Below are 111,162 nucleotides of genomic sequence, written 5' to 3' on the forward strand. Positions count from 1 at the left end.
CTGCCGGAGATCGTCGAGTGCTGGCGGCTCGGCGGCGACGTGGACTACCTGCTGCGCGTGGTGGTGCCGGACATGGCAGGCTACGATTCCTTCTACCGCCGCTTCGTCGCCGCCGTGCCCGCGCTGCGCAAGGTAACCGGGCGCTTCGCCATGGAACGGGTGAAAAGCACCACGGCCCTTCCCCTGTGATCCATGGCATTGTGATCGGGCCGGACCCGTTCGGAATGCGGTTCCAGCCGCCACGGGCGGTTTCCCCCCGCTCCGGCGGCGGCTAGAACCGCTGGGACATGTCCAGATCCCCCCGCATCGCCCCGTCGCTGCTCGCCGCCGACTTCACCAGGCTGGGCGAGGAAGTCGCCGCCATCGAGGCCGCCGGGGCCGACTGGCTCCACCTCGACATCATGGATGGGCATTTCGTGCCCAACATCTCCTTCGGCCCGGGGCTGGTGAAGTCGCTGCGCAAGCGGTCCGGGATGTTCTTCGACGTCCACCTGATGATCGCCCCCGCCGACCCCTACCTGGCCGCCTTCGCCGAGGCCGGCGCGGATCTCATCAGCCTGCACCCGGAGGCCGGGCCGCACCTGCACCGGTCGCTGCAGACCATCCGCGGCCTCGGCAAGCAGGCCGGCGTGGTGCTGAACCCGGCGACCCCGCTGGAAACCGTGGCGCCGGTGCTGGACCTGTGCGACCTGGTACTGGTGATGTCGGTGAACCCCGGCTTCGGCGGCCAGTCCTTCATCCGGTCCCAGCTGGCGCGCATCGCGGCGCTGCGGGCCATGATCGCGGCCAGCGGGCGTGACATCGCGCTCGAGGTCGATGGCGGCGTCACCGCCGCGACGGCGCCGGATTGCCTGGCCGCCGGGGCGGATGTGCTGGTCGCCGGCACCGCGGTATTCGGGACCACCGACTACGCCGCGGCCATCGCCGGGCTCAGGGCCACGACCGGAACCAGGGAACAGGCCACATGATCGGGGGGGTCCTGCGCGGCGCGCGCCGCATCATCGCCAACCTCAAGCCGATCAAGGTGCCGGAGGGCCCGGCGCGATCCTTCCGCGACCTGTGGCCGGGCGATGCCGCGCGCGGTGCGCGCCTGCTGCGCGGCGAATTCGAGGCCTTCGGCACGACGCGCCCGCTGCGGCCGCAGGAGGATGAGGGCCCGCCGCGCAGCACCGACTGGATCGCGGCCAATACCAACGGGAGCACGGCGAGCGCGTGGCACGCCGCCGCGCATGGCTTCGCCTGGCTGCGCGACCTGCGGGCGCTGGGCACCGATGCCGCGCGGATGCGCGGGCGGACGCTGGCGGCCGATTGGCTCGCCTTCGGCAGCCACGACCCGCTGGCCGAGGCGCCGGAGGTTGCCGGCGCGCGCATCTCCGCCTGGCTCGGCCATTGGGACTTCCTGGCGGCGACGGCGGAGGACGAGTTCCGCAAGCAACTCATGCAGCGCCTCGCCCAGGATGCGCGCGGCGTGGTCGCCGGCCTGCCGGCGGAAGCCGCGCATCGCGGTGCGCTGGTGGCGCTGAAGGGCGGCATGGCCGGCGCCGTGGCATTGGGGGAGGAAACCTGGCTCGCCCGCTGCGTCCGCTTCCTGCCGCAGGAGCTGGAACGCCAGTTCCGCCCGGATGGCGGCCATGTGGAACGCAGCCCCGCCATGCAGTTGGCCGCGCTGCAGGACCTGATCGAGATCCGCAACCTTCTGCATGGCGCGGGGGTGGAGGCGCCACCGCAGCTCGCCGCCACGCTGGACCGGGCTGCGCCCGCCTTGCGCATGCTACGCCACGCCGATGGCGGCCTGGCGCTGTTCAACGGCACGCGGGACGAACAGGCCGCCTTCATCGACCTGGTGCTGACCCAGGGCCAGTCGCGCGGCCGCCCGCCGCCCTTCCTGCCGGATACCGGCTTCCACCGCCTGGCCGCCAGCCGCACGCTGGTGCTGATCGATTGCGGGGCGCCTGCCCCCGCCCGGCGCGATGCTACCCCCGGCGGCCTGCCGCGGGGCGCCGACCGCAACGCCCATGCCGGCACCCTGTCCTTCGAGATGTCGGTCGGGCGCGAACGCCTGATCGTGAATTGTGGTGCCGCCCCGGCGGCGGACGGCGAATGGCGCGACGCGATGCGTGCCACCGCGGCGCATTCCACCCTGGTGCTCGCGGATACCAATTCCTCCGAATTGCGGCCGGATGGTCTCGGCCGCCGCGTCGATGCCGTCACCACCGACCGGTTCGAGGAAGACGGCAAGCTGTGGCTGGATGCGACGCAGGATGGCTGGCAGCGCCAGTTCGGCGTCCGCCACCGGCGCCGCCTGTTCCTGTCGGATTCCGGCGATACGCTGATCGGCGAGGACCTGCTGGAGCCAGTGCGGGAAGTGAACGTGCCGGCCTTCGTGCTGCGCTTCCACCTGCATCCCTCCGTCACCGCCAGCCTGCAGCAGGATGAGCAGGGGGCGCTGCTGCGGCTGTCCTCCGGCGTCGGCTGGCGGCTGCGCACCGGCCCCGGCATCCGCGTCGCGATCGAGGAAAGCATCTACCTCGGCGGCGAGGCCCGGCGCAGCAATCAGGTGGCCCTGCATGCGGAGGCCGGCACCACCGCGCTGCAATGGTCGCTGGCCCGCGTCGGCGTACCGGCCCCAACCACGCCCGAATCCCAGCCGGAATAGGACAGGCGCCGCCTTCCGCACCTGCGCGCCATGAAGATCCTCGAGGTCACCAACGTCGATTTCTCGCTGGTGCATTTCCTGCTGCCGCTGATGCGCGCCCTGCGCGCGAACGGGCATGAGGTGGTCGGCTGCTGCGCCGAGGGTCCGTTGCTGGAAGGACCTCGTGCGGAAGGCTTCCGCATCGCCACCGTGCCGCTGGCGCGCAGCCTGAACCCGGTGCCGCAGGCCCGCGCGCTGGCGGCGCTGGTGGCGCTGATCCGGGCGGAGAAGCCGGACCTGGTGCATGCGCACATGCCGATCAGCGGCCTGCTGGCCCGCACCGCCGCGCGCATCGCCGGCGTGCCGCGTATCGCCTACACCTGCCACGGCTTCCTGTTCAACCAACCCGGCCCCTGGTGGCGCGGGCGGCTGGCGCTCGGCCTGGAACGCGCCGCCGGCCGTATCACCGACACCTACCTGACCGTCAGCGCGGAGGAGGCGGAGGATGCGCGGCGGCTTGGCATCCACCCGAACCCAGTCGCCGTCCTGAACGGCCGCGATCCAACGCGATTCCGGCCTGATCCGGCGGCCCGTGCGCGGCTCCGGGCGGAACTCGGGGCGAGGGAGGCGGATTGCGTGGTGCTCGCCGTCTCCCGCCTGGTGCGCCACAAGGGCTTTCCCGAATTGCTGGCGGCGATGGCCGCGACGCCGCCGAACTGCGTGCTGTGGGTTGCTGGCCAGCGGCTGGCCACCGACCATGGCGAGGACATGGAGCTGCATTTCGAGCGTGCCGCTGCGACGCTCGGCCGGCGGCTGGTCCGGCTCGGCTACCGGCGCGACGTACCGGCGCTTATGGCGGCAGCCGACCTGTTCTGCCTGCCCTCGCATTTCGAGGGCCTGCCGATGTCGATCATCGAGGCGATGCTGACCGGCCTGCCGGTGGTCGCCACCAACATCCGCGGGCCGCGCGAACAGGTGGTGCCGGAGGAAACCGGGCTGCTGGTGCCCGCCATGACGGTGGCGCCGCTGGCCACGGCGCTGTCCCGCCTGGCTGCCGACACGGCGCTGCGCCAGCGCATGGGCGCGGCGGGCCGGGCGCGCGGCCTGCTGCATTTCGACGAGGCGAGGGTCCTGCGCAACACCCTGGATCTATTGGAGGCCGGCGGCCCAGACGCCTGAACTCCGGACGGTTCCACACGTTGGGCGCCGCGTGTCCGGAGTAGAGAATCATGCAGCAATCCACCACCACCGTCGCAGCGACGGATAAGCTTCCCTCCCGCGTCTCCTGGGGCGCCATCCTGTCGGGTGCGCTCGTCGCCGTCGTGGTCGGCGCCATGTTCAACATCCTGGGCGTCGCCATCGGCGCCAGCACGGTCGACCTCGCCATCCCGGGGGAGACGCCGGAGGCTTCGACCTTCGGCATCGCCGGCGCCGCCTGGTTCCTGCTGTCCAACCTGCTCGGCCTGGCCTGCGGCGGCTACGTCGCGGCGCGGCTGTCCGGCACGGCGGATGATACCGACGGCGTACTGCATGGCCTGTCGGTCTGGGCGATCGCGTTCCTGGTCTCCGGCGTGCTGCTCGGCAACGTCGTCGCCGGCACGGCGCGCGGCGTCGGCTCCGCCGTCAGCAGCGTGGCCAGCGGCCTCGGCTCGGCCGCCGGCAGCCTGGGTTCGGCCGCCAGCGAGGCGGTGCCGGAGGTGAACCCGCAGGCGCTGACGGAACGCCTGCAGGCCAGCTTCCAGGGCGGCGGCGAGCCGGCGCAGATGACCCCGGACCAGCGCCGCGCGGAGATGGCGCGTATCGTCGGCGAGCGGGTGACCAGCGGTGAGCTGGCGCAGCCCGCCCGCGACCGCCTGGCCAATCTGGCCGCCGCCGAATTCGGCATCCCGCCGGAGCAGGCGCAGCAGCGCGTGCAGGAGCTGGAGGCCGAGGCGACCCGCGTGGCGAACGAGACGGAGCGGCAGGCCCGCGAGGCGGCGGATGCCGCGGCGCGCAGCGCGGCGATCGGCGCCTACTGGCTGTTCGCTACCCTTCTGCTGGGTGCGGCGGCGGCGGTGATCGGGGCCAAGATCGGCACCCGCAAGACCATCCTGCTGTCGGCGAACCGCCGCTACAGCTGAGGCAAGACGGCCCCCGCCGGACCGGCGGGGGCCGCGAACTCAGTGGCCGGCGCGCGCCGCGCGAACCGGTGCGCCCTTGCCGCCCAGGCGGCGGATGGCGACGCTGAGCAGAATGAGCAGGACGCCGCCGACGATCAGCGCAGCGCTCCAGAGCAGGGTGTGGGTCAGGGCTTCCCCGGCCAGGCTTGGCCCGCTGCTGGCGAAGACGCCTAGCACCAGGGCCACCAGAAACCCGAAGACGCCAAGCGTGAGGCAGACCAGCGCCGCCGCGTCGGCGAGCGTTCCCGCCATCGCGGCGAAGGAGGAACGCGTGCTGTCCGCGTTTTCCTGCAAGGTGCGACCCACCAGGAACAGGAACAGCAGCGTGATACAGACCCAAAGCCACATCCCGGTCGCCCCTAGTCAAATCCCGCCAAAACGCGGCGCCGCATCATGCGGACGCCGCGCTTTTGCAGCAAGCGCAACCGGATGTGCAAGGCCTCAGTAGCGGTACTGATCGCCCTTGAAGGGGCCCTGTTCCGGCACGCCGATGTAGCCGGCCTGCTGCGGGCTCAGCGTGGTCAGCTTGGCGCCGACCTTGGCGAGGTGCAGCGCCGCCACCTTCTCGTCCAGGTGCTTCGGCAGCACATAGACCTTCTTCTCGTACTTGCCCGGGTTCGCCCACAGCTCGATCTGCGCCAGCGTCTGGTTGGTGAAGGACGCGGACATGACGAAGGACGGGTGGCCGGTGGCGTTGCCCAGGTTCACCAGGCGGCCTTCGGACAGCAGGATGATGCGCTTGCCGGTCGGGAACTCGATCTCGTCCACCTGCGGCTTCACGTTGTCCCACTTGTAGTTCTTCAGCGCCGCGACCTGGATCTCGCTGTCGAAGTGGCCGATGTTGCAGACGATGGCGCGGTGCTTCATGGCGCGCATGTGGTCGGCGGTGATGACGTCCACGTTGCCCGTGGCGGTGACGAAGATGTCGGCCACCGGGGCTGCATCCTCCATGGTCACCACCTGGTAGCCCTCCATCGCCGCCTGCAACGCGCAGATCGGGTCGACCTCGGACACCATCACGCGGCAGCCGGCGTTGCGGAGCGAGGCGGCGGAGCCCTTGCCGACGTCGCCGAAGCCCGCGACCATCGCGACCTTGCCGGCCATCATCACGTCGGTGCCGCGGCGGATGGCGTCCACCAGCGATTCACGGCAGCCATACAGGTTGTCGAACTTGGACTTGGTCACGCTGTCGTTGACGTTGATCGCCGGGAACAGCAGCTTGCCTTCCTTGGCCATCACGTACAGGCGGTGCACGCCCGTCGTGGTCTCCTCGGAGACGCCGACGATGTTCTTGGCGAGTTCGGCGAACCAGCCCGGCTTCGTCTTCACCAGCTTCTTGATGAGGGCGAAGAAGACCTCCTCTTCCTCGTTGGTCGGCTTCTCGAGGAAGGCGACGTCGCCCTGCTCGGCGCGCAGGCCGTAATGCACCAGCAGCGTCATGTCGCCGCCGTCGTCGAGCAGCACGTTCGGCGTGCCGCCATCGCCCCACTCCAGCGTCTTCTGCACGTAGTCCCAGTATTCCGGCAGCGTCTCGCCCTTGATGGCAAAGACCGGCGTGCCGGCGGCGGCGATGGCGGCGGCGGCGTGGTCCTGCGTCGAGAAGATGTTGCAGGAGGACCAGCGGACATCGGCGCCGAGGTGCTTCAGCGTCTCGATCAGCACGGCGGTCTGGATGGTCATGTGCAGGCAGCCGGCGACGCGGGCGCCCTTCAGCGGCTGCGTCGGGCCATATTCGGCGCGGACGGCCATCAGGCCGGGCATCTCGTCCTCGGCCATGCTGATCTCCTTCCGGCCCCAGCCGGCGAGGGACATGTCCTTGACGATGAAGTCGGTGGTCTGGCCGTGGGCGTCGGGCATGGGAAATCCTTCGGTCGCGTATGACTTGGCTGGCGCCGTGTAGCAGCGTGGCGGCATCAGGCCAAGCTATAACCACAAAGCATAAGGATATCTTTATGTTTGGCGCTTATTTCAGCGGGAACCCCAGCGCCGTCAGCGCCTCCCGCATCCGGTGCCGCCCGCTCAGCCCGGCGGCGGTGCCAACCCGCGAAATCATGCGCTGGCTCCAATCCTGGCGCCCCATGCCCTGTGCCTCCGAAAATGCGCCGAGCGCGCCGTCGTAGCCCGCGATGCCCGCTGGCTCCCCGGCCACGCCATACTGTTCCCGGTGCAGCACCAGCGCCTGCGGCAGCCGCGGCTTCACCGCGCCTTGCGCGGCGGGGTGGCCCACCGCCATGCCGAAGGCGGCGAAGGCGCCGGGCGGCAGGGCCAGTTCGGCCGCCACCTTTTCCGGATGGTGCCGCAGCGCGCCGACATAGACGGTGCCGAGGCCGAGCGATTCCGCCGCCACCAGCGCGTTCTGCGCCGCCAGTGCCGCATCGACCAGCGCCACCATGAAGGATTCCAGATAGTCCAGCCCCTCCATCCGCGTCTGATGCGCCTCGCCCAGCCGGGTCAGGCGGGACAGGTCGGCGATCCAGCACAGGAACAGCGGCGCCTGGCGGATGAAGCCCTGTCTGGCCGATAGGTCGGCCAGCCGGTTGCGCCGCCCCTCGTCCTGCACCGCCACGACGCTCCAGGCCTGGAGGTTGGAGGAGGTAGGCGCGGATTGCGCGGCGGCGACCAGCGTCTCCAGCGTGCCCTCGGCCAGCGGCGCATCCGTGAAGGCGCGGATGGAGCGGTGGCCGAGCAGCGTTTCCAACACCGGGTTCGTCGCCTCCAGCGCCTGGTCGGGGCCGGCGCCTTCGCCGTAGCGGGCCTGCACGGGATTGGGCGTCTGCTGGTCCATGGGGCGGTCTCCGCTTGGTGCTGCATGCGCGTAACGCGAAGCGGCACCCACGGCAAACCCCGTTGATGCTGCGCTTGCGCGGGTCCATACCCCGCCCGAAATTGCTGCCAGGCCCCCTCGAAAATGCCCGACATGATCCCGGTGCGCCGCGCCCTCCTGTCCGTCTCCGACAAGACCGGCATCGTCGAATTCGCCCGCATGCTGGTGGCGCATGGCGCGGAGGTGCTGTCCACCGGCGGCACCGCCCAGGCCATCCGCGATGCCGGCATCCCGGTGAAGGACATCTCCGAATTCACCGGCTTCCCGGAAATCCTGGACGGCCGCGTCAAGACGCTGCTGCCGCAGGTGCATGGCGGCCTGCTCGGCCGGCGCGACCTGCCGGAGCACCTGGCGGAGATGGAACGCCACGCGATCACGCCGATCGACCTGGTGGCGGTGAACCTCTACCCGTTCGAGGCGACGGTCGCGAAGGGCGGCGCCTTCGCCGACTGCATCGAGAATATCGACATCGGCGGCCCGGCGATGATCCGCAGCGCCGCGAAGAACTTTGCCTCCGTCGTCGTGGTGACGGAGCCGGCGCAGTTGATCGAGGTGCAGGGGGAACTTGCCGCGGGCGGCACCTCCATGGCGCTGCGCCGGCGGCTGGCCCAGGCCGCCTATGCGCGCACGGCGGCCTATGACGCCGCCATCAGCACCTGGTTCGCCGGCCAGAACGGCGAGGCCTTCCCGCAGCGCCTGGCCACCGCCGGCCTGCTGCGCCAGACGTTGCGCTACGGGGAGAACCCGCACCAGCGCGCCGGCTTCTACAGCGATGGCACGCAGCGCCCCGGCATCGCGACGGCGGCGCAGATCCAGGGCAAGGAGCTGTCCTACAACAACCTGAACGACACCGACGCCGCCTTCGAATGCGTCGCGGAATTCGACGAGCCGGCCATCGTCATCGTCAAGCACGCCAACCCCTGCGGCGTCGCCACCGCCGCCAGCCTGGCCGAGGCCTGGGACCTGGCGCTGCGCTGCGACCCGGTCTCGGCCTTCGGTGGCATCGTCGCCGCGAACCGGCTGCTGGATGCGCCGGCGGCGGAACGCATCACGGCGATCTTCACGGAGGTCGTCGTGGCCCCCGATGCGGACGACGCCGCGCGCGCCATCTTTGCCCGCAAGAAGAATCTTCGTCTGTTGCTGACCGGGGCGTTGCCGGACCCGGCGGCGCCGGGGATGGTGTGGAAATCCGTCGCCGGCGGGTTCCTGGCGCAGTCGCGCGATGCCGGGCGGATCACGCTGCCGGACCTGAAGGTGGTGACGCAGCGGGCGCCGACGGACCGGGAACTGGCGGACCTCCTGTTCGCCTTCCGGGTCTGCAAGCATGTGAAGTCCAACGCCATCGTCTACGCCAAGGACCTGGCGACGGTCGGCATCGGCGCCGGGCAGATGAACCGCGTCGAATCCTCCCGCATCGCCGCCTGGAAGTCCGAAGCCGCGGCCAAGGCGGCGGGCCTCGACCGGCCGCTGGCGGAAGGCTCCGTCGTCGCCTCCGACGCCTTCTTCCCCTTCGCCGATGGGCTGGAGACGGCGGCCGCGGCCGGCGCCACGGCAGTGATCCAGCCGGGCGGGTCGATGCGGGATGCGGAGGTGATCGCGGCGGCGGACAAGGCCGGCCTCGCGATGGTCTTCACCGGCATGCGGCACTTCCGGCATTGAGCCGGGCCCTGGCATGAACCGCCTGCTGGACGGCTACCGCCGCTTCCGCGCCGAGACCTGGCCGGAAGCCCGCGCCCGGTTCGAGGAACTGGCGGCGAGCGGGCAGCGGCCGCACACGCTGGTCATCGCGTGTTCCGACAGCCGGGTGGACCCGGCGGTGATCTTCGGCGCCGGGCCGGGCGAGCTGTTCGTCATCCGCAACGTCGCCAACCTGGTGCCGCCCTTCGCCCCGGACGGCGCCTATCACGGCACCAGCGCGGCGCTGGAATTCGGCGTGCGCGTGTTGCAGGTCTCGCAGATCCTGGTGATGGGCCACGCCATGTGCGGCGGCGTCACCGCGCTGCTGAACGGTGCCCCGCCGGAAGCCCGCGACTTCGTGCCGGCCTGGATGCGCATCGCGGCCGAGGCGCGGCGTCGCGTACTGGAATGCACGCCGGTCGAGGCGGCGCAGGAGGCCTGCGAGCTGGAGGCGGTGCGGCTTTCGCTTGCGAATCTGCGGACCTTCCCCTGGGTGGCGCAGGCCGAGGCGGCGGGAAGCCTGCAACTGCATGGCGCACATTTCGCGGTAGCGACCGGTCGCCTGATGGTGCTCGGCGCGGATGGCGCGTTCGCGCAGGCATAGCCACCGGCCTCACGCGGATGCGATGATCCGCCATCCTGGACCCGATTCGCGGAGGGTTTCCGCCTGCCCGACTGGCTGCCCCTCGCGCTGATCGCCGGCGCCCTCGCCTTCGGCGCGATGTTGCTGGTCCTGGCGCTGCGCGGCCGGCGCGGGGAACAACTGGCGCGGATCGGCGCGATGGTGGAGGCGCTGGCTGCGGCGCAGGACCGGCTTTCGAGCCTGCACGACGACCGGATGCGGGACCAGGAACGCGCTCTGGCGACCCGGCTGGATGCCGCCGCCGACCGTACCCAGGCGACCGCCCTGGCGATCCAGCAGCGGCTTTCGGTGATCGATGCCGCGCGCGCCAATATCGAGGCGCTGGGCGGGCAGGTGACGTCGCTCGCCGCCGTGCTCGGCAACAAGCAGGCGCGTGGCGCGATGGGGGAAGTGCAGTTGCGCGACCTGGTGGCGGACCGGCTGCCGGCGGCGGGCTATGCCTGGCAGCACACCCTGTCCAACGGCACGCGCTGCGACTGCCTGATCCGCCTGCCCTTCCCGCCCGGCCCCATCGCGGTGGACAGCAAGTTCCCGCTGGAAGCCTGGGCCGCGATGCAGGACGCGCCGGATGCCGGCGCCCGCAACCTCGCCACCCGCCGCTTCACCCAGGACATCCGCAAGCACGTCGGGGACATCTCGCAGAAGTACCTGATCCCGGGCGAGACGGCGGAGGGCGCGCTGATGTTCCTGCCGTCGGAGGCGGTGCACGCCACGCTGCATGCCGCGCATGGCGACCTGGTGGCGGAGGCCGCGCGGCGCGGCGTGCACATCGTCGGGCCGTCCAGCCTGTGGGCCGTGCTGAACACCATGCGCGGCCTGCTGCGCGATGCCCGGTTGCAGGACGAGGCGCGGCGCATCCGCCACGAGGTGGAGGCGCTGGCCGAGGACACCGCCCGCCTTGAACGCCGCGTCGCAGCCCTGCGCGGGCACTTCGCCAACATGCAGCAGGATGTGCGGGACATCGAGATCACGGCGGAGAAGATCGTCCGGCGTGGCGAGACGATCCGCGCACTGGATATCCCCGAGGACCGGAAGGCCGCCGAATGACCTTCCTCCAGATCCAATCTGCGCTCGGCCTGCTGGCCCTGGCGGCGCTGGCCTGGGGCCTTGGCGGGTTTTCGCGCCGCATCGGCTGGCGAGTGGTGGTCGCGGGGCTGGGCCTGCAGGTGGTGCTGGCCGCGGCGCTGCTGCACATCCCGCCGCTGCGCGCGGCCTTTTCCGCCCTCGGCGCGGCGGTGAACGCGCTGGCGGCGGCGACCCGGTCCGGCACCTCGCTGGTCTTCGGCTATCTCGGTGGCGCGCCGCTGCCCTTCGCGGAGCCGTTTCCGGGCGCCGCCTTCATCCTGTTCTTCCAGGGCCTGCCGCTGGTGCTGGTGGTCGGCGCACTGGCCGCGGTGCTGTACCATTGGCGCGTCGTGCCGGTGGTGGTGCAGGCGCTGGCGCGGCTGCTGACGGGCGCCTTCGGCCTCGGCGGGGCCGCCGGCTTCGCCACCGCCGCCAATGTCTTTGTCGGCATGGTGGAGGCGCCGCTGCTGGTGCGGCCCTGGCTGGCGCGGCTTTCCACCAGCGAGTTGTTCGTGGTGATGACGGCGGGGCTCGCCACCATCTCCGGCAACATGCTGGTGGTCTATGCGGTCCTCATCGCGCCGGTGGTGCCGGATGCGGCGGGGCAGTTGCTGACCGCCAGCCTGATCTCGGCGCCTGCCGCCGTGCTGGTGGCGCTGCTGATGCGGCCGCGCGCGGCGGGCGACCCGGACCCGGTTGCCGAGTCCACCGCCGCGCCGCGGCTGTATGACAGCACGATGGAGGCGCTGGTGCGCGGCACCGGGGATGGGCTGGCGCTGCTGCTCGGCATCATGGCCACCCTCATCGTCTTCGTGGCGCTGGTCGCCCTGGTCAACATGGCGCTGGAGCCGCTGACGGGGCTGACCTTGCAGCGCATCGCCGCGCTGCTGTTCTGGCCGCTGGCCTTCGCGATGGGCATCCCGGCGGAGAACGCCGGCGTGGTCGCGGCCTCGCTCGGCACCAAGGTGGTGGTGAACGAGTTCGTGGCCTTCCTGGAACTGGCGCAATCCGGCGGACTGGGGCTGAGCGAGAGGTCGCGGCTGATCCTGGCCTATGCGCTGTGCGGCTTCACGAACTTCGGCTCCGTCGGCATCATGCTCGGCGGCATGGTGGCGATGTGCCCTGAACGGCGCGCCGACATCGTGAAGCTTGGCCTGCCCGCGCTGGTCTCGGCCAGCATCGCCTGCTGCATGACCGGCGCCGTGGTCGGCCTGCTGACACCGCCTTGAGGATCTTTCCCGAATTGTTCGACATCATCGGTGCCCCCGAACCAGGCTCCACCCGACCGTTCAGCCAGGCCGTCCGCGCCGGCGGGCTGGTCTTCGTTTCGGGACATTCGGCGCCGCATGATCCGGCGCGCGGCATCCTGCGCGGTGCGAGTGCGGCGGAGGAGGTGCGCAACGCGCTGGCGGAAGTCGCGCGCATCCTGGGGGAGGCCGGCAGCAGCCTGGACCGCGCGGTGCAGGTGACCATGCTCATCACCGACCCAGCCGACTATGCCGAATGCAACGCCGAGTACGTGAAGCACTTTCCGGGCGGGCTGCCGGCGCGCCACACCGCGCGCTTCGGCGTGCCCACGGAAGCGCGCGTCGCCTTCGCCTGCATCGCCCTTTCGGGAGGCTGAGCCGCATGTCCCGCCTGATCCATCGTGACACCCGGAAGAACCCGCCGCTGGCGCTGCGCGGGGAGGGGATGCTGCTGCATGATTCGAACGGCCGCAGCATCATCGATGGCTCCGGCGGCGCCGCCGTCGCCTGCCTCGGCCACGGCCATCCGCGCGTGCTCGACGCCATGCGGGCGCAACTCGGGAAGCTGACCTACGCCCATACCTCGCTCTACTCGAACGAGAGCGCGGAGGCGCTGGCGGACCTCGTGCTGGGCGACGAGCCCGGTGGGCTGACGCACATGTACCTGTGCTCCTCCGGCTCCGAGGCGATGGAAGCCGCGCTGAAGTTGGCGCGGCAATATTTTTGCGAAATCGGCCAGCCGACCCGGGAGAGGTTCATCGCACGGCGGCAGAGCTATCACGGCAACACGCTGGGTGCGCTGGCCGCCGGCGGCAACGCGATGCGGCGGGCGATCTACCAGCCGATCCTGTCGGACGCCTTCAGCCATGTCTCGCCCTGCTACGCGTACCGGGAGCGTGCGGATGGCGAGACCGATGCCGACTACGTGGCGCGGCTGGCCGCGGAACTGGAGGCGGAGTTTCAGCGCCTCGGCCCGCAGCACGTCATCGGCTTCATCGCGGAACCGGTGGTCGGCGCCACGCTCGGCTGCGTCACGGCGCTGCCCGGCTATTTCCCGGCAATGAAGGCGGTGTGCGACCGGCATGGCGCGCTGCTGATCCTGGACGAGGTGATGTGCGGCATGGGCCGCACCGGCACGATGCATGCCTGGGAACAGGAAGATGTCACGCCGGATATCCAGGTGGTGGCGAAGGGCCTCGGCGGCGGCTACCAGCCGATCGGCGGCATCCTGGCCCATCGCCGCATCATGGCCGCGCTGCGGGATGGCACCGGCACGCTGATGCACGGGCACACCTACCAGGCGCATCCACTGGCCGCCGCGGCGGCGCTGGCGGTGCAGCGGGTGATCCGGGAGGATGGGCTGCTGGACAACGTCCAGGCCATGGGCGCGCTGCTGGAACAGCACCTGGTGGAACGGCTCGGCAACCACCGCCATGTCGGCGACATCCGCGGCCGCGGCCTGTTCTGGTGCGCCGAGTTCGTCACGGACCGCGCCACCCGCACACCCTTCGACCCCGTGCTGAAGCTGAACGACCGCATCAAGCACGCGGCCTACGAACGCGGGCTGGCCTGCTACGCCATGGGCGGCACGATCGATGGCCGCCGCGGCGACCACGTGCTGCTGGCGCCGCCCTACATCGCGACCGGCGCGGAGATCGAGGCGATCGTCGCCCGGTTCGGCGACGCCGTCGAAGCGGCGATCGCCGAACTGCCAGATATGCAATGAACCGATCCTTCCGTAACGCGTTTGAACCCCGGAGCAGGCCACAAGGCTTGCACAAGAAGGAGAGACGCAGATGGACAAGGATCGGATCAAGGGCGCCCTGAACGAAGCCAAGGGCGCGGTGAAGAAGACCGTCGGCGAGGCTACCGGCAACGAGCGCATGGAAGCCGAAGGTCACCTGGACACCGCCAAGGGGAAGGTCCAGGGCGGCGTCGGCAGGGCCAAGGACGCGACCCGCGACGCCATCGACGGCAAGGACCGCGTCTGACGCAAAGCCCTCTCCCCCGCTGGGGGAGAGGGTTCTCTATGTGGCAAGCGCCAGCGCCTCGGCCGGATCGACCCGGCCATCATACAGAGCGCGGCCCAGTATGGCCCCCTCGATGCCCGCGCCGGCCGCCCGCAAATCCTTGATATCCTGTACCGAGGCGACGCCGCCCGAAGCGATGACCGGGATGGCGACGGCCCGCGCCAGCGCGGCGGTTGCAGCGACGTTGACGCCCGCCAGCATGCCGTCCCGGGCAATATCGGTGTAGATGATCGCGCAGGCGCCGCTGTCGGCGTAACCCTGCGCCAGTCCGGTCGCTGTCGTGCCGCTGGTCTCGGCCCAGCCCTCCGTCGCCACGAACCCGTCCCGAGCATCGATGCCGAGCGCCACCCGCCCCGGAAAGGCGCGGCAAGCGGCGCGCGCGAAATCCGGGTCCTTTACCGCCGCCGAGCCCAGGATGATGCGCGTGACGCCGGCCCCGAGCCAGGCTTCCGCCGTTGCCATGTCCCGGATGCCGCCGCCCAACTGCACCGATAGCCCCGGCACCGCCGCGATGATGGCGCGCACCGCCGCCGCATTGGCCGGCTTGCCCGCAAAGGCGCCGTCGAGGTCCACCACATGCACCCAGCCGAAGCCGGCACGGGCAAAATCGGCCGCCTGCGCGCCGGGATCCTCGTTGTAGATGGTGGCCTGCGCCATGTCGCCGCGCTTCAGTCGCACCACCTGCCCCGCCTTCAGGTCGATGGCGGGATACAGCGTCAAGCTCATGCGAACATCCTTCAGCGCGCGCCGATCAGGCTATCGGTCTTCCGGCCGCGGCCGGGCTCCAGCAGCTTGTGGTAGAAATGCCCGGCAACGGTGCGGCCGTCGACCCGCGCATAGCAGGGATGGGTGCCCCAGCGGACGTAGCCCAGCGCCTCGAACAGCGCGATGGCCTGCACCTGCGTCTCCCGCACGTCCAGGTTCAGCACGCGCAGGCCGGTGGCGGCGGCGTGTTCCTCGACCCGCTCCATCAACTGGCGCGCCAGGCCGAAGCCACGGGCATAGGGGGCGATGTAGGCGTGGATCAGCTGCCCGGCGAAGGCCTGTGCCTCGTTGTTGCGCGGCGGGCGCACCAGCTGCGCGCTGCCGACGACGGTGCCATCCAGCCGCGCGATGAACAGCGTGCGGTCCGGAACCAGCAGCACACCGCGGAAGTGCCGGGCCAGCGCTGCGCGGTCCTGGCTGTTGACCCAGCCGAAGCCGCCACCCTCGATGATCGCGGCGTTGGTCGCCTCGCACAGGTCGTCGAGGTCATGCGGGCTCAGCTCCGTCGCCTGCTCGACCGCCAGGTGATGGGTCCCGCCACGCGGCGTCTTGATCGGGATGTTCATGGCGTCCACTGCAGGAAGTTCGCCAGGATGCGCAGCCCGACCAGGCTGCTTTTCTCCACGTGGAACTGCGTGCCGGCCAGGTTGTCGCGCCCGACGATGGCGGCTACCGGCGCGCCGTAGCGCGCGCTCGCCAGCAATTCCCCGGTTTTGCCGCCCGACAACGCATAGGAATGCACGAAATAGGCATGTGCGCCCGGCGCCACGCCGGCCAGCAGGGGATGGTCCGGCTGTTCGGCGTGCAGCGCGTTCCAGCCCATCTGCGGCAGCGGCAGCTTGTGGCCGGCCTCGTCCCGCGGATCCATCGGCGCGATCTCACCCTCGATCCAGCCGAGTCCAGGGGTCACACCATGTTCCAGCCCGCGCTCGGCCATCAACTGCATGCCGACGCAGATGCCGAGGAAAGGTTTCCGGCCTTCGATCACACTCGATTGCAGGGCGTCGACCATGCCCGGCAGCGCATCCAGCCCGCGGCGGCAGGCGGCGAAGGCGCCCTGGCCGGGCAGCACGATGCGGTCCGCCGCCAGCACGTCGGCGGCCCGCGTGGTGACGCGGACCTCGGCATCGAGGCCCTGTTCCGCCACCACGCGCTCCAGCGCCCGCTGCACGGAGGCAAGGTTGCCCGAGCCCGGGTCGACGACGGCGATCTTCATGGCCGGGCTCACGGCGCCGTCCTGATCAGGTCGGGCCGCTGCTGCATCAGGCGGAACCAGGCAATCTCCCGGTCCGGCGCCGCCACCACGGCCGCCAGGGGCTGGCCGCGGCGGACGAGCCGCGCGCGCAACCGGTCCCGCGCCTCGAACCCTGCGATCACATGCAGCGCCAGCACGGCGACGCCATCATACGGGTCGGGCAGCAGCCAGCCGGCGGCGAGCGTCAGCACCAGCAGCCCCACCGCCTCCCACCACAGCCGGTTCCAGGCGAACCAGAGAAAGCCGAGGATGGCGGCGGCCAGGGAAAAACCCTCAGGCACCAGCACGGGCGGGCGCGCCTTGGGTTCGGGCCAGCCTTCCGGCCCAGGCGGTGGCGGCGGCTCGGCATGGACGGTGAAGAGCCGCATCTCAGCCCTCCAGGCTGCCCTTGGTCGACGGGATCACCCCCGAGGCCCGGGGGTCCTGCTCCACGGCCATGCGCAACGCCCGCGCCACGGCCTTGAAGCAAGCCTCCGCCACATGGTGCGCGTTGGTGCCGGCTTTCAACGTGACGTGCAGCGTGATGCCGGCGTTGAAGGCAAAGGCGCGGAAGAACTCCTCGACCAGCTCAGTGTCGAAGCTGCCGATCTTGGGGCGCTGGAAGGGCACCGACCAGGCCAGGAAGGGCCGGCCGGAAATGTCGATCGCGGCCTCCGCCAGCGCCTCGTCCATCGGCAGCAGGCACTGGCCGAAGCGGCGGATGCCGCGCTTGTCGCCGAGCGCCTGGCGCAGCGCCTGGCCGAGCACGATGCCGACATCCTCCACCGTGTGGTGGTCGTCGATGTGCAGGTCGCCGCGGGCGGCGACGGTCAGGTCCATCAGGGCGTGGCGGGCGAGAGCCGTCAGCATGTGGTCGAAAAAGCCGACGCCGGTCGCCACCTGCGCCGCGCCGGTGCCATCCAGCGCCAGCGTCAGGCGGATATCGGTTTCCGAGGTGGCGCGCGCCAGCGTGGCGCTACGTCCCGCCGGCTTGTTCCCGTCCTGGTTGATTTGATCATCCATGGCGCCTGAATACGCCGCAGGGCCGCGGTTGGCGAGGGGTTCCGGCGTGGCTCGTTCCGGGCATGTGGCGCACGACTTGCCACGCCAACCGCGTGACGCCACATGCGCCTGCATCATGACATCACCGACCAATGATTCCGGCCGTGACCCCTTGGGGTGGCACGGCACCACCATTCTCTGCGTCCGCAAGGACGGACGCGTCGCCATGGCCGGCGACGGCCAGGTCTCGCTTGGCCAGACCGTCGTCAAGGGCAACGCCCGCAAGGTCCGGCGCATCGCCCAGGGCCGCGTCCTGGCCGGCTTCGCCGGCGCCACGGCGGATGCCTTCACGCTGCTGGAACGGCTGGAGGCGAAGCTGGAACGCTTCCCCGACCAGCTTGAACGCGCCTGCGTCGAACTCGCCAAGGACTGGCGCACGGACCGCTACCTGCGGCGGCTCGAAGCTTTGCTGGCCGTCGCGGACGGCAAGCGCAGCCTGCTGCTGACCGGCCAAGGCGACGTGCTGGAGCCGGAGGACGCCATCATCGGCATCGGCTCCGGCGGTAACTTCGCCTTGGCGGCCGCCCGCGCGCTGCTGCCGGTGGATGGGCTTTCCGCGGATGAGATCGCGCGGCGTTCCATGGCCATCGCCGCCGGCATCTGCGTCTACACCAATGGTAACATCGTACTTGAAATGATCGAATCGTGACGGAAACGGTAAACCTGTCCCCCCGGGAAATCGTCTCGGAGCTGGACCGCCACATCGTCGGCCAGAACGACGCCAAGCGCGCCGTCGCCATCGCGCTGCGCAACCGCTGGCGCCGCCAGCAGCTCGCGCCCGGTCTGCGCGAGGAGGTGGTGCCGAAGAACATCCTGATGATCGGCCCGACCGGCTGCGGCAAGACCGAGATCGCCCGCCGCCTGGCCCGCCTCGCGAACGCGCCCTTCCTGAAGGTGGAGGCGACGAAGTTCACCGAGGTCGGCTATGTCGGCCGCGACGTCGAAAGCATTATTCGCGACCTCATCGAGGTCTCGATCACCCAAATGCGCGAGAATTCGCGCAAGGCTGTGCAGGCCAAAGCGGAATTGGCCGCCGAGGAACGCCTGGTGACGGCGCTGGTGGGCGAGGGCGCCTCCGGCGAAACCCGCATGAAGTTCCGCCGCATGCTGCGCGAGGGCAGCATGGAGACCCGCGAGGTGGAGGTGCAGGTCACCGATGCCTCCGGCGGCATGCCGGTCGGCATGATGGACATGCCCGGAATGCCCCCGCAGATGGGCAACATGCAGGAAATGCTCGGCAAGATGTTCGGCGGCCGCACCAAGCCGCGCAAGACGACCGTTGGCGAAGCCCGCGACCTGCTCATCAAGGACGAGGCCGACAAGCTGCTGGACCAGGAGAGCCTGACGCGGGAGGCGATCTCCAACGCCGAGAACAACGGCATCGTCTTCATCGACGAGATCGACAAGGTCTGCGCCCGCACCGGCGAGGGCGGCGTGCGCGGCGGCGACGTGTCTCGCGAAGGTGTGCAGCGCGACCTGCTGCCGCTCATCGAGGGCACCACCGTCACCACCAAGCATGGCCCGGTGAAGACCGACCACATCCTGTTCATCACCTCCGGCGCCTTCCACCAGGCGAAGCCCAGCGACCTGCTGCCCGAACTGCAGGGCCGCCTGCCGATCCGCGTCGAGCTCTCCGCCCTGACGCGCGAGGATTTTCGCCGGATTCTGACCGAGCCGGAGCATTCCCTGGTCAAGCAGTATATCGCGCTGCTGGGGACGGAGGGTGTCACGCTCGAGATCACGGAGGGTGCAACGGATGCCATCGCCGACCTCGCCGCCGAGATCAACGCGACGGTGGAGAACATTGGTGCGCGGCGGCTGGCGACGGTAATGGAGCGGCTGCTGGACGAAATTTCCTTCACCGCCTCCGACCGGGGCGGGGAGAGCATTTCGGTGGATGCGGAGCTGGTACGGACCCGGGTGGCGCCGCTGGCGGGGAATGCCGATCTGTCGAAGTTCATCCTATAGCCACGGGTGTGGGTACGTGCACCGGAGGCGGGTAGTAACTGCCGTGCCGACGGAGCACGAAACATGGCCACCCTCAAGCTGCGCGCGATCGGCAACTCGGTCGGCATGGTCCTGCCGAAGGACCTGCTGGCGCGCATGAACCTGGCCGAGGGCGATACGGTGCAGGTGGTGGAAAGCGGCGACGGCCTGCTGCTGACCACCATGCCGCAGGAGACCGAGGCGCAGCTCGAGCTCGGCCGCGAGATGATGAAGCGCTACCGCGAAAGCTTTGCTGTCCTGGCGAAGCGAGGTGGGCGAGCCACGCCGGCTCGACCGGCGCGCGTTGCTCTACCTGCACGGCGAAAGCCTGCGGCAGTTCGGGGGCGCGGACGGGTTGCGCGACGAGGGCCTGCTGGACAGCACCCTGGCCCGCCCGCGCAGCCGCTTCGCCGATGAAGGCGATGTCGACCTCTGCAACCTGGCTGCGGCCTATGCCCATGGCCTGGTGCGCAACCATCCCTTCGTGGACGGCAACAGGCGGGCCGCGCTGGCGGCGTCCGGCGTGTTCCTGATGGCGAACGGGGTGGATCTGACAGCACCGCCGGCCTTGGTCACGGTGGCGGTGCTGGACCTTGCCGCCGATGACATGTCCGCGGCCGCCTTCGCCAATTGGCTGCGCGCCCATACCAAAACCCGCACCTGACACCCCATATCATCGTCCATGTCCGTCACACTCGCCCCACCCCTGCCCGATACCCTTCCCGAAGCCGCCCGCGCCGAACTGGCGCGCGCCGTAGCGCAGTTGGAGGATGTGTCGCTCGCCGCGCGCTTCTCCTCCGCCCTCGGCACGCCGATCGAGGCTCTGAAGAACCGGCTGCCGGCCAGCGCGCAGTCGCTGATGGAGGGAGCGGTCAAGCGCGCCTTGTCCAAGGCGATGCAGGCGGCGCTGCGGGCGCAGCCCTCGGCCAATCCGACGCCCTTTTCCACCGCCTGGTTCCACCGCGGCATGGCGGCGGCCACCGGCGCGGCGGGCGGCGCCTTCGGACTGCCGGGGACGCTGATGGAACTGCCGGTCTCCACCACGCTGCTGCTGCGCCAGATCGCGGCGGTGGCGGAAGCGAATGGGGAGGACCTGGCGGACCCGCTGATCGGCGCCGAATGCCTGAAGGTCTTCGCCATCGGCGGCCGCGACACGCGGGATGACGGGGCGGAGGCCGGCTACTTCGCCGTCCGAATCGCATTGGCGGAGGTGCTGAAGGGCGCCGCCACGCGCGGGGTGGTGGGCGGGCTGCTGCCCGGGTTCGTCGGCGCCATCGCGGCGCGATTCGGCGGGCCGGTGGCGCTGAAGCTTTCGGCGCAGGCGGTGCCGGTGGTCGGCGCCGCGGCGGGGGCGGCGGTGAACCTCGCCTTCCTGGAACATTTTCGGGGCGTCGCGGAAGGGCACTTCACCGTGCGGCGGCTGGAACGGCTGCATGGCGCGGTGGCTGTGAAGGCGGCTTACCAGGAGTTGGCGCAGCAGCGCGACGCGCGCTTCATGGGTTAGACGTCCCGGCCGTAACCGGCCAGTCTGGGCGCCATGGTACGTGGCGCGGGATGGCAGGGGTTCGGATCGGCGCTCGGCGCGCCGGCACTGGCAATGGGCGCCACCTTCCTGGCCTTCGGCGCCGCGGTGGCGGAAGCCGGGCTTTCGCTGCCCTGGGCGCTGCTGTGCACCGGCGCGGTCTATGGCATGGCCGGGCAGCTTGTGCTGTTGCAAGTAGCGGCGAGCGGAGGCGCTGCTCTGCCCGCCACCATCGCCGCCACGGCGGCCAATGCGCGCTTCCTGCCCATGGCGGTCGCTATCGCGCCGCTGCTCGGCCGCCGCGCGCCGCGCTGGCTGGCGCTGCCCTTCATCGCCATCACGCCCTGGGCCGCCGGGATGCGCGCGCTGCCGGGGCTTTCGGAGGTGGCGCGGCTGCCGTGGTTTCTCGGTTTCGCCGTGGCAAGCTGGTGCGCCGCCATGGCCGCGACCGCCGCCGGGCACGGGCTGGCCCCAAACCTGCCGGCGAAGCTGCGTGCCGCGCTGCTGTTCGCCAACCCGCTCTACTTTGCGCTGCTGCTGGCCGCCGATTCGGCCCGGCCCGGCGTCGCCCCTGCTTTGCTGGCCGGCGTGGCGGCAGCGCCCCTGGCCTGGTGGGTGGGCGGCGCCTGGGGGTTGCCCGCGGCGGGGCTGGTCGGCGGCACGCTCGCCTTCCTCTGGGCGCGACGGCATTGAGCCAGGCCGACTGGGCGCTGGCGATGACCGTCCTCGTCGGGCTGCTGCTGCGCGGCGCCGGGCTGTGGCTCGGCGGGGCATTGCGGCCGGATCATCCGGTCATCGCCTGGGCCTCGGCGGTCTCCGTCGCCACGCTGGCCTGCTTCGTCACGCTGGCCATCGCAGCCCCGGCCGGGCTTCTGGCGACGGTGCCGCTGCCAGCCCGCCTTGCCGGTCTGGCCGGCGGCGCCCTGGCCTGGAGGTTCTCACGCGGAAGGTTGCTGCCGGCGATGCTCGGCGGGCTGGCGGCGCTGCTGCTGGCGCGGCTGGCTACCGGGTGAAGCGGTACAGCGCCGCCGCGTTGTCGACCAGGATCCCACGCCGCACCTTCTCATCCGGCGCCCATTCGGCCAGCAGGTCGAGCAAGGCGGCGTCGTCCGGGATCGTCGTCGCGTTCGGGTGCGGCCAGTTGGTGCCCCAGACCATGCGCTCCGGCGCCGCCGCCACCAGCGCGCGGGCCAGGTCGCCGGCCGCCCCGGGGTTGCCCTGGTCCAGGCTGTAGGGCGAGGACAGCTTCACCCAGCCACGCCCCGCCTGCACCAGGTCCATCACCACCGCCCAGGCCGGATGCGCCGCCCAGCCAGCGAGGGGAAGCTGCGCGAAATGGTCGAACACCACCGGGCAGGGCGCCGCGCGCAGCACCTCCGCCAGCTCCGCGATCAGGCCGGCACTCGCAAAAATCTGCAGATGCCAGCCGAGTTCCGCCATGCGCCGGGCCAGCGGCGCCACATCCGCCGGGCGCAGCAGCGCGCTGGAGATGAGGTTGGCGCGGGCCCCCACCACGCCGGCCTCGGCCATCGCGCGCAGCTCGGCCAGCGGCGCATCCGGCGGCACCACCGCCACCATCCGGGCGCGATCCGGCCCGGCGTCCCGCAGCGCCGCCAGATGCAGCGTATTGTCGAAGCCGTAGGTCGAGGGCTGCACCAGCACATGCCGGTCTACCCCCAGCCGCGCCAGCAGCCGGGCGTGGTCGGCGAGGTGCGCGCTGGCATGCGGCCGGGCGCCGGGCGCCACCGGGGCGGCGGCGTCATAGACATGGTGGTGGCAATCCACCGCGCCGGGCGGCACGGCCATGCGGGGTGGCGCCAGGCCGGCAGTGAAGGGGATTCCCGGATTGTCATGCATGGCGCGTATGGTAGGGGCCAACAGGCCAAGGACGCGAGACACCGTGCTGCGGGTTTTCCTCACCCATACCCCCGAGATGCGCGGCGGCTACTACGCCGACGCCCCGCTCGCCGCGCTGCGCCAGGTGGCGGAGGTCACGCTGCACACCGGCGATGTGCCGCTTTCCGGCCGCGCCCTGGCCGAGGCTGCCGCCGGATGCCACTGCATCGTCGCGGACCGCGCCACCCCCGGCACGTCAGAGACTTTTGCGCATGCGCCGGACCTGCTGGCCTTCCTGCGGGTGGCCGTCGACATCTCGACCATCGACGTGAAGGCCGCCTCCGCCGCCGGGGTGCTGGTGACGCAGGCGACTCCGGGCTTCGTGGACAGCGTGGCGGAACTTGCCATCGGCATGATGATCGACCTGGCGCGGGGCGTCTCGCCACTGGCCGGCGCCTACCATGCCGGGCAGCCGCCCGGCTCGCGCATGGGCACGCAGCTTTCGGGAAAGACGCTGGGGCTGATCGGCTGGGGCCGCATCGCCCAGCGCCTGGCGCCGCTGGCCCAGGCCTTCCGGATGCAGGTGGTGGCGCACGACCCCTACAACCCGCCGACGGGGGTGGAGGCAGCCCCGCTGGACCGCGTGCTGGCCGAGGCGGATTTCCTCGTCCCCCTCGCCTTGTCCACACCGGAGACCTATCACTTGGTGAATGCCGCCGCCTTTGCCCGCATGAAGCCCGGCGCCTTCCTGGTGAACCTTTCGCGCGGGGAATTGGTGGATGAGGCGGCGCTGGCGGCGGCGCTCGATTCCGGGCGGCTGGCCGGTGCCGCCATGGATGTCGGCAGCGCGCCGGACCAGCGGCCGGACCCGGCCCTGGCGGCGCGGCCCAACGTCGTCGCCACGCCGCATATCGGCGGCCTGACCCCGGAAGCCGCCGAGCACCAGGCGATGGACACGGTCCGTCAGGTCGCCGCCCTGGCGCGGAGGCAGATGCCGGAGGGCGCGGTGAACGCCGACAGCGCCAGTCGCTTCCAGGCGTGGAAGGCCAGGCCCGGCTCGTGATGACAGGTCCCGCCGATTGGAACCCGCGCCCGCCAAAGGCGGGCGAACGGCCCAATGGCCGTCGCGCCAATTGGCGCGTAGCCAGGCCGGCGGATGCCGGCGCCGGCGATTGAGGCGGTGATCGGTCACGATCACCGGGCTTCAGCATGAGCCTGCGGCGCGTCACGCCATCCCCCGGCCGGCAGACCATCGCCGACCTGTCCTGGGCGTCGCTGCGGGTGCCGCGCTGCACGCTGACGACGCGGCTGGCGATCCCGCGCGCGCTGGCGGCGCGCGCGGCGCTGCCCAGCCCGCGGCCGCCCTGGACCGTGCTGTTCACCAAGGCGTTCGCGCTGGCCGCCGAGACGCAGCCGGCGCTGCGGCGCCTGCACGCGACGCTGCCAACCCCGCGGCTGCTGGAAGCGCCGCACGCCACCGGCTGCGTGGTGCTGGAACGCATGCATGAGGGCCAGACCATCCTGGCCATCGCCCGCTTAACAGACCCGCACAGCACGCCGATCCCGCGCCTTGCCGCGCTGCTGCGCCATGCGAAGGAGGCGCCGCCCGCCGAGTCGCGTCAGCTCTATCGCCTGTTGCGTTTCGCCCGGCTGCCCTGGCCGCTGCGCCGGCTGATGCTGCGCTTCGCGCTGGCCACCGGCGCGCCGCTGCTGCGCTATGGCGGCACCTTCGCGATTTCCTCGCTCGGCGCGCAGCAGGCCGCGATCGTGGACAGCGTCAGCGTGCTGCCATCCTTCCTGTCCTACGGGCCGATCGCCGCCGATGGCGGGGTGGATCTGTTCCTGTCCTTCGACCATCGCGTGATGGATGGCGCCGATGGGGCCGCGGCACTGCGCGGGCTGGAGGTGGCGATGGAGGGCCAGGTGGCGGCGGAGCTGGAAGGGCTCAGGCTGCCCGGCTGAGCGTGCCGCGGAACCACAGGCTCAGCCCGAGCACGCCGGCGGCCGCCACCAGCAGGGCCGTGGTGAAGCCGGCGGTTACGATCAGCGTGCCGAACAGCACGGCGCCGATGCTCTGGCCCAAGAATAGCGCCATGGCGAAGGCGGACACCGCGGTGCCGCGGGCCTCCGGCAGCGCCTCCGTCGAGCGCGCCTGCAGCACGCCGTGCAGCATGAAGAACAGCAGCCCCACCACCGCCTGCGCCAGCGCCACCACCCACCAGTTGGGCGCCAGCGCGAAGGCCGCCAGCGCCAGGGCCACGCCGCCACCGCCCCACAGAACCATGCCGCGCTCCCCGAGGCGGGCGATCAGCCAGCCGGCGCTGCGGGTGTAGACCAGCGATCCGAGTCCGAAGCTCGCCACCACCAGGCCCGCCTCCGCGGCGGACAGATGAAAGCGTTCGATCAGCATGGAGGCGATGAAGGGGAAGGCGCCACCGAACAGCAGCATGCCGTTCAGTGCCGCCGCCAGCAGCAACCGCCGCCCGGCCGGCTTCTCCAGGATGCGGAGGAAGCCGTACAGGCCGATGCCGCGCGATTCGCCGGACTGCACCTGCCACAGCGCCCGCCCCTGCCAGGCGACGAACAGCACGGTGATGGCGGTCGCCATGACCCCGAGGCCGAGGAAGCTGACGCGCCAGCCGGCGAAATCTGCGACGATGCCGGACAGCGGCCCGGCCAGCATCTGCGCGGCCACCATGCCGGTCAGGAATCGCCCGAGCACCGCCTGACGCTGGCCATAGGGCACGCTGTCGCCGATATGCGCCATCAGCAGCGGCACCACCGCCGCCGCGGCCAACCCGGCCAGCATGCGAATGACCAGCAGCGGCGAAAGCCCGCCGGCGAAGGCCGCCGCCAGCAGCGTCGCGGCATAGAGGCCGAGCGACAGTGCCACCACCCGCATCTTGCCCAGCCGGTCGCCGAGCGGCCCGATGACAAGCTGCGCCAGCCCGTAGGACAGCGCGAACACGCCGATCAACGGCGCCACGGCGCCAAGCCCCGTATTGAATTCCCGCGCCAGCATCGGCAGCAGCGGGTCCAGCATCCGCATTCCGCAGCCGATGGTGAAGGCCGCGAGCGCCATCAGCCAGATCGGCGGGTTCACCCGCCGGACCGGCAGGTCACGCGGCCGCCGCTTTCACCCGCCGCGCCCGTTCGCTGTCCGTCTTCAACTGCCCGCAGGCGGCCGAGATATCGCGCCCGCGCGGGCGGCGCACCGGGCTGGAATAGCCGGCGGCCTCGACGATGTCGGCGAATGCGCGCACCGCGGCACCGGTGCTGGTCTGGTAGGGGCTGCCGGGCCAGGGGTTGAACGGGATCAGGTTCACCTTGGCGGGCAGACCGTTCAGCAGCCGCACCAGCTCATGCGCCTCCGCCGGGCTGTCGTTCACCCCGCGCAGCATGACGTATTCGAAGGTGATGCGCCTTGCATTGCTGGCGCCGGGATAGCGACGGCAGGCGGCCATCAGCTCCTCGATCGGGTACTTCCGGTTCAGCGGCACGATCTCGTTGCGCAGATCATTCGTCACCGCGTGCAGGCTGACCGCGAGGTTCACGTTCAGCTCCGCCCCGCACTTGTCCATCATCGGCACGACGCCGGAGGTGGACAGCGTGATGCGCCGGCGGGACAGGGCGATGCCCTCGTTGTCCATGACGATGCGCAGCGCCTTGGCCGTGTTCTCGTAATTGTACAGCGGCTCGCCCATGCCCATCACGACGATGTTGGACAGATGCCGCGCCGTGCCGTCCTTCGGGCTTGGCCATTCGCCGTAGCTGTCGCGCGCCGCCATGAACTGGCCGACGATCTCCGCCGCGCCCAGGTTGCGCACCAGCTTCTGCGTGCCGGTGTGGCAGAAGGTGCAGGACAGCGTGCAGCCGACCTGGGTCGAGATGCAGACCGCGCCGCGATCCTCCCCGATCGAGGGGATGTACACGGTCTCCACCTGCTGTCCGTCGCGGTAGCGCAGCAGCCATTTGCGAGTGCCGTCATGGCTGGTCTGCACCGTGGTGGCTTCCGGCCGCCCGACCACGAAGCGTTCGGCGAGCTTCGCCTGCATCGGCCTGGCGATGGAGGGCATCGCGGCGAAATCGGTGACGCCCTGGTGGTAGATCCAGTGCCAGAGCTGCTTGGCGCGGAACGGCTGCTCGCCGATCGCGACCATCTCCGCCGCCAACTCCTCCCGCGTCAGGCCGACCAGGTCGCGGCGGCCATCGGGCAGGGTGGCGGGCGGAGGGGCGAAGATGGCCGACTTCGCCAGGATGCGGGCGCGCTCCGCCTCCGTCAGGTCAGCGGGGGAGGTCTGGTTCACCGCGCCGGACATTCCCGGGAGATCGCCTCATAGGCGGCGGTGAAGCCGACCAGGGAGAAGGTGTCGCTGACCGGCGGGCGGCCGGTCGGGCCGGGGGTGCGCGCCACCGCGTCGCGTCCGGCGCGGAAGGCGCGGATCAGGCCCTCGCCATTCTGGAAGAAGGCGCTGGACTGCACCACGCCGTAGCTGCGGAATTCGTTGCTGCCGACCGTCAGCACCGATTCGGCGCCGCGCGGCAGGGCGTAGCCCACCGAGACCGCCACCTGGTCGCGCCCGCCCGGCCTGTGCGTCACTGTCAGGGTCACATTCTGGCGATTGGGCGGCGCGGCTTCGCTGCTGGCGGCGCGCGCGAAGGCGTAGCAGACCTTCTGGCCGCCTTCCTGGTGCGTCGCCGCGGTCCAGTTCTGGTGGTTGCCGAGGCGCTGCGGCTGCGCACGCTGCGCCTCCGCGGTGAGGGGAAGGACCAGCGCGGCGAGGAGGGGAAGGGCGATGCGGAGCATGATCTTTAGATACGGTGCTACCCCGCCAGGGGCAACCGGAAGCTTGCCGCTTCCCGGCTTCGCGCGCGTCACCTATGCAGGCCGGCGATGACCGACCAGACCGATGGGCAACTCGCCGCGCAATACGAAGCCTTCCCCTATCCGGCGCGCGATGCGCGGGAGGAGGCGAAGCGGCTGATCATCGGCAGTCCCTCCCACCTGCGGGAGGTCGACCACTGGATCTTCGGCGGCCGCCGCCCGGCATCGCAACCCCTGCGGGCGCTGATGGCCGGGGGCGGGTCGGGCGACGGCACCATCATGCTGGCACAGCAGATGGCGACGCTGCGCCGGCCGGGGCAGGTCACCTGGCTCGACCGTTCCGCCGCGGCGAAGCGCGTGGTGCAGGCGCGCGCGGCGGCCCGCGGGCTGGAGAACATCCGCTTCGAGGAAGGCTCGTTGCTGGACCTTGCCGGGTCCGGCCTCGGCCCCTTCGACTACATCGATTGCTGCGGCGTGCTGCACCACCTGCCGGACCCGGCGGCGGGGCTGGCGGCGCTGGTCTCCGCCCTCGCGCCGGGGGGCGGCATCGGGCTGATGGTGTATGCGCCGCATGGCCGCACCGGCGTCTACATGATGCAGGACGCGCTACGCCTGCTGGCACCCGCGGATCAGCCGCCGGCGGCGCGGGTCGAGATCGCGAAGCGGCTGTGGAAGCAGGCGCCGGATACCGCCTGGCTTCGAAAGAACCCCTGGATCGACGACCACATCAAGGGCGGCAATGCCGGCCTCTACGACCTGCTGCTGAACCCGCGCGACCGCGCCTACACCGTGCCGCAACTGGCCGACCTGGTCGCCGGCGCCGGGCTGCGCATCGCCTGCCTGGTGGAGCCGCTGCGCTACGACCCCGACAGCTACCTGTCCGACCCAAGACTGCGCGCCCGCACCGCCGGCCTCGACCGCATCGCCCGCGCCGCGCTGGCGGAGGCGATCTGCGGCAACATGGGCATCCACATCGCCTACTGCCTGCGCGCCGAGGCGCCGGAGGTCGCACCACCCTGGGAGGATGATGCCGCCATCCCGGTGCTGCGCGAGCTGGACGGGGTGGCGCTGGCCCGCGGCCTGCGCCCGGACGGCATCCTGCCGGTGGCCTTCGACGACCTGCGCGTGCCGGTGCCGCTGCCGCGGCTGGCCGCCGCCTTCCTGTCCCGCATCGATGGCACCACGCCCTGGGGCACCATCATGCAAGCCGTGGTCGCGGCCGGCGCCAGCCCGGAACAGGCCGCGCGCGACCGTACCGCCCTGGTTCGCGCGCTGGAGCCGGTGAACCGGCTGCTGCTCGCGGCGCCGGGCTGAGCCGTGCAGCCGGCGGCCGTCGTCATCCTGGGTGCCGCCGTCCGCCCGGACGGCTCGCCGAGCCCGGCGCTGCGCGCCCGCGTGCAGGCCGCCCGCGCCTGGGGCGAGCGGCAGACCCCGCCGGCACTTTATGTCCCGACCGGTGCCATCGGCACCAATCCGCCAGCCGAATGCGTCGCCATGGCCGCCGTGCTGATGCAGGCCGGGGTGCCGGAGGCGCGCATCCTGCAGGAACCCACCGGCACCGACACCTTCTCCTCCGTGCTGGCGTGTATCCGCCTGCTGCGGGCGCGCGGCCATGCGGGGGAGGTGCGGGTGGCGACCCATGCCTACCACCTGCCGCGTGCGCTGGCGCTGTTCCGCCTGGCCGGCATCCCCGCCCGCGCCGTGCCGCCCCCGGCCGGACCGTCCGAGACCGGGCAGAAGCGGCAATGGTACTGGCGGCTGCGGGAAGTGCCGGCGGTGCCCTATGACGCGGCACTGATGGTCTGGGCGCGGCTGCGCGGGCGTATCTGACCGCATCTTCATGTCGATCACGAAGTCCTGCCGGGCCGACGCGGGACGCCGGCCAACCCTGGGTTCATACTGGGGGCTTCACGCCTTGATCCGGTTCCATGCCCGAAACCTTCTCATCCGACGTTGCGCTGGTCGGGCGCATCGCCGCCGTGCCCAAGATCCTGGACGTGGTCTGCACCGCAACCGGCATGGGCCTCGCCGCCGTGGCGCGGGTGACTGACAGCCGCTGGGTGACCTGCGCCGCGCTTGACAACCTTGGCCTCGGCCTGGAGCCGGGCCGCGAGTTGCGGGTCGAGACCACGCTGTGCCACGAGATCCGCCAGAGGTCCGAGCCGGTGGTCATCAACCACGTCGCCGAGGATGCAAGCTACCGCGACCACCACACCCCGGCGATCTATGGCTTCCAGAGCTACATCTCGGTGCCTATCCTGCTGCCGGATGGCCGCTTCTTCGGCACGCTCTGCGCCATCGATCCCAAGCCGCGTGTGCTGGACACCCCGGCGACCCGCGGCATGTTCCAGCTGTTCGCGGAGCTGATCGGCATCCAGATCGAGGCGCAGGAGCGTCTGGTCGCCAGCGAGGCGGAGGTCGACCGGCAGCGCGCGGAGTCCCGTCTTCGGGAACAGTTCATCGCCGTGCTCGGGCATGACCTGCGCAACCCGCTGGCCGCCGTCGACGCTTCCATGCGGATGCTGCACAGGGCCGCGCCGGCTGCCGCAACCCGGTCCCTGATCGAGGCGACGCAGGCCAGCGTGCGGCGGATGTCGGGGCTGATCGGCGACGTGCTGGACCTGGCGCGCGGCCGGCTCGCCGGTGGCATCCCGCTGGCGCGCGAGACGGGCCCGGTGCTGGAGCCGGCGCTGCGCCAGGTGGTGCGGGAGATCCGCCAGGGCCATCCGGGGCGGGTGATCCTGTCCGCCTTCGATTTGCAGGAGGCAGTGGCCTGTGATTCAGGCCGCATCGCGCAGCTCTGTTCCAACCTGCTCGGCAATGCCGTGGGCCATGGTGCGCCGGACCGGCCCATCGGCCTGGCGGTTTCCTCACGTGACGGCTGGTTCAGCCTGCGGGTTTCCAACCAGGGCGACCCGATCCCGGAGGCCACGCTCGGGCAGCTGTTCCAGCCCTTCTTCCGCGGCGCGGTGCGACCGGGGCAGCAGGGGCTGGGGCTTGGGCTCTATATCTCCGCCGAGATCGCCCGCGCGCATGGCGGGACGCTCGGCGTGGTCTCCGACGCGGCAGAGACCTACTTCACCTTCCGGATGCCAACCACGCGGGCACCCATCGCGGTGGGCTGAACCCCCAAGGGTTCAGCTTTCCTCTTCGCGGTCCGACTCGACCACCAGGTCGTCGCCGAGCTCCTCGTCCGCGTCCTCCAGCTCCTCCGCGTCCTCGATGGTCTCGTCATCGGCGTCCGCGTCGACCTCGACGCCTTCCTCGGCATCGACCTCCGCCACCGCGGCGCGCTTCTTCACCCGCTCATCCGGCGGCGGCGCGGCGCGCTTCAGGCGCGGCTGCTCGGCCGGCTGTTCGGTGCCGCATTTCGGGCAGATGGCGGGGGCGCGCGTCAGGTCGTAGAACTTCGTGCCGCAGGACACGCAGACGCGCTTCAGTCCAAGTTCAGGCTTCGCCATGGGGAAGAAGAGCCTCGTGCCGGGCCCGGGAGGCGCGCAGGGAGTCCGCGGGCCGACGGGCGTAAAGGGTGCGCGCGATTGCCACTTGCCGGGCTGCATGTCAAACGCAGCGCCATGCATGCCCTGCCCGATACTGTTGAAAAGCCGCTGCGCGCCGCAGCCCCCCGGTCGCCCCTGACCGGGACTGTTTCCGTGCCGGGCGACAAATCCATCAGCCATCGCGCGCTGATGTTCGGCGCGCTCGCCACCGGCACCACCGCCATCTCCGGCCTGCTGGAAGGCGAAGACGTGCTGCGCACCGCCGCCGCCATGCGGGCGCTGGGCGCGACAGTGGACAATCTCGGCGGCGGGTCCTGGCAGGTGGCCGGGCGCGGGCTCGGCGGCCTGGTGGAGCCGGCGGATGTGCTGGACATGGGCAATTCCGGCACCGCGGCGCGGCTGCTGTGCGGGCTGCTGGCCGGGCATCCGATCTTTGCCGTGATGACAGGCGATGCCTCGCTCCGCCGCCGCCCGATGCTGCGGGTCACCGATCCGCTGTCCGCCACCGGCGCCCGCTTCACGACTCGCGCCGGCGGCCGCCTGCCCCTGTCCGTTGAGGGTGCGGCGGACCCGCTGCCGCTGGACTACCGCGTGCCGGTGCCTTCCGCGCAGGTGAAGTCCGCCTGCCTGCTGGCCGGGCTGTGTGCCCGTGGCACCACACGGGTGATCGAGCCGGAGGCGACCCGCGACCACACGGAGAACATGCTGCGGCATTTCGGCGCGGTGGTGGATGTGGAGGCCGACGGCCATGGCCGGATCATCGAGCTGGTCGGCCAGCCGGAGTTGGTCGCCGCCCCTGTGGTGGTGCCGGGCGACCCGTCCTCCGCCGCCTTCCCGGCGGTCGCGGCGCTGCTGGTGCCGGGGTCCGTGGTGACCATCCGCGGCGTCGGCATGAACCCGCTGCGCGCCGGCATCTTCCTGACCCTGCGCGAAATGGGCGCCGACATCACGGAGGCGAATGCGCGGACCGAAGGCGGCGAGCCGGTGGCGGACCTGGTCGTTCGCGCCTCCGCGCTGCGCGGCATCGACGTGCCGGCGGCGCGGGCACCCTCGATGATCGACGAGTATCCGGTGCTGGCGGTTGCCGCCGCCTGCGCCAGCGGCACCACGCGGATGCGCGGGCTGAAGGAATTGCGGGTGAAGGAAAGCGATCGTCTGGCCGCCACCGCGGCGCTGCTGGCCGCCAACGGCATCCGGGCGGAGATCGAGGGCGACGACCTGCTGGTGCACGGCACCGGCGCGCCTCCGGAAGGCGGCGGGCTGGTCGAGACGCACATGGACCACCGCATCGCCATGTCCGCGCTGGTGCTGGGCCTGGCCACGCGGACTCCGGTGCGGGTGGACGATGCCGGCTTCATCGAGACCTCCTTCCCCGGCTTCGCCGACCTGATCAACGGTCTTGCAGGGAATGGCGGGCCGGATTCCGGGCCGATCTCGGCGGCATGAGCGGCAAACCGCTGGTCATCGCCGTGGATGGGCCCGCGGCGGCCGGCAAGGGCACGCTGGCGCGGCGCCTGGCACAGGAGTTCGGGCTCGCCTACCTCGATACCGGCCTGCTGTACCGCGCCGTCGGCCGCCGGGTGCTGGACAGTGGCGGCGACCCGCGCGACCCCCTTCTTGCCGAACAGGAAGCCCGCGCGCTGACCGCCGGCGACTTCACCCGCGGCGACCTGCGCGGGCCGGAGGCCGACAGCGCCGCCAGCGCGGTGGCCGCAATTCCCGCCGTGCGCGCCGCGCTGCTGGACTGGCAGCGGGATTTCGGCCGCCGCCACGGCGCCGTGCTGGATGGGCGCGACATCGGCACCGTCGTGTTCCCCGACGCGCAGGTGAAGCTGTTCGTCAGCGCGAGCCCCGCGGAACGCGCGCGCCGCCGCTGGACGGAGATGCAGGGCCGCGGCCAGGACATGCCGCTGGACCAGGTGGAGGCCGAGATGCGCGCCCGCGATGCGCAGGACAGCGCCCGCAGCGTTGCGCCGCTGCGGCCTGCCGCCGATGCGGCGCTGCTCGACACCACCAGCCTGGATGCGGAGCAAGCCTTCGCCGCCGCCCTGGCGCTGGTTCGAGTGCGCCTCGGGGCAGGCGACACCGCCTGACGGCTGCGGGCCGGGGAATCCGCTTGACTCCGCGGGGCTGACGGGCCTACGCGCTGCCCGTGATCCGCATGTCCCTCCAGGGCGGCGGTGCCCTGGCCCGGGGGAATGGCGGCGGAATGGTTGGCTTCGGCCACCTGCCGCAGGCCGCCGTCAAGCCGGGGCCGGATCGGGTGCTCCGTCATGCGCCTTGAGCCTGGGCCGGATACGCTGCCGCAACCGATCCCCGAGGGGACGGGTGGCCAGCTTTACCGGCCACGCCGTGTCCATGGCCGCGTGCCATGGGGGCGCATTCCACATGCCCCGCGATCGGGGCATCCGATTGGGAAACAACCGTTACATGGCAAGCGCCACCGCTTTTGCTGATCCCGGCGAGGATTTCGCCGCCCTGCTCGACGCGACGCTCGGTGAGAACACCTCGTTCCACGGCTCCGTCATCTCCGGCAAGGTCATCCGCATCGACGACGACTTCGCCGTCGTCGACGTCGGCCTGAAGTCCGAAGGCCGCGTCCCGCTCAAGGAATTCGCCCCGCAGGGGCAGACGCCGGAAATCAAGGTCGGCGACGTCATCGAGCTGTTCGTCGAACGCTACGAGGACCGTGACGGCGCGATCATCCTGTCGCGTGAGAAGGCCCGCCGCGAGGAGGCCTGGACCAACCTCGAGAAGTCGTTCACCGCGCAGCAGCGCGTCAACGGCGTGATCTTCGGGCGCGTGAAGGGCGGCTTCACCGTCGACCTCGGCGGCGCCGTGGCGTTCCTGCCGGGCAGCCAGGTGGACATCCGCCCGGTGCGCGACGTGACCCCGCTGATGGGCAGCCCGCAGCCCTTCCAGATCCTCAAGATGGACCGAGCCCGCGGCAACATCGTGGTCAGCCGCCGTGCGGTGCTGGAGGAGACGCGCGCCGAACAGCGCAGCGAGCTGATCCAGGGCCTCAAGGAAGGCATGGTTCTCGACGGCGTCGTCAAGAACATCACCGACTACGGCGCCTTCGTGGACCTCGGCGGCGTCGACGGCCTGCTGCACGTGACCGACATCGCCTGGCGCCGGATCAACCACCCGAGCGAGGCGCTGACCATCGGCCAGGCCGTGAAGGTGCAGGTCATCCGCTTCAACCCGGAAACCCAGCGCATCAGCCTCGGCATGAAGCAGCTGATGTCCGACCCCTGGGAAGGTGTCGCCATCAAGTATCCGGTGAACGGCAAGTTCAGCGGCCGGGTGACGAACATCACCGACTACGGCGCCTTCGTGGAGCTGGAGCCGGGGGTCGAGGGCCTCGTGCACGTGTCCGAGATGTCCTGGACGAAGAAGAACGTCCATCCGGGCAAGATCGTCGCCACCTCGCAGGAAGTGGACGTGCTGATCCTGGACGTGGACGGTCCGAAGCGCCGGATTTCGCTGGGCCTCAAGCAGGCGCAGGGCAACCCGTGGGAGCTGTTCGCGGAAGCCAACCCGCCCGGCACCGTCATCGAGGGCGAGATCCGCAACATCACCGAGTTCGGGCTGTTCGTCGGCCTGGGTCCGGACCTGGATGGCATGGTCCACATGTCCGACCTCTCCTGGGATCTTCCGGGCGAGCAGGCGATGGCCAACTTCGAGAAGGGCTCGATCGTCAAGGCCAAGGTGCTCGACGTCGACGTGGAGAAGGAGCGCATCTCCCTCGGTATCAAGCAGCTCGAGGCCGACCCGGCCGCCGAAGTGCTGGACCGGATCAAGAAGGGCGATGTCGTCACCTGCACCGTGACGAAGATCGAGCCGAACGGCATCGAGGTGAAGGTCGACGAGGTCCTGATCGGCTTCATCCGCCGCGCCGAGCTGGCCCGTGACCGTGGCGACCAGCGCCCCGACCGCTTCGCCGTGGGCGAGAAGGTCGATGCGAAGATCACCGCCGTCGACCGCGCCGGCCGCCGCCTGGCCCTGACCATCAAGGGCAAGGAAGTGGAGGAGGAGCGCGAGGCGGTCCGTGAATACGGCACCACCGACAGCGGCGCCTCGCTCGGCGACATCCTGGGCGCGGCGATCCGTCGCCGGAACCAGGGCGGCGAGGAGTAGTAGAAGCCCTCTCTCCCCCCCGGGGGGGAGAGGGTTGGGTGAGGCGGGCCAGAACGCCCTCCGAGTTCAAGAAGCGGCCGCCCGGAGCAATCCCGGCGGCCGTTTCGCTTTCAGCCGCGCCATGGTCATCCGGCCCGCCGCGCCCTATCTCCCGGCCATGCCGCTCGATGCCGATCTCCTCCTCGACCGCCGCCGCCTGAAGCGCCGGCTTTCCCTCTGGCGTGGCGCGGCCGTGGTCGCGCTCGCCCTCGTCGTGCTCGGCTTCGTGCTACGCGACGACCGGGCCGGGGAGATCGTGCCGGGCCTCGGTCGCGCGCATGTCGCCCGGCTGAACGTGCAGGGCTTCATCGGCGACGACCGGAAGCTGCTTGAAACCCTGGATCGGCTGCAGCGGGATTCCAGCGTGCGCGCGGTGCTGGTGGCCATCGACAGCCCTGGCGGCAGCGTCGCGGGTGGGGAGGCGGTGCACAACGCGCTGGCCCGCATGGTCGCGGTGAAGCCGGTGGTCGCCGTGATGTCCGGCACCGCCGCCTCCGCGGGCTACATGGTGGCGCTGCCGGCGCAGCGGATCTTTGCCCGCAACTCCACCGTCACGGGCTCCATCGGCGTCATCCTGCAGAGCTTCGATGCCTCCGACTTGTTGGAATGGTTGGGCGTAACGCCGGAAACGATCGCCTCCGGCCGCTTCAAGGACCAGCCCAGCCCGTTCCGGGCGCTGAGCGAGGAAGGCCGCGCGGAGCTGGCCCGCGTGGTGCAAGACCTGCACGAGCAGTTCGTCGCCATGGTCGCCGCCGGCCGCCGCATGCCGCCCGAACAGGTCCGCGCCTTGGCCGATGGCCGCGTCTTCACGGGGCGGGAGGCGCTGGCGCTGGGCCTGGTGGATGCCATCGGCGGAGAGGCCGAGGCGCGCGCCTGGCTGGCCGAAACCCACGCCGTGCCGGGCGGCCTGCCGGCGCGGGACATCGAAATCAGGGGCTTGGCGGAACGGACCTTCGGTTCATTCATCGGCCTGTTTGCAAAAAGCCTTGCCGATGAATGGGTTGGCGTTGACCGCGTGCGCGCGCTTTGGCAGCCTTCGCTCCGGTAAAACAGGGCGGCGTACCAGGATGACCAGGTCGGAACTCATCGCGCAGCTTGCCGCGGCCAATCCGCATCTGCGCCAGCCGGATGTGGAGCTGATCGTCACCACCATCTTCGACGAGATCATCGGCGCCCTGGCGCGCGGGGATCGCGTGGAGTTGCGAGGCTTCGGTGCCTTCTCGACCAAACGCCGGGACCCGCGCACCGGGCGCAACCCGCGCACCGGCACGGCGGTGGCGGTGGACGGCAAGGCGGTGCCCTATTTCAAGCCGGGCAAGGAATTGCGCGAACGCGTGAATGGTGGCCCGTTGCAGGACCCGCCGCGCCGGCCACGCGCCAAGGTGCCCGCCTGAAGCTGCCCGCCTGAAGCTGCGCGCTTGAAGCTTCCGTCCGGGGCGCGGGGCTTGTAGGACAGGCACGACGATCGGAGAGGCTCCCATGCGCTGGCTGTTGTTCCTGCCGCTGCTCATCATCCTCGCGGTGTTCGCGCTGTCCAACATGCAGGAAGTGCAGCTCCGCATGTGGCCGTTCGACATCGGCTGGGCCGCTCCGCTCGGGGTGGCCGTGCTGGTGCTGTCGGGCCTCGGCTTCGTGATCGGCGCTGTCCTGGTCTGGGCCTCCGGGCTGCCGGCCCGCCGCCATGCGCGGCAGGTCGAACAGGCGGCGAAGCTGGTCGAGGCGGAACTCGCCACTCTCAAGGCGAAGGAGTTGCGCCGCCGGCAGGAAGGCGAGGCGCCGGCGCCGATGCGCATCACGCTGCCGCACCAGGCCTGACCTAGTGCGAAGCTGCGGGCTGTGCGTGGCGCTGGATGCGCCGGACCTTGGCAAGGCCGAAGGCTGGGCCGCCGCCGTTGCGCCGCATGCCGGCCTGCTGAAGGTGGGGCTGGAGCTGTTCTCCGCGGAGGGCGGGGCCGCGGTGCGGCGCATCGCGGCGCACCGGCCTGTCTTCCTGGACGTGAAGCTGCACGACATTCCGAACACGGTGGCAGGCGCCATCCGGTCCCTGGCGCCGCTCGGCCCGGCCTGGATCACCATCCACGCCGCCGGCGGTGCGGCGATGGTGGCGGCGGCGCGGGAAGCGGCGGAGGCGTTCGGGGCCCATCGGCCGCGCATCCTGGCGGTGACGGTGCTGACCAGCCTGGACGCCTCGGCCCTGGCCGATACGGGCGTGTCCGGCGGCCCGGTGCAGCAGGTGCTGCGGCTGGCGCGCCTGGCCATGGCGGCGGGGGCGGATGGGCTGGTGTGCTCGCCGCGGGAAGTCACCGCGATCCGTGACCAGCTGGGCGATGCGCCGGTGCTGGTGGTGCCGGGGGTGCGGCCGGTGGGCAGCGCCGCGGGCGACCAGGCCCGCACCGCGACGCCGGAGCAGGTGGCGCGGGATGGCGCGGACTGGATCGTCGTCGGCCGCCCGATCACCCAGGCCGCCGATCCCGGCGCGGCGGCGCGCGCCATCGCCGAGGCGATCTGAGCCATGCTGGTGAAGATCTGCGGCATCAGCGATGCCGCCGGGCTGCACGCGGCGGCGCAGGCCGGGGCGGACATGGTCGGGCTGGTGTTCTTCCCGCCCTCGCCCCGCGCGGTGACGCCGGCACAGGCTGCCGCGGTCTCGGCGGCGGTGCCGGCCGCGGGTCTGGGCGGGCCGCAGCGGGTCGGGTTGTTCGTCGATGCCTCGGATGAGTTGATCGCGGCGGTGCTGGAGGCGGTGCCGCTGGATGTGCTGCAACTGCATGGCGATGAACCGCCGGAACGCTGCGCCGAGGTTCGGCAGAAATTCGGGCGGCCGGTGATGAAGGCGCTCGGCATCGCCTCGGCGGCGGATTTCTCGGCCATCGACCTCTACGCTCCGGCGGTGGACCACTTCCTGCTGGACGCCAAGGCGCCGCCCGGTGCGCCGCTGCCCGGGGGCAATGCCGCGCCCTTCGACTGGGCGCTGACCGCCGGCCGCGCCATCCCGCGCCCCTGGCTTCTGGCCGGGGGCCTGACGCCCGGCAATGTGGCGCAGGCCATCGCCGCGAGTGGCGCGCCAGGCGTCGATGTCTCCTCCGGCGTCGAAGTTTCCCGAGGTGTGAAGGATGCCTCTCGGATCGCCGCCTTCGTGGCGGCAGCGAAGCCGGCGTGATCCGCGCGGCGACGCCGGAAGACGCGGCGGCGATCGGCACCATGCACGCCCAGGCATGGACCGAAACCTATCCCGGCCTGGTGCCGGAAGCGCTGTTCGCCGAGATGACGGATGCGGCCCGCCGCCGCGCCGCCTGGGCGCACAATTTGGCGCAGCCGCTGATGCCGGGCGGCACGCTGGTGGCGAAGGACGCAGGCGAGATCCTCGGCTTCATCACGGTCTGCGCGGCACGGGATGCGGCGCTCGGCGCCTCGGGCGAGGTCGCCGGGCTGTACCTGCTGCGGCGGGCGCAAGGCCGGCGCCTCGGGCGGACGCTGCTGGCGGCGGGGGCGGCGCTGCTGCGGGAGGCAGGGCATTGTTCGGCCGGGGCCTGGGCGCTGGATTCCAATACGCAGGCGCAGGGCTTCTACGCGGCCACCGGCGCGGTGGCGGGCACCCGGCAGGTGGGCTGGCATCGCGAGGTCGCCGTGGCGGAGACGGCCTGGGTCTGGGCAGACCTGGCCCGCGTGACCACCTAACGCGGCTACGCTAATACGGCTCCACGTCCAGGATTTTGCCAGTGAACAAGCCCCTGTCTTCCTCTGATCGGCCCAACTCCTTCCGTAACGGCCCCGACCCGCGCGGCCGCTTCGGCCCCTTCGGCGGCCGCTTCGTGGCGGAGACGCTGATGCCGCTGATCCTCGAGGTCGAGGCGGCCTACGAGGCGTCGAAGACGGACGCGGCCTTCCAGGCGGAATGGCGCCGGCTGCTGACGCACTACGTTGGCCGCCCCAGTCCGCTGTGGTTCGCGGAGCGATTCACGCAGCATCTCCGCAAGGATGCCGCGCCGGGCATGGGCGCGAAGGTCTACTTTAAGCGGGACGAGCTGAACCACACCGGCGCGCACAAGATCAACGCCGTGCTCGGCCAGATCCTGCTGGCGAAGAAGATGGGCAAGACGCGCATCATCGCGGAAACCGGGGCCGGCCAGCACGGCGTCGCCACCGCCACCGCCTGCGCGCTGATGGACCTGCCCTGCGTGGTCTACATGGGCGCGACGGATGTCGAGCGGCAGCAGCCCAACGTGTTCCGCATGAAGCTGCTGGGCGCGGAAGTAGTGCCGGTGACCTCCGGCGCCGCGACGCTGAAGGATGCGATGAACGAGGGGCTGCGGGACTGGGTCGCGAATGTCAGCGACACCTACTACTGCATCGGCACGGTTGCCGGCCCGCACCCCTATCCCGCCATGGTGCGCGACTTTCAGTCCGTCATCGGCATCGAGGCGCGCGCGCAGATGCAGGAAGCCGAGGGCCGCCTGCCGGATGTGCTGGTCGCCGCGGTGGGCGGCGGCAGCAACGCCATGGGGCTGTTCTTCCCGTTCCTCGACGATCCGGATGTGGCGATGGTCGGCGTGGAAGCTGCCGGGCGCGGCCTCGATTCCGGCGAACATGCCGCGGCGCTGTCGCGCGGCCGCCCTGGCGTGCTGCACGGCAACCGCACCTACCTGCTCCAGGATGGCGACGGGCAGATCACGGAGGCGCATTCGATCTCGGCCGGGCTGGATTACCCGGGCGTCGGGCCGGAGCATTCCTGGCTGCATGAACTCGGCCGCGTGCAGTATGTCGGCGTGACGGATGACGAGGCGCTGGCGGCCTTCCAGCTCTGCTCGAAGCTCGAGGGCATCATCCCGGCGCTGGAGCCGGCGCATGCGCTGGCCGAGGTGATGAAAATGGCGCCGAAGATGCCGGCGGACAAAATCATCCTGATGAATCTCTGCGGCCGTGGCGACAAGGACATCTTCACCGTCGCGAAGCACCTGGGCGAGAACATCTGACATGTCGCGGATTGCCCAAAGATTCGCGGCGCTGAAGGCTGAAGGCCGCGGTGCGCTCATCCCGTTCCTGGAGGCGTTCGATCCGGACCGTGACACCGCCATGGCCATCCTGCGCGGCATGCCCGGGGCCGGTGCCGACCTGATCGAGATCGGCATGCCCTTCACCGACCCGATGGCGGATGGCCCGACCGTGCAGAAGGCCGGGCAGCGCGGGCTGAAGGCCGGTGCCACGCTGGCCGGCACGCTCGGCATGGTGGCGGATTTTCGCCAGGACGACGCGGAAACGCCGGTCATCCTGATGGGCTATTTCAACCCCATCCTGTCCTACGGTGTGCCGCGCTTCTGCGTGGACGCCGCGGCAGCCGGGGTCGATGGGCTGATCATCGTGGACGTGCCGCCCGAGGAAGCCGACGAGATCGCGCCAGATGCGACGGCAAATGGGCTGGACCTGATCCGGCTGGTGGCGCCGACCACCGCGGAAGACCGCCTGCCGAAGGTGCTCTCGGCCACCACCGGCTTCGTCTACTACGTCGCGATCACCGGCATCACCGGCACGCGCAGCGCCAGCACGGATGATTTGGCCGCCGCCATCCCGCGCGTCCGCAAACACACGGACCTGCCGATCGCCATCGGCTTCGGCGTGCGCACGCCCGAACAGGCCGGAGAGGCCGCACGTATCGGCGATGCCGCGGTCGTCGCCTCCGCCTTGCTCGACGGGATGCTGGCGACCCTCGATGCCGAGGGGCGCGCGACGCCGGCGACGGTGCCAACCGTGCTGGACCAGGTGCGGAAATTGGCGGAGGCTGTGCGAAAGGGGTAGCGCAAGATGGACGGGACCAACGATCCGAAGGCCCTGTTGCAGTCGCTGTATGCCGAGATGGCGCCGCAGCACCTGTTCCCGCTGTGGGAAGTGCTGCACGCGCTGGTGACGCCGACCCCGTCCTCTCCGGTGCGCCCGCATCTCTGGCACTACGACACGGCGCGCGACCACCTGCTGCGCGCCGGCGACCTGATCACCGCCGAACAGGCCGAACGCCGCGTGCTGATCCTGGAGAATCCCGGGCTGCCCGGCACGTCCTCCGTCACCACCAGCCTCTATGCCGGCCTGCAACTGATCCTGCCGGGGGAGGTCGCGCCCTGCCATCGCCATACGCAATGCGCCCTGCGCTTCGTGATGGAAGGCGATGGCGCCTTCACCGCGTTGGACGGCGAGAAGGCGGTGATGCGGCCCTTCGACCTGGTGCTGACGCCGAACTGGCAGTGGCACGACCACGGCAACACCAGCGACGCGCCGATGATCTGGCTCGATGGGCTGGACATCCCGACGGTGCGCCACTTCGCCGCGAGCTTCGCCGAACGCCTGCCGAATGGCGTCATGGCGCATCCCGAAACCGCGCCAGCGGGCGACACCGCCGCACGCTACGGCCGCAACCTGCGGCCCTTCGGCGGCAGCGCCGGTGCGCGGCGGCCGGACCGCCTGCCGCTGTTCCACTACCCCTACACCGAATGGCGCGACAGCCTGGCGGTCATGGCCCGCAGCGGTGCGCCCGACCCGCATCTCGGCCATGCGCTGGAATTCGTGAACCCGGCCGATGGCGGCCCGGTGATGCCGACCATCACCGCCCATGTCCGCCTGCTGCCCGCCGGTTTTTCAACAATGCCGCGCCGCGCGACGGATGCGATGGTGCTGGTGGTGGTGGAAGGCACCGGCACAGCCTCCATCGATGGCAGCGAACATGCGCTGGCGCCGCGTGACCTTCTGGTGGTGCCATCCTGGGCGGAATTGCGCCTGTCCGCCGAGGCCGACCTGGTGCTGTTCGGCTACTCCGACGCGGCGGCGCAGCAGAAGCTGGGACTTTGGCGCGAAGCGCGGCTGTAGCGCCGCCGCGATTCATGGGATCTTCAGGATAGTCTAGCAAAACACGCCCTCTGGTTCGGAAATCCCGGAGGGCGCGTGTCTGTCTCAATCCTGAAGACGCTTGAAGCACAGGGCCGCGGCCTGCCGGACGACCCGGAGGTGGACGCGCCTGTCGCCGCCACCACCTGGGCCGCGCCTGGCGCCGCGCAGGTCCCAACAAGCCCCATCGCCGCACCGGCGCCCGACGCGGCCGCTCCACCGGCGGAGGCACGTGCCGAGTTGACGCCGCAGGCCACGACCTATGGCGGCGACATCCTGGTGCAGTTCAGCCCGGGCCTCGCCCCGGCGCTGCTCGACCAGGTGCTGCAGGGCGTCGCGCCCACCGCCGTCGAGACGGTTCGCGGCGACCTGCCCGGGCAGGATGACGGGCTGCTGCTGCGGCTGACGCTGCCGGCGGACCTCAGCATCGCCGAGGCCACGGAGCTTCTCTCGGTCCAGCCCGGCGTGGTGTTCGCGGAGGAGGATTGGCAGGTCTCGGTCGAGGCGGTCGGCAATGATGCGAGCTACGCCAACGGCTCGCTTTGGGGCATGTATGGCGACCAGACGGCGAAGAAGAACGCCTTCGGCAGCCAAGCCGGGGAGGCCTGGGCCGATGGCGAGACGGGCTCGACCAAGGTCGTGGTCGGCGTGCTCGACAGCGGCATCAACTACACCCATGCCGACCTGTACCTGAACGTCTGGGTCAACCAGAAGGAGATCCCGGTCACCTTCCGCAGCAAGCTGACCGACGGCGACGGCGACGGCCTGATCACCTTCCGCGACCTGAACCAGGCGGCCAACAAGGGCTTCGTCACCGACATCAACCGCAACGGCCGGATCGATGCGGGCGACCTGCTGAAGGACAAGCGCTGGGCCGACAAGTCCGACCAGGACGGCAACGGCTACAAGGACGACCTGTTCGGCTGGGACTTCGTCAACAACGACAACGACCCGTTCGACGACAACGGCCACGGCACCCATGTCAGCGGCACCATCGGCGCGGTCGGCGGCAACGGCATCGGCGTCGCCGGCATGGCGTGGGAGGTGCAGATCCTGGCGCTGAAATTCCTCGATGCGAAGGGCAGCGGCGCGATCTCGAACGCGGTGAAGGCGTTGGACTACTATACGGCGGCGGGCAAGGCGGCGGTCGGGCAGGATTTCGTCGCGACCAACAATTCCTGGGGCGGCGGCGGCTATTCCTCCGCCATGCAGGGGGCTATCGACCGCACCGCCGCGGCCGGCAACCTGTTCATCGCCGCCGCCGGCAACAGCAAGCTGAACACCGACACCACGGGCAACTTCCCCTCCAACTACAGCACGCTGGGCAGTGTCGGGCATGAGGCGGTGGTCTCGGTCGCAGCCCTCACCAGCTCGGGTGGGCTGGCCTCCTTCTCCAACTACGGGGCGACCACCGTGGACCTGGCGGCGCCCGGCGCCGCCATCCTGTCCACAACCGCCGATGGCGGCTACGGCACGATGAGCGGGACCTCGATGGCCGCGCCGCACGTGACCGGAGCGATCGCGCTGTATGCGGCCGCCAACCCGGATGACAGCGCCGCGGAAATCCGTGCGGCGCTGCTCGGCGCCGTCACCGTGACCGCGGCACTGGCCGGCAAGACGGCGACCGGCGGGCGGCTCGATGCCGACGCGATGCTCGATGCCGGCGATGGAACCGGTGGCGGCGCGGGCGACACCCCGCCGGTACCGCCGCCGCCCCCACCCCCGCCGCCGCCGCCGACAGTCCCGGTGGTGAAGGACTTCTACGGCACGACGGCCAGCGACACGCTCACCGGAACCTCGCGCGGCGAAATCCTGAGCGGCGTGCCGCAATCCGGCGCCTTTCTGGGCCGCGGCACCATCGACGTGCTGAAGGGCCTGGGCGGCAACGACATCTTCGTACTCGGCGACAAGCGCGGCGTCTTCTACGACGACGGCGCCGCGGCGAAATCCGGCATGGCGGATTATGCGCGGATCATGGATTTCCAGCGCGGCGACAGGATCCAGCTTTCCGACGACATCGGCACCTACTTCCTGCGCAGCGCCAAGGTGGATGGCTTCAACGGACTCAGCATCCTGGCCGACACCGACCGCAACGGACGCTACACCAGCGCGGACGAGCTGGTCGGCCACATCGTCGGCTCCCTGGCCCTGTCCAACGCGGACTTCATCTTCGCCTGACGCGCCGGCAGCCCTGCGCCCGCGACGAACCCGCGCGGTTCGCAGGCGTTACGGCTTCTCATCGAGGGGAGCCCATTCATGCAGAACCATAGCGACCGCAGCGGCCAGAAGCCGGTCAGCGACCAGGACCGCGCGGTGATGGACACCTTCCCGGCGAGCGATCCGGTGTCCGACACCGGCACGCAGGGGCCGCGCGCCGTGCCGGCGGGGGAGGATCATCCCTCGAAGGAGGTGCCGGACGCGGTATCGCTGTCGCGGCACTTCAAGGACCACGAAGCCGCCAAGCTCGCGCTGGAAAGCCTGGTGCGCAGCGTGCCGCTCGACCGCAGCGCGACCGAATTGTCCGGCGCGGAACTCCGGCTCAGCGTGCCGCGCGACGATGCGAAGCGGATCGACCAGATGCTGCAATCCGCCTGAGTCCTACCCCACCACGGGCAGCCCCTTGCTGGTGGAGTACTCGAAGTGCAGCGCCTCCCCCGGGAAGACCCTCGGGTGGATGGCGTGGGCGGCCATCGCGGCCTCCGAAAAGCCCTGCAGGATCAGTTTGAGCTTGCCGGGATAGGTCGCGATGTCGCCGATCGCGTGAACGCCTGGGATGTTCGTCTCGCAGGTGGCGGGTGTGACCTGGATGTGGCTGCGGTCGAGGCCCAGGCCCCAGTCGGCGATCGGGCCCAGCTCCATGGACAGGCCGAAGAAGGCCAGCAGGTGGTCCGCTGGCACCGTCTTCGTCTCGCCCTTCAGCGTCGCCAGGGTCACGCCCGTCATCGCGCCATCGGTGCCTTCCAGCGCATGCAGCTGGTAGGGGATGGCGAGTTCCAGCTCGCCAAGGTCGGCGGCGCGCTTCAATTGCGCGGCGCTTTCCGGGGCGCAGCGGAACTTGTCGCGGCGGTGCACCACCGTCACATGGGCCGCGATCTGCTTCAGGCTGAGCGCCCAGTCCACCGCGCTGTCGCCGCCGCCGGCGATGACCACGCGCTTGCCGCGAAACTCCTCCCGCCGGCTGACCAGGTAGCGCACGGCGCCGCTGGCCTCGAATTCCGGCAGTCGGTCCAACGGCGGGCGGTTTGGGCCGAAGGCGCCGGCGCCGGCGGCCAGGATCACCGCCTTGCAGGTGATGCTGTCGCCATCGCTGGTGCCGAGAACCAGCCGGTCCCCCTCCCGCCGCAGCGACTCGACGCGGCGGCCAAGCATGAGATGCGGGTGGAACGGCGCGGCCTGCTTGTGCAGGGCGGCGATCAGGTCGGCGCCGCCGATTTCCGGATGCGCCGGGATATCGAAGATCGGCTTTTCCGGATACAGCGCGCTGCACTGCCCGCCGATTTCGCCCAGCGCATCCACCACCACGGTCTTCATCCGCAGCATGCCGCATTCGAACACGGCGAAGAGCCCGACCGGACCCGCGCCGATGATCGCCACATCCGTCTCGACAACCGCCGACATGCCGCGTCCTTTCGCCGTTGGCGGCTGCTTGGACCAAGCGCCAGCCAGGATCAAGCGGTCGGCTTGTGCGATGCGGCACGGTGGGAGCAGATTGCCGCCGCGCATGACCCTGATCCTCCCCTTGCCCGACGAGGCCGCGACCGCGGCGCTGGCCGCGCGGCTGGCCGCCCGCGCCCGTCCCGGAGATGCGTTGCTGCTGGAGGGACCGCTGGGTGCCGGCAAATCAAGCTTCTGCCGCGCCTTCCTGCGCGCCGCTTCCGGTGACCCGGCGCTGGAGGTGCCATCCCCTACCTTCACCCTGGTGCAGTCCTACGACCTGCCCGTCGGCCCCGCCTTCCACTTCGACCTGTGGCGGCTGGACGGCCCGGCGGGGCTGGACGAGCTGGGGTGGGAGGAGGCGCGGGACGGCATCGTGCTGGTTGAATGGCCGGACCGGCTTGGCGCCTTGCGTCCGGCCGAGGCGCTGACCCTCGCGCTGGCGCCCGGCCCCAACGAGACCTCCCGCATCGCGACCCTCACCGGCTGGGACGGCAGGCTGGAGGGGCTGGCGGCATGAGGGCGGAGGCGGTCGCCTTCCTGGCCGACCACGGCTTTGCCGCCGCCGAGCGGCAGGCCCTGCCGGCCGATGCCTCCTTCCGCAGCTACACACGGCTGGTCGGCGGGCCGCGCCCGGCGCTGCTGATGGATGCGCCGCCGCCGCAGGAGGATCTCGGGCCGTACCTCCGCATCGGCGCGCATCTGCGCGCGGCCGGGCTTTCGGCGCCGGAGGTCCTGGCCGCCGACGCGCACCAGGGCTTCGCGATCATCGAGGATTTCGGCGCGCGGACCACGGCGCAGCTTCTGGATGCCGGCGAGGACCCGGCGCCGCACTACCTCGCCGCCACCGCGGCGCTGGCGCGCCTGCACGCGGTGCCGCCGCCGCCCGGCCTGCCCGAATGGGGCGCCGCCCGCATGGCCGATACCGCGGCGGCGACGTTTCTCGAATGGTGGTGGCCGGCAGCGCTGGGCGAGCCGCCGTCCGAGGCGGTGCGGGCGGAATTCAACCAGGCGATCCACGCCATGCTGGCGCCCTTCGCCGCTTCGGGCTTCGTGCATCGCGACTTCTTCCCGGCCAATTTGATGCCGTTGCCGGGCCGCGCACCGCCCGCCGATGTCGGGCTGCTGGATTTCCAGGACGCGGCGCTTGGCCACCCGGCCTACGACCTGGTCTCGCTGGTCGAGGATGCCCGGCGGGACGTGGACCCGGCGGTGCGGGAAGCCTGCATCGTGCGCTATCTGGAATTGCGGCCGGAGCTGGACCCGGCGGCCTATCGCGCCGCGATGGCGGCGATGGCGGCGCAGCGGCACCTGCGCGTCGCCTGCCTCTGGGTCCGGCTGGCGCGGCGGGATGGCAAGTCGCACTACCTGCAACACGGCCCGCGCTGCTGGGCGCTGCTGGCGCGCGCGCTGGACCACGAGGCGACGGCGCCGCTGCGCGATTTTCTCGATATGCATGTGCCGATTGCGCTGCGCCGGAATCCGGAGACCCCATGATCCCGCTCACCCACGCCATGGTGCTGGCCGCGGGCCTCGGCACGCGGATGCGGCCGCTGACGGACGAGACCCCGAAGCCGCTGCTGCCGCTGGAGGGGCGTTCCCTGCTGCACCACGCGCTGGACCGCCTGCGCGATGCCGGCGTGCAGCACCACGTGGTCAACGCCCACTGGTTCGCCGACCAGGTGGCCGCCGCGGTGGCGGAGCACGATGCGCCGGGACGCCTGGTGCTCCGGGAGGAGATGCTGCTGGAGACCGGCGGCGGCGTCAGGGCCGCGCTGCCGCATCTCGGCCAGAACCCCTTTGCCGTGGTCAATGGCGACGCCTTCTGGCTCGATGGCCCGACCCCGGCGCTGCAACGCCTCGCCGCCGCCTTCGACCCGGACCGCATGGACGCGCTGCTGCTGCTGGTGCGGACCAGCCAGGTGGATGGCGAGGTCGGCCGCGGCGACTTCCTGCTTGACCCGCATGGCCGGGCGCGGCGGCTGAAGGAGCGGGAGATTTCTCCCTATCTGTTCGGCGGCGTGCAGGTGCTGGCGCCGGGACTGTTCGAGGGCACGCCCGAGGGGCCGTTCAGCCTGAACCTGGTCTATGACCGCGCCATCGAGTCCGGGCGGCTGTACGGCCTGGTGCATGACGGCGCCTGGTTCCACCTGTCCACGCCGCGCGACCTGGACCGGGCGGAGACGATGCTGCGGGCGGGGATGCTGACGGCGCTGTTCTGATACCTGAACGGCTCCGCCACGGCACTGGACCGCGCCCGCACCTCGCCCTAGCCTGCGAACGCATCATGAACCTCTACGACATCCCGGCGCATCTTCCCTTCCTGGAATGCCTCGCTTCCGGGGTGTTCCGGCAGTTCCGCGACCAGCCGCCGGAGGCGCTGTCCCGCGCCACCATCCTGCTGCCGACGCGGCGTTCCGCGCGCGGGCTGCGCGACGCCTTCCTGACCGCCGCGGAGGGTCGCGCGCTTCTGCTGCCGCGGATGCGGGCGCTGGCCGGGTTGTCGACCGAGGATGCGGACGAACTGGCGCTGCCCACGCTGCTGGACTTGCCGCCCGCGGTGCCGGCGCTGACCCGGCAGGCGGTGCTCACAAGCCTCGTGCTGCGCCTGCCGCCGCGGCATGGCGGGCCGGCGAATCCGGAACAGGCCTGGGGCCTCGCCGCCGAACTCGCCCGGATCTTCGACGAGATCGCGCTGGAGGAGCCGGACACGGAGTTGCTGGCTTCGGGCTCTCCGGCCGAGTTCGCCGAAGCCTGGCTCGGGCGGCTCGAAACCCTGGTGCCGGAATCGCAGGCAGCCCACTGGCAGATCACCACCACCTTCCTGCGCGGCGTCGCCACTGCCTGGGCCGGTTGGCTGGAAGACCAGGGGCTGCTCGATATCGGCCTGCGCCGGGTGCTGGCGCTGCGCGAGCAGACGAAGGCCTGGCAGGACAACCCGCCGGCGGACCCGGTGGTGGCCGCCGGCATCGGCGTCGGCGGCACCATCCCGGCGGCGGTCGAACTTCTGCGCGTGGTGGCGCGGCTGCCGCAGGGTGCGGTGGTGCTGCACGGGCTGGACCGCGCCGCGCTGGCGGAGATCTGGGCCGCGGTCTGCGACTCGCCGACGCATCCCTTCTGCAGCCAGGGCCGCCTGCTGCACGCCATGGGCGCGGAATTCCGAGAGGTCGGCCGTTGGCCCGGCTGCGAGCACGTGCCGCCCGGCGGCGTGCCGAAGGCGCGACCCGAATTGCTGGAGATGTCGCTGCGGCCGCCGGAGGGCATGGCGCCCTGGACCCTGCCCGATGCCGCGCGCTGGGAGGCCGGGCTGGAAGGGCTGCGCCTGCTCGCCGCCCCGGATGCGCAGACGGAAGCCGCGGCCATCGCGCTGCTGCTGCGGGAGGCGCTGGAAAAGCCCGGCGCGCGGGCCGCCCTCGTCACCCCGGACCGCGACCTGGCGCGTCGCGTCTCGGCGGAGCTGGTGCGGCACGGCATCCGCGCCGATGACAGCGCCGGCCAGCCGTTGGCGCAGACCCCCACGGGCATCTTCCTGCGGCTGCTGGCACGCTGCGTCGCGGAGGATTTCGCCCCGGTTCCCCTGCTGGCCCTGGCGAAGCATCCGCTGGCGGCGGCCGGGATGTTGCGGTCCGAGTTTCTCGCGGCGGTGCGGCTGCTGGAACGCCGCGTGCTGCGCGGGCCGCGGCCGCAGGGCGGGCTGGCGGGGCTCGCCGCCGCCATCGCCGCATTGCCGGAGACGGTCGCCAAGCCGGTGCTGCTGGCGCTGCATGCGGCGCTGGCCTCGGCGCTAACCGGGGCGCTCGGCGATTTCAGCACCCGCCACGGCGCCGCCTGCCCGCCGGCGGACCTGCTGGCCGCGCATCTGGCGGCAGCCGAGGCGCTGGCGACCACCGCCGACCAGCCGGGCGGCCTACGGCTTTATGCGGCCGACGAGGGCGAGGTGTTGGCCAACCACATGGCGGACCTCGCCCCGGCCATGGCCCTGATGCCGCCGATCGATCCGGCCTCCTGGCCCGCGCTGTTCGAGGCCAGCCTGGACGGCGTGGTGACGCGCCAGGTGCGGCTGCATGAAGCCGCGCATCCGCGGGTGGAAATCCTCGGTCTGCTGGAAGCCCGGCTGCTGTCCTTCGACCGCGTGGTGCTCGGCGCGCTGGATGAGACGGTGTGGCCGCTGGCGACCGACCCCGGCCCCTGGATGAGTCGCCCGATGCGGGCGCAGTTCGGCCTGCCGGAACCGGAGGCGCGCATCGGCCGCGTCTGCACCGACTTCTTCCTGTTCGCCTGCGCCGCGCCCGAGGCCGTACTGTCCCGCGCCGGCCGCCGCGGCGGGGCACCCACGGTACCCGCGCGCTGGCTGACGCGGCTGGAGACCTTCCTGAACGGGCAGGGGCTGGCGCTGCCGGACAGCGAGGCGGCGCGGATGGCAGCGGCGCTCGACATGCCGGACCAGGTGACGCCCGTTGGCCGCCCGGCGCCGCGCCCGACGCGCGCGCAGCGCCCGAAGGAGATCTCGGTGACCGAGGTCGCCGACCTGCTGGCGGACCCCTATGCCTTCCACGCCAAGCGCATCCTGAAGCTGCGCCGGCTGGACCCGCTCGATGCCGATGTCGGCGCGTTGGACTATGGCATCATCGTGCACGGCGCGCTGGCCGGCTTCATCGCGGAGCTTGCAAAGGCGCCCGGCGGCTGGCCTGTGGAGGAGGCCGCGCTGGACGCCTGGGGCCGGGCGGCCGCCGAGGCGCTTGCCGCACAGGGTCCGCGTCCTGCGCTGGCCGCCTTCTGGCGCCCCCGCCTCGCCCGCATCGGTGCCTTCGTGGTCGGTCAGGAAGGCGAAATCCGGGCCAACGGACAGATCGCCCAGAGCTTCACCGAGACCGATGGCCGGCTCGACCTGGTGCGGCCGGGCGGCACCGTGACGCTGAAGGCGCGGGCTGACCGGATCGACCGGCTGGGCGACGGCTCGCTGGCGATCCTCGACTACAAGACCGGCACGCTGCCCCGGCCGGACGAACTCGGCGATGGCCGCGCCCCGCAACTGCCGCTGGAAGCCGCCATCGCCGCCGCCGGCGGCTTCGCCGGGGTGCCGCCCGCGACGGTTCGGGCGCTGACCTACTGGAAACTGTCGGGCGGCGAGACGCCCGGCGAGGTGCGCGGCATGGTCTCGGAGCCGGCGGAGGTTTCCGAGTTGGCGTCGAGCGCGGTCGATCGGCTCGGCCTGCTGGTGGACCGGTTCCTGCTCGGCGACGCCGCCTTCACGGCCCGGCCGCATCCCGGCCGCAAGACCAGGGGTGGCGACTACGACCACCTGTCGCGAATCGCCGAATGGGCCGATGCGGAGGAGGAGGACGGCGCATGAACCTGATCCTCACGCCGCGGCAGGAAGCGGAATTCGAGCAGGGCCGCGCCTCGGACCCCATGGCCTCCGCCTGGGTCGGCGCCTCGGCCGGGTCGGGCAAGACCAAGGTGCTGACGGACCGCGTGCTGCGGCTGCTGCTGGCGCCCGGCACGCGGCCGGGCTCCATCCTGTGCCTCACCTTCACCAAGGCCGCGGCGGCGGAGATGGCGACGCGACTGGCGCGCGACCTCGGGCGCTGGGCGGTGGAGCCTGAGCCGGCGCTGGCAGCGCGATTGTCGGCGCTGCTCGGCCGAGCGCCGGACCGGCGGGACCTGGATGCGGCGCGGGGGCTGTTCTGCCGGGTGCTGGACCATCCGGGCGGCATGCGGATCAGCACCATCCACGCCTTCTGCCAGTCCCTGCTGCGCGCCTTCCCGTTGGAAGCCGGCCTCGCCCCGCAATTCGGTGTCATCGAGGATGCCGATGCCGTGGCGCTGCTGGCCGAGGCGCGCGAATCGGTCCTGTCCAGCCCGGCTCAGGCTACTGCGCTGGAGGCGCTCGCCAGCCTGGTGCCGCCGGATGCCTTCGCCAAGCTGGTCCGCGCGCTGGACCATGACCGGGAACGGCTGTCCGAGGCGCTGCGCGGCACCGGGTCGCTGGCGGCGTTGTGCAAGGCCATCGGCCGGCACCTCGATCTGCCGGACGACGCGCCGGAGGATTCGCTGCTGCTGGCCGGCGCCCAGTCCGTGCATGACCAGGCCGTGGTCGCGGCGCGGCTGCTGGAAGCCAGCCGCAACGCCAATGACCGCGGGCGCGGCGCACGCCTGATGGCCTGGCTGGAACTGCCGCCAGCGCAGCGCGCCGCACGCTGGGGCGAATGGGCGGATTGCCTGCTGACCCAGGAAGGCACGCCGCGGGCACGGATGGCGACCAAGGATGTCGGCCCGCGCCAGGCGGAATGTGCCGAGATCCTGCGGGAGGAGGGCGAGCGCGTGGCGGCGGTGGAAGGCAGCCGCCGCGCCAGCCGCCTGCTGGCCGCGACGCGCGCCCTGCTCGGCCTGGGTGCCCCGGTGCTGGAAGGGTATCGCGACCGCAAGCGGGCCCGCGGGCTGATGGATTACGACGACCTGATCCTGTCCGCCCGCCAGGTGCTGCGCGACCCAGGCAGCGCCTGGGTGCTGTTCAAGCTGGATGGCGGCCTGGACCACGTGCTGCTGGACGAGGCGCAGGACAGCAACCCGGCGCAATGGGGCATCGCCGCCGCGCTGACCGAGGAATTCTTCGCCGGCTCCGGTGCGGACCGGAAGGGCGCCGCCCCGCGCACCATCTTCGCGGTGGGCGACGTCAAGCAATCCATCTACCGCTTCCAGGGCGCGGACGCCGCCGGCTTCACCCGTTGGAAATGGCACTTCGCCGAACGCATTTCGGCGCTGGAGGAGACGCTGCGCGACGTGCAGCTCCAGGTCTCCTTCCGCTCCACCGCCCCGGTGCTGGCGCTGGTCGATGCGGTATTCAAGGAAGGCGCGGCGCGGGACGGCGTGGTGGCGGAAGGCGAGGTGCTGCGGCACCGGCCGGACCGCGTCGGCCAAGCCGGCTGCGTCGAGCTGTGGCCGATGCTGGAAGCCGCCGAGACCGAACCGCCGCCAGCCTGGGAGGTGCCCGAGGCGCCTTCCGCCGCCACCGGCGCCGATGCGCTGCTGGCGGAAGCCCTGGCGGCGCGGATCGCGCATTGGCTGGACAACGGGGAAATGCTGCCCGCGCGGGGCCGGCCGATGCGGGCGGGCGACATCCTGGTGCTGGTCCGCAAGCGCACCGGCGGCTTCCTGCCGCGGCTGGTGCGGGCGCTGAAGGCGCGCGGCGTGAAGACCGGCGGCACCGATCGCATCCGCCTGGTCGAGCAGATCGCGGTGCAGGACCTGCTGGCGCTGGCCGATGCGCTGCTGCTGCCGGAGGACGATCTGCAACTGGCGGCGGCGCTGAAGTCGCCGCTGGTCGGGCTGGATGACGACCAGCTTCTGGCCCTGGCCGCGGACCGGCGCGGGCCGCTCTGGGGCCGACTGGCGGAGGCGCGCGGGCAGGACACGCCGGAAGGGCGCGCGGCGGATTGGCTGGCCGGGCTGATGTCGCGTGCCGACATCGCCTCGCCGCACACCCTGTTCGCGGAAATCCTCGGTGAACACAGGGGACGGGAAAAACTGCTGGCGCGGCTGGGGCCGGATGCCTCGGACCCGGTGGATGAGTTCCTCAACGCCGCGCTGGACTATGGCCGCCGCCACCCGCCGAGCCTGCAGGGCTTCACCGCCTGGCTACGTCGCGGCGGGGCGGAGGTGAAGCGGGACCAGGAAGGCGCCGGCGACGCCGTGCGCATCATGACCGTCCACGGCGCCAAAGGGTTGCAGGCGCCGGTGGTGATCCTGCCGGACACCGTCGCCACCGGCCGCGACGGGGCGGAGGTGCGCTGGCACCAGCCGGAGGATGGCCCGCCGCTGCCGTTCTGGGCGCCGAACAAGGACCACCACGCGCCCGCCTACAGCGCGCTGCTGGCCGAGGAAAAGGCGGCGCGGGCGGCGGAGGAGCATCGGCTGCTGTATGTGGCCCTGACCCGGGCGGAGGACCGCCTGCTGGTCTGCGGCTGGCAGCGCAAGCGACCCAAGGCACGAGACTGGCCGGAAGCCTGCTGGTACGACCTGATCGCCCAGGGTTTCGGCCGGATCGGCTGCGAGGAGCAGGAGTTCGGCGGCTTCGGCGCCCCGGCGGATTGCCGCTTTGCCACCACCAGCTTCGCCCGCCTGGAAACGCCGCAGGAGGACGCGCCGCGCCCCGATGGGCGTGACACGCCGCCCGCCGCCGCGGCGGATCTGCCGGATTGGGCGCGCCGCCCGGCGCCGGCGGAACACGCGGTGGATGCGCTCGCCCCCTCCGCCGTACCGGGCGAGAACGAAGCACCGGCCGCGGCGCCGCATGGCATGTCCGACCCCACCGGCCGCCGCTTCCGCCGTGGCCGGCTGGTGCATGCCCTGCTGCAACACCTGCCCGACCGGCCGCCGGAAACGCGGGAGGCCGCAGCCCGCGCCTTCCTCGCCCGCCGTGGCCACGACCTGTCCGGGGACGAGCAGCGGGAGACGCTGGCGGAAATCCTGGCGCTGCTGGAGGCACCGGCCTTCGCCGCCGCCTTCGGCCCGGGCAGCCTGGCGGAGGCGCCGATCGCCGGGCGCATTGGCGACCGCCTGGTCAGCGGCCAGGTGGATCGGCTGCTGGTGACGCCGGGCCGCGTGCTGGTACTGGACTACAAGACCAACCGCCCGCCACCGGCCGAGGTTTCGGCCGTGCCGGCTCTGTACCTGCGGCAGATGGCGGCGTACCGCGCCGTGCTGTCCGGTGCCTTTCCGGGCCGGGCGGTGGACTGCGCCCTGGTCTGGACCTTCGGCGCCCGCCTCATGCCGCTTCCGGAAGATCTTCTGAACCTGCATGCGCCGCGTGCATGACGGACCGGAGGACAGGGATTGCTTGACCCGGACCCGCACCGCCACGATCTTGCCTTCAACTGCGCCGGCCCTTCCACCTGCCCCCACGGCCGGCGCCCGGAGACCCGCGATGAGCGAACTCACCAAGGCTGTCACCGATGACAGCTTCAAGCAGGACGTGCTGGAGGCTTCCGGCCCCGTCCTGGTCGATTTCTGGGCGGAGTGGTGCGGCCCCTGCCGGATGGTCGCGCCGATCCTCGACGAGATCGCCAAGGAATACGAAGGCAAGCTGACCATCGCCAAGGTCAACATCGACGACAACCCGATGACGCCGAACGACTACGCGGTGCGCGGCATCCCGACCATGATCCTGTTCAAGGATGGCAAGCCGGTCGACACCAAGGTGGGCGCCCTGCCGCGCAGCGCGCTGAAGGACTGGGTGGCCGGCCAGCTGGCCTGATGTTGGCTCAAGCCGGCGCGAGGACCGTCGCGCCGGCATAGCCCTGCGGATGTGCCACCCGCCAATCCCAGGCGGTGCGCACGATGTCGTCCAGTGCCGGGAAGCGCGGCGTCCAGCCGGTCTCGGTACGCAGCAGGGCGGAGGAGGCGACCAGCACGGCCGGGTCCCCCTGGCGCCGCGGACCCAGTTCGTGCGGCACCGGCCGGCCGCCGACGCGCTCCACAGACTGCATGACTTCCCGCACCGAATAGCCAGTGCCATTGCCGAGGTTGTAGCGCACCGATCGTGTGTCCAGCAGCGGCAGGACCCGCAGATGGGCGTCCGCCAGGTCCGTCACATGCACATAGTCCCGCACGCCGGTGCCGTCGGGCGTCGGGTAGTCCGTGCCGAACACCATCAGCGGCGGCCGCTTGCCCAGCGCGGCGTCGATCGCCAGCGGCAGCAGGTGGGTTTCGGGGTCGTGATCCTCCCCGGCACGGCCCTCGGGGTCGGCGCCGGCGGCGTTGAAGTAGCGCAGCGAGGCATAGCGCAGGCCGTGGATGCGCTCCGCCCAGGCCAGCGCCTGCTCGCACATCAGCTTGCTTTCGCCATAGGGCGAGACCGGCGCATGGCCCTGCGCCTCGTCGATCGGGATGCGCTCGGGAAATCCGAACAACGCGGCGGTGGAGGACATCACCAGCTTGCGGCAGCCGGATTTCACCGCCGCCTCGGCCACGGCGGCCAGGGTGTTCAGGTTCTCCGCCATGTAGCGCAGCGGGTCCCGCATGCTGTCGCCCACCAGGGACAGCGCGGCGAAATGCAGCACGGCATCGAAGGGCCCGAGGGCGAAGGCCTCGGCCAGCACGGCGCGGTCGTCGCAACGGCCGGGCACGAGCGTGACACCTGGCGGCACTGCAGCGCGGTGGCCCTTTGAGAGGTCATCGAGCACGACGACCTCCTCGCCACGATCGCGCAGGGCCAGCACGGTGTGGCTGCCAACGTAGCCGGCCCCGCCGGTCACCAGGTATCGGCCCAAATCCATCCTCCTGCCCCGGGGGCGTCCGGCCGGCGTGCAACCGCGCCACCGTCAGTGAAGCCGAACAACTCGTCCAAAATATGGTGATGTCCCGGCGCGGACATCCGGCCGCTCAACGCCATGGCGCAGGTGCGGTTGCCGTCTACCGGTTGCCGGCTGCCGGGGCTGCGGTCAGGCCGGCGGTCAGGCCGGCGCGGGCCGGCCGCCGAAGATGGCGGTGCCGACGCGGACATGCGTGGCGCCTTCCGCGATCGCCGCTTCGAAGTCGTTGCTCATGCCCATGGACAGGATGCCGAGGCCGTGTCGGCCGGCGAGGTCCGCCAGACGGGCGAAATGCGGCCGCGGATCGTCCTCGACCGGGGGAATGCACATCAGCCCGGCAACGGGCAGGCCGAGATCCTCGCGGCAGAGGCGGATGAAGGCGTCGGCCTCCGCTGTCGGGACGCCGGCCTTCTGAGGCTCGTCGCCGATATTGACCTGGACCAGCAGGCGGGGCTGGCGGCCCTCGCGCGCCATGGCGTCACGGAGCGCGGTGGCCAGCTTCGGGCGGTCCAGGCTCTCGATCACGTCGGCGACCCGCACGGCGTCGCGCGCCTTGTTGGTCTGCAACGCGCCAATCAGATGCAGGCGGAGGTCCGGATGGTCTACGCGCAGGCTGGTGAATTTCTGCTCGGCCTCCTGCACCCGGTTCTCGCCGAAGGTGGCGTGGCCGCAGGCCAGTGCGGCGCGGACGGCCTCCGCCGGGTGGGTCTTGGAGACGGCGACGAGGGTGACCGATCCGGGAGGGCGGTTGGCGCGCAGGCAGGCCTCGGCGATCCTGTCGCGGATGCGGCCGAGTTGGCTGGCGATATGGGGAAAATCCTGGGGCATGGCGCGGACGCTAGAGGCATGGTCCCGCCGGCTCAAGCCGGCGACGCCTTCGCATCGGAGGCAGGTGGGGCGGGGGGCGCGGCTGTGGCTGGTCTCGGACCCGGTGCGGCTGCCGGACCCCTGCGCCGCGGCGGCCCGGCTGCCGCGCGGCTCCGGCGTGCTGGCCCGCGGTGCGGCGCCGACGGTGCTGGCGCGGCTGGCGGCCCTGGCGCGGCGGCGCGGGCTGCTTTTGCTGGTCGGTGGCGATGCGCGCGCGGCGTTGCGCTGGCGCTGCGGGTTGCACCTGCCGGATCGGGCCGTGGGGACGCAGGCGTTCGCCTGGCTGGCAGCGCGGCGGGGCGGGGCGCCCTGGGCGGTGCTGTCGCTGGCGGTGCATGGGCGGGCGGCGCTGGCGCGGGCGCGGCGGTTGCAGGCGGATCTCGGCTTCGTCTCGCCGGCCTTCGCGACGGCGAGCCACCCGGGCGCGCCGGCCCTGGGCCCGCTGCGCTGGTCGGCCCTGGCGCGGCGCCTGGGCCGGCCGGCCGTGGCCCTTGGCGGCGTCACGGCCGCCACCGCGGGGCGCCTGCCGTGGCGCGGCGCCGGGCGGGCGGCGGGCTTCGCCGCCATCGGGGGGCTGGCAGCGCGCCGCGCCTGAACGGGTGGTTGGGGAGTGGGACGTTCTTCATGGGTCCGCCTCAGGTGCCGAGACCCTTCCCACACGGCGCTGTGTCCTGTGCGCAACACTGTCTCAACGAAGTCGCGGCGCCCTGCTTTGGCCGGTTGCCCGGAGCGTAACCACCGGACCATTATCCCCCCGGGCTCGACTGCTGCCAGGGGGGAACCTGGTAGCGGCGTCCTGCCGAGGGGGGCAGGCGGGTCGTCGCATGCCGGGGGCCACCCGGTGCAGGAGGAGGTTTTTGAATATGCGCAAGATTCTGCTGGGCACCACTGCGGTGGTCGGCGCCGCGCTGCTGGGCATCACCGGCGCCCAGGCGCAGACGGCTCCGACGGTTCGCGTGGGCGGCTACTTCGAGTTCACCGGCGGCTACATCAACGACGACAACGACAGCGGCGCTGTCACGCTGACCGCCCCGGGCCGCCCGAACGAGACCGTCAGCCGCTCCAAGCTCGATTTCCGCACCGACCTGGAAATCAGCGTGATCGTGCGCGGCAAGGCCGCCAACGGCCTGTCCTACGGCGCCGAGATCGAGTTCCAGATCGACGCCAACAACACCTCCGCCACCGCCGTCGACACCGACGAGGCCTGGGGCTTCATCTCCACCCCGACCCTCGGCACCCTGCAGTTCGGTGACCAGGACAGCGCCGCCGACCAGCTGAAGGTCGCCGCGCCGGGCATCACCAACCTCGGCGAGTCGGGTGGCTGGGACGAGTTCATCGCGCCGGGCGCCGATGGCACGCGCTACATCCTGTCGACGATCAACGACGGCAGCGACGCCACCAAGATCATCTACATGTCGCCGCAGTTCTTCGGCTTCGACTTCGGCGTCAGCTTCGCGCCGAACGGCAACGAGGGCGAGAACTTCCTGGCCGGCGGCAGCAGCACCGTGCTGCAGCGCGACCCGAACCAGGGCTCCATCCGCAACGAGCTGTCCGGCGCCATCCGCTACCGCGGCAGCTTCGGCAACGTCGGCGTGGCCGCGGCCTTCTCCGCCATGCGCGGCGATGCTCCGGACGCTCACAGCGCCGCTGTGCAGATCCAGGATCCGAACGCCTACCAGGCCGGCCTGAACCTGTCCGCCTTCGGCGTCACTGTCGGTGGCCACTACATGTGGGGCAAGTACGCGGGCGCTTCCTTCGGCCGCGCCGGCATTCGCGAAGGCCTGGGCAACTCGTCCAACTGGACGCTCGGCGCCACCTACCGCGCCGGTGCGATCTCGGTCGGCGCCTTCTACTCGCTCGGCCAGCGTGACAACGGTGCCCTCGCCGATCGCGAGCAGCGCGCCATCGGCGTCGGTGCGGTCTACACCATCGCTCCGGGCCTCGAGGCGTTCGCGAACTACACGAACATCTCGGACGAGAACATCGCCAACAACGCCGCGAACCCGACGTCGATCGTGACCCGCAACCGCGACATCGACGTGTTCATCCTGGGCACGCGCCTGGCCTTCTGATCCCTCAAGGATCGGCAGCCTGAAGGGGGCGGCGGGGAAACCCGCCGCCCTTTTTCGTGGAGTGACTTCTGCCGTTACAGGCCCGCACTTTGCGCGGCGGCGCCATGGCGCTAAACATCGCGTCAGGAAGGGCCCCGCCGGGCCGGGATGGGAAGCATGCGCCTGACGCAATGGATGATGGTGGCCCTGACGGGCACCGTGCTGGCCGGCTGCGGCTCGCTGGGCGACAATTTGCGGACGCCGGGGCTGGATGAATACAGCTCCGATCGCCGGCGCGACCAGGTGCGCGGGCGGATTGGCGGCACAGATGGCATCCTGATCTTCGGCACGGACCGAAGCCAGCAGCGCCCCGGCGCCGGCCAGGATGGCGGCGGCATCGGCGTCAACGCCTATCTCTGGCGCGCGTCGCTCGATACCCTGTCCTTCATGCCGCTGTCCTCCGCCGATCCCTTCGGCGGCGTGCTGATCACGGACTGGTATTCGCCGCCCGGCAGCCAGGGAGAGCGTTTCCGCGCCACCGCCTATGTGCTCGGCCGCCAGCTGCGCTCCGACGGGGTGCGCATCGCGCTGTTCCGGCAGGAGTTGCGCGGCAATGCCTGGGTCGACGTGCCGGTCGCCGCCAGCACGGCGGCGGAACTCGAGGACCAGGTGCTGAACCGGGCGCGGGAGCTGCGGGCGCAGTCGGTCGCCGCCTCCGGCTGAGGCGCCGCCTGCGGCTCAGGCACCGCCCTTCCCAGGGGGGCCGGGGAGGATTATGCCTGTGGCTCAACCCCAGGCCATGCACCGCAGCACGATGAACGAGATTTCCCCGGCCCACCCCGCTGGCCAGGACCCGGCCCAGAGCCAGCCGGCGCGGCACGATTTCGCTGCCGCCGAGCCGCGCTGGCAGGCCGAATGGGACCGCCGCGGCTGCTTCAGCGTGCCGGACGTGCCGCCGCCGGGGGCGCGGAAATACTACGTGCTGGAGATGTTTCCCTACCCCTCCGGCAAGATCCACATGGGGCACGTCCGCAACTACACGCTGGGCGACGTGGTGGCGCGCTACAAGCGCGCGCGCGGGCACTTGGTGCTGCACCCGATGGGCTGGGACGCCTTCGGCCTGCCGGCGGAAAATGCGGCGCGGGAGCGCGGCGTGCACCCGGGCCAGTGGACCTACGACAACATCGCCAACATGCGCACCGAGCTGAAGCGCATGGGCCTGTCGCTGGACTGGTCGCGGGAATTCGCCACCTGCGACGTGGGCTACTACGGCCAGCAGCAGAAGCTGTTCCTGGACTTCTGGAAGGCCGGCCTGGTCGAGCGCAAGGAAAGCTGGGTGAACTGGGACCCGGTGGACGGGACCGTACTGGCGAACGAGCAGGTGATCGACGGCCGCGGCTGGCGCTCCGGCGCGCTGGTCGAGAAGAAGAAGCTGTCCCAGTGGTTCCTCGCCATCACCAAATACGCGCCGGACCTGCTGGAGGCGCTGGGTGGGCTGGATCGCTGGCCTGAGCGCGTCAAGCTGATGCAGTCCAACTGGATCGGCCGCAGCGAGGGCGCGCGGGTGCGTTTCCGGATGGCGCAGCCGGTGGCCGACATCGTGGAGGCGGAGGTGTTCACCACACGCCCGGACACGCTGTTCGGCATGAGCTTCCTGGCCGTTGCCGCGGAACACCCGCTGGCCGCCGCCGCGGCCGCCGCCAATCCGGACGCGGCTGAGTTCGTTGCCGAATGCCGGCGCATGGGCACCAGCGAAGCGGCGATCGAACAGGCGGAAAAGCGCGGTTTCGACACCGGTTATCGCGTGGTGCATCCCTTCACCGGCGAGACCTTCCCGGTGTGGATCGCCAACTTCGTGCTGATGGAATACGGCACCGGCGCGATCTTCGGCTGCCCCGGCCACGACGAGCGTGATTTCGAGTTCGCCCGCAAATACGGCCTGTCCATCAAGCCGGTGGTTCTGCCGCCTGGCGCAGATCCGGCCAGCTTCACGCTGGGCGATGCCGCCTATACCGGTGACGGCACCATCTTCAACTCGGACTTCCTGGACGGCCTGACAGTGCCGGCGGCCAAGCGCGCGGTGATCGCGCGGCTGGAGGAAGCCGGCCAGGGCACGGGTGTGGTGAACTGGCGCCTGCGCGACTGGGGCGTGTCCCGCCAGCGCTACTGGGGCTGCCCGATCCCCGTCATCCACTGCGACGATTGCGGCGCGCTGCCGGTGCCGGCGGACCAGCTTCCGGTGGAACTGCCGCAGGATGTGGACTTTTCCCGCCCCGGCAATCCGCTGGATCACCACCCGACCTGGAAGCACGTCGCCTGCCCGAACTGCGGCAAGCCGGCGCGGCGCGAGACCGATACCTGCGACACCTTCGTCGACAGCTCCTGGTACTTCGCCCGGTTCTGCTCGCCGCAGGCGGCCGAGCCGGTCATGCAGGACGCGGTGAATGCCTGGCTGCCGGTCGACCAGTATATCGGCGGCATCGAACATGCGATCCTGCACCTGCTCTACAGCCGCTTCTTCACCCGGGCCATGAAGGCGACAGGGCATCTGGAGGTCTCGGAGCCCTTCGCCGGGCTTTTCACCCAGGGCATGGTTCAGCACGAAAGCTACAAGAGCCCGGATGGCCGCTGGCTGTACCCGGAGGAGGTGGAGTTCTCGCTCGCCGCCGATGGCACGCGCAGCGCCACGCTGAAGGGCGGCAACGCCCCGGTGACCATCGGCCGCGTCGAGGCGATGTCCAAGTCGAAGCGCAACACGGTCGATCCCGGCGCCATTATCGGTCGCTATGGGGCGGATACGGCGCGCTGGTTCATCCTGTCCGACAACCCGCCGGAGCGGGACATGGAGTGGACGGAATCCGGCGTCGCCGGCGCCTTCCGCTTCACACAGCGGGTCTTCCGGCTGGCCGCGAACGCCCTGCCGATGCTGCCCCCGGCCGGAACGCCCCAGGGCCCGGCGATGGGTGCCGCGAAGAAGCTGCGGCAGGTCACGCATCGCAGCATCGTCGCGGTGACGGAAGCGCTGGACAGCTTCGCGTTCAACGTCGCCGTCGCGCGTATCCACGAATTCGCCAATGCGATCGGGGAGGCCGAGGCGGCTTCCGGCGCCGAGGGCATGGGCGCGGCACGGCGGGAGGCGCTGGAGATGCTGGCGCGGCTGTCCGCGCCGATGATGCCGCATCTGGCGGAGGAGCTTTATGCGCTGCTCAATCCAGATGCCTCGACGCTGGTTGCGGAGCTGCCCTGGCCGGAGTCAGAGCCGGAGCTGGTGCGGGCGGAGACGATGACGCTGGCGGTGCAGGTGCTCGGCAAGCTGCGCGCGACCATCGAGGTTCCGGTGCAGGCGGCGGAGGCCGACATCTTCGCCCTGGCCGAGGGCGATGAGAACGTGCAGCGTGCGCTGGGCGGCAAGCCGGTGAAGAAACGGATTCATGTTCCGGGGCGGGTGGTCAATTTCGTCGTCTGAACCTTTGGGGCGTCGCGGGCTGCTCGCCCGGACTGGCCTCCTGGCTGGGACCCTGGGCCTTGGCGCCTGCGGTTTCCGGCCGCTGTATGGCAGCGGGGGCACGCCGCCTGGAACGCCGGAGGTGCGGGCGCAACTGCAGGGCGTGCGGGTGGAGGTGTTGCAGGAGCGCTTCGGACAGCTGCTGCGCCGCGCCCTATACCAGCGGATGGGCCAGGATGTCGGCGGGCCTGGCGCGGGCGAGGTGCGTTACCAGTTGCGGGTGGCGCCGGCCCTGCAGCAGGAGGCGGTTGGCATCCAGCGCGACGGCACCTCATCCCGAGTCCGCACCATCGGCACGGTGAATTGGCTTCTGGCACAACCGGGGCCGCCGCCGGTGACGCTGGCCTCGGGCGTCGAGCGCAGCATCGAGGCCTACAACATCCCGCCGAGCCAGTTCTTCGCCTCCGACAGCAGCCGGGAGTTCGCCGAGCAGCGCCTGGCGGAAACGCTGGCGGACCTGACGGTGACGCGGCTGGCGATCTTCTTCCGGCAGCCCGACTTCCGGCAGCCCGACACGGGGCTGGTGGCGCCGGCCGGTGCGTCTGCGCCGGTCATGCCGCTGCCTGGCGCCGATCTCACGCCGGTCGACCCCGCGGCGCGGGGCCTGCCGCCTGGGCTCGGCACGCGCTTCCGGTAGCGTTGCCGTAGGCCAGGACCGTGAAGCTCGAAGCCTCTCGTGTGGCAGCGTTCCTGGGCAATCCGGGCTCTGCGCGCGCCGTGCTGCTGTACGGCGACGATCCGGGGCTGGTGCGGGAACGGGCCGAGGCCCTGGTGCGTGCCGTGCTGGGAGGCGCGCTTTCAGATCCATTCCGACTGACGGAGCTGACGCGGGATGAGGCCGCGCGTGGTGGCGCCCTGGCCGGGGAGGCCGCTGCCCTGGCAATGACAGGCGGGCGCCGCGTGGTCCGGCTGCGCGAGGCGACGGATGCGCACGCGACGCCGCTGCAGGAGGTGCTGGCAGGCCAGGGCGAGGCCCTGGTGGTGCTGGAGGCGGGGGAGATCACCGCGCGCTCCAAGCTGCGCGCCCTTGCCGAGGCGGCGCCTTCCGCCATGGTCATCGCCTGCTGGCGGGAGAAGCCGGAGGCACTGGTGGCGACCATCGGCGGGCTGCTGCGCGAACAGGGCGTGCAGGCGGACCCGACCGTACTGCAATGGCTGGCTGCGCGGCTCGGCGAGGACCGGATGCTGCTGCGCCGCGCGGTGGAAGTGCTGGCGCTGCATGCCGGGCCTGGTGGTCGCGTGGACGAAGCAGTGGCGCTGGCCTGTGTGGCCGAAGGTTTGACTGCGGACCTGGACGTGGCGCTGATGGCGGCGACGGCCGGCGATGCGGCGGCGGCAGACCAGGCGCTGGATGCGGCCTTTGCCGAGGGCGCCAATCCCGTGATGGTGGTGCGGTCCGCGCTGCGGCATGTGCAGCGTCTGCAGGAAGCCTCGGCCGCCGGTGGCGATGCAGGGGGTTTGCGGCCACCGGTGTTCTTCAAGCACCAGTCGGCCTTCTCCCGCGCCCTGCGGCTATGGCCGCTGCCGGCGCTGGAGGCGCAGGGGGCGGCTCTGCTGGAGGCCGAGCGCCGCACCAAGACGACCGCCTTCCGGGACGTGAACGAGGCGCTGGCACGGGCCAGCGTCGCTGCCCTGGCGCGGCAGGCCGCCGGCTTCGCCCGGCGCTGACGCGCGGGCAGCCCTCAGCCGCCGCCCGTCAGCAGCCGGACCAGCCCATCCAGTTGGTCGAGATCCCGATAGCGGATGGTGACCTCTCCTCCGCGGGCCTGGGGCCGCACCGCGACCTTGAGACCGAGGCGCTCGGTCAGATCCCTCTCGAGCGCGCGTGTCTCCGGGTCCTGTGGCCGGGGCGGGGGCGAGGAGGCCTTCGGCGTGGCGGCGGCCAGCGCTTCCGTCTGGCGCACGTTCAACCCACGCGCCACGACCTGGGCCGCGAGGCGGCCCGGGTCCTGCGAGCCGACCAGGGCGCGGGCATGGCCGGCGGAGAGGGCGCCGTCGCGCAGCAAGTCCCGCACCGGGGCGGGCAGGCCGAGCAGCCTGAGGGTGTTGGCGACATGGCTACGGCTTTTGCCAACCGATTGCCCCAGGCTTTCCTGCGTCAGGCCGAACTCCTCAAGCAGGCGCTTGTAGCCCTCGGCTTCTTCCAGCGCATTCAGGTCCTGGCGCTGGAGATTCTCGACCAGGCCAGCCGCCATCGCCTCCCGGTCGCCGAAGTCGCGGATGACGACCGGCACCTCATGCAGTTGCGCCGCCTGGGCGGCACGCCAGCGCCGCTCGCCGCCGATGATCTCGTAGCTGCCGGGGCTGCCCTGTTTCGGGCGGGCCAGGATCGGCTGCAGGATGCCGTGCTCCCGGATCGAGGCGGCAAGTTCGTCGAGGCCGGTGCGGTCCATGCCGCCGCGGGGCTGGAAAGGGCCGGGCTCCAACGCCTCGATCGGCAGGCTGCGCAGCGCTTCCGACGGGTTGGCGGCGGGCGCGTCCGGGATCAGGGCGGATAGGCCGCGACCGAGGCGTGAGGTGGGTTTGCGTGTGGTGCTGCTCATGTGGCGCGCTGTGGCGCACGCTCCCGCTTCAGGAATTCGGCGGCCAGCTTGACGTAGGCCTGGGCGCCCGGTGAGCGGAAATCGTACAGCAGGACCGGCAGGCCGTGGGAGGGAGCCTCGCTCACGCGGACGTTCCGGGGAATGGCGGTTTCATAGACCTTGTCCTTGAAGAAGCCGCGGACGTCGCTGGCCACGAGCTCCGAAAGATTGTTGCGGCGGTCCATCATGGTCAGGACGATGCCGTCCAGGCGCAGGCGCGGGTTCAGTGACCGGCGTACCCGTTCGATGGTGCGGGTGATCTGGCTGATCCCCTCCAGCGCGAAGAACTCGGTCTGCAGGGGCACCAGCACTCCATCCGCCGCGACCAACGCGTTGAGGGTGATGAGGCCGAGCGAGGGCGGGCAGTCGAAGAAGACGTAGTCGAAATCAGCCAAGGCCTCCCGCGCCTCGGACAGCGCGAGGGTGAGACGGCGTTCGCGATCCTCAAGCCCGACCAGTTCGATCTCGGCGCCGGCGAGGTCCGGGTCGGCGGGCAGGATGAACAGGTTGGGGATCTGCGTGGGGCGGAGCAGTTCATCCAGTGGGCGACCTTCCACCAGCAAGGCGTAGCTGCCGGCGGCGCGGTCCTGCCGGCTGATGCCGAGCCCGGTCGAGGCATTGCCTTGCGGGTCCAGGTCGAGCAGCAGCACCTTGCGGTCCGTAGCCAGCGCGGTGGCCAGGTTGATGGCGGTCGTCGTCTTGCCGACACCACCCTTCTGGTTGGCGAAGGCCAGCACCCGCGGGTGGCGGTCAGGCTTGCGGCTGGACATGACGGATGCCTGACAGGCGGAAGATGGTGGAGTCGGGGTCGGTCTGGCTGGGGAAACGCTCGACCTGGCAGGACCAAGTGGCCATGGCATCCGCCAACTCCTGCTCCGCGGTGCGACCCTTGGGGAAGATGGCGGCTCCACCAGGCGCCAACAGGCGGTGCGCGTGTGGCAGCAGGCCGTTGAGCGGCGCCAGGGCCCGCGCGGTCAGGATGTCGATGGGAGGCAGTTGGACATCCTCGATTCGTTCGACGTGTATGTTCACCTTCGGCAGGGCCAGCCGTGCCGTAGCCTCGACCAGGAAGGCTGCCTTGCGGCGATCTGCCTCGACCAGATGCGTCTCCAGCCCCGTCACCATCGCCAGCACCAGACCAGGGAGGCCGGCCCCTGAACCGAGATCGGCCAATATCCCACCTTCGGTGGGCAGCAGAGCCGCAAGTTGCAGGCAGTCCTCGACATGTCGCTGCCGCAGCACCCCGGCCGGCGCCTTGGCGACCAGGTTGATCCGGTCGTTCCAGCGCAGCAGTAGGTCGAGGTAGGCCTGCAGCCGCGCCTCGACTGCCGCATCGAGTGGCGGCCGCATTGGCGACGTGGTGGAAGGGGAGAGGTGTTTCACGTGAAACACCTATAACGCCTCCGGCTGGCTGCGTCGAAGGTGGATGGCGAGGGCGGCTACGGCAGCCGGTGTTATTCCGGGCACGCGGCTGGCGCTGCCCAGGCTGTCCGGATTCGCCCGGCCCAGCCGCTGCTGCATTTCTGCTGACAGGCCTGGAATGGCACGAAAATCCAGATCGGGCGGCACCGCCACGCCATCCTCCCGTGCCAGCATCCGACGCTCCGAGTCCTGTCGGCGGAGATGCGGCGCGTAGAAGGCTTCGGCCTCCACCTGTGTCGCTACCGCCGGCGGCAGGTCGCCTAGCCACGGAAACGCCTGGGCCGCCATGCTCGCGGTGACATCGGGCAGCGCCAGCACTTCGAGCACCGTGCGCCGGCGCCCATCCTGGCGGATCGGGATGCCAGCCTCGGCCAGGACGTAGGGCGTTGCCTCATCCACCGCAGCGCGTGCGAGGCTGGCTGCAACCTGGTTGCCGAAGGCGACCTGCCGTGCCGCGCGCGCCGGCCCGATGCAACCCCAGGCAAGGCCGCGCTGCGTCAGCCTGAGGCCCGCATTGTCCGCCCGCAGGCTGAGCCTGTGTTCGGAACGAGCGGTCAGCATGCGATAGGGCTCGGTGACGCCGTGACTCACCAGGTCGTCGAGCATGACGCCAATGTAGGCCTCGCCGCGTCCCAGCACGCGGTCGGGCTCGGTGCCTCCGGCCCGCTGCGCGGCGTTGAGGCCGGCCATCAGGCCCTGCGCCGCCGCTTCCTCATAGCCGGTCGTGCCGTTGATCTGGCCCGCCAGGAACAGGCCAGGGGCCACTCGGACTTCCAGGGTCCGGCGCAGTGCCCTCGGGTCGACGTGGTCGTACTCGATGGCATAGCCCGGCCGCAGGATCCGCGCGTAGCCGAGACCGGGGATGGAGGCGATCAGCGCCGCCTGGATCTCCTCCGGCAGGCTAGTCGAGATGCCGTTCGGGTAGACCGTGTTGTCGTCCAGCCCCTCCGGCTCCAGGAAAACCTGATGGCGTTCGCGGTCCGCGAAGCGCACCACCTTGTCCTCTATGGATGGGCAATAGCGCGGGCCGACGCCCTGGATGCGGCCGGCATAGACTGCGGTGCGGCCGAGATTGGCGCGGATCAGGTCATGGGTCGCTGGCGTGGTCCAAGTGATGCGGCACAGCACCTGCGGGTTGCCCAGGCGCTCCGTCATCCAGGACATCGGCTCCGGCGGCTCGTCACCCGGCTGCGGCTCCAGCGAGTCCCAGTCGATGGTGCGTCCATCCAGCCGGGGTGGCGTGCCGGTCTTCAGACGGGCGAGCGGTAGGCCGAGACGGTCCAGCGCGCGGGCGAGGCCAATGGAAGGCGCCTCCCCGGCGCGACCGGCGGGGCGGCGCGCCTCGCCCAGGTGGATTTCGCCACGCAGGAAGGTGCCGGTGGTGAGTACGACGGCGCCACAGGCGATGCGGCGGCCAGCAGTGCAAATGATGGCGCGGAGTTGCCCGGTCGCATCCAGTTCCAGATCCTCGGCTGACTCAGCAGCCAGTGTCAGATTGGGTGTCTCGGCCAGCAGGGCCTGCATGGCTTCGCGGTACAGGCGCCGGTCCGCCTGGATGCGCGGCCCGCGCACGGCGGGACCCTTGCTGCGGTTCAGCACCTTGGCATGAATCGCCGCCGCATCGGCCGCGCGCGCCATCAGACCATCCAGCGCATCGACCTCCCGCACCAGATGGCCCTTGCCGATGCCGCCGATGGCGGGGTTGCAGGACATCTCGCCGATCGTGTCCAGGCGGTGGGTCAGCATTAGGGTCTGCGCGCCGCACCGGGCCGCCGCGGCCGCGGCCTCGCAGCCGGCATGGCCGCCGCCCACCACCACAACGTCGTAGCTCTCGTTGATCGCCATGGGTGCGGTATAGGCCCTCTACTTGCCGATGCAGAAGTCCCGGAACACCGCATCGAGCACCTGTTCCACCTCCACCCGTCCGGTAAGGCGCCCGAGCGCCGCAAGGGCTGCTCGATATCCCTCTGCCACAACCTCCGGCAGGGCCGCCTCCCGCGCCTCATCCAGCCGGGCCAGCGCCTGGTCGAGCGCCGCACGGTGCCTGGCGCGAGTCAACGCCGGCGCGGCGACCAAGCCGGCGAGGCGACGCACCAGATCCTCGAGGGCCGCACGCAGCGCCGGCAGCCCGGCGCCGGTCACGGCGCTGGTCGGCAGCACGACCCGTCCCTGCAGGGTGGGCGATGGCGCCAGATCGCCCTTAGTGCCCACCACCACGACGTGCTCGGCCTTCGCCAGCAGGGCGAGCGTCTCCGCGTCTGGCGGGGCATCGCCGGCGAAGGCCGCGAGCACTATGTCCGCTGCATCGGCCCGTAGCGCCGCTCGCCGCACCCCTTCCTGCTCGACCGCGTCGAGCGTGGTCCGGAGACCCGCGGTGTCGGCCAGCAGGACCGGAACGCCCGCCAATTCCAGCCGGCACTCCACCACGTCGCGCGTCGTGCCCGGCGTCGGTGACACGATGGCTGCATCCCGCCCGACCAGTGCATTCAGCAACGTGGATTTTCCGGCGTTCGGTGCGCCGATGATAGCAATGGAAACGCCGTCCCGCAGGCGTTGACCGCGCCCCTGATCCGCCAGATGCGCGGCGATCTCCGCCCGCAGCAACTCGGCTGCGTCCCGCGCCTGGGCAGGAAGATCGCTCGGCAGGTCGTCCATCTCGAATTCAATGGCGGCTTCCTGCTGGGCCAGGATTCGGGTCAGCCGCGCGCTCCAGCCGCCATAGAGGCTTGCCAGCGCGCCGCCGGCCTGGCGCAGGGCCTGCCGGCGCTGCGCCTCGGTCTCCGCGGCAATCAGGTCTGCCACCGCCTCGGCCTGCGTCAGGTCCATGCGGCCATGCAGAAAGGCGCGCCGGGTGAACTCGCCCGCTTCCGCCGGGCGACATCCCAATGCCAGCAGCGCGGTCTCGACGCGCGCCACCACGGCGCGCCCGCCATGCAGGTGAAGCTCCGCCGCGTCCTCACCGGTGTAGCTCCCCGGACCCGGGAACCACAGCACCAGCGCCTCGTCCATCACCTGCCCATCATCGGGCGCGCGCAAGCGCCGCAGGCTGGCGTGGCGCGGCTGCGGCAATCGTCCCGCAAGCCGCTTCACCACTTGGCCTGTACGCGGCCCCGACAGCCTCAGAACCGCAACGGCCGCCAGCCCTGCACCGGATGCTCGCGCGAAGACCGTATCCATCAGGGATGACATCGGCTGCCCTGGCGACGCTGGTGTTTCACGTGAAACATCGCGCGAGTCTCAACTCTTCGGCGGCAGCACGTCCTGTTCCGTCAGCATCAGGTGCCGCGCCCGGCCGCCTTCCACCAGATGCGCCTGCAGGATTGCGTCCACATCGTCGCGCGTCTTCGGGCTGTACCAGACGCCCTCCGGGTAGATCACAAGCGTCGGCCCGAATTCGCAGCGATCCAGGCAGCCGGCCTGGTTGATGCGCACGCCCTTCAACCCAAGCTCCTTCGCCCGCGCCTTCATGTAGTCCCGCAGCGCTTCGCTGCCGCGTGCGGCGCAGGAGCCGCGGCGGTGGCCATCGGGTCGTCGGTTGCAGCAGACGAAGACATGCGCCCGGAAATAGGGCGGAGGATCGGCGGCATCGGCCGCCGGATCGGCTACGGCATCGGTCAAGCAAGCCTCCGCTCATCCAGGCACAGCCCCGCATTTAGCGAGGCATCCGGCCCCCGACCAGGGCCGACGCGACACCCTCCGACAAGACCTGGCTTGACGACACCCCGTAGAGTGTGGCGCATGGCGATCCCCTGGACGGATCGCATGCCACAACTCTCCTGCCTTACCCCGATCGGCGACCTGACCATCTCCGCCGAGGACGGCGCGATCGTGGCCCTCGACTGGGGTCGCGGCCGGGACCAGGAGGAAACGCCACTGCTGCGAGAAGCGGCCACACAACTCCAGGACTATTTCGACGGCTTGCGCACCGTCTTCGACCTGCCGCTGGCCCCGCACGGCTCGCCCTTCCAACAGCGGGTCTGGGCGGCGTTGCGCGATATCCCGGCCGGGGAGACGCGCTCCTACGGCGACCTGGCCCGACTGCTCCAATCCTCGGCCCGGGCGATCGGGCAGGCCAATGGTCGCAACCCCATCCCCATCATTATCCCCTGCCACCGGGTCGTCGCCTCCGGCGGCCGGATCGGTGGTTATTCCGGTGGCGACGGCGCCAGTACAAAGCGCATCCTGCTCGGCATCGAGCAGCGCGGGCACGCCGCCCTTTTCCTCCCCCAAGATCCAGGGACCACATCCCCATGAACCACGCCATCCGCATCCACGAATATGGCGGCCCCGAGAAGATGGTGTGGGAGGAAATCCCGCTGCCATCTCCGAAGCCAGGCGAGGCCTTGGTCCGCCACCAGGCCGTCGGCCTGAACTACATCGACGTCTACTTCCGCACCGGCCTCTACAAGGCGCCCTCACTGCCCGCGACCATCGGGATGGAAGCCGCGGGCGTGGTAGAGGCCGTGGGCGAGGGCGTCACCCACGTAGCGCCCGGTGACCGCGTCGCATACGCCACCGCCCCGATCGGCGCCTATGCCGAGGCCCGCGCCATCAAGGCGGACCGCCTGGTGAAGGTGCCGGATGCGATCGCCCCGGAACAGGCGGCCGCCATGATGCTGCAGGGCATGACGGCCGGCTTCCTGCTGACCCGCACCTACAAGGTCCAGCCCGGCCAGACGATCCTGGTCCACGCCGCGGCCGGCGGCGTCGGCCTGATCATGACGCAGTGGGCCAAGCACCTCGGCTGCACCGTCATCGGCTGCGTCAGCACGGAGGAAAAGGCGGCGCTGGCCAAAGCCCATGGCGCCGACCACACCGTCATCGGCCTGGAGTCCCTCCCCGCCCGGGTGAAGGAGATCACGGGCGGTGCCATGCTGCCCGTGGTCTATGACAGCGTTGGCCGCGACAGCTTCACGACGTCACTCGATTGCCTGGCGCCCTACGGGATGATGGTGTCCTACGGCAACGCCTCCGGCCCGGTCACCACTGATATCGGCATTCTCGCCGCCAAGGGGTCGCTGTACCTGACGCGCCCGACACTCGCGACCTACACCGCCAAGCGTGAAGATCTGGAAGCGCATGCCGCGGCGCTGTTCGACGTGGTTGCCAAGGGCGCCGTGAAGATCCGCGTCAACCAGAGCTTTGCGCTGAAGGACGCGGCCGAGGCGCATACGGCCCTCGAAGCCCGCAAGACCACCGGCAGCACGGTGCTGATCCCCTGAGGTCACGCTGCGGCACCGGGACCCCCGGCGCCGCATCCTACCGCGACATCAGGTAGCGGTAGCGGTACAGCTCGGTCATCCCCAGCCGCGCATTCATCGCCAGCGAGGCCAGGTTCGTGCAGGACACCTGGGCATAGGCCCAGCGAGCACCCTGGCTCGCCGCCCAGGCCCCGGCTGCGGCCATCACCCGCTGGCCCAGGCCACGCCGGCGGAACTCGGGCCGCACCGCCAGGTCGAACAATCCAGCCAGTTCGCCATCCGCCGTGACGAAGGCGCTTGCGGCTGGCACCCCGTCCTCATGCAGCAGGACCCAGGCGGCCGGCACGCCCAGGAACCCGGCCATTCCCGCCTTCTCGGCCCGCCGCGCCTCGGATTGATGCTCCGCGGTCGCCACCACTGCCAGCCAGCGTTGTTCCGGCCCCGCCAGCATTTCGGCCGCGGGATCCGGTCGCGCGAAGCCGGACAGCCGCCCGCAGATCACTTGGCTCTCGTCCCGCCCCGTGTAGCCCCTTGCCGCAAGCAGCGCCTCCAGCCCCTCCGGGTCCAGGACGGTGGAACGAAAACGGCAGGGCTGGCCGGCCCGGGCGTAGAAGGCCTCGATCCGGTCCACCCGCCGCGGCAGGTCCGGGTCCGGTCGCGGGTCCAGCCCGCAGGCGGCGTTGGCGCGCCCGGTCCCGCCCAGGAACCGCCGCACCACGAAGCCGCCTTCGAAGGCCAGCACCGGTGCCGGCACCGCGGTCAGCGTGGCGCGCTCCACCGCCAGGATTTCAGGGCGCGCCATGCTCACGCCTCGGCCGCCAGCCGGGCCATCGCCTCGCGGTAGGTCACCTCGAACAACGCATCCAGCGCCGGGTTGGCGCCCTTCAAGCCGGCCGCCACGCGCCCGGCCCAGCCGACATACTCCACCCGCCGCGCATGATCCCAACCAGCCGGCGGACTGGCCGAGATGGCGCGCAGGTTCGAAATCTTGTCGGCCAGCTTGAGCATCTTCGCGCCCGCCGTCTTGCCTTGCGCATGCCGCACCTGAATTGCCTTGCGCGCCTCCTTCGGCAGCGACTTGTCGTCCGTCGCCTCCGCCACCAGCCCGGCGACGGCCTCGCCGAACTCGGCAACCAGCCGCTGATGCGTGATCGGCTCCGGGTCGGCGTCGCTATCCTCGACCGTATCGTGCAGCAGCGCGGCCAGGATCGCATCCTCCGGCGCACCATGCGCCGCCAGGATCTCGGCCACCTCCAGCACGTGGTTCACATAGGGCTCAGCGGCGGAGCCCTTGCGGCGGTGCCCGGCATGCACCCGGGCAGCGAACAGCGCCGCCCGCATCAGCCGGGCGCAGGGGGAGGTCTCGGTATTCATGGCAACGTCCGGATCGGGGGGCGGGGCAGGGTGCGCCCGGGCCGTCCGATCCAGCGGGATCCAGCCGGCCGGCGCGAGGGCCGGCGGCGCGGGGGCGCATGGCCACCCGCGCCGTGGCGATCAGGTATTCATGGCGTCGAAGAAGTCCTGGTTGGTCTTGCTGTACTTCAGCTTATCCAGCAGGAACTCCATGGAATCCTGGGTACCCATTGGGTTCAGGATGCGCCGCAGGACCCACATCTTGGACAGCGTGGCGCGGTCTACCAGCAGTTCTTCCTTGCGGGTGCCGGACTTGGTGATGTCGATCGCGGGGAAGGTGCGCTTGTCGGACAGCTTGCGGTCGAGGATGAGCTCAGAGTTACCAGTGCCCTTGAACTCCTCGAAGATCACCTCGTCCATGCGGCTGCCGGTGTCGATCAGCGCGGTGGCGATGATGGTCAGGCTGCCGCCTTCCTCAATGTTGCGCGCCGCGCCGAAGAAGCGCTTCGGGCGCTGCAGGGCGTTGGCGTCCACACCACCGGTCAGCACCTTGCCCGAGGACGGCACCACCGAATTGTAGGCGCGGCCGAGGCGGGTGATGCTGTCCAGCAGGATCACGACGTCGCGCTTGTGCTCGACCAGGCGCTTCGCCTTCTCCAGCACCATTTCCGTGACCTGCACGTGGCGCGTCGCCGGCTCGTCGAAGGTGGAGGCGACCACCTCGCCGCGCACGGTGCGGGCCATGTCGGTGACTTCCTCCGGCCGCTCGTCGATCAGCAGGACGATGAGGAAGACGTCGGGGTGGTTCGCCGTGATCGACTTGGCGATGTTCTGCAGCATCACCGTCTTGCCGGTGCGCGGCGGCGCCACGACCAGGGCGCGCTGGCCCATGCCGATCGGGGCCACCAGGTCGATGATGCGGTGCGTGTAGTCCTTCGTCGGACCCTTCGCCACCGCCTCGGCGTCCGGGTTTTCCATCTTCAGCCGCCGGGTCGGGTACAGCGGCGTCAGGTTGTCGAAGTTGATCCGGTGGCGGAGCGCCTCCGGCGGCTCGAAGTTGATGGTGTCGACCTTGAGCAGGGCGAAGTAGCGTTCGCCATCCTTCGGCGCGCGGATCTGGCCTTCGACCGTATCGCCGGTGCGCAGGCCGAAGCGCCTCACCTGGGCCGGGGAGACGTAGATGTCGTCCGGCCCCGGCAGGTAGTTGGCCTGCGGGCTGCGCAGGAAGCCGAAGCCGTCCGGCAGGATTTCGAGGGTGCCGTCGCCGTAGATCGCCTGCTCGTTCTCCGCCAGCGTCTTCAGGATGGCGAACATGATGTCCTGCTTGCGCAGCGACGACGCGTTTTCCACCTGCAGCGACTCTGCGAAGGCGAGGAGGTCGGCCGGGGCTTTGGCCTTGAGTTCGGATAGATGCATGTGCGGACGCGTCCGTCGTGCGCGAGGAAGGGGATCAGGCGGACCTGGAGTCTCGGTCTCGGCCATGGAAGCTGCCGCAAACGTGGCAACCGGGCCCGATGGCCTGTCCCGCGCCGCGATCCCGTTGCACGGGCTGGGTTGCAGCGACCAGGAGAACTGAGGGAGGATTTTCGACCATGCCGCAGGACGCGACACTAGGCCATCTGTCGAAACGACCGCTCAACCTTATGGTCCGGCGCCAGTTCCGTCAATCGTCATATGGCCACTGCCTGCCGGCTTTCCAAGTCAATGCCGCGGAGGCTCGGGTCAGAACGGCTTCACGATCACCATGACGACGATCACGATCATCAGCAGGGTCGGCACCTCGTTCAGCCAGCGCCACGCCTTCTCCGTCCGCGGCCGCCCATCCGCCTCGAACCGCTTGCGGGCGGCGCCCAGCATGCCGTGGAAGCCGCTCATCACCAGCACCGCAGTCAGCTTCAGGTGCCACCAGCCGGCCGCCCAGTCCACCGCGCCTGGCGTCAGCACCAGCAGGATGCCGAACAGCCAGGTGGCGATCATCGCCGGGTTCATGATGGCCTTCAGCAGCCGCCGTTCCATCACCTTGAACAGCTCGGACCGCGCATCCGCGACCGGCACCTGCATGTGGTAGATGAACAGCCGCGGCAGATAGAACAGCCCTGCCATCCAGGCGATCACCGAGATCAGGTGCAGCGACTTGGTCCACAGGTAGAAAGGCGCCAGGAACTCCACCGTCACGCCGCCACCTCCGCCAGGCCGAGCAGCCCCGGCAGGTCCCGCATGTCGTGGAACGGCTCCGCGCCCACCGCCGCCAGCGTCGCAGGGTTGCTCGCATGGGCGAAGCCCAGCACCCGGCACCCTGCCGCCACGCCGGCCCTGCTGCCGGTGACGCTGTCCTCCACCACCACGCAACGCGCCGGATCGGCACCGCAGGACGCCGCGGCGGCGCGATACATGTCGGGCGCCGGCTTCGGCGCCGCGACATCGTCATAGGAGAAGGTCCGGCCACGGAACAGCTCGGTCAGCCCGAGGCCCTGCAACTTCGTGGTCAGTTCGAGGCGGGAGGAATTGCTCGCCACCGCCACCGGGATGCCCGCCGCGACGATCGCCCGTACGGCGTCCAGCGCGCCGGGCACCGGCACCACCTGCTCATGCAGGGCGCGCAGCACGCGGGCGATGACGCCCTCCACGAAATCCGACGGCACGCTGCCCGTCCCGAGCCGCGCCTCGACCAGCGGCACGATGTTGCGCCAGGACAGGCCGATGAAGCGGCGTTCCGCCTCCGCCGCGTCCATGGACCAGCCAAGGGCGGAAACTTCCTCCGCGATGATCCGGTTGTGCAGCGCCTCGCTGTCCGCCAGCACCCCGTCGCAGTCGAACAGCACGGCCTGGGGCCGGAGCATCACCGGCTTCACGCGGGCTCCTTGACGCGCGCGCCGGCATTCGCCTCGCGCAGGATGACGTGGGAGCAGTTGCCGAACTGCTGCGGGCATTGCCGCGGCCCGGCGAAGGAGCACAGATGCCGCCCCGTGCCGCGCGCATGCCGCACCAGCCCGGCCAGGGCGGCGATGAAGCCTGGGTCGGAATTCTGCGCCGGTGCCCTGAAATAGCCGGGCACGCCGAGCTTCTCGGCTTCCTCCCGGTATTCGACGTCGAGCTCCACCAGCGTCTCCGAATGCTCCGACGTGAAGGCGATCGGCACCACCAGCACCGCCACCTTGTCGTGCCCGGCCCGCTCCAGCTCATCCTCGGTGGAGGGGCTGATCCATTTCTGCGGCGTGACGCGGGACTGGTAGCAGACCACGTGGTCGAGCCCCGGCAGGTCCAGCCGCTCCACCACGCGCGCCACCGTCTGCTCGACCTGCCACTGGTAGGGATCGCCGGCCTTGACGATGGTCTCCGGCAGGCCGTGTGCGCTGAACAGGATGCGCAGCGGCACGGCAGGGTCGAGTTCCGCCCGCGCCTTGTCCCAGGCGCCCCGCACCTGCGCCGCGGTGGCGGCGGAGAAATCCGGGAAGGAGTGGAAGCAGCACAGCGTCGTGGTCGGCGCGCGCAGCCCGACCCGCTTCGCCGCCTTGTCCCAGGCCAGCGCGCTGCTGCCCGTGGTGGTGGTGGAGAATTGCGGATACAGCGGCAGCAGCAGCACCTCGTCGGGGCCCCAGGCCTTCACCGCGGCCGCGGTCTCCTCGCTCATCGGGTGCCAGTAGCGCATGGCGGTGAAGCATTTCGCCTCCACCTCGCCCTCCGCGTTCAGTACCGCCTCCAGCGCCTCGCCCTGGGCGATGGTGAGCTCCAGCAGCGGCGACTTGCCGCCGAGGATCGCGTAGTTCTCCGTCGCCGGCTTGGTCCGTCGCCAGGCGATCAGCCGGCCGAGCCAGGGACGCACGAAGCCGGGCACCCGCAGGATCGCCGGGTCGGTGAACAGGTTGACGAGGAAAGGGCGGATGCTCTCCGGCGCGTCCGGCCCGCCCAGGTTGAGCAGCACGACCGCAAGCCGCTTTCGGCTCGGGGCGGCGCGGGCGGCGGGCGGGGTTCGAGCTTCAAGGTCCATCACCGACCCGACATGCCACGTCGCGGCCCGGGGTCAAGGGCGGGCGGGACGCCGGGACGCGATTCATCTGCCGAGTCATCCCGTGGCGGCACGCCCGGCGCCGGTGCCGCGTGCCGCCACCTGGCCCTGCAGCCGCGCCAGCTCCTCGGCCAGCGGGCGGAACACCTGCCGGCGGCCATGCAGAGGCGTCAGCTCGAACAGCCCGTTCTCGCAGTAGCGGTCCTCATCCCAGCCGAAGTGGGAGATCACCGGGTACAGGCAAACCCCCTCGACCTGGACGCCGAGCTGGGACGCCGCCAAGGCTTCCTCCGTCACGTAGCGCAGCCAGGTGGGGCGCGGCGCGCCCTCGATGCTGGTCTCGGCCACGAAGATGCGGCGCGGGGCATAGCGCGCGGCGGTCTCGGCCAGCAATTCGCGGAACGGGCGGTAGCGAGCGGAATCGAAGACGCTCAGCGGCTCGGCGTGGTTCAGCCACTGGTTGTTCCAGTAGTAGTTCACGCCGACCACATCCAGCAGGTCCTCCGCCCCGCCGAGCTCCGGCGCCTCCCGCCCCGCCAGCATGTCCCAGGCCTGCCACTGGCTGGCATTGTGGGCCCGCACCTCCGCGGCCTCGCCAGGGTGGCGCGGGACGATGTTGATCACCGGGTCGATCGCCGCGAAGCGCGCCCCCGGCGCCACCTCCCGCACCGCCCGCGTCGCCGCCGCCGCCGCGCGGATCAGGTTGCGCTTGAGGTCCATGCCCCGACCGGTCGCGTGCGGCGAGGATCGCGCCATGTCGCCGCCCGAAAATGCAATGAAGGACATCTCGTTGATTGGGCAGGCGAAGGGCGCTCGCCCGGTTTCCTCCACATGCAGCCGGGCGAAGGCAGCGGAGAAGCGGGCGAAGCGGTCGACGAAGGCAGGCGAAAACACGTCCAGATCATCCGGCCAGCCATAATGGCACAGATCCCACATCACCTGCGTCCGCGTCGCCTCCGCAGCGCGCAGCATCGGCAGCAGCGAGTTCCAATCGTAGCGGCCCGGGGAGGTCTCGATCAGGTGCCAGCGCAGCCCGTCGCGCGCCGTGCGGATGCCGTGTTCGGCGAGCTGGCAGTAATCCTCCAGCGCCAGCAGGTCGTGCCGGGTGGAGGCGATCATGTCGAGGCGCCGGCGCGACATGTTGCGATGCGTCGAGCACTCGAAGCCGGCCAGGAAGAAGGACTGGAACAGGGGGTCGGGGGGGGTCACGCGGAACTCCGTAGTGCAGCGGGATGCTCAGCCAACGCCGGAGGCCGGCTTTCGTCGCGCCAAAGCGCGAAATTCAACCGCGCGCCGGCCTCACTCCGCGGCGGGAAGCCACACCCGGAAGGTCGAGCCGACGCCCTCCTCGCTCTCGATCAGCAGCAGTCCGCGATGGCGGTTGACGATGTGCTTGACGATGGCGAGGCCGAGGCCGGTGCCGCCGGCATTGCGTCCACGGCCGCGATCGACGCGGTAGAAGCGCTCCGTCAGCCGCGGCAGATGCTGACGGGCGATGCCGGGGCCCTCGTCGCTGACGGCCAGCACCAGGCCGGGCCGGGCCGGCCAGCGCGGGTCGGGCACATCCTGCGCCCGCGCCAGGGTCAGCCGGATGGTGCCGCCCTCCCGCCCATAGCGCGCCGCGTTCTCCAGCAGGTTGCGCAGCACCTGCGCCAGTTGGCCGGCCTCTGCGGGCGCGGCGACCAGGCCCTCCGGCGCCTGCACCGCGACGCTGGCGCCGCGCGCCGCCAGCACCGGCCCCAGCGCCTCCAGCTCCGCCGCCACCAGTGCGCCGAGGTCGACCCGGCCGGTGGGTGGCTGATGCTCCGTGATCTCGATGCGGGACAGGCCGAGCAGGTCGTCGATCAGGCGCCGCATGCGGTCCGCCTGTTCCGCCATGATGCCGAGGAAGCGGGCGCTCGCCTCGCGGTCATCCTCGGCCGGGCCGCGCAGCGTCTCGATGAAGCCGATCAGGCTGGCCAGCGGCGTGCGCAGCTCGTGACTGGCATTGGCGACAAAATCGGCGCGCATCCGTTCCACCGCGCGGTCCCGCGTGCGGTCGGACAGCAGCAGCAGCAGGCGGCCGCCATCGGCCAGCGGCGGGTCCATCGGCACCGCGTGGACATGCAGCTCCCGCTGCACCGGAACCGGCAGGGCGATGTCGGCGCGCTGCGCGGCGCCGGTCGCGAGCGCGGCGGATACGGCCTCGGCCAGGGCAGGGTGGCGCAGCAGCGCGGCGAGGTCGCCGCCGCCGGCCGGCACGGCACCGAACAGCGCCCGCGCCTCCGCATTGGCACGCAGCGCGGCGCCGCCGGAATCCAGCACCACCAGGGGGTCCGGCAGGATCTCGATGATCGCGGCGTCCGATTGCCGCAGGCGGGAGACCTGCTCGGTGCGGGCCTGCAAGGCGCGGGCGACACGCCGCGCGGTCTCCGCCACCTCCTCGACCGAAGGCAGCAGCAGCGGCCCGGCCAGTTCCGGCACCGTGCCCTCGCCATCCATCGCCTGGCGCAGCGCGGCACCGAGGCTGCGCAGATTGCCAAGCCAGATGCGCGCCACGGTCAGCGCACCGGCCAGCGTGGCGCCCAATGCCAGCAGCCCCGGCAGCGGGTCCACGGCACCGCCCAGCAGCAGCAGCAGCAGGGCAAAGGCCGGCACGCCGCCGACCAGCGCCGACGCGGCCAGCAAGCGCCCAAGGGGTGGCGGCGCGGCTGGCATGGCCTAGCCCGGGGGCCCTTCGGGGCTCAGAAGCCCGGCGCGCCCGGGACCGGGGCCTGCTCGATCACCTGCGGCTCGCTGCCCGCCGAGACGGCATAGACCGCGAGGCCGCGCAGGGTCTGGCCATCCGGCAGCAGCCGCAGCGGGCCATCGGCCCCGGCGAACCCCTCACCGCCCGTCACCTGGCCCGGCAACGCGCCACTGCGTAGTGAGCGGGTGGCGATGGCGGCGGCATCGTAGGCGGTGGCGGCGACGCGTGGCGGGGTTTCGCGGAAGGCGTCGCGGTAGCGGGCCTCGAATCGGGCGCGGGCACGGCCATCCGGACCGGCGAACCACGCCCCCTCCAGCGCCGGCTCCCGGCCCAGGGCCGTGTCGTTCAGCCACAGCGCCGTGCCCAGCAGGCGCGGCGTCTGCCCACCAGCCTGGGCTTCCGCCACCCAGGTGGCGGCGAAGCGACGCGCGCGGTCGCCGGCTTCGCCGATCAGCACCGCCTCCGCGCGGCCACCGCTGATCCGGGCGCCGGAGGCCGCCATGCCCGGATCGGAGTTGGCCGGATGCAGCGCGATGCTGGGCGGCGGCAGGCCGAGATCGCCGGTCGCACCGCGCAGCGCCTCGGCCAGCGCCCGGCCAAAATCGTTGTCCGGCGCCCCGAGCGCGAAGCGCTGAACCCCCTGCGCCGCGGCGGCCGCGACCACGCGCCGCACCTGCTGGCGCGGCGTGATGCCGAGCACCCAGACGCCCGCCCCGGCGCGCTGCGAGTCATTGGTGAAGGCCAGCACCGGCACGCCGGCGGCGCGGGCCGGTTCGGCCACGGCGGCGACCTCCGCGCTGGTCAGCGGGCCGATCAGCACGCGGGCGCCATCGGCGATCGCCGCCCGCGCCGCATCCCGTGCCCCGGCCGGCGTGCCGCCGGTGTCACGTGGGGCCAGCTCGATGCCGGATTGCGATTCGTCGAACAGCGCCATGTAGCCGGCATTCAGCATCGCCTGGCCGAGCGGCGCCTGCGGCCCGGTCAGCGGCAGCAGCATTGCCGCGCGCAACGGCCCGACCGGCCCCGGCATCATCGGCTGCACGCCGCCGATCGGCGGGGCGACTCCGATGAAGGATGGCCGCGGGGCTTGCGGCGCGCAGGCTGCAAGGCCCAGAAGGGCGCTCAGCAGAACCCCGAGACCGGCGCTTCCGAAGCGGCGCCGGGCGAGGGGCAACCGGCGGGGCGTGGAAATTGGCAAGCGGCGACCCTCCTGAACGGGCGGCGGCGCCTCGGGAGGCCCCGCTTGGGCTGTCCCTGGTGGCGACACCGATCGGCAATCTCGGCGACCTGTCGCCCAGGGCTCTCGCGGTACTCGGCGCGGTGGATGCCGTGCTGTGCGAGGATACCAGGGTAACAGGCCTCATGTTGCAGCGTTATGGCGTCTCCGCGACGCTGGTGCCACTGCATGACCACAACGAAGCGGAGATGATACCTCGGGTACTGGCCCGCATCGAGGCGGGGCAGCGGCTGGCGCTGGCGTCCGATGCCGGGACGCCGCTGGTCTCGGACCCTGGATACCGGCTGGTGCGCGCCGCCATCGAGGCCGGTGTGCCAGTCACCGCGGTGCCGGGGCCGAACGCGGCGGTGGTGGCGCTGACCCTTTCGGGGCTGCCGCCTCACCCCTTCGTGTTCCTGGGCTTCCTGCCGCCGAAGGACGGACCGCGTGCCGCGGCCATCGCGCGCCACCGCGCCGCGGAGCGCGCTGGCCTGTCCGCCACGCTGGTGCTGCACGAGGCGCCGCACCGGCTGGCGGAGGCGCTGGCGGCGCTGGCCGAGGGGCTGGGCGCGGATCGGCCCGCCGCGGTGGCGCGCGAATTGACCAAGCGGTTCGAGGAGGTGCGGCGCGGCACCCTGGCGGAGCTTGCCGCGCATTACGCCACCGAGCCGGCGCGTGGCGAGATCTGCATCTGCGTCGGCCCGGCGCCGGAGGAGCCCACCGCCGCCGCCGATCTCGACACGCAGTTGCGGGCCGCGATGGCGAGCCAGAGCCTGCGCGACGCCGCCGCGATGGTCGCCGCCGCCACCGGGCTGCCGCGCAAGCAGGTCTATGCGCGGGCGCTGGAACTGGCGGCGGGCTGACTCAGAGACCGTCGAGAATGCCGGCGGCTGAGGATCCGCAGGGTATCTTGCGTCCCTGGCAGAAGGTGGACGCCGCCGATGCTGGTTAAATCGCAAGTCCACCGACGCCCCAGGGGCGGAAAAGATCCGCGGAGCCGACTTGCCCGGTGTTCTCGAACGGTTTTTTCAGCCCGCCGGCTTGTGCAGCAGCACGGAGCCGGGTGGCAGCTCGTTCGCGAATTGGGTCAGGACATTCACCGCGCGCCGATCAGTGCCGAGCACCAGGCCGATGACCGGCACACGACAAGCCACCGCATAGGCGGCCGGCAGATCCTGGTTCGTTATCAACACCCCGCAGCGCGCCACCAGCGACTTCATCCGCGCCGGAGTCATCTGCCGGCGGCGCCAGGCCGAATCGGAGAGTTCGGGCAGCAGAAGCGTCGCGCCGGGCAGCAGATCCTCCAGGAAGGCGCGGCTGCCCGCAAAGTCGTCCATTGCGCCTTCCACGGGTTCCATTGGCAGCGGCAGCACCGGCCAGCCTTGCATCGGCGCCAGCACCGCGCACAACTCCTCCCGCCGCGCGGTCCAGGCGGCGCGCATCCGTGGCCCGCCGAGGATGGATAGCCCCAGCAGCTTGCCGCCCGGCAGCAGCGGCAGCAGCGCCGGGTCGGGCGGGCCGAGCCGCTCCGGGTAGGGGTCGATGCGAAACATGCGGGCGACGCGCCAGACCAGCAGCGCATTGGCCGTGTGATGGTCGCGCAGGTCCAGCGGCCGGGCCGCCTCCAGCACAGCGACACCGGCCGGTGGGTCGCGCCGCGCTGCCCCGCGCTCGACGCCGAAGCGCAGCACCTCGAAGCTGGCCCCGGCCGCCACGGCGCGCGCGGCCAGCGCAAGTGCCTGTTCCAGCGCCGGCCGTTCCTGGAAGGCGCCCGTCAGTACCACCCGGCCGATTCCGAGCGCCACGGGATTGGCATCCGGGGCCACGACCTCGAAACCTGGCGGCGCAACAGGGGCGCTGGTGGCCAGCAACAGCGGCGCGTCGCCCCCCAGGCCGCCGGCCAGCAGGCGCGGCAGGTCGGCGAGCAGGGCGCGTGAGCGCAGGTCGCGGAACGGGCGCTCCGCCAGGATCAGGGTGCGCATCAGGCGGTGAGCAGCCCGAGGCAGCGCGACCCGGGGGGCAGCCGGTGCTGCATGCCGACGAAGGTGCGGCGCAGGCTGTTGTCCTCCAGCGGGTGCAGGCCGATGACGCGAACGCCGCTGCCGATGGCGTGGACCAGGTTGTGCTTGCGCTGCGTCACCAGCGTATCCAGCCGCGCGACCAGCCCCTTCAGCCGGCGCGGCGTCAGGTGGGCGCGCCAGTGGTCGCGGTCCAGCAGCGCGGGGGCGGCGATGCGGTGGCCCGGCAGGAAGTCGCGGATGAAGGCCAACGCGCCGGCCATGTCATCCTCCGCCGCGCTGTTCACATGGACCGTGCTGACGATCGGCACGATCAGGTGGTCGGAGAATTCCACCAGCATGTCACGCACCAGCGCCGCCTCCTGCGCCAGGCAGGCGCGCATGTTCGGCATCGGGATGATGGACACGCCAAGCAGCGGCACGCCGCGCGGCAGCAGCGCGTCCGCCAGGCTGAAATCGGGCGCGATGTCGGCCTCGGGGAAGAAGGAGATGCGTGGCAGGCGCCCGAACCCGGCCTCGGCCACACGCTCCACACCCAGGTAGTCGCGCACCGTGAAGCTGGCGAGGCGATCGATCACGCCACGTGCCGTGGCATCGAGCCAGCCGAGGTCGTTCAGCAGCCAGGCGACGCCAAGGTTGTGGAAATGGATCTCCGCGCCCTGCGCCTCGGCCTGCGCCAGCCATGGCATCCAGTTGCGGAAGGCATCCGGCACGCCGAACATGCCGCCGCCGAACACCACGCGCCCCGGCCGCAGCGCCAGCATCTGCGCCGCATCACCGAAGCACCCATCGAGGCCCGGCACGCACTGCAGCGTCCATTCCGGCGCGACGGAGAAGGCGTGGCTCCGCGCGCCCGGGAAGGCTTGCAGCGCCTCGATCAGGCAAAGCTCGTCGCCGAGGTTGCCGTAGCCATAGGCGCCCAGGAACACGGTCGTGGTCATTGCGCTATCTGACCAGCAGCGGCAGCAGCGCGTCCAGCCGCAATAATCCATCCGGCGTGGCGGCGAGCCGGCCGTTTGAACGCCATTCGAGCAAACCCTCGGCGGCGAGGCTTTCGAGCGCGCCGGGTTCGACGCAGTCCTCGAAGGCCAGGCCGCTGCGGCGGGCGATGCGCGCGGGTTCGATGCCCTCATGCAGGCGCAGGCCCATCAGCAGCGCCTCCCGCGCCCGATCGCGCGGCGACAGTGCCTCCTCCTCCACCACCGCGTGGCCGTCGCGCTGCACGCGCGCAAGCCATTCCTCTGGTGCGCGATGGCGGCGGGCGGCCATCAGGCGCCCATCCGGCAGGGTGAGGCGCTGATGGGCGCCGGCGCCGATGCCGAGGTAGTCGCCATACCGCCAGTAGGCGAGGTTGTGGCGGCTTTCGGCGCCGGGCTGGGCGTAGTTGGAGATCTCGTAGGGCAGCAGGCCGAAGCCGGCGGCCTCCTCGGCGGTCGCGGTATAGAGCCGCGCCGCGTCATCGCCCTCCGGCAGCCGGAAGGCGCCGCGGCCGAACAGGGTCGCGAACTGCGTGCCGGGCTCGATGGTAAGCTGGTAGAGCGAGAGGTGATCCGCCGCCAGCGCCAGCGCCTGGCGCAGCTCCGCCCGCCATGCCGCCTCGGCCTGACCCGGCCTGGCGTAGATCAGGTCGAAGGATACGCGCGGGAAGGTGCTGCGGGCGTGTTCCAGTGCGGTGATGGCCTCGCGGGTATCATGCTTGCGGCCGAGGAAGGCCAGCGCCTCCGCATCCAGCGCCTGCACGCCAAGCGAGACGCGGTTCACGCCGGCGGCGCGGAACTCCCGCAGCTTCGCCAGTTCGACGCTGGTCGGGTTGGCTTCCAGCGTGATCTCGATGCCGGGCGCCAGGTCGAAAAGCCGCGCCGCGTCCTCGATCAGCGCGGCAGCGGTGGAGGGCGCCATCAGGCTGGGCGTGCCGCCACCGAAGAAGATGCTGGCCAGGGTGCGGCGCCCGGCCTGGTTGGCGCGCCCGGCCTCCCGCGCCAGTTCCGCCCGCAGCGCGGTGGCGAAGGCCGCCTGGTCCACCCGGTCCCGCACATGGCTGTTGAAGTCACAGTAGGGGCACTTGGCGGCGCAGAAGGGCCAGTGGATGTAGAGGGCCAGGGTTTCCATCGGCGGGGGATATGGCGATGTCGGGCGGGTCTGTCGAACGGGTGCGCACGGCGCTGGCGGCGGCGGGGCATGCGGACACCATTTCCGCCTTTCCGGACGGCACGCGCAGTGCGGTGGAGGCCGCGGCGGCGGTCGGGTGCGACGTGGCGCAGATCGCCAAGTCCATCGTGTTTCGCGCCGGCGAGAGGCCGGTGCTGGTTGTTGTCTCCGGCGCGAACCGGGTGGATATGGCGAAGGTCGCCGCGGCGCTGATGTTTCACGTGAAACGCGCCGATGGCGCCTGGGTGCGGGAGGTGACGGGCTTCGCCATCGGCGGCGTCGCACCTCTCGGCCACCTGACGCCGCCGGCGGTGGTGCTGGACGAGGACCTGTTCCGCTTCGACCGCGTCTGGGCCGCCGCCGGATCGCCCATGCATGTGTTCGAGACGACGCCGGCGGACCTGCTGCGCCTGTCCGGCGGCCTGCGTGCCGATGTGCGGGAGGCCGGCTGATGCTGCCCGTCACCGGGACCTACGCCGGCCTGCTCGCCTTCGGCTTCATCCTGCTGAGCGCGCGCACCATCGTCGCCCGTCGCAGATACGGCGCATCCCTCGGCACGCCGCACCGGATGGTGGAACGCGTCGTGCGCGCGCATGGCAATTTCGCCGAGCATGTGCCGCTGGCGCTGATCCTGCTGGCCTTGTGCGAGGCGAACGGGCTGGTGGGCTGGGCGCTGCACGTCCTCGGCATCACGCTGCTGGCGGCCCGCCTGGCGCATGCGCACGGCATATCTCGGGAGCCGGAGCTCAGCGCCTGGCGTGTCTTCGGCACCAGCCTGACGCTGACGGTGCTGGGGGCGGCCGCCGCCGCAAACCTGGGGGTGGCGGCGGCCGTGATGGCCGGGCGCTAGATCAAGCGCCCGGCCGGACTTCCGCTACCCCGCATTCTGCGGCGTCACCCCCGCAGCCCGCGCCGCGGCGCCCCACTTCTCCATCTCCGCCTGCACCAGCGCCCGTGATTCCTCAGGCGAGGAGGTGGTGACGGCAGCGCCGAGCTGGTTGTGCCGCGCCACGATCTCCGGCCGCCGCAGCGCCGCGACCACGCCGTCGTTGAGCCGCGCCAGCAAGGCCGGCGGGATATTGGCCGGTCCGATCACCATGCCCCAGGTCGAGGCCTCGAAGCCCGGCAGCAGCGCTTCCGCCAGCGTCGGCACATCCGGCAGTTGCGGCGCGCGCGTGGCGCCGGTGGTGGCCAATGCCTTCAACGCGCCGGACTGGATATGCGTCAGTGCCGCCGGCACCGTGTCGAACATGATGTCGACGCGGCCCGAGATCAGGTCCGGATGCGCCTGGGTGCTGCCGCGGTAGGACACATAGGTCAGCTCGATCCCCGCCTCCTTCGCGAAGATCACCGGCGCCAGCCGCACCACGCCCGCTGTCCCGGCGAAGGTGAGCTGCCCCGCCGGCTGGCGCTTGGCCAGCGCCACCAACTCCGCCGGCGTGTTCGCGGCAAAACCGCGCGAAGCGCACAGCACCAGCGGCGTGCGCGTGGTAAGCGAAATGAAGCTGAAGTCGCGCATCGTGTCGAAGGGAAGCCGGTAGAAGGCGGCGTTCACCGGATGCCCGACCGAGACCAGCCCCAGCACATGCCCATCCGGCGCAGCCTTGGCGACGATATCCGTGCCGATCACGCCATCCGCGCCGGCCCGATTCTCCACCGGCACCGGCTGGCCCCAGGTCGCGGCCAGCGGCTCCGCGATCAGGCGCGCCGTGATGTCGGACACGCCGCCGGGCGTGTAGGGCACAATCATGCGGATGGCGCGGTTCGGGAAGCCGGCGCCCTGCGCCTGCGCGCGAGCGGCCAGCAGAAGGGCGGGCGCCGAGAGCAGCACCGCGCGGCGGATCGGGTTCATCCTGGTCTCCTCCAAGCGGGTCTGTGCCCGCTGGTCCAGGATGCGCGCGATGAGCACGCCGGCGGAACCCCGCCCGGCACCGGCGGGCTGCGCAACACTTCGGGATGGGCCGCGGGATCAGGGGCAGGCGCGGGGTGGTGCATCCGCAAAATCCAGGAAGCGGGCCAGGCAGTCGCCGAACAGCGCGTCGAACGCCTCCGCCTGCAAGCCGCCATGGCCGACCGGCGCCTCCGGCCGGTCCAACACCAACGCGGCCACGCCCTGCCTGGCCATCGCACCCATGAACAGCGCGGCGCGCGCCGCAGGGTCCGGGTCCCACGCATCGTCGCGGAACAGCAGTAGGGCCATGCGTGGCGCCGCGGACGGGCTCGCCGCCTCCAGCGCCCGAGTGAAATCCGCCAGGGCCTGGGCGCGGCGTTCGGCGCTGGTGCCATGCGCTGCCGGCGCCGCCAGCACCACCGCATCCGCCAGCCCCGACTGCCGCAGCGCCACCAGCGCCACGAAGGCCCCGCGGCTTTCGCCCACCAGCACCACGCGCCGGTAGCCGCGCGCCCGCAGCGCGGCAGTGCCCTTCGCCAGGCGCTGCGCGCCTTCCTCCAGCGGATCACGCCCGCCGGTGCGGTCGAACTGCCACAGCGCCCAGCCCGCCGCCGACAGCCGGTCCATCCAGGCTGGTGGCGGCGGGGCCGGTCCGCCGGGGGCGTAGGGGTGCAGCCAGACTGCGGCGCCCGTGGTCGCGCCGGGCGAGGCCGTGTCCTGGCCCGGCACCGGGGTCAATGGCCCCGCCGATCGCGCCGTGCCCGGGCCCGCCAGCAGAAGCGCCAGCAGCAGGCCCGCCAGCCTCATTCCGCGGGCGGCAGACAGGCGGCGGCCAGCTTCCGGAAGGCGGCGGCGCGGTGGCTGATGGCGTGCTTTGCGTCGGCCGTCATCTCGCCGAAGGTTTCGCTTGCGCCATCCGGCACGAACATCGGGTCGTAGCCGAAGCCCTGCGTGCCTCGCGGCGGCCAGACCCACTGGCCATGCGCCTCGCCAAGAAAGCCCTCCACGTGACCATCCGGCCAAGCGAGCACCAGCGCGCAGGAAAACCAGGCGCGCCGATCCGCCGCATGCCGCGCCAGTTTCTCGACTTTCGCCATGGCCATCGCGTAGTCACGGCCACCGGGCGTCTCCGCCCAATCCGCCGTCCGCACGCCCGGCGCGCCATCCAGCGCGGCGACGGAAAACCCGCTGTCATCCGCCAGCGCCACCAGCCCGCTCGCCCGCGCCGCCGCCAGCGCCTTGAGGCCGGCATTGCCGAGGAACGTCTCCTCGGTCTCCTCCGGCTCCGGCAGGCCGAGTTCCTTCGCGCTGACAATGAAAATCCCATGCGGCGCCAGCAGCGCCGCATTCTCCCGCACCTTGCCCGCGTTGTGCGAGGCCAGCACGATGCGCGTCGCCTCGAGCCGCCGATGCGTCATCCGCGGATCGCCACCTTCTGCATCTCGAACAGCTTCGTCGTGCCGGCGCGCGCCAGGCCCAGCAGTTTGAGAAGCTCATCCTCGGAGAACGGTGCACCCTCCGCCGTCGCCTGCACCTCCACCACGCCGCCGCTGCCGGTCATGACGAAGTTGCCGTCCGTCTCCGCCTTGCTGTCCTCGGCATAGTCGAGGTCCAGCACCGGCGTGCCCTGCCAGATGCCGCAGGACACCGCGGCCACCTGCTCGCGCAGCGGGATGGTCTTCAGCACGTTCATCTTCACGCAATGCTGAAACGCCAGGTGCAGCGCCACCCAGGCGCCGGTGATGGACGCGCAGCGCGTGCCGCCATCCGCCGTCAGCACGTCGCAGTCGACGGTGATCGACATCTCGCCCATCGCCTTCAAATCCGTCACGGCGCGAAGGCTGCGCCCGATCAGCCGCTGGATTTCCTGCGTGCGGCCGGATTGCTTGCCCTTCGCGGCCTCCCGGTCGCTGCGGGTGTGCGTGGCGCGCGGCAGCATGCCGTATTCGGCGGTGACCCAGCCCTGGCCGGTGTTGCGCAGGAAGGGCGGCACCCGCGTCTCGACGCTGGCGGTGCACAGCACCTCCGTCAGGCCCATGCGGATCAGACAGGACCCCTCGGCATGGCGCGACGGGCCGGGGGTGAGGCTGACCTCGCGCAGCGCATCGGCGATGCGGCCGGAGGGGCGGACGAAGGGGGCTTTAAAGCCGGCAGGGAAATCGATCATGCGGCGGCAGGTATCACGCGGAAGGAAGACGGGGGAGTGAACTCCCCCGCGCCCCCTCCTTTTTTCGGCTATCCGCCAGCTTTCTCATGCGCAAACTCCGGCACCAGCCCGCCCAGCCGCGCCAACGCCCCTGCCGAATCCCCCGCTTCCGCCAGCGCGGCGATCTCGTCGATCGCCCGCCCCATCACCTCCGCATCCGTGGTCCGCGGCACCGCCACCAGCAGCCCGGCGAAATTCGTCGGCTGCGGCGGCTCCTGCCCGTGGAACAACTCCTCGAACAGCTTCTCCCCCGGCCGCAGCCCGGTGAAGCGGATCTCCACATCCTCCTCCGGCCGCAGCCCCGCCAGCCGAATCATCCGCCGCGCCAGGTCCACGATCTTCACCGGTTCGCCCATGTCGAGCACGAAGATCCCGCCCTCGCGCAATTCCTTCGGCTGGTCGGCGCGGTCCGTCGCGCCCACCACGCTGGCCTGCAGCACCAGCCCCACCGCCTCCCGCACCGTCATGAAGTACCGGCGCATATCCGGATGCGTCACCGTCAGCGGCCCGCCGCGTTCCAACTGCCGGCGGAACAGCGGCACAACGGACCCGGTGGAGCCCAGCACGTTGCCGAAGCGCACGGTCACCAGCCGCATCCCCGTCCCGCTCGCCCGCGCCATGCGGTCCAGCGCCTGGCAGTACATCTCGGCGACGCGCTTGGAGGCGCCCATGACGCTGGTCGGGTTCACCGCCTTGTCGGTCGAGATGAACACCATCAGCGAACACCCCGCCGCCCGCGCCGCATCGGCGACCACCCGCGTGCCCGCGGCATTGGTCAGCAGCCCCTCCAGCGGGTCATTCTCCACCATCGGCACGTGCTTCAGCGCGGCGGCGTGGAACACCAGCTCCGGCCTTATCTCGCGGAACAGCCGGCCGATCCGCTCGGCATCGCGCACATCGGCCAGTACGGCGCGGCGCGGTACATCCGGATGGCGCTCGCGCAGTTCCAGGTCGATTTCGTACAGCACGTATTCGCCATGATCGAGCAGCGTCAGGCTCGCCGGCCCCAACGCTGCCACCTGCCGCGCCAGTTCCCCGCCGATGGTGCCACCCGCGCCGGTCACCAGCACGCGCCTGCCCTGCACCAGCCGCGCCATGCCCTCCCGGTCCAGCGGCACCTGCGGGCGGTCCAGCAGGTCCTCGATCTCCACCGGCCGCAGCCGCACGCGCTGTTCCGGCTCCGCGCGTTCGCCGGGCCGCCGGCTGGCGGGGCCGAGCGCGGTCGGCCGGGGCGCGCGCTTCACCGGCACGCCATGCCGGTCCGCCGCATCCAGCAGCCGTTGCAGCTCGCTGCCCTGCATCTGCGGCGTCGCCAGGATGATCTGCGCCGGCAACCGCCCTTCCTCCCGCAACCCATCCAGCACGGCGGCCGCATCCTCCACCGTGCCGAGGATCGGCAGGCCATGGATGCGGCGCCCCAACTGCCGGGCACGCTGCGACAGGATGCCCACCACCCGGTAGGCCGGGCTGCGTTGCTGGGCGAGCGCGCGGATGAAAAGGTCCGCCCCTTCCCCCGCGCCGACCAGCAACGCCGGTTGCGCCGGGGTTTCGCTCAACGGCCCGGCGCGGCCGGCATGTTGCAGGCGGGCGGCAATGCGCGGCGCCGCCAGCAGCGCCGCCAGCACCAGCGCATGGATCACCGGAAACCCGATATTCCCCGAATGCCAGGCGCCCCCGAGGCGAAGGCCCGCCGAGAACAGCAGCGCCCCGCCGGCCGCCGCCGCGGAACTCGCCAGCAATTCGGGCAGCGAGGCGAAGCGCCAGTACTGCTGCGGCAGCCGCAGCGGCAGCCCGGCCAGCAGCAGCGCCGCCACCGCCCACGGCACGGCGCCGAGCCACCACAGGCCCGGCGGCCAGGCGCCAGGCGCCGCCAGCCACACGGCGGCCGGCAGCGCGATCGCCGCCACCAGCCCGTCCAGCCCCAGATTGAGGAGAATGCGATCCCGCGCCGATGCCGCCATGAACCCTCCATAGCCGCGCGCCGGCTCCGCCGGAAGGCGAGCCGGGGCTCAGGCACCGGCGGTGCCCCTGCCGGGTTCGACGCCGCGGCCGGTTCATGGCAGTTTCCGGCTCGGCATGACGGGTGCGGGGGACAAGATGGCCGAAGGCAGGCTGGTGATCGGGACCAAGCGCTACTCCTCCTGGAGCCTGCGCGGCTGGCTGATGGTGCATCTTGCCGATCTCGACGTGACGGAGGAGCTGATCCCCCTCGCCGGCGGCGGCAACACCCAGGCAATCAAGGACATCTCGCCGAACGCGCTGGTCCCCTACCTGGAACATCGCGGCGCCCGGATCTGGGAAAGCCTGTCGATCGCGGAGTACTGCGCCGAGTTCAAGGCGGACCTCTGGCCGCGCAACCGCAGCGCGCGCGCTCATGCCCGCAGCATCGCGGCGGAAATGCATGCCGGGTTCCGCGCCCTGCGCATGGCCATGCCGATGAACCTCGGCCGGGATTTCGCCGGCCATGGCCGCAATCCCGGCAGCCTGGCCGACATCGCCCGCATCGAGGCGATCTGGGCCGAGGCGCTGGCGCCGCATGGCGGCCCCTTCCTGATGGGCGACAGCTTCGGCCTGGTGGATGCGATGTACGCCCCCGTCGTCGCCCGCTTCATCACCTGGCAGCCCGAGATTTCCGCCACCAGCCGGGCCTATCGCGACGCCGTCCGTGCCCATCCCCTGGTCGACCGTTGGTACAAGGAAGCCGCCGCCGAGCCCGCCGAATGGCTGCTGCCGAAATACGAGAACCCAAGCCTGTGACCGTCGCCACCACCCTCGACCATCTGGGCCTCTGCACCCGGGACCTCGGCGCGCTCACCGCTGCCTGGGAACGCATGGGCTTCGCGCTATCGCCGCTGGCGCAGCAATCCGGCAAGCGCACGCCGGCCAGCGCCACGGAGCCCTTCGGCACAGCCAACCGCTGTGCCTTCCTGGAACACGGCTACATCGAGCTGCTCGGCCTGGTCGACCCGAGCCTGTTCGCCAACGGCCTGGACCGCTTCCTGGCCCGCTACACCGGGGCGCATATCTGCGCCTTCGGCATCCAGGACGCGGAGGGAAACCTGGAACGCCTGCGCCGCGGCGGCCTCGACATCCCCGGCATCGCCTGGCTGGAACGCCCTGTCGAGGCCGGTGGCCCCACCGCCCGCTTTGCCCGCCTGCCCTTCCCCGACGCGCCCGAGGGCCGCATCCAGCTGGTGCAGCACCTGACGCCCGAGCTGGTCTGGGATCGCCGCTGGATGGGCCACCGCAACGCCGCCATCGCGCTGGAGACCGCCATCCTGGTTGCCGAAAACCCGGCCGAGGCGACCGCCCGCCTGTCCCGCCTCACCGGCCAGCCGGCCCGCCCGGACCCGCTGGCCGGCTTCGTGCTGACCTTGCCCGGCGTGGCGGGCGGCGCCGGCCCATTCTCTCCGGCGCTGCCGACGCATCTGCGCATCCTGCCGCCCGCGGCGCTGCCGCAGGTGCTACCCGGCCTCACGCCGCCGGCGCTGCCCTTCCTGGCAGGCATGGTGCTGCGCACCAGCGACCAGGGCCACGCCGCGCGCGCCGTGCTGGCCGGCCTGCCGGTGGTGGAGGCGCCGGATGGCATCATGGTGCCGCCGGAACATGCCGGCGGTGCGGCGGTGGTATTCGCGTGACGACGGCCGCCGCCATCCGCCATTCGCTCCGCACCTACTACACGCCGGGCCGAGCCGCGGCGCTCGATGCCTTCCACGCGCGCTTCCTCGGCCCCGATGACCTCGGCTTCGATATCGGCAGCCATGTCGGCGACCGCAGCGCCAGTTTTCTCCGGCTTGGCGCCCGCGCGCTGGCGGTGGAGCCGCAGCCGCGCCTCGCCCGCCTCCTGCGCCTGTTGCACGGCCGCACCCCCGGCTTCACCCTGGTCTCCGCCCTGGTCGGTGCCGCCCCCGGCACCGCCACGCTGCGCGTCAATTCACGCAATCCGACCGTCGCCAGCGCGTCGGAGGACTTCGTGGCCGCCGCCGCCGGTGCGCCGGGCTGGGAGGGGCAGGTCTGGGACACCGAGTTGCACCTGCCGGTCACCACCCTGGATGCGCTGGCTGCGGCGCATGGCGTCCCGAACTTCATCAAGATCGACGTCGAGGGCTACGAGGCCACGGCGCTGTCGGGCCTGAGCCGCGCCCCCCGGTCCCTGTCCTTCGAGTTCACCACGATCCAGCGGGACGTCGCCCGGGATTGCCTGGATCGGCTTTCGGACCTCGGCTTCCGCGCCTTCAACGCCTGCCTGGGCGAGGCCATGACCTTCGCCCATCCCGTGCCGGTCCCCGCCGCCGCCATGGCCGCCTGGATCGACTCCCTGCCGCACGAGGCCAATTCCGGCGACGTCTATGCCAGCCTGGAGCCCACGCGGCTCATCCCCTGATCCATGCAAGCCTACGCCATCTTCCAGCACCTGGTCTTCGCGGGGGCGCTCGCCGGCCTCTCCGCCGTGACGGTGTTCCTGATGATCGCCTTCCCGATCCTGGACCACCCCAACGCCCGCAGCGCGCACAGCCAGCCGACGCCGCGCGGCGGTGGCGTCGGCGTCGTCGTCGCCTTCATCGCCGGCATGCTGGTGATGTTCCAGGGGGCCACCTTCGCGCGCCTGGCGGATGCGCAGTTCCTCGGCGTCATCTACGCGGCACTCGCCATCGCCGCGGTGGCACTGGCCGATGACGTGCGCGACCTTTCGGCCAAGCTGCGCCTGGCGGCGCAATGCGCGGCGGCGATGGTGGCGCTGGCCTCCGGCCTCACCCTGACGCGGCTCGCCTTGCCCTATGTGGGGGAGGTCGAGCTGGGCTGGCTCGGGCTTGCCATCACCCTGGTCTGGATCGTCGGCTGCACCAATGCGGTGAACTTCATGGATGGGCTCGACGGGCTGGTCGGCGGCACGCTGCTGGTGGCGAGCCTGGCGCTGGCGCTGATCGGCGCCTTGCAGGGCGGCTGGTTCATCTACGGCGCGGCGCTGGTGCTGGCCGCGGGCTTTGCCGGCTTCCTGCCCTTCAACCTGCACCCGGCGCGCATCTTCATGGGCGATGTCGGCAGCCAGTTTGCCGGCTTCATGCTGGCGGTGCTGGCCGTCGCGGCGTCCCGCTTCGACAGCCAGGAACTGTCCTTCCTGATCGTGCCCCTGCTGCTGTTCGGCCTGCTGTTCGATGCCGGCTTCACCCTCGCCCGCCGTGCCGTCATGCGCCAACGCCTGGCCGAGGGGCATCGCACCCACCTGTACCAGCTGGCGCAGCGCAGCGGCGTGCCGACCCGCGCCATCGCTGCCGCGCATTGGGGCTTTGCGGGCTTCCACGCCGCGCTGGCGCTGTGGTTCCTTGGCCTTTCGCCCGGGACCAAGCCGCTGGTGGTGCTGCCGGCACTGGCGGTGCAGCTCGCCTGGATGGGGTTCGTGATGCGGCGGATGCGCGCGGCCGGGATTGGCTGGCGGTAGCTGCGGCTACAGGCCGTAGGCTTCCACCGTCAGCGTCGCATCGCCCACCCATTGCTCGCTGCGCCGCACGGCGCCGGTCGCGGCCTCCGCCCAAAAGCGGTTGGTGAAATCGATGTCGTCACCGCTGCAGCGTTCCGTAAGGACGAGCCAGGCCCCCTCCTCCGCCACCGTCATGCGGCAGGCCAGTTGCACGCCGAAGCGCAGGTCCTGCGGGCTGCGCGTGGCCCCCTGGAGGTCGATGCTCCGCACGCTCCGCACCTCCTCCCGCCCCGGCAGCGCGCGCGGGTCTTCCAGCGGGTCCGCCCCCTCCAGCCGGGTTGCCGCAAGCCCCGCCCCGAGGCCGGCCGTCGCGGTGATGCGGGCGCCCTGCGTCGATAGCGCCGCGCCCCCCTCCGCCCGCCACAACCGCTGTCCGCCGGCATGCTGCAACAGCGTGAAGCGGAACGGGCGCCGCGCGCCGGACACCAGCAAGACCGGCCCGGAAGGCTCCGAGGCGGCGGCCGACTGCATGGGCCCTACCGGCCCACGCAGCGCATCCGCCAGCGGCGTGTCGCCGCAGCCGGCCAGCAGCAGCGCCAGCCCGCAGCCGGCGAGGCTCAGGCGGTGCGGCCGCGCCACTGCACCCCCAGCAGCACCGCGGCCATCACCAGCCCGATCATGTACGGGAACGGCACCACGCCCGGCGCCAGCGCCTCCAGCATCGCCGGGAACATGATGAGCAGGCCCGCCACCACCAGCAGCGCGCGCTCCACGCCGCTCAGCGCGCGGATCAGGAAGCCCTGGCAGGCGGCCGCCAGCGCCGCCAGGCCGATCACCGCGGCCAGCACCTGCCAGGCCACGTCCAGCCAGCCCATGTCGCCCTCGAAGTTCAGCAGCAGGCCGACGCCGGTCGGGTCGGTGACGAAGACGAAGGGCAGCACGAAGGCAGGCAGGGTGTATTTCCACGCCTTCATCGTGGTGCGGTACGGCCCCGCCCCGGTGATCGCCGCGGCGGCGAAGGGCGACAGCGCGGTGGGCGGCGAGACCTCGCTCAGCACCGCGTAGTAGAAGACGAACATGTGCGCCGCGTAGGCCGGCACGCCGAGCTTGGTCAGCGCCGGCGCCGCCACCACCGCGCAGATGATGTAGCTGGCCGTCACCGGCACCGCGAGGCCGATGACCCAGACGATCAGCGCCGTGTAGATCGCCGTCACCACCACAGAACCACCAGCGGCCTGGATGGCGATGTCGCTGAACTTCAGCCCGAGACCGGTCAGCGTGATGACGCCGACGATGATGCCGGCGCTGGCGCAGGTCGCCGCGATGCCCACCGCCTGGATGGCGCCGGAGGCCAGCGTCTCGATCAGCTTGCGCGGCCACAGCGCCTGGTCCGGCCGGATGAAGGACAGCAGCACCGCCGCGACCATGGCGTAGAGCACCGACAGCGTCGCCGAATACCCCATCACCATGAAGACGATGATCGCGATGAGCGAGGTGAAGTGGAAGCCGTACTTCCGCAGCATCTGCGGGATCGGCTCCACCTGGATCACGTCATTCGCCATCGGCGTCCCGCTGGCCGCGATGCGCCGCTGGTCCAGCTCCACCATGAACAGCAGCGAGGCGTAGTAGAGGATGGTCGGAATGACCGCCATCTGCAGCACGTCGAGGTAGCCGATGTTCAGGTATTCGGCGATCAGGAACGCCGCCGCCCCCAGCACGGGCGGCGAGATGATGGCGCCAAGGCCGCCGGCCGCCAGCAGCCCGCCGGCATCGTCCGGCCTGTAGCCCACCTTCTTCATCATCGGCCACGCCACGGTGCCGAGCGTGACGGTGGTGGCGACGCCCGAGCCCGAAGGCCCCCCGAGCAGGAAGGAGGACAGCACCACCGTGCGCCCGGCGCTCGCCGCCTTGCCGCCGGTGGCGGCGAAGGAGAAGTCGACGAAGAACTTGCCGGCGCCACTGGCCTGCAGGATGGCGCCGTAGATGGTGAACAGGATGATCAGCGTGGCGGAAACATCGATTGCGGTGCCGAAGATGCCATCGAGGCCGATGGTGAGATGCGGGATGATGCGTTCGCTGTCATAGCCCTGGTGCTGCCAGGGCGCCGGCAGCCAGTGGCCGAAGAAGGCGTACAGCAGGAATCCGATGGCGACGCAGGGCATCACCGGCCCGGTGGCGCGCCGCGCCGCCTCCAGCACCAGCGCGATCATCATCCAGCCGACGACGAGGTCCATCGGCTCAGGGAAGATGGCGCGGTCCTGCAACTCGTCGCCGCCCGCGACCATGTACCAGATGACATAGACACCGGCCGCGGCCAGCGCCGCATCCCAGGGCATCAGCCGGTGGCGGAAGCGCTTCGCCGCCGGGAACATCAGGAAACCCAGCAGCAGCGTGAAGCCGACATGGACGAAGCGCAGCGTCGTCGTCGGCACGATGTCCCACGCCGCCCACAGGTGGAACAGGCTCATCGACAGCGCGAGGCCGGTGCCGAGGAAGCCGAGCCAGCCGGTGTATCTGCTGAGCGTGCCCTCCTCCTCCTCCATCAGCGCCTGCAGGCGCGCGGCGGTAGCTTCGTCGAGCACGCCGGGAGCGATCTCGGGCGGCAATGGACTGTGCAAAGGGCTGGGCGAAGGGCTGGGCGATGTCGCGCCGGTCTGTGTCACGTGTGGGCTGCTCCGCCGGTGGAACGGGAGATCGGTCGAACGGGGGGTGGTCGGAAATGCGGAAAGCCGGGGATGGCTCGCGCCACCCCCGGGCTCAGGGTCAGGTTGTCAGCGGCGGCTCAGGCGAGCGTCGCGCCGCGCGCCTTCCAGAAGGCCTCGGCCGCCGGATGCCAAGGGATGCCGGCCGCGGCGGTCTTCTGGCCCTCGAGCTTGAAGTCGCGCGCGGCGGAATGCACCTGCGCCCAATCCTCCCGCTTGCTCCACATCACCTCGAGGATCTTGGTCACGAGGTCGGGCGCCATGTCGTCGCGGACGCCGACGATGTTGGCCACCGACATCTGCTTGTTCGGACGCGTCTGGCCGGGATAGGCGCCGGCCGGAATCTCCTCGGGAAAATACACCGGGCCGTACTTCTCGATGATGCCGGGGATGAACTCGTGGTGATCGATCAGCACCAGCTGCACGCCTGGGGAGGCGCCGAGGTCGGTGATGGCGCTGGTCGGGTAGCCGGAGACGAAGAAGTAGGCGTCCAGCTTGCCGTCCTTGATGGCGTTGGTGCTCTCGGCTGGCGACAGGCGCTCCCGCGCGCGGAAATCATTGTCGCGGTGCAGGCCGGCGCCCTCGATCAGGCGCAGCGCCATGACTTCCGTGGCCGAGCCAGGCGCGCCGGTGGAGATGCGCTTGCCCTTCAGGTCGCCCATCTTGGTGATGCCGGTGGAAGCCACCGTCACGACCTGCATGCGGTTGGTGTACAGCACGGCGATGGCGCGTGCCGCGACGGGACGCCCACGGAAGCGGTCGTTGCCGCGCACCGCATCCACCGCGGCATCGACCTGCGCGATCACCATGCCGACGCGGTTGGCACCGAGCAGCTGCAGGTTGGCGACTGAACCGCCGGTGACCTCGACCGTGGCCGACATGCCCGCGATGTCGCGCGACATGTAGTTCGCGAGCGCGCCGCCAAGCGGGTAGTAGACGCCGCCCGTCGTGCCAGTCGCGATCGCCATCTGCTGCTGCGCCTGCGCGCGTGCGAGGCCGGGCAATGCAAGCACCGCGGCGCCTGCTGCCAGCCCGCGACGGCTGATGTTGAAGGACATTTTTCCTGTCTCCCTTGGTTATTCTGGCCCCAGGCATACAGGTGCCTCGCTGGATGGGAAAGAGTAGAGATTTGACCTGCATCAAGGTGGCGCCGTGGCAGGTCGCCTAGCCTTCCGCGGGTCGACGCCCTTGCGTTGCACCAACCGGAGGAGCCTGGCCATGTCCCGCCTTTCCGCCCGCGACCTGATGACGACCGAAATGGTGACGGTGCCGCCCGAGACGCCGGTGCTGGCGATGGCGCGGCTGCTGAGCGAGCGCAGCATTTCCGCCGTGCCGGTGCTGGACCCGGCGGGCCGGCTGCTCGGCATCGTCACCGAGGCCGACCTGATCCGCCGCCTGGCCGGGGAGGTGGAGGAGCCCTCCTCGTGGCTCGCGAACCTGTTCCACAGCGCGGAGCGCGACGCGCTGCGCTTCGCCCGCACCCATGGCGCGACGGCGGCCGACCTGATGAGCACGGACCTGGTGACCACTGGCCCAGCGACGCCGGCGGCGGAAGTGGCGCAGATGATGGAGAAGAAGAACATCCGCCGCGTGCTGGTGACGCAGGATGACCGCCTGCTCGGCATCGTCTCCCGCGCCGACCTGCTGCGCGCGCTGGTGGCACCACGGTCGGAACCGGCGCAGCTTTCCGATGACCGCATCCGCACCGCCGTGCTCGCCGCGATGCGCCACCAGCCGTGGGCCGATACCTACTACAGCCTGGTGGAGGTGAAGGACGGCGTGGTGGAGTTCAGCGGCTTCAGCCGCAGCCCGGAAGTCCAGCGCGGCCTGCGCGTGCTGGCCGAGAATGTGCCCGGCGTGAAGGGCGTGCACGACAACACCCAGCCGATGCCGGCCTACCTCTACGCGGCGGGCTGAGCCGGCTGCGCCCGGACTACCGCGCCGGCATCAATACAATGGTGACGGCGCGGGCACCAGGTTCCGACTGCGATCCGCTGAAGGCACCGACCCGCGCCTCCCCGCGCACCCGGTCGCGCTCCACGCCCTGCTGGCTCAGCGCCAGCGCCACGGCGCGAGCGCGGCGGGCGGCGAGCTGGGTGCTGGTCTCGGCCCCGGCGGCGCGTTCCGCATGGCCGAGGACGCAGATGTTGCGCTCCCGCTCCGCCAGGGCCTGGGCGGCGGCGGTCGCGATGGCGGCGCGGCCGGCTGGGCCGAGGGTGGCGCTGTTGCGGGCGAAGGGCACCGCGATGACATCATCCTCCAACCGCTCCGCCCCGACGCAGGAGAATGGCCGGAGCTGCGCCGCGGCCGGGCTCGCGGCGAGGACAAGCGCGCCGAGCGCCAGCAGCGCCCTCATGCCGCCGGTGCCAGCAGGCCGGCCGCCGTCAGCCGGCCGAGCAGCGAGGGCGCATCCACCGCTGGCGCGGCAGCGGCGAGTTCCGCCGCCGTCACATCCGGCCGGGCGAGCAGCCAGGTGGCGGCCTCGGCCTCCGCTGAACTGACCACGATGCTGCCTTGCGCGGTCTTCACCACCCACTCCGCACCGCGCCGCACCGGCTTCGCACCAGGTACCAGGATGCGGAAGGCCGGCGCGTCGCTGCCCTGCGCCGCCGCCGTGGGCGCGGCGATGCCGCGCGCGGCCAGCATGTCGTAGACGCCGCGGGCGTAGCTGTAGTTCGAGACGAACTGCGCCAATACCTCCATCACCTTGGGGTCGCGGGACAGCTCCGCCAGCCGCTGGCCCAGCAGCCCGGCACGCTGGGTCAGCGCAAACTTTCCCGCCACCGAGCCATCGTGGCGCGGCAGCGGCTTGCGGAACTCCGGGTCATAGAGGATCCGCTCCGACAGGAGGTTCACGAAATCCATGCCCAGCGGAGCGTGGACGCCGTAGGCGATGTGCACGCTGGCCGGGGCTTCGGCCAAGGCGTCATGGTACCAGCCACGCGGCAGGTACAGCAGGTCCCCGGGCCGCATCCGTACCACCTCCCGCAGCTTGCCGCGGGCCTGGTCGTGCTGTGCCTGCGGCTGTCCGCGGAAGGCCGGGTGGGGGATGGGGTGGTCGGCGCGGCCCTCCCAGATGTTCCAGTCCTTCTCGCCCTCCACCTGCACCGCCCAGACATCATGCGTGTCGTAATGCGTGCGGAACGCCTTGTGGCTCTGCCAGCTGATGTAGACATTGGCCTGCGACTTGCCGAGCCCGGCGCCTTCCAGGGCGGAGGAAACGCTGGCCAGACCGGGCGTCAGGCTGTCCACGTCGTTCATCACCACGCTGGCGCCCTTGGCGATCCAGCCCTGCACCAGCTTCGCATCCGGCTGCAGCACCGGCGCGCCGTCGCGGCTGGTGGCGCGGGTGCAGAACTGCTCCGGCGGGATCGCCTGGCTGTCCATCACCAGCTTGAGCGAGGCGCCGGACCAGATATGCGTCATGTCCAGCAGCCGGTTCACCTGCCGCCAGGACAGCACATCGGCAAATTTGCCCGGCGTGCCCCGTATGTGCAGCGGCTGACGGTCCAGATGCTCCGTGAAGAAGCGCTCCGGCGTGATGGGGGCGAGCAGGGCGGCGAGGCTGTCGATCATTCGTGATTGATAACCCGGAAGTCAGTCGGGTTGCACCGGCCAAACGCGCGATCGGCAAGCCGGCCTGAACCTGCGGCTGCCGCCGGATCGAACTTGCGGCGCCTGCCGCAAAGGGCCAGCTTCCGGCGCAGGAGGACCCGGCGAATGATGGATGCGGTGACCGAACAGGTTTCGGATGGCGTGCGCCCGCAGATCCTGCGGGCGGCGGAGGCAGCCCTGGCACGGCTGGCACCCGCCCTGCCCCCGGCGGCGGCCGCCCTGCTGCACCGCCTGCACGCCGCCGTACCCACCGCCGAACTCGCCGCGACCCCGCCCGAGGCGCTGGCCGAGGCCGCCGCCAGCCTGTTCGCCTTCGCCGCCGAACGCCGCCCGCGCGAGACCCGGCTGCGCCTGTTGCCGCCCGGTCCTGGCCGCGGTGCCGTCGCAATCGCCGAGATCGTCACGGACGACATGCCCTTCCTGGTGGACAGCGCGATGGCGGCGCTGACCGTCTCCGGCCGCGTGGTGCGCCAGCTGCTGCACCCGGTGGTGCCGGTGCGCCGCGACGCCGAGGGCCAATTGCTGGCGATCGAGGAGGGCGCGCCGCATCGCGAGAGCATGATGCGCATCTCGCTCGCCGCCGGCGCCACCATTCCCCTCGCCGGCACCGGCCCGGCCGACTGGCCGGCGGTGGAGGCGGCGCTGCGCCGCGCCATGGCGGATGTCCGCCTCGCCGTCGGCGATTTCGGCGCCATGCTGGCGCAGCTGCGCGCGGCGCAGTCTGAACTGGGCGCGGAGGCCGGCGCGGCCTCCGATTTCCTGAATTGGATGGCGGAGGACAACTTCGTCCTGCTCGGCCATCGCCGCCTGCTGCTGTCCGGCGACAATGCGCTGCTGGTGGCGGAGGAAGACAACCTCGGCATGCTGCGTGACAGCATGGTGCCGGTGTTCGACGCGCTGCGCGACCTGGCCGCGGTGCCGGGCGCGGTGCGCGCGACGCTCGGGCGGATGGAGGCGGTGGTGGTCGCCAAGGCCAACATGCGCGCCACGGTGCACCGGCCGCAGCACGCCGACGTGGTGATGACGCGCATCCGCGACGTGGCCGGGCAGGTCATCGGCCTGCGGCTGTTCCTCGGCCTGTTCGCGGCGGATGCCTATAACCGCAACCCGCGCGCCATCCCCCTGCTGCGCGAGAAGGTTCTCCGGGTTCTGGCGATGGCGGGGCTGGACCCCGAAAGCCACGATGGCCGGGCCCTGCGCAACATCCTGGACACCTGGCCGCGGGACGAGCTGTTCCAGGCACCGGAGACGGAAATCCTGGCTGGCGCACGGCGCGCGCTTGACCTCGCGATCCGTCCGCGCGCGGCGCTGGTGCTGCGGCGCGATCCGTTCGAGCGTTTCATCGCCGCCATCGCCTGGCTACCACGCGATACCTTCGACACCGCGCTGCGCCAGCGCATCGGCCATCTGTTGGCGGATGCTTTCCAGGGGCGGCTTTCCGCCTGGTACACGCTGCTCGGCGATGCGCCGCTGGCGCGCGTGCACTACGTCATCGGCACCCAGCCCGGCCGCGTGCCGCCAGTGGACGAGGCGGCGCTGGAAGCCGCCATGGCCCAGGCCGCGCGCGGCTTCTCGGACCGGCTGGAGGAAGCGCTGGCGGAGGAATTCGGCGCCGCCGCCGCGCCCCACCTGATGCGCTGGCGTGACGCCTTCCCGCGCGTCTACCGCGACCTGGAAACCGCGGCCCAGGGCGTCGCGGACCTGCATCTGGCGGAACAGGCCCTGGACCTGGGCCGGGCGCAGGCGAAGCTGATGCGCACGGCGGGCGAAGGCCCGCGCCGACTGACGCTGCGCCTGGCCAGCCCTGGCCGCCCGCTGCCCCTGGCCGACGCGCTGCCGCTGTTTGAAAGCCTCGGCCTGCGCGCCATCGAGGAACTGCCCTACCGCCTGACGCCGGGCGATGCGCCGGAAGTCGTGCTGCACGTCTTCCAGCTCGAAGCCGGCGTCGACGTGGCGGAGGATCGCTTTCCCGAGATACTTGGCGCGCTGGCGGCGCTGCTGGAGGGTGCGGCCGAGGCTGATGGCTTCAACCGGCTGGTACTGCGCGCCGGGCTCGATTGGCGCGAATGCTGGCTGCTGCGCGCGATGTTCCGCTGGCTGAAGCAGGTCGGCTTCGGCTTCGCGCAGGACAGCGTGCAGGACGCCCTGGCGGCACAGCCGGATGCGGTGCGCGTGCTGCTGGCGCTGTTCCGCCGCCGCTTCGACCCGGCGGTTGCCGATCGCACCGAAGCGGCGCTGGAAGCCGAATGGAAGGCGGCGCTGGACAACGTCGCCAACCCCGACGAGGACCGCATCCTATCCCGCCTGCGGTTGCTGCTGGACGCGATGCTGCGCACCAACTTCTACGAGCAGAAGCCCTACCTCGCCTTCAAGGTGGATTCGGCACGTGCCGGCGACATGCCGCTGCCGCGGCCGTGGCGCGAAATCTTCGTGCATTCACCACGCATGGAAGGCTGCCACCTGCGCGCCGGCCCGGTCGCGCGCGGCGGCATCCGCTGGTCCGACCGGCGCGAGGATTTCCGCACCGAGGTACTGGGCCTGATGAAGGCGCAGCGGCTGAAGAACGTGGTCATCGTGCCGACCGGCGCGAAGGGCGGCTTCGTCCTGAAGCACCCGCCGCCCAGCAGCGACCGCGAGGCCTTCATGGCCGAGGGCATCGCCGTGTACCGCACGCTGGTGCGCGGCATGCTCGACCTCACCGACAACTTCGCCGCCGATGGTCGCGTGGTGACGCCGCCGGCGATCGTGCGGCGGGACGGCGATGATCCGTACATCGTGGCCGCCGCCGACAAGGGCACGGCGACGTTCTCCGACATCGCCAATGGCCTGTCCGAGGAATATGGCTTCTGGCTCGGCGATGCCTTCGCCAGCGGGGGTTCCGCGGGCTACGACCACAAGGGCATGGGCATCACTGCGCGCGGCGCCTGGGTAATGATCGACCGCCACTTCGCCGAACTCCGCGGAGCCGGCGTGCAGGATGCCGAATTCACCTGCGCCGGCATCGGCGACATGTCCGGCGACGTGTTCGGCAACGGTTTGCTGATCTCGCGCCGCACCAGGCTCGTCGCGGCCTTCGACCACCGTCATATCTTCATCGATCCCGATCCCGATCCCGAGGTGTCATTCAACGAGCGCGCGCGGCTGTTCGCGCTGCCACGCTCGTCCTGGGCGGACTACGAATCGCGCCTGCTGTCGAAAGGCGGCGCCGTGCTGCCGCGCAACGCCAAGACGCTGCCGCTGAGCGAGGAAGCTCGCGCCCTGCTCAGCATCGCCGAGGAACGCGCGGAGCCTGCCGTGATCCTGCGCGCGATCCTGACGCTGAAGGTGGACCTGCTGTATTTCGGCGGCATCGGCACCTATGTGAAAGGCAGCACGGAAACACAGGCGGAAGCAGGCGACCGCGCGAATGATTCGATCCGCGTCGATGGCCGCGACCTGCGCGCCACCATCCTGGGCGAGGGCGCCAATCTCGGCATCACCCAGGCCGGGCGCATCGAGGCGGCGCAACATGGCGTCCGCCTGAACACCGACGCGCTCGACAATTCCGCCGGCGTCAGCACCTCCGACCACGAGGTCAACATCAAGATCCTGCTGGCAGAGGCGGAACGCGAGGGCGCACTCACGCGGCGCCAGCGCGACGTCCTGCTGAGCGAGATGACGGAGGAAGTCGGCCGCCTGGTGCTGGCCGACAATCACGCGCAATCCATCTCGATCAGCCTGGAGGCGATGGGCGCCGCCGAGGACCTGTCTGCCCATGCCGCGCTCATGGCTCGGCTGGAGGCCGAGGGCATCCTGGACCGTGCCGTCGCCGGCCTGCCGGATGCCGCGGCGCTGCGGGCGCGGGCGGCGGCGGACCAGGGCCTGACGCGGCCCGAACTCGCCTCCCTGCTCGCCCCCGCGAAGCTGTGGCTGACCGAGGCGATCGAGGCGAGCGGGCTGCCCGACGAGCCGGCATTGGCGCCCCTGCTGCGCGACTACTTTCCGAGCGCGCTGCAGGACCGCTTCCCGGATCTGATCGCGCGCCATCGGCTGCGGCGCGAACTGGTGGCGACGGCGCTCGCCAATGTCGTCGCCAACCGGCTCGGCACCGCGGCCCTCGGCCGGCTGGCCGGCACCGTCGGTGGCGGGGCGGAGGTGGCGCGGGCGGCCTGGCTGGCGCAGGCGCTGTTCGGGCTGGATGCGGCGGCGGCGGCGGCGGATGCGGCGCCGGCCCCGGTGGCACAGCGCCTCGGCGCACAGCGCGCGCTGCGCCGGCTGCAGGAATCCGCAACGCGGGAGCTGATGCTGGCCGGTGGCGATGCCCCGCTGGCGGCGGCCCTGGCGGCGCTGGAGCCCGGCGTCGCCGCCCTGGTCGCCGCCGAAGCCGCCGCTCCGGATGCGGAGGCGACAAGGCTGCGCTCGGCCGGGCTGCCGGCGGAAGTGGCGGCGCTGGCCGCCGGCGCGGCCCGGCTGGCAGCAGCGCCGGCCGTGGTGCGGCTGGCCGCCGAAAGCGGCGCCACGCCCAAAGCCGCGGCGGCCGCCTGGAGCGCAGTGGGCGAGGAATTCTGCCTCGACGCCCTGCGCGCCGCCGCCGATTCCGCCCGCACCGCCGGACCCTTCGCGGCGCGGGCGCGGGCGGAGGCGCTGGGCGACCTCGCCGCCGTGCAGGCCAGCCTCGCGCGCGCCCGGCTCGCCGGCGGCGCGCCGCAGGATGCCCGCGGCGCCGAGGCAGCGCGACTGGCGCGGGAGGCGGCCCGGCTTGGCGACCTCGTAGCGATCGGCGTCGCGGCGCGCGCGCTTTCGGCGCTCGCTTGAGCGATGTCCTGCCGGATGTGCTGGAGCCCGGCCTGCGGCTGGTATTCTGCGGCATGGCGGCGGGGCTGACCTCGGCGCGGCTCGGCGCCTACTACGCCCGGCCCGGCAACCGCTTCTGGCCGGCACTCGCCACGGCCGGCTTCACGCCACGGCTGTTCAGGCCCGAGGAGTTCCGGCTGCTGGCCGGCCGCGGCATCGGCCTGACCGACCTCGGCAAGGGCCAGCAGGGGGTGGACCGACAGGTCGTCATCACCGACCAGGACCGGGCGCGGCTGCGCGAGGCGATCCTGCGCATCGCACCTGGCGCGCTGGCCTTCACCAGCAAATCGGCGGCTGGCCTGTTCCTGCGCCAGCCCGGCTTGCCCTTCGGTGAATTGCCGCGCGAGCTGGTGCCGCAGGGCTTTCCGCCGACCTATGTGCTGCCGAGCACCTCTGGCTCCAACAATGGGAATTGGGATAGGTTCGGCTATCAAGCGATCTGGACGGATACCGCCATGCGCCTCGGCTTCGCGAACCCGGTGGCGGCGTGACGCCGAAGGCCTGGGCCTGGGCGCTGTATGACTGGGCGAACAGCAGTTTTCCGACGGTTGTCTCCACCTTCGTCATTGCCGCCTATTTCGTGCAGGGCATCGCGGCGGACCCGGTCAGCGGCCAGGCGCAGTGGGGCTGGATGCAGTCGGCCGCCGGCCTCGCCGTGGCGCTGCTCTCGCCGGTGCTGGGCGCGGTGGCGGATGCGGGCGGGCGACGGCGGCTCATGCTCGGCGTCGCGACCCTGCTGACGGCGATCGCCACCGGCATGATCTGGTTCGCACTGCCGGCGCCGGACTACGCGCTGTACACGCTGGTCTGCGTCGGGCTCGCGACGATCGCCTTCGAAATCGGCACGGTGTTCTACAACTCGATGCTGCCCAGCGTGGCGCCGCCCGGGCGGCTCGGCCGCGTCTCCGGCTTCGGCTGGGGCCTCGGCTATGCCGGGGGGCTGGCGTGCCTGGCGCTGTCCCTGGTGGTGCTGATCCAGCCGGACCCGGCGTGGTTCGGGCTGGACCGCGCGGCGTCGGAGCATGTGCGCGCCGTGGCGCTGCTGGTGGCGGCCTGGCTGCTGGTGTTCTCCTGGCCCTTGCTGGTGGCGCTGCCGGACCCCGCCGGCCCGCGTCCGAGCTGGGCACAGGCCGCCGCGCGCGGGCTGGAGGAGATTGCCGGCCTGATCCGCACCCTGCCGCGCAATCCGGCGCTGGCACGTTTCCTGGTGGCGCGGCTGTTCTACACGGATGGGCTGAACACGCTGTTCGCGTTTGGTGCGATCTATGCCGCCGGCGTCTTCGGCATGGGGCTCGACCGTATCCTGCTGTTCGGCATCGCCATGAACGTCACCGCCGGGCTCGGTGCCGCCGGCTTCGCGCTGATCGAGGACCGCGTCGGCTCGCGCCGCATGGTGCTGGGTGCGCTGCTGGCGATGGTGGTGCTCGGCGCAGGGCTGCTGCTGGCAACGTCGGAGCTGTGGTTCTGGATCATGGCGCTGTCGCTCGGCCTGTTCTTCGGCCCGGCGCAGGCGGCCAGCCGCAGCTTCATGGCGCGGTTGGCGCCGCCGGGCGAAGTCTCCGCGCATTTCGGGCTGTTCGCCCTGTCCGGCCGCATCACCGGCTTCCTCGGCCCCGCGGCGCTGGCGGCGGTGACGACGGCAACCGGCAGCCAGCGCCTGGGCATGGCGACGGTGCTGGTGTTCCTCGCCATCGGCGCGGCGATCCTGGCGACGGTGCGGGAGCGCGCGTGACGGATTTTGCCGCCCGGCGCGAGGCCGGGCGCTACGTCAACCTGCACGATGCCACGGACCACGGCCTGCCCGATGTCTGGCGCTGGTACCGGGCGCGCAGGCCGGTGCCCTGGCCGCGCTGGATCGAGGACCCGCCCCGGCCGCCTCCGCCGCGCATCGGGCCAGGCCGCATCGCCGCGACCTTCATCGGCCATGCGAGTTGGCTTGTGCAGATCGGTGCCGTCGCCGTGCTGATCGACCCGGTCTGGTCGCCGCGCGCCAGCCCGCTGTCCTTCGCCGGGCCGAAGCGGGTGCGCGCGCCGGGGCAGCCCCTGGCGGCGCTGCCAGGCGTGGACCTGCTGCTGGTCAGCCACAACCACTACGACCATTGCGACCTGGCGACGCTGCGCCAGGTGCAGGCGCGCTGGGCCCCGCCCGCCGTCACCAGCCTCGGCACCGGCCGGCTGCTGGCCAAGGCCGGGCTGCGCGACCGGCGCGAATGCGATTGGTGGGACAGCGTGGAGGTCGCCGGGCTGCGCGTCACCTACGTGCCCTCGCAGCATTTTTCCGCCCGCACGGCCTTCGACCGCAACCGCGCCTTGTGGGGCGGCTTCGTAATGGAGGCGCCGGATGGCGGCTGCGTCTATTTCGCCGGAGATTCCGGCTGGTGTCCGCACTTCTCCGAAATTGGCCGGCGCTTTCCAAGGATCGACCTCGCCCTGCTACCGATCGGCGCCTATGCGCCGCGCTGGTTCATGCGCACGCAGCACATGGATCCGGAGGAAGCGGTGCGGGCGCACTTGGCCTGCGGTGCGCGGGCCAGCCTGGCGATGCATTTCGGCACCTTCTTCCGCCTGACCGACGAGGCGATCGAGGAACCCGCGGCGCTGCTCGAAGCCGCGAAGGCGCGGCACGACGTGGCGGCGAGTGCGTTCCGCGTGCCCGGCTTCGGCGAAACGATCCTGCTGGACTGAATTCCAGCAAGATCAATGGGTGACCTGCGGACGGCACTGCCGGCGGAGCGCCCGAACGGGCGCTGCGGCCAGTGCCGCGCAGCCAAGCGGCCGGAGGCTGTGCCTGGCGCTTGAGGGCGGAGAAGCACCAGCCAATCCGAAATATTTGGAAATCCACCACGCCTGCCTCTGTAACAGGATGAAGTTCCGCGCCAGTATGCGCTGAAGGAAAACAGAGGAAACCCGCCGGTGACCGACGAACCCCAGGCCAAGCCACCGACACGGCGCCGGCTTTTCGTGTTGCGCCTTGCGGCCATGGTGGGCGTGCTGCCCGCCGCCGCCTGCGTGCCGCAGCAGGGGCCGGTGGTCTATGCGCCGCAGCCCGTCCAGGTGCGGCGCGGCACCGGCATCAGCGATTCGGATCCGTCCGATGCGCCGGGCAATGGTCGTGGCGGGCATCGCGGCAGCGGCATCTCGGACAGCGACCCGAACGATGCGCCGGGCTATGGCCGCGGCGGGCGCCGCGCTTCCGGCATCTCGGACAGCGACCCGGGCGATGCGCCGGGCCGCGGGCGGGGCGGCAGCCGCGTCTACCGCGGCAGCGGCATCACCGACAGCGACCCGAGCGACGGCCCGGGCCGTGGACGCGGTGGCTACCGCCGCAGCACCGGCCTCAGCGACAGCGACCCGTCCGACAGCCCCGGCCGCGGCCGCCGCGGCTACTGATGTCGCCACAACATCCCCCGCCGGCTCCCACGCTCGCGGAGGAAGCCTGGCGCCTGTCCTTCGGCGACCTGCCGGTGGCGGAGGGCCTGGCGCTGCGGGAAGGCACGGCGTGGCGTCACTTCCCCGGGCAGGACCCGGACCGATACCGGCACCTGTTGTCCATCGCCGACCTCGACGCCTTCCTGGCCAGTGACGCGGCGGCGCGCCCGCGCGTGTCCATGGCCGATGGCAGCCGCAAGGGCGGCGCCGCGGTGCCGGAGGAGGACTATGCCTTCGAGGATGGCGGCGTGGACCTGCCGAAGCTGTTCGCCAGCTTCGATGCCGGCGCCACCCTCGTCGTCTCCCAGTTCAACCAGCTGCATCCGCCGCTGGCGCGCTATTGCCGCGGGCTGGAACAGGTGATGCTGCATGCGGTGCAGGCCAACATCTACCTGACCCCGCCCGGCGCCCAGGGCTTCCGGATGCACTACGACACGCATGACGTGCTGGTGCTGCAGGTGCAGGGCGAGAAGGCCTGGCGCATCTGGCCCGGCCAGCCCTTCCCCAACCCAACCCGCCGCACCCCCTGGCCCGGCGGGATCGAGCCGGTGGCGGAGGCGGTCAACATCACGCTGCGGCCGGGCGATGCGCTGTATGTGCCGCGCGGCGTGCTGCACGACGCGGCGACGCAGGATGGCGAAGCCTCGCTGCACGTCACCGTGGGTTTCATGGAACCCTCCTTCGCCGCCGTGCTGCGCATGGCCGTGGACCTGCTGGAGGAATCGGAGCCCGCCTTGCGTGCCGCCTTTCCGACCTGGCGGCTGGCGGACGGCCCCGGCAGCCTCGCCGCGCTGGCGGCCCCGCTGGCCGCGAAGCTGGCGGAACCTGCGGCGCTGGAACGCACCGCGTTGGCGCTGCTGGACCAGTTGGCGGCGGACCAGCCGGCGATGCTGGGGCGCGGGCTGTTCGCGCGCGATCCGCAGGCGGACACCAGGTTGCGCCTGGCGCCCGGCGTGCTGCATGCGCTGGTGCCGGAACCCAGTGGCGAGGGCGCCTCCCTGCGCTGGGCCGGCGTCCCGGTGGCGCTGACGTCGCAGGAGGCTGGCTGGGTCGAACAGCTTTCCGAAGGTGCGACGCCCGCCGAACTGGACCCGGAAAGCCTGGAGTTCTGCCGCAGGCTGCGCCGGCTGGGGCTGCTGGCGGAGGATTGCTGAGCGGAGACGCCGGCCGCTGCCGCCTTTTCCTTGTCGTAGTCCAAATGAAGTTGACCCGCTTTCCGGCACCGTGCGAGCGTGTATCCGCTCGTAACCGGACGCGAAGGATGGGTCGATGCATCACAATGAGGACGCACTGGCTGCAATGCGTGAAGTGAACCGCACCTTCGATGAAGAAGTCTGCGGCAAAAAGAACTTCGATGCACTTGCCCGTGTCTACACGCAGGATGCCTCGATACTTCCACCGGGTGGCGACATCATCTCTGGTCTCGAAGGAATCCGGGATTTCTGGAAATCCGCCGTTGAAAGCCTCCGCATCACCCACTGCCGGCTCCAGCCCTTCGAGGTCGAGGTCCACGGCGACTGCGCCCACGAGGTCGCGCGCGGGGAGGTCGGGACGGAAAGCGGCGCGGTCCCGATCAAGTACATCGTCATCTGGAAGAAGGATGGCGGGCAGTGGAAATGGCACCGGGACATCTGGAACATGAACGGCTGAGGCGTGGCCGACACGCCTACTCCGCCGGCACGGCCTGCCCGTTGGGCGGCAACGGCTTCACCCAAAGCTCGGGCGCCAACTCCTCCTTCCGGTCTGGGAAGGCGAGCGCGCAGACAAAGGTGACGGCGGCAAAGCTCGACAGCACCACCAGCACCGTGCCCAGGCCGCCTGCCGTCGCATGCAGCCAGGCGATCAGCGGGCTGGCGGCCGCGGCGCCCAGGAAGCCCACGAAGAAGCGGATGGAATACAGCCGCGTCCGCAGCGCCGGGGCGACGTAGCGCGCCGTCATCGTCT

General features: G+C 71.3%; 111 protein-coding genes and 1 pseudogene (2 of these 112 only partly in view). 67 read left to right on the plus strand and 45 right to left on the minus strand.

Annotation, left to right across the window (positions count from 1 at the left end):
- From ACLF3G_RS06290 to ACLF3G_RS06310, 5 genes are all read left to right on the plus strand, one after another.
- Positions 1-189 carry the end of an Lrp/AsnC family transcriptional regulator gene (locus ACLF3G_RS06290; protein ID WP_430668489.1) on the plus strand. It extends 279 nt beyond the left edge of the window, so the window shows 189 of its 468 coding nt (coding positions 280-468); the start codon falls outside the window, past its left edge; it ends in the stop codon at positions 187-189.
- 98 nt (positions 190-287) lie between these two features.
- A complete protein-coding gene (rpe, locus tag ACLF3G_RS06295; protein ID WP_430668490.1) occupies positions 288-968 on the plus strand; it encodes a ribulose-phosphate 3-epimerase in 681 nt (226 codons plus the stop codon).
- Positions 965-2,656, plus strand: coding sequence for a heparinase II/III family protein (locus ACLF3G_RS06300; protein ID WP_430668491.1), 1,692 nt, complete (start codon positions 965-967; stop codon positions 2,654-2,656). Before rpe ends, ACLF3G_RS06300 begins: the two co-directional genes overlap by 4 nt.
- 30 nt (positions 2,657-2,686) lie before the next feature.
- Positions 2,687-3,814 (plus strand): glycosyltransferase family 4 protein, encoded by a 1,128-nt coding sequence (locus ACLF3G_RS06305; protein ID WP_430668492.1) that lies wholly within the window; start codon positions 2,687-2,689, stop codon positions 3,812-3,814.
- A 50-nt stretch (positions 3,815-3,864) separates the two neighbouring features.
- Positions 3,865-4,755 (plus strand): hypothetical protein, encoded by an 891-nt coding sequence (locus ACLF3G_RS06310; RefSeq protein WP_430668493.1) that lies wholly within the window; start codon positions 3,865-3,867, stop codon positions 4,753-4,755.
- A 39-nt stretch (positions 4,756-4,794) separates the two neighbouring features.
- Here ACLF3G_RS06310 and ACLF3G_RS06315 read toward each other — a convergent pair whose 3' ends face one another.
- The 3 genes from ACLF3G_RS06315 to ACLF3G_RS06325 all read right to left on the minus strand — a co-directional run bounded on the left by ACLF3G_RS06315 (position 4,795) and on the right by ACLF3G_RS06325 (position 7,579).
- Positions 4,795-5,142 carry a hypothetical protein gene (locus ACLF3G_RS06315; RefSeq protein ID WP_430668494.1) on the minus strand — a complete coding sequence of 116 codons (348 nt, stop codon included), beginning with the start codon at positions 5,140-5,142 and terminating at the stop codon, positions 4,795-4,797.
- 93 nt (positions 5,143-5,235) lie between these two features.
- On the minus strand, positions 5,236-6,651 hold the full coding sequence (gene ahcY / locus ACLF3G_RS06320; protein WP_430668495.1) for an adenosylhomocysteinase: 1,416 nt from the start codon (positions 6,649-6,651) through the stop codon (positions 5,236-5,238).
- 106 nt (positions 6,652-6,757) lie between these two features.
- Positions 6,758-7,579, minus strand: a complete 822-nt coding sequence (locus ACLF3G_RS06325; RefSeq protein WP_430668496.1) for an NADPH-dependent oxidoreductase — start codon at positions 7,577-7,579, stop codon at positions 6,758-6,760.
- Positions 7,580-7,702: 123 nt separating this feature from the next.
- Between ACLF3G_RS06325 and purH the strand changes: the two genes are divergently transcribed.
- The 7 genes from purH (at position 7,703) to ACLF3G_RS06360 (ending at position 14,241) form a co-directional block, all read left to right on the plus strand.
- Positions 7,703-9,277: a bifunctional phosphoribosylaminoimidazolecarboxamide formyltransferase/IMP cyclohydrolase gene (gene purH / locus ACLF3G_RS06330; protein ID WP_430668497.1), complete on the plus strand. Its 1,575-nt coding sequence runs from the start codon at positions 7,703-7,705 to the stop codon at positions 9,275-9,277.
- Positions 9,278-9,290: 13 nt separating this feature from the next.
- Positions 9,291-9,899 (plus strand): carbonic anhydrase, encoded by a 609-nt coding sequence (locus ACLF3G_RS06335; RefSeq protein WP_430668498.1) that lies wholly within the window; start codon positions 9,291-9,293, stop codon positions 9,897-9,899.
- 117 nt (positions 9,900-10,016) lie between these two features.
- Complete coding sequence (locus tag ACLF3G_RS06340; protein ID WP_430668499.1) at positions 10,017-10,985, plus strand: DNA recombination protein RmuC; 969 nt, start codon at positions 10,017-10,019, stop codon at positions 10,983-10,985.
- A complete protein-coding gene (locus ACLF3G_RS06345) occupies positions 10,982-12,232 on the plus strand; it encodes a NupC/NupG family nucleoside CNT transporter (protein WP_430668500.1) in 1,251 nt (416 codons plus the stop codon). The genes ACLF3G_RS06340 and ACLF3G_RS06345 overlap by 4 nt, the downstream gene beginning before the upstream one ends.
- Entirely contained in the window at positions 12,229-12,627 is a 399-nt protein-coding gene (locus tag ACLF3G_RS06350) for a RidA family protein (protein ID WP_430668501.1), read from the plus strand. The genes ACLF3G_RS06345 and ACLF3G_RS06350 overlap by 4 nt, the downstream gene beginning before the upstream one ends.
- A gap of 5 nt (positions 12,628-12,632) precedes the next feature.
- Complete coding sequence (locus tag ACLF3G_RS06355) at positions 12,633-13,976, plus strand: aspartate aminotransferase family protein (RefSeq protein WP_430668502.1); 1,344 nt, start codon at positions 12,633-12,635, stop codon at positions 13,974-13,976.
- A gap of 70 nt (positions 13,977-14,046) precedes the next feature.
- Positions 14,047-14,241: a CsbD family protein gene (locus tag ACLF3G_RS06360; RefSeq protein WP_430668503.1), complete on the plus strand. Its 195-nt coding sequence runs from the start codon at positions 14,047-14,049 to the stop codon at positions 14,239-14,241.
- Between the two features lie 36 nt (positions 14,242-14,277).
- On the opposite strand, the gene hisA is transcribed toward ACLF3G_RS06360, so the two are convergent.
- Genes hisA through hisB form a run of 5 tightly spaced genes read right to left on the minus strand, consistent with a single transcriptional unit; the run spans position 14,278 to position 17,302 of the window.
- Entirely contained in the window at positions 14,278-15,006 is a 729-nt protein-coding gene (hisA, locus tag ACLF3G_RS06365) for a 1-(5-phosphoribosyl)-5-[(5-phosphoribosylamino)methylideneamino]imidazole-4-carboxamide isomerase (RefSeq protein WP_430668504.1), read from the minus strand.
- Positions 15,007-15,017: 11 nt separating this feature from the next.
- Positions 15,018-15,611 carry an N-acetyltransferase family protein gene (locus ACLF3G_RS06370; RefSeq protein WP_430668505.1) on the minus strand — a complete coding sequence of 198 codons (594 nt, stop codon included), beginning with the start codon at positions 15,609-15,611 and terminating at the stop codon, positions 15,018-15,020.
- Entirely contained in the window at positions 15,608-16,261 is a 654-nt protein-coding gene (hisH, locus tag ACLF3G_RS06375; protein ID WP_430668762.1) for an imidazole glycerol phosphate synthase subunit HisH, read from the minus strand. The genes ACLF3G_RS06370 and hisH overlap by 4 nt, the downstream gene beginning before the upstream one ends.
- An 8-nt stretch (positions 16,262-16,269) precedes the next feature.
- Positions 16,270-16,668 (minus strand): DUF2628 domain-containing protein, encoded by a 399-nt coding sequence (locus ACLF3G_RS06380; protein WP_430668506.1) that lies wholly within the window; start codon positions 16,666-16,668, stop codon positions 16,270-16,272.
- A gap of 1 nt (position 16,669) precedes the next feature.
- Complete coding sequence (gene hisB, locus ACLF3G_RS06385; protein WP_430668507.1) at positions 16,670-17,302, minus strand: imidazoleglycerol-phosphate dehydratase HisB; 633 nt, start codon at positions 17,300-17,302, stop codon at positions 16,670-16,672.
- A gap of 115 nt (positions 17,303-17,417) precedes the next feature.
- Here hisB and hslV point away from each other — a divergent pair, with 115 nt between their 5' ends.
- From hslV to ACLF3G_RS06420, 7 genes and pseudogenes are all read left to right on the plus strand, one after another.
- Positions 17,418-17,990, plus strand: coding sequence for an ATP-dependent protease subunit HslV (hslV, locus tag ACLF3G_RS06390; protein ID WP_430668508.1), 573 nt, complete (start codon positions 17,418-17,420; stop codon positions 17,988-17,990).
- Entirely contained in the window at positions 17,987-19,309 is a 1,323-nt protein-coding gene (gene hslU, locus ACLF3G_RS06395; protein ID WP_430668509.1) for an ATP-dependent protease ATPase subunit HslU, read from the plus strand. The genes hslV and hslU overlap by 4 nt, the downstream gene beginning before the upstream one ends.
- 63 nt (positions 19,310-19,372) lie before the next feature.
- A pseudogene (locus ACLF3G_RS06400) lies at positions 19,373-19,582 on the plus strand (AbrB/MazE/SpoVT family DNA-binding domain-containing protein); the annotation flags it as partial.
- A 16-nt stretch (positions 19,583-19,598) separates the two neighbouring features.
- Positions 19,599-19,991, plus strand: a complete 393-nt coding sequence (locus ACLF3G_RS06405) for a type II toxin-antitoxin system death-on-curing family toxin (protein ID WP_430668510.1) — start codon at positions 19,599-19,601, stop codon at positions 19,989-19,991.
- Between the two features lie 18 nt (positions 19,992-20,009).
- Positions 20,010-20,831, plus strand: a complete 822-nt coding sequence (locus tag ACLF3G_RS06410; protein WP_430668511.1) for an EcsC family protein — start codon at positions 20,010-20,012, stop codon at positions 20,829-20,831.
- Between the two features lie 33 nt (positions 20,832-20,864).
- Positions 20,865-21,542: an AzlC family ABC transporter permease gene (locus ACLF3G_RS06415; protein ID WP_430668512.1), complete on the plus strand. Its 678-nt coding sequence runs from the start codon at positions 20,865-20,867 to the stop codon at positions 21,540-21,542.
- The gene (locus ACLF3G_RS06420; protein WP_430668513.1) at positions 21,539-21,862 is read left to right on the plus strand and encodes an AzlD domain-containing protein; all 324 of its coding nucleotides are present in this window, start codon (positions 21,539-21,541) and stop codon (positions 21,860-21,862) included. Before ACLF3G_RS06415 ends, ACLF3G_RS06420 begins: the two co-directional genes overlap by 4 nt.
- On the opposite strand, the gene ACLF3G_RS06425 is transcribed toward ACLF3G_RS06420, so the two are convergent.
- On the minus strand, positions 21,852-22,706 hold the full coding sequence (locus tag ACLF3G_RS06425; RefSeq protein ID WP_430668514.1) for an amidohydrolase family protein: 855 nt from the start codon (positions 22,704-22,706) through the stop codon (positions 21,852-21,854). The genes ACLF3G_RS06420 and ACLF3G_RS06425 overlap by 11 nt on opposite strands.
- 43 nt (positions 22,707-22,749) lie before the next feature.
- Between ACLF3G_RS06425 and ACLF3G_RS06430 the strand changes: the two genes are divergently transcribed.
- Together ACLF3G_RS06430 and ACLF3G_RS06435 are read left to right on the plus strand one after the other, a co-directional pair.
- On the plus strand, positions 22,750-23,748 hold the full coding sequence (locus ACLF3G_RS06430) for an NAD(P)-dependent oxidoreductase (protein ID WP_430668515.1): 999 nt from the start codon (positions 22,750-22,752) through the stop codon (positions 23,746-23,748).
- 146 nt (positions 23,749-23,894) lie between these two features.
- Positions 23,895-24,647 (plus strand): hypothetical protein, encoded by a 753-nt coding sequence (locus ACLF3G_RS06435; RefSeq protein WP_430668516.1) that lies wholly within the window; start codon positions 23,895-23,897, stop codon positions 24,645-24,647.
- Here the strand turns inward: ACLF3G_RS06435 and ACLF3G_RS06440 are convergent.
- The 3 genes from ACLF3G_RS06440 to ACLF3G_RS06450 are packed head-to-tail and all read right to left on the minus strand — an operon-like array spanning position 24,631 to position 27,492.
- Positions 24,631-25,788: an MFS transporter gene (locus tag ACLF3G_RS06440; protein ID WP_430668517.1), complete on the minus strand. Its 1,158-nt coding sequence runs from the start codon at positions 25,786-25,788 to the stop codon at positions 24,631-24,633. The two genes, ACLF3G_RS06435 and ACLF3G_RS06440, sit on opposite strands and share 17 nt — an antisense overlap.
- 16 nt (positions 25,789-25,804) lie before the next feature.
- Positions 25,805-27,004, minus strand: coding sequence for a 23S rRNA (adenine(2503)-C(2))-methyltransferase RlmN (rlmN, locus tag ACLF3G_RS06445; protein ID WP_430668518.1), 1,200 nt, complete (start codon positions 27,002-27,004; stop codon positions 25,805-25,807).
- A complete protein-coding gene (locus tag ACLF3G_RS06450) occupies positions 26,989-27,492 on the minus strand; it encodes an invasion associated locus B family protein (protein WP_430668519.1) in 504 nt (167 codons plus the stop codon). Before ACLF3G_RS06450 ends, rlmN begins: the two co-directional genes overlap by 16 nt.
- Before the next feature lie 87 nt (positions 27,493-27,579).
- Here ACLF3G_RS06450 and ACLF3G_RS06455 point away from each other — a divergent pair, with 87 nt between their 5' ends.
- From ACLF3G_RS06455 to ACLF3G_RS06465, 3 genes are all read left to right on the plus strand, one after another.
- The gene (locus tag ACLF3G_RS06455; RefSeq protein WP_430668520.1) at positions 27,580-28,824 is read left to right on the plus strand and encodes a class I SAM-dependent methyltransferase; all 1,245 of its coding nucleotides are present in this window, start codon (positions 27,580-27,582) and stop codon (positions 28,822-28,824) included.
- A 3-nt stretch (positions 28,825-28,827) separates the two neighbouring features.
- Positions 28,828-29,340: a YdcF family protein gene (locus tag ACLF3G_RS06460; RefSeq protein ID WP_430668521.1), complete on the plus strand. Its 513-nt coding sequence runs from the start codon at positions 28,828-28,830 to the stop codon at positions 29,338-29,340.
- 98 nt (positions 29,341-29,438) lie between these two features.
- Entirely contained in the window at positions 29,439-30,635 is a 1,197-nt protein-coding gene (locus tag ACLF3G_RS06465) for a GAF domain-containing sensor histidine kinase (RefSeq protein WP_430668522.1), read from the plus strand.
- A gap of 12 nt (positions 30,636-30,647) precedes the next feature.
- On the opposite strand, the gene ACLF3G_RS06470 is transcribed toward ACLF3G_RS06465, so the two are convergent.
- Positions 30,648-30,971, minus strand: a complete 324-nt coding sequence (locus ACLF3G_RS06470) for a TIGR02300 family protein (protein ID WP_430668523.1) — start codon at positions 30,969-30,971, stop codon at positions 30,648-30,650.
- A gap of 114 nt (positions 30,972-31,085) precedes the next feature.
- Between ACLF3G_RS06470 and aroA the strand changes: the two genes are divergently transcribed.
- The 14 genes from aroA to ACLF3G_RS06540 all read left to right on the plus strand — a co-directional run bounded on the left by aroA (position 31,086) and on the right by ACLF3G_RS06540 (position 44,654).
- Positions 31,086-32,456 (plus strand): 3-phosphoshikimate 1-carboxyvinyltransferase, encoded by a 1,371-nt coding sequence (gene aroA, locus ACLF3G_RS06475; RefSeq protein WP_430668524.1) that lies wholly within the window; start codon positions 31,086-31,088, stop codon positions 32,454-32,456.
- The gene (gene cmk / locus ACLF3G_RS06480) at positions 32,453-33,103 is read left to right on the plus strand and encodes a (d)CMP kinase (protein WP_430668525.1); all 651 of its coding nucleotides are present in this window, start codon (positions 32,453-32,455) and stop codon (positions 33,101-33,103) included. The genes aroA and cmk overlap by 4 nt, the downstream gene beginning before the upstream one ends.
- Positions 33,104-33,440: 337 nt before the next feature.
- Positions 33,441-35,150 (plus strand): 30S ribosomal protein S1, encoded by a 1,710-nt coding sequence (rpsA, locus tag ACLF3G_RS06485; protein ID WP_430668526.1) that lies wholly within the window; start codon positions 33,441-33,443, stop codon positions 35,148-35,150.
- Between the two features lie 121 nt (positions 35,151-35,271).
- Positions 35,272-36,237: a signal peptide peptidase SppA gene (gene sppA / locus ACLF3G_RS06490; protein WP_430668527.1), complete on the plus strand. Its 966-nt coding sequence runs from the start codon at positions 35,272-35,274 to the stop codon at positions 36,235-36,237.
- A 19-nt stretch (positions 36,238-36,256) separates the two neighbouring features.
- Entirely contained in the window at positions 36,257-36,583 is a 327-nt protein-coding gene (gene ihfB / locus ACLF3G_RS06495; protein WP_430668528.1) for an integration host factor subunit beta, read from the plus strand.
- Positions 36,584-36,668: 85 nt separating this feature from the next.
- The gene (locus ACLF3G_RS06500) at positions 36,669-37,004 is read left to right on the plus strand and encodes a LapA family protein (RefSeq protein ID WP_430668529.1); all 336 of its coding nucleotides are present in this window, start codon (positions 36,669-36,671) and stop codon (positions 37,002-37,004) included.
- A 19-nt stretch (positions 37,005-37,023) separates the two neighbouring features.
- The gene (pyrF, locus tag ACLF3G_RS06505; protein ID WP_430668763.1) at positions 37,024-37,698 is read left to right on the plus strand and encodes an orotidine-5'-phosphate decarboxylase; all 675 of its coding nucleotides are present in this window, start codon (positions 37,024-37,026) and stop codon (positions 37,696-37,698) included.
- A gap of 3 nt (positions 37,699-37,701) precedes the next feature.
- Positions 37,702-38,349 (plus strand): phosphoribosylanthranilate isomerase, encoded by a 648-nt coding sequence (locus tag ACLF3G_RS06510; protein WP_430668530.1) that lies wholly within the window; start codon positions 37,702-37,704, stop codon positions 38,347-38,349.
- Positions 38,346-38,867 (plus strand): N-acetyltransferase family protein, encoded by a 522-nt coding sequence (locus tag ACLF3G_RS06515; protein ID WP_430668531.1) that lies wholly within the window; start codon positions 38,346-38,348, stop codon positions 38,865-38,867. The genes ACLF3G_RS06510 and ACLF3G_RS06515 overlap by 4 nt, the downstream gene beginning before the upstream one ends.
- A gap of 41 nt (positions 38,868-38,908) precedes the next feature.
- A complete protein-coding gene (gene trpB, locus ACLF3G_RS06520) occupies positions 38,909-40,162 on the plus strand; it encodes a tryptophan synthase subunit beta (protein WP_430668532.1) in 1,254 nt (417 codons plus the stop codon).
- A 1-nt stretch (position 40,163) separates the two neighbouring features.
- Positions 40,164-40,982, plus strand: coding sequence for a tryptophan synthase subunit alpha (gene trpA / locus ACLF3G_RS06525; protein WP_430668533.1), 819 nt, complete (start codon positions 40,164-40,166; stop codon positions 40,980-40,982).
- Positions 40,983-40,988: 6 nt separating this feature from the next.
- Positions 40,989-42,041 (plus strand): gentisate 1,2-dioxygenase, encoded by a 1,053-nt coding sequence (gene gtdA, locus ACLF3G_RS06530; protein ID WP_430668534.1) that lies wholly within the window; start codon positions 40,989-40,991, stop codon positions 42,039-42,041.
- Positions 42,042-42,116: 75 nt separating this feature from the next.
- Positions 42,117-44,237: a S8 family peptidase gene (locus tag ACLF3G_RS06535; RefSeq protein WP_430668535.1), complete on the plus strand. Its 2,121-nt coding sequence runs from the start codon at positions 42,117-42,119 to the stop codon at positions 44,235-44,237.
- Between the two features lie 78 nt (positions 44,238-44,315).
- A complete protein-coding gene (locus ACLF3G_RS06540; protein ID WP_430668536.1) occupies positions 44,316-44,654 on the plus strand; it encodes a hypothetical protein in 339 nt (112 codons plus the stop codon).
- A gap of 3 nt (positions 44,655-44,657) precedes the next feature.
- Here ACLF3G_RS06540 and ACLF3G_RS06545 read toward each other — a convergent pair whose 3' ends face one another.
- Positions 44,658-45,677, minus strand: a complete 1,020-nt coding sequence (locus ACLF3G_RS06545; RefSeq protein WP_430668537.1) for an NAD(P)/FAD-dependent oxidoreductase — start codon at positions 45,675-45,677, stop codon at positions 44,658-44,660.
- 103 nt (positions 45,678-45,780) lie between these two features.
- On the opposite strand from ACLF3G_RS06545, the gene tsaE reads away from it, so the two are divergent.
- The 6 genes from tsaE (at position 45,781) to trxA (ending at position 54,969) form a co-directional block, all read left to right on the plus strand.
- Complete coding sequence (gene tsaE / locus ACLF3G_RS06550; protein WP_430668538.1) at positions 45,781-46,233, plus strand: tRNA (adenosine(37)-N6)-threonylcarbamoyltransferase complex ATPase subunit type 1 TsaE; 453 nt, start codon at positions 45,781-45,783, stop codon at positions 46,231-46,233.
- Positions 46,230-47,210 carry an aminoglycoside phosphotransferase family protein gene (locus tag ACLF3G_RS06555; protein ID WP_430668539.1) on the plus strand — a complete coding sequence of 327 codons (981 nt, stop codon included), beginning with the start codon at positions 46,230-46,232 and terminating at the stop codon, positions 47,208-47,210. The genes tsaE and ACLF3G_RS06555 overlap by 4 nt, the downstream gene beginning before the upstream one ends.
- Positions 47,207-47,935 (plus strand): nucleotidyltransferase family protein, encoded by a 729-nt coding sequence (locus tag ACLF3G_RS06560; RefSeq protein WP_430668540.1) that lies wholly within the window; start codon positions 47,207-47,209, stop codon positions 47,933-47,935. The genes ACLF3G_RS06555 and ACLF3G_RS06560 overlap by 4 nt, the downstream gene beginning before the upstream one ends.
- 65 nt (positions 47,936-48,000) lie before the next feature.
- Entirely contained in the window at positions 48,001-51,066 is a 3,066-nt protein-coding gene (addB, locus tag ACLF3G_RS06565; protein WP_430668541.1) for a double-strand break repair protein AddB, read from the plus strand.
- Positions 51,063-54,530: a double-strand break repair helicase AddA gene (gene addA, locus ACLF3G_RS06570; RefSeq protein ID WP_430668542.1), complete on the plus strand. Its 3,468-nt coding sequence runs from the start codon at positions 51,063-51,065 to the stop codon at positions 54,528-54,530. Before addB ends, addA begins: the two co-directional genes overlap by 4 nt.
- 109 nt (positions 54,531-54,639) lie before the next feature.
- On the plus strand, positions 54,640-54,969 hold the full coding sequence (gene trxA / locus ACLF3G_RS06575) for a thioredoxin TrxA (protein ID WP_430668543.1): 330 nt from the start codon (positions 54,640-54,642) through the stop codon (positions 54,967-54,969).
- A gap of 7 nt (positions 54,970-54,976) precedes the next feature.
- Here the strand turns inward: trxA and galE are convergent, their stop codons facing one another.
- Positions 54,977-55,990, minus strand: a complete 1,014-nt coding sequence (gene galE / locus ACLF3G_RS06580) for a UDP-glucose 4-epimerase GalE (RefSeq protein ID WP_430668544.1) — start codon at positions 55,988-55,990, stop codon at positions 54,977-54,979.
- A gap of 177 nt (positions 55,991-56,167) precedes the next feature.
- Positions 56,168-56,854 carry a YggS family pyridoxal phosphate-dependent enzyme gene (locus tag ACLF3G_RS06585; protein ID WP_430668545.1) on the minus strand — a complete coding sequence of 229 codons (687 nt, stop codon included), beginning with the start codon at positions 56,852-56,854 and terminating at the stop codon, positions 56,168-56,170.
- Here ACLF3G_RS06585 and ACLF3G_RS06590 point away from each other — a divergent pair.
- The 6 genes from ACLF3G_RS06590 to holA all read left to right on the plus strand — a co-directional run bounded on the left by ACLF3G_RS06590 (position 56,853) and on the right by holA (position 64,117).
- Positions 56,853-57,488, plus strand: coding sequence for a thiamine phosphate synthase (locus tag ACLF3G_RS06590; protein ID WP_430668546.1), 636 nt, complete (start codon positions 56,853-56,855; stop codon positions 57,486-57,488). The two genes, ACLF3G_RS06585 and ACLF3G_RS06590, sit on opposite strands and share 2 nt — an antisense overlap.
- 229 nt (positions 57,489-57,717) lie before the next feature.
- Complete coding sequence (locus tag ACLF3G_RS06595; protein ID WP_430668547.1) at positions 57,718-58,965, plus strand: porin; 1,248 nt, start codon at positions 57,718-57,720, stop codon at positions 58,963-58,965.
- A 156-nt stretch (positions 58,966-59,121) separates the two neighbouring features.
- Positions 59,122-59,667, plus strand: a complete 546-nt coding sequence (locus tag ACLF3G_RS06600; protein WP_430668548.1) for a DUF3576 domain-containing protein — start codon at positions 59,122-59,124, stop codon at positions 59,665-59,667.
- Between the two features lie 91 nt (positions 59,668-59,758).
- The gene (gene leuS, locus ACLF3G_RS06605) at positions 59,759-62,410 is read left to right on the plus strand and encodes a leucine--tRNA ligase (protein WP_430668549.1); all 2,652 of its coding nucleotides are present in this window, start codon (positions 59,759-59,761) and stop codon (positions 62,408-62,410) included.
- A 121-nt stretch (positions 62,411-62,531) separates the two neighbouring features.
- Entirely contained in the window at positions 62,532-63,086 is a 555-nt protein-coding gene (lptE, locus tag ACLF3G_RS06610) for an LPS assembly lipoprotein LptE (RefSeq protein WP_430668550.1), read from the plus strand.
- A gap of 20 nt (positions 63,087-63,106) precedes the next feature.
- Entirely contained in the window at positions 63,107-64,117 is a 1,011-nt protein-coding gene (holA, locus tag ACLF3G_RS06615) for a DNA polymerase III subunit delta (RefSeq protein WP_430668551.1), read from the plus strand.
- A gap of 14 nt (positions 64,118-64,131) precedes the next feature.
- Here holA and ACLF3G_RS06620 read toward each other — a convergent pair whose 3' ends face one another.
- The 6 genes from ACLF3G_RS06620 to ACLF3G_RS06645 are packed head-to-tail and all read right to left on the minus strand — an operon-like array spanning position 64,132 to position 70,071.
- The gene (locus ACLF3G_RS06620; RefSeq protein ID WP_430668552.1) at positions 64,132-64,992 is read right to left on the minus strand and encodes a ParB/RepB/Spo0J family partition protein; all 861 of its coding nucleotides are present in this window, start codon (positions 64,990-64,992) and stop codon (positions 64,132-64,134) included.
- Positions 64,989-65,801: a ParA family protein gene (locus ACLF3G_RS06625; RefSeq protein ID WP_430668553.1), complete on the minus strand. Its 813-nt coding sequence runs from the start codon at positions 65,799-65,801 to the stop codon at positions 64,989-64,991. Before ACLF3G_RS06625 ends, ACLF3G_RS06620 begins: the two co-directional genes overlap by 4 nt.
- Positions 65,782-66,381 carry a 16S rRNA (guanine(527)-N(7))-methyltransferase RsmG gene (rsmG, locus tag ACLF3G_RS06630; RefSeq protein WP_430668554.1) on the minus strand — a complete coding sequence of 200 codons (600 nt, stop codon included), beginning with the start codon at positions 66,379-66,381 and terminating at the stop codon, positions 65,782-65,784. The genes ACLF3G_RS06625 and rsmG overlap by 20 nt, the downstream gene beginning before the upstream one ends.
- Before the next feature lie 42 nt (positions 66,382-66,423).
- Positions 66,424-68,298 carry a tRNA uridine-5-carboxymethylaminomethyl(34) synthesis enzyme MnmG gene (gene mnmG / locus ACLF3G_RS06635; RefSeq protein ID WP_430668555.1) on the minus strand — a complete coding sequence of 625 codons (1,875 nt, stop codon included), beginning with the start codon at positions 68,296-68,298 and terminating at the stop codon, positions 66,424-66,426.
- An 18-nt stretch (positions 68,299-68,316) separates the two neighbouring features.
- Positions 68,317-69,642, minus strand: a complete 1,326-nt coding sequence (gene mnmE / locus ACLF3G_RS06640) for a tRNA uridine-5-carboxymethylaminomethyl(34) synthesis GTPase MnmE (protein ID WP_430668556.1) — start codon at positions 69,640-69,642, stop codon at positions 68,317-68,319.
- 48 nt (positions 69,643-69,690) lie between these two features.
- Complete coding sequence (locus ACLF3G_RS06645; RefSeq protein ID WP_430668557.1) at positions 69,691-70,071, minus strand: (2Fe-2S) ferredoxin domain-containing protein; 381 nt, start codon at positions 70,069-70,071, stop codon at positions 69,691-69,693.
- 144 nt (positions 70,072-70,215) lie between these two features.
- Here ACLF3G_RS06645 and ACLF3G_RS06650 point away from each other — a divergent pair, with 144 nt between their 5' ends.
- Positions 70,216-70,707, plus strand: coding sequence for a methylated-DNA--[protein]-cysteine S-methyltransferase (locus ACLF3G_RS06650; RefSeq protein WP_430668764.1), 492 nt, complete (start codon positions 70,216-70,218; stop codon positions 70,705-70,707).
- On the plus strand, positions 70,704-71,675 hold the full coding sequence (locus ACLF3G_RS06655) for a quinone oxidoreductase family protein (RefSeq protein ID WP_430668558.1): 972 nt from the start codon (positions 70,704-70,706) through the stop codon (positions 71,673-71,675). The genes ACLF3G_RS06650 and ACLF3G_RS06655 overlap by 4 nt, the downstream gene beginning before the upstream one ends.
- 37 nt (positions 71,676-71,712) lie before the next feature.
- On the opposite strand, the gene ACLF3G_RS06660 is transcribed toward ACLF3G_RS06655, so the two are convergent.
- The 9 genes from ACLF3G_RS06660 to ACLF3G_RS06700 form a co-directional block, all read right to left on the minus strand.
- The gene (locus tag ACLF3G_RS06660; protein ID WP_430668559.1) at positions 71,713-72,456 is read right to left on the minus strand and encodes a GNAT family N-acetyltransferase; all 744 of its coding nucleotides are present in this window, start codon (positions 72,454-72,456) and stop codon (positions 71,713-71,715) included.
- Between the two features lie 2 nt (positions 72,457-72,458).
- The gene (locus ACLF3G_RS06665) at positions 72,459-73,028 is read right to left on the minus strand and encodes an HD domain-containing protein (RefSeq protein ID WP_430668560.1); all 570 of its coding nucleotides are present in this window, start codon (positions 73,026-73,028) and stop codon (positions 72,459-72,461) included.
- Between the two features lie 120 nt (positions 73,029-73,148).
- On the minus strand, positions 73,149-74,423 hold the full coding sequence (rho, locus tag ACLF3G_RS06670; protein WP_430668561.1) for a transcription termination factor Rho: 1,275 nt from the start codon (positions 74,421-74,423) through the stop codon (positions 73,149-73,151).
- 306 nt (positions 74,424-74,729) lie between these two features.
- The gene (gene hemJ / locus ACLF3G_RS06675; protein ID WP_430668562.1) at positions 74,730-75,182 is read right to left on the minus strand and encodes a protoporphyrinogen oxidase HemJ; all 453 of its coding nucleotides are present in this window, start codon (positions 75,180-75,182) and stop codon (positions 74,730-74,732) included.
- Positions 75,179-75,847: an HAD family hydrolase gene (locus tag ACLF3G_RS06680; protein ID WP_430668563.1), complete on the minus strand. Its 669-nt coding sequence runs from the start codon at positions 75,845-75,847 to the stop codon at positions 75,179-75,181. Before ACLF3G_RS06680 ends, hemJ begins: the two co-directional genes overlap by 4 nt.
- An 8-nt stretch (positions 75,848-75,855) precedes the next feature.
- Positions 75,856-76,995, minus strand: a complete 1,140-nt coding sequence (gene hemH / locus ACLF3G_RS06685) for a ferrochelatase (RefSeq protein WP_430668564.1) — start codon at positions 76,993-76,995, stop codon at positions 75,856-75,858.
- A 75-nt stretch (positions 76,996-77,070) separates the two neighbouring features.
- A complete protein-coding gene (locus ACLF3G_RS06690; RefSeq protein WP_430668565.1) occupies positions 77,071-78,222 on the minus strand; it encodes a hypothetical protein in 1,152 nt (383 codons plus the stop codon).
- A 90-nt stretch (positions 78,223-78,312) separates the two neighbouring features.
- Entirely contained in the window at positions 78,313-79,680 is a 1,368-nt protein-coding gene (locus tag ACLF3G_RS06695) for an ATP-binding protein (protein WP_430668566.1), read from the minus strand.
- A 56-nt stretch (positions 79,681-79,736) separates the two neighbouring features.
- On the minus strand, positions 79,737-80,939 hold the full coding sequence (locus tag ACLF3G_RS06700) for a penicillin-binding protein activator (RefSeq protein ID WP_430668567.1): 1,203 nt from the start codon (positions 80,937-80,939) through the stop codon (positions 79,737-79,739).
- On the opposite strand from ACLF3G_RS06700, the gene rsmI reads away from it, so the two are divergent.
- Entirely contained in the window at positions 80,933-81,820 is an 888-nt protein-coding gene (gene rsmI / locus ACLF3G_RS06705; protein WP_430668568.1) for a 16S rRNA (cytidine(1402)-2'-O)-methyltransferase, read from the plus strand. The two genes, ACLF3G_RS06700 and rsmI, sit on opposite strands and share 7 nt — an antisense overlap.
- 165 nt (positions 81,821-81,985) lie before the next feature.
- Here the strand turns inward: rsmI and ACLF3G_RS06710 are convergent, their stop codons facing one another.
- From ACLF3G_RS06710 to hemW, 3 genes are read right to left on the minus strand one after another with little or no spacing between them, the layout of a single operon-like run.
- Positions 81,986-82,939, minus strand: coding sequence for a hypothetical protein (locus tag ACLF3G_RS06710; protein WP_430668569.1), 954 nt, complete (start codon positions 82,937-82,939; stop codon positions 81,986-81,988).
- On the minus strand, positions 82,939-83,916 hold the full coding sequence (locus tag ACLF3G_RS06715; RefSeq protein ID WP_430668570.1) for a hypothetical protein: 978 nt from the start codon (positions 83,914-83,916) through the stop codon (positions 82,939-82,941). The genes ACLF3G_RS06710 and ACLF3G_RS06715 overlap by 1 nt, the downstream gene beginning before the upstream one ends.
- A gap of 4 nt (positions 83,917-83,920) precedes the next feature.
- Positions 83,921-85,084: a radical SAM family heme chaperone HemW gene (hemW, locus tag ACLF3G_RS06720; protein ID WP_430668571.1), complete on the minus strand. Its 1,164-nt coding sequence runs from the start codon at positions 85,082-85,084 to the stop codon at positions 83,921-83,923.
- Between the two features lie 17 nt (positions 85,085-85,101).
- Between hemW and ACLF3G_RS06725 the strand changes: the two genes are divergently transcribed.
- Entirely contained in the window at positions 85,102-85,575 is a 474-nt protein-coding gene (locus ACLF3G_RS06725; RefSeq protein WP_430668572.1) for a YbaK/EbsC family protein, read from the plus strand.
- Positions 85,575-85,973: an MAPEG family protein gene (locus ACLF3G_RS06730; protein WP_430668573.1), complete on the plus strand. Its 399-nt coding sequence runs from the start codon at positions 85,575-85,577 to the stop codon at positions 85,971-85,973. The genes ACLF3G_RS06725 and ACLF3G_RS06730 overlap by 1 nt, the downstream gene beginning before the upstream one ends.
- Before the next feature lie 24 nt (positions 85,974-85,997).
- Here the strand turns inward: ACLF3G_RS06730 and ACLF3G_RS06735 are convergent, their stop codons facing one another.
- The 5 genes from ACLF3G_RS06735 to ACLF3G_RS06755 all read right to left on the minus strand — a co-directional run bounded on the left by ACLF3G_RS06735 (position 85,998) and on the right by ACLF3G_RS06755 (position 91,181).
- Positions 85,998-86,975 (minus strand): tripartite tricarboxylate transporter substrate binding protein, encoded by a 978-nt coding sequence (locus ACLF3G_RS06735; RefSeq protein WP_430668574.1) that lies wholly within the window; start codon positions 86,973-86,975, stop codon positions 85,998-86,000.
- A gap of 117 nt (positions 86,976-87,092) precedes the next feature.
- Entirely contained in the window at positions 87,093-87,821 is a 729-nt protein-coding gene (locus tag ACLF3G_RS06740; RefSeq protein WP_430668575.1) for an alpha/beta hydrolase family protein, read from the minus strand.
- A complete protein-coding gene (locus ACLF3G_RS06745; RefSeq protein ID WP_430668576.1) occupies positions 87,818-88,432 on the minus strand; it encodes a non-canonical purine NTP pyrophosphatase in 615 nt (204 codons plus the stop codon). The genes ACLF3G_RS06740 and ACLF3G_RS06745 overlap by 4 nt, the downstream gene beginning before the upstream one ends.
- Positions 88,429-89,181, minus strand: coding sequence for a ribonuclease PH (gene rph / locus ACLF3G_RS06750; RefSeq protein ID WP_430668577.1), 753 nt, complete (start codon positions 89,179-89,181; stop codon positions 88,429-88,431). The genes ACLF3G_RS06745 and rph overlap by 4 nt, the downstream gene beginning before the upstream one ends.
- A gap of 68 nt (positions 89,182-89,249) precedes the next feature.
- Positions 89,250-91,181 (minus strand): polysaccharide biosynthesis protein, encoded by a 1,932-nt coding sequence (locus ACLF3G_RS06755; protein WP_430668578.1) that lies wholly within the window; start codon positions 91,179-91,181, stop codon positions 89,250-89,252.
- Between the two features lie 136 nt (positions 91,182-91,317).
- Between ACLF3G_RS06755 and ACLF3G_RS06760 the strand changes: the two genes are divergently transcribed.
- The 4 genes from ACLF3G_RS06760 to ACLF3G_RS06775 are packed head-to-tail and all read left to right on the plus strand — an operon-like array spanning position 91,318 to position 94,660.
- Positions 91,318-91,977, plus strand: coding sequence for a glutathione S-transferase family protein (locus ACLF3G_RS06760; RefSeq protein WP_430668579.1), 660 nt, complete (start codon positions 91,318-91,320; stop codon positions 91,975-91,977).
- Positions 91,974-92,858, plus strand: a complete 885-nt coding sequence (locus ACLF3G_RS06765) for a VOC family protein (protein ID WP_430668580.1) — start codon at positions 91,974-91,976, stop codon at positions 92,856-92,858. Before ACLF3G_RS06760 ends, ACLF3G_RS06765 begins: the two co-directional genes overlap by 4 nt.
- Positions 92,855-93,604, plus strand: a complete 750-nt coding sequence (locus ACLF3G_RS06770) for an FkbM family methyltransferase (RefSeq protein ID WP_430668581.1) — start codon at positions 92,855-92,857, stop codon at positions 93,602-93,604. Before ACLF3G_RS06765 ends, ACLF3G_RS06770 begins: the two co-directional genes overlap by 4 nt.
- Before the next feature lie 3 nt (positions 93,605-93,607).
- Entirely contained in the window at positions 93,608-94,660 is a 1,053-nt protein-coding gene (locus ACLF3G_RS06775) for a glycosyltransferase family 4 protein (RefSeq protein ID WP_430668582.1), read from the plus strand.
- 6 nt (positions 94,661-94,666) lie between these two features.
- Here ACLF3G_RS06775 and ACLF3G_RS06780 read toward each other — a convergent pair whose 3' ends face one another.
- The 3 genes from ACLF3G_RS06780 to ACLF3G_RS06790 all read right to left on the minus strand — a co-directional run bounded on the left by ACLF3G_RS06780 (position 94,667) and on the right by ACLF3G_RS06790 (position 98,399).
- Positions 94,667-95,278 carry a YjbF family lipoprotein gene (locus tag ACLF3G_RS06780; RefSeq protein ID WP_430668583.1) on the minus strand — a complete coding sequence of 204 codons (612 nt, stop codon included), beginning with the start codon at positions 95,276-95,278 and terminating at the stop codon, positions 94,667-94,669.
- On the minus strand, positions 95,257-97,221 hold the full coding sequence (locus tag ACLF3G_RS06785; protein ID WP_430668584.1) for a TRAP transporter permease: 1,965 nt from the start codon (positions 97,219-97,221) through the stop codon (positions 95,257-95,259). The genes ACLF3G_RS06780 and ACLF3G_RS06785 overlap by 22 nt, the downstream gene beginning before the upstream one ends.
- Positions 97,222-97,421: 200 nt before the next feature.
- Complete coding sequence (locus tag ACLF3G_RS06790; RefSeq protein WP_430668585.1) at positions 97,422-98,399, minus strand: TAXI family TRAP transporter solute-binding subunit; 978 nt, start codon at positions 98,397-98,399, stop codon at positions 97,422-97,424.
- A 160-nt stretch (positions 98,400-98,559) separates the two neighbouring features.
- On the opposite strand from ACLF3G_RS06790, the gene ACLF3G_RS06795 reads away from it, so the two are divergent.
- The gene (locus ACLF3G_RS06795) at positions 98,560-99,258 is read left to right on the plus strand and encodes a CBS domain-containing protein (protein WP_430668586.1); all 699 of its coding nucleotides are present in this window, start codon (positions 98,560-98,562) and stop codon (positions 99,256-99,258) included.
- A gap of 16 nt (positions 99,259-99,274) precedes the next feature.
- Here the strand turns inward: ACLF3G_RS06795 and ACLF3G_RS06800 are convergent, their stop codons facing one another.
- Positions 99,275-99,697, minus strand: coding sequence for an OmpA family protein (locus tag ACLF3G_RS06800; RefSeq protein WP_430668587.1), 423 nt, complete (start codon positions 99,695-99,697; stop codon positions 99,275-99,277).
- Positions 99,694-100,917, minus strand: coding sequence for a cupin domain-containing protein (locus ACLF3G_RS06805; protein WP_430668588.1), 1,224 nt, complete (start codon positions 100,915-100,917; stop codon positions 99,694-99,696). Before ACLF3G_RS06805 ends, ACLF3G_RS06800 begins: the two co-directional genes overlap by 4 nt.
- Positions 100,918-101,061: 144 nt before the next feature.
- Between ACLF3G_RS06805 and ACLF3G_RS06810 the strand changes: the two genes are divergently transcribed.
- From ACLF3G_RS06810 to ACLF3G_RS06840, 7 genes are all read left to right on the plus strand, one after another.
- On the plus strand, positions 101,062-105,750 hold the full coding sequence (locus ACLF3G_RS06810; RefSeq protein ID WP_430668589.1) for an NAD-glutamate dehydrogenase domain-containing protein: 4,689 nt from the start codon (positions 101,062-101,064) through the stop codon (positions 105,748-105,750).
- On the plus strand, positions 105,747-106,280 hold the full coding sequence (locus ACLF3G_RS06815) for a mismatch-specific DNA-glycosylase (RefSeq protein WP_430668590.1): 534 nt from the start codon (positions 105,747-105,749) through the stop codon (positions 106,278-106,280). The genes ACLF3G_RS06810 and ACLF3G_RS06815 overlap by 4 nt, the downstream gene beginning before the upstream one ends.
- Positions 106,277-107,521, plus strand: coding sequence for an MFS transporter (locus tag ACLF3G_RS06820; RefSeq protein ID WP_430668591.1), 1,245 nt, complete (start codon positions 106,277-106,279; stop codon positions 107,519-107,521). The genes ACLF3G_RS06815 and ACLF3G_RS06820 overlap by 4 nt, the downstream gene beginning before the upstream one ends.
- Complete coding sequence (locus tag ACLF3G_RS06825) at positions 107,518-108,474, plus strand: MBL fold metallo-hydrolase (protein WP_430668592.1); 957 nt, start codon at positions 107,518-107,520, stop codon at positions 108,472-108,474. Before ACLF3G_RS06820 ends, ACLF3G_RS06825 begins: the two co-directional genes overlap by 4 nt.
- A 228-nt stretch (positions 108,475-108,702) precedes the next feature.
- Positions 108,703-109,179, plus strand: coding sequence for a hypothetical protein (locus ACLF3G_RS06830; RefSeq protein ID WP_430668593.1), 477 nt, complete (start codon positions 108,703-108,705; stop codon positions 109,177-109,179).
- Positions 109,179-110,372 carry a cupin domain-containing protein gene (locus tag ACLF3G_RS06835; RefSeq protein ID WP_430668594.1) on the plus strand — a complete coding sequence of 398 codons (1,194 nt, stop codon included), beginning with the start codon at positions 109,179-109,181 and terminating at the stop codon, positions 110,370-110,372. Before ACLF3G_RS06830 ends, ACLF3G_RS06835 begins: the two co-directional genes overlap by 1 nt.
- A 115-nt stretch (positions 110,373-110,487) precedes the next feature.
- Complete coding sequence (locus tag ACLF3G_RS06840; RefSeq protein WP_430668595.1) at positions 110,488-110,868, plus strand: YybH family protein; 381 nt, start codon at positions 110,488-110,490, stop codon at positions 110,866-110,868.
- A 16-nt stretch (positions 110,869-110,884) separates the two neighbouring features.
- Here the strand turns inward: ACLF3G_RS06840 and ACLF3G_RS06845 are convergent, their stop codons facing one another.
- A protein-coding gene (locus tag ACLF3G_RS06845) for an MFS transporter (protein ID WP_430668596.1) crosses the window boundary here: on the minus strand, positions 110,885-111,162 show its end. It continues 961 nt past the right edge of the window; only the last 278 of its 1,239 coding nucleotides appear in the window; the start codon falls outside the window, past its right edge — the gene reads right to left on this strand; the stop codon is at positions 110,885-110,887.

This window comes from Falsiroseomonas sp. HC035 (assembly GCF_050563525.1).
Taxonomy (GTDB): Bacteria; Pseudomonadota; Alphaproteobacteria; order Acetobacterales; family Acetobacteraceae; genus Falsiroseomonas.

Coding starts and splice junctions, on each gene's coding strand:
- ACLF3G_RS06585 (WP_430668545.1), bottom strand. CDS start 56,854: ATGCCCCAGGATTTTCCCCATATCGCCAGCCAACTCGGCCGCATCCGC.
- ACLF3G_RS06315 (WP_430668494.1), bottom strand. CDS start 5,142: ATGTGGCTTTGGGTCTGTATCACGCTGCTGTTCCTGTTCCTGGTGGGT.
- ihfB (WP_430668528.1), top strand. CDS start 36,257: ATGACCAGGTCGGAACTCATCGCGCAGCTTGCCGCGGCCAATCCGCAT.
- ACLF3G_RS06660 (WP_430668559.1), bottom strand. CDS start 72,456: ATGGCGCGCCCTGAAATCCTGGCGGTGGAGCGCGCCACGCTGACCGCG.
- ACLF3G_RS06345 (WP_430668500.1), top strand. CDS start 10,982: ATGACCTTCCTCCAGATCCAATCTGCGCTCGGCCTGCTGGCCCTGGCG.
- ACLF3G_RS06760 (WP_430668579.1), top strand. CDS start 91,318: ATGGCCGAAGGCAGGCTGGTGATCGGGACCAAGCGCTACTCCTCCTGG.
- ACLF3G_RS06500 (WP_430668529.1), top strand. CDS start 36,669: ATGCGCTGGCTGTTGTTCCTGCCGCTGCTCATCATCCTCGCGGTGTTC.
- ACLF3G_RS06370 (WP_430668505.1), bottom strand. CDS start 15,611: ATGAACATCCCGATCAAGACGCCGCGTGGCGGGACCCATCACCTGGCG.
- addB (WP_430668541.1), top strand. CDS start 48,001: ATGAACCTCTACGACATCCCGGCGCATCTTCCCTTCCTGGAATGCCTC.
- rpe (WP_430668490.1), top strand. CDS start 288: ATGTCCAGATCCCCCCGCATCGCCCCGTCGCTGCTCGCCGCCGACTTC.
- ACLF3G_RS06340 (WP_430668499.1), top strand. CDS start 10,017: ATGTTGCTGGTCCTGGCGCTGCGCGGCCGGCGCGGGGAACAACTGGCG.
- mnmE (WP_430668556.1), bottom strand. CDS start 69,642: ATGTCATCCCTGATGGATACGGTCTTCGCGCGAGCATCCGGTGCAGGG.
- rpsA (WP_430668526.1), top strand. CDS start 33,441: ATGGCAAGCGCCACCGCTTTTGCTGATCCCGGCGAGGATTTCGCCGCC.
- trxA (WP_430668543.1), top strand. CDS start 54,640: ATGAGCGAACTCACCAAGGCTGTCACCGATGACAGCTTCAAGCAGGAC.
- ACLF3G_RS06590 (WP_430668546.1), top strand. CDS start 56,853: ATGGCGCGGACGCTAGAGGCATGGTCCCGCCGGCTCAAGCCGGCGACG.
- ACLF3G_RS06360 (WP_430668503.1), top strand. CDS start 14,047: ATGGACAAGGATCGGATCAAGGGCGCCCTGAACGAAGCCAAGGGCGCG.
- hisH (WP_430668762.1), bottom strand. CDS start 16,261: ATGAAGATCGCCGTCGTCGACCCGGGCTCGGGCAACCTTGCCTCCGTG.
- ACLF3G_RS06540 (WP_430668536.1), top strand. CDS start 44,316: ATGCAGAACCATAGCGACCGCAGCGGCCAGAAGCCGGTCAGCGACCAG.
- addA (WP_430668542.1), top strand. CDS start 51,063: ATGAACCTGATCCTCACGCCGCGGCAGGAAGCGGAATTCGAGCAGGGC.
- ACLF3G_RS06510 (WP_430668530.1), top strand. CDS start 37,702: ATGCTGGTGAAGATCTGCGGCATCAGCGATGCCGCCGGGCTGCACGCG.
- ACLF3G_RS06335 (WP_430668498.1), top strand. CDS start 9,291: ATGAACCGCCTGCTGGACGGCTACCGCCGCTTCCGCGCCGAGACCTGG.
- ACLF3G_RS06560 (WP_430668540.1), top strand. CDS start 47,207: ATGATCCCGCTCACCCACGCCATGGTGCTGGCCGCGGGCCTCGGCACG.
- mnmG (WP_430668555.1), bottom strand. CDS start 68,298: ATGGCGATCAACGAGAGCTACGACGTTGTGGTGGTGGGCGGCGGCCAT.
- ACLF3G_RS06745 (WP_430668576.1), bottom strand. CDS start 88,432: ATGACGCATCGGCGGCTCGAGGCGACGCGCATCGTGCTGGCCTCGCAC.
- ACLF3G_RS06380 (WP_430668506.1), bottom strand. CDS start 16,668: ATGCGGCTCTTCACCGTCCATGCCGAGCCGCCGCCACCGCCTGGGCCG.
- ACLF3G_RS06755 (WP_430668578.1), bottom strand. CDS start 91,181: ATGGCGGCATCGGCGCGGGATCGCATTCTCCTCAATCTGGGGCTGGAC.
- ACLF3G_RS06795 (WP_430668586.1), top strand. CDS start 98,560: ATGTCCCGCCTTTCCGCCCGCGACCTGATGACGACCGAAATGGTGACG.
- ACLF3G_RS06710 (WP_430668569.1), bottom strand. CDS start 82,939: ATGCGCACCCTGATCCTGGCGGAGCGCCCGTTCCGCGACCTGCGCTCA.
- ACLF3G_RS06600 (WP_430668548.1), top strand. CDS start 59,122: ATGCGCCTGACGCAATGGATGATGGTGGCCCTGACGGGCACCGTGCTG.
- ACLF3G_RS06730 (WP_430668573.1), top strand. CDS start 85,575: ATGCTGCCCGTCACCGGGACCTACGCCGGCCTGCTCGCCTTCGGCTTC.
- ACLF3G_RS06300 (WP_430668491.1), top strand. CDS start 965: ATGATCGGGGGGGTCCTGCGCGGCGCGCGCCGCATCATCGCCAACCTC.
- galE (WP_430668544.1), bottom strand. CDS start 55,990: ATGGATTTGGGCCGATACCTGGTGACCGGCGGGGCCGGCTACGTTGGC.
- ACLF3G_RS06305 (WP_430668492.1), top strand. CDS start 2,687: ATGAAGATCCTCGAGGTCACCAACGTCGATTTCTCGCTGGTGCATTTC.
- hemW (WP_430668571.1), bottom strand. CDS start 85,084: ATGGAAACCCTGGCCCTCTACATCCACTGGCCCTTCTGCGCCGCCAAG.
- sppA (WP_430668527.1), top strand. CDS start 35,272: ATGGTCATCCGGCCCGCCGCGCCCTATCTCCCGGCCATGCCGCTCGAT.
- ACLF3G_RS06465 (WP_430668522.1), top strand. CDS start 29,439: ATGCCCGAAACCTTCTCATCCGACGTTGCGCTGGTCGGGCGCATCGCC.
- ACLF3G_RS06410 (WP_430668511.1), top strand. CDS start 20,010: ATGTCCGTCACACTCGCCCCACCCCTGCCCGATACCCTTCCCGAAGCC.
- ACLF3G_RS06470 (WP_430668523.1), bottom strand. CDS start 30,971: ATGGCGAAGCCTGAACTTGGACTGAAGCGCGTCTGCGTGTCCTGCGGC.
- ACLF3G_RS06455 (WP_430668520.1), top strand. CDS start 27,580: ATGACCGACCAGACCGATGGGCAACTCGCCGCGCAATACGAAGCCTTC.
- ACLF3G_RS06835 (WP_430668594.1), top strand. CDS start 109,179: ATGTCGCCACAACATCCCCCGCCGGCTCCCACGCTCGCGGAGGAAGCC.
- cmk (WP_430668525.1), top strand. CDS start 32,453: ATGAGCGGCAAACCGCTGGTCATCGCCGTGGATGGGCCCGCGGCGGCC.
- ACLF3G_RS06555 (WP_430668539.1), top strand. CDS start 46,230: ATGAGGGCGGAGGCGGTCGCCTTCCTGGCCGACCACGGCTTTGCCGCC.
- ACLF3G_RS06310 (WP_430668493.1), top strand. CDS start 3,865: ATGCAGCAATCCACCACCACCGTCGCAGCGACGGATAAGCTTCCCTCC.
- ACLF3G_RS06775 (WP_430668582.1), top strand. CDS start 93,608: ATGCAAGCCTACGCCATCTTCCAGCACCTGGTCTTCGCGGGGGCGCTC.
- ahcY (WP_430668495.1), bottom strand. CDS start 6,651: ATGCCCGACGCCCACGGCCAGACCACCGACTTCATCGTCAAGGACATG.
- ACLF3G_RS06810 (WP_430668589.1), top strand. CDS start 101,062: ATGATGGATGCGGTGACCGAACAGGTTTCGGATGGCGTGCGCCCGCAG.
- trpA (WP_430668533.1), top strand. CDS start 40,164: ATGTCGCGGATTGCCCAAAGATTCGCGGCGCTGAAGGCTGAAGGCCGC.
- ACLF3G_RS06545 (WP_430668537.1), bottom strand. CDS start 45,677: ATGTCGGCGGTTGTCGAGACGGATGTGGCGATCATCGGCGCGGGTCCG.
- ACLF3G_RS06680 (WP_430668563.1), bottom strand. CDS start 75,847: ATGCTCCGGCCCCAGGCCGTGCTGTTCGACTGCGACGGGGTGCTGGCG.
- hslV (WP_430668508.1), top strand. CDS start 17,418: ATGACATCACCGACCAATGATTCCGGCCGTGACCCCTTGGGGTGGCAC.
- ACLF3G_RS06840 (WP_430668595.1), top strand. CDS start 110,488: ATGCATCACAATGAGGACGCACTGGCTGCAATGCGTGAAGTGAACCGC.
- ACLF3G_RS06725 (WP_430668572.1), top strand. CDS start 85,102: ATGTCGGGCGGGTCTGTCGAACGGGTGCGCACGGCGCTGGCGGCGGCG.
- ACLF3G_RS06355 (WP_430668502.1), top strand. CDS start 12,633: ATGTCCCGCCTGATCCATCGTGACACCCGGAAGAACCCGCCGCTGGCG.
- ACLF3G_RS06790 (WP_430668585.1), bottom strand. CDS start 98,399: ATGTCCTTCAACATCAGCCGTCGCGGGCTGGCAGCAGGCGCCGCGGTG.
- tsaE (WP_430668538.1), top strand. CDS start 45,781: ATGACCCTGATCCTCCCCTTGCCCGACGAGGCCGCGACCGCGGCGCTG.
- ACLF3G_RS06740 (WP_430668575.1), bottom strand. CDS start 87,821: ATGAGGCTGGCGGGCCTGCTGCTGGCGCTTCTGCTGGCGGGCCCGGGC.
- ACLF3G_RS06450 (WP_430668519.1), bottom strand. CDS start 27,492: ATGCTCCGCATCGCCCTTCCCCTCCTCGCCGCGCTGGTCCTTCCCCTC.
- hisA (WP_430668504.1), bottom strand. CDS start 15,006: ATGAGCTTGACGCTGTATCCCGCCATCGACCTGAAGGCGGGGCAGGTG.
- rsmG (WP_430668554.1), bottom strand. CDS start 66,381: ATGCGGCCGCCACTCGATGCGGCAGTCGAGGCGCGGCTGCAGGCCTAC.
- gtdA (WP_430668534.1), top strand. CDS start 40,989: ATGGACGGGACCAACGATCCGAAGGCCCTGTTGCAGTCGCTGTATGCC.
- ACLF3G_RS06650 (WP_430668764.1), top strand. CDS start 70,216: ATGCCACAACTCTCCTGCCTTACCCCGATCGGCGACCTGACCATCTCC.
- ACLF3G_RS06800 (WP_430668587.1), bottom strand. CDS start 99,697: ATGAGGGCGCTGCTGGCGCTCGGCGCGCTTGTCCTCGCCGCGAGCCCG.
- leuS (WP_430668549.1), top strand. CDS start 59,759: ATGAACGAGATTTCCCCGGCCCACCCCGCTGGCCAGGACCCGGCCCAG.
- ACLF3G_RS06665 (WP_430668560.1), bottom strand. CDS start 73,028: ATGAATACCGAGACCTCCCCCTGCGCCCGGCTGATGCGGGCGGCGCTG.
- rho (WP_430668561.1), bottom strand. CDS start 74,423: ATGCATCTATCCGAACTCAAGGCCAAAGCCCCGGCCGACCTCCTCGCC.
- hemH (WP_430668564.1), bottom strand. CDS start 76,995: ATGGACCTTGAAGCTCGAACCCCGCCCGCCGCCCGCGCCGCCCCGAGC.
- ACLF3G_RS06595 (WP_430668547.1), top strand. CDS start 57,718: ATGCCGGGGGCCACCCGGTGCAGGAGGAGGTTTTTGAATATGCGCAAG.
- ACLF3G_RS06735 (WP_430668574.1), bottom strand. CDS start 86,975: ATGAACCCGATCCGCCGCGCGGTGCTGCTCTCGGCGCCCGCCCTTCTG.
- ACLF3G_RS06325 (WP_430668496.1), bottom strand. CDS start 7,579: ATGGACCAGCAGACGCCCAATCCCGTGCAGGCCCGCTACGGCGAAGGC.
- ACLF3G_RS06625 (WP_430668553.1), bottom strand. CDS start 65,801: ATGTCCAGCCGCAAGCCTGACCGCCACCCGCGGGTGCTGGCCTTCGCC.
- ACLF3G_RS06435 (WP_430668516.1), top strand. CDS start 23,895: ATGAGCCTGCGGCGCGTCACGCCATCCCCCGGCCGGCAGACCATCGCC.
- hisB (WP_430668507.1), bottom strand. CDS start 17,302: ATGGATGATCAAATCAACCAGGACGGGAACAAGCCGGCGGGACGTAGC.
- aroA (WP_430668524.1), top strand. CDS start 31,086: ATGCATGCCCTGCCCGATACTGTTGAAAAGCCGCTGCGCGCCGCAGCC.
- ACLF3G_RS06655 (WP_430668558.1), top strand. CDS start 70,704: ATGAACCACGCCATCCGCATCCACGAATATGGCGGCCCCGAGAAGATG.
- ACLF3G_RS06715 (WP_430668570.1), bottom strand. CDS start 83,916: ATGACCACGACCGTGTTCCTGGGCGCCTATGGCTACGGCAACCTCGGC.
- ACLF3G_RS06620 (WP_430668552.1), bottom strand. CDS start 64,992: ATGAGCAGCACCACACGCAAACCCACCTCACGCCTCGGTCGCGGCCTA.
- rph (WP_430668577.1), bottom strand. CDS start 89,181: ATGATCGATTTCCCTGCCGGCTTTAAAGCCCCCTTCGTCCGCCCCTCC.
- ACLF3G_RS06425 (WP_430668514.1), bottom strand. CDS start 22,706: ATGCATGACAATCCGGGAATCCCCTTCACTGCCGGCCTGGCGCCACCC.
- rlmN (WP_430668518.1), bottom strand. CDS start 27,004: ATGTCCGGCGCGGTGAACCAGACCTCCCCCGCTGACCTGACGGAGGCG.
- ACLF3G_RS06805 (WP_430668588.1), bottom strand. CDS start 100,917: ATGATCGACAGCCTCGCCGCCCTGCTCGCCCCCATCACGCCGGAGCGC.
- ACLF3G_RS06415 (WP_430668512.1), top strand. CDS start 20,865: ATGGTACGTGGCGCGGGATGGCAGGGGTTCGGATCGGCGCTCGGCGCG.
- purH (WP_430668497.1), top strand. CDS start 7,703: ATGCCCGACATGATCCCGGTGCGCCGCGCCCTCCTGTCCGTCTCCGAC.